General features: G+C 70.8%; 88 protein-coding genes, 7 tRNA genes, 2 pseudogenes and 1 riboswitch. Of the genes and pseudogenes, 56 read left to right on the top strand and 41 right to left on the bottom strand.

What is annotated here, in order from left to right; all coding sequences use genetic code 11:
• Nucleotides 1-25: 25 nt before the first annotated feature.
• Nucleotides 26-898, bottom strand: coding sequence for a hypothetical protein (locus ACH4XV_RS42775; protein ID WP_395799015.1), 873 nt, complete (start codon nt 896-898; stop codon nt 26-28).
• A gap of 216 nt (nt 899-1,114) precedes the next feature.
• On the opposite strand from ACH4XV_RS42775, the gene ACH4XV_RS42770 reads away from it, so the two are divergent.
• From ACH4XV_RS42770 to ACH4XV_RS42750, 5 genes are all read left to right on the top strand, one after another.
• Complete coding sequence (locus ACH4XV_RS42770) at nt 1,115-1,606, top strand: hypothetical protein (RefSeq protein ID WP_395799013.1); 492 nt, start codon at nt 1,115-1,117, stop codon at nt 1,604-1,606.
• Nucleotides 1,599-1,841, top strand: a complete 243-nt coding sequence (locus ACH4XV_RS42765) for a hypothetical protein (protein WP_395799011.1) — start codon at nt 1,599-1,601, stop codon at nt 1,839-1,841. Before ACH4XV_RS42770 ends, ACH4XV_RS42765 begins: the two co-directional genes overlap by 8 nt.
• Before the next feature lie 15 nt (nt 1,842-1,856).
• Entirely contained in the window at nt 1,857-2,162 is a 306-nt protein-coding gene (locus tag ACH4XV_RS42760; RefSeq protein ID WP_395799009.1) for a hypothetical protein, read from the top strand.
• A gap of 212 nt (nt 2,163-2,374) precedes the next feature.
• Entirely contained in the window at nt 2,375-2,590 is a 216-nt protein-coding gene (locus ACH4XV_RS42755) for a helix-turn-helix domain-containing protein (protein WP_395799007.1), read from the top strand.
• A gap of 167 nt (nt 2,591-2,757) precedes the next feature.
• Complete coding sequence (locus ACH4XV_RS42750) at nt 2,758-3,744, top strand: tyrosine-type recombinase/integrase (RefSeq protein ID WP_395799005.1); 987 nt, start codon at nt 2,758-2,760, stop codon at nt 3,742-3,744.
• Between the two features lie 65 nt (nt 3,745-3,809).
• Here the strand turns inward: ACH4XV_RS42750 and ACH4XV_RS42745 are convergent.
• Nucleotides 3,810-3,880: transfer RNA gene (locus ACH4XV_RS42745), tRNA-Gly, on the bottom strand.
• Nucleotides 3,881-4,007: 127 nt separating this feature from the next.
• Between ACH4XV_RS42745 and dcd the strand changes: the two genes are divergently transcribed.
• Entirely contained in the window at nt 4,008-4,589 is a 582-nt protein-coding gene (gene dcd / locus ACH4XV_RS42740; RefSeq protein WP_020557430.1) for a dCTP deaminase, read from the top strand.
• 136 nt (nt 4,590-4,725) lie between these two features.
• A complete protein-coding gene (locus ACH4XV_RS42735) occupies nt 4,726-5,223 on the top strand; it encodes a phosphoribosyltransferase (protein ID WP_078976193.1) in 498 nt (165 codons plus the stop codon).
• Nucleotides 5,224-5,256: 33 nt separating this feature from the next.
• Here the strand turns inward: ACH4XV_RS42735 and ACH4XV_RS42730 are convergent, their stop codons facing one another.
• The 4 genes from ACH4XV_RS42730 to clpB form a co-directional block, all read right to left on the bottom strand.
• Entirely contained in the window at nt 5,257-5,859 is a 603-nt protein-coding gene (locus ACH4XV_RS42730; RefSeq protein ID WP_395799003.1) for a bifunctional DNA primase/polymerase, read from the bottom strand.
• Nucleotides 5,860-6,110: 251 nt separating this feature from the next.
• Nucleotides 6,111-6,776, bottom strand: a complete 666-nt coding sequence (locus ACH4XV_RS42725) for a Yip1 family protein (RefSeq protein ID WP_395799001.1) — start codon at nt 6,774-6,776, stop codon at nt 6,111-6,113.
• Nucleotides 6,777-7,206: 430 nt separating this feature from the next.
• Complete coding sequence (locus ACH4XV_RS42720; RefSeq protein WP_395798999.1) at nt 7,207-9,435, bottom strand: (Fe-S)-binding protein; 2,229 nt, start codon at nt 9,433-9,435, stop codon at nt 7,207-7,209.
• 372 nt (nt 9,436-9,807) lie between these two features.
• On the bottom strand, nt 9,808-12,426 hold the full coding sequence (clpB, locus tag ACH4XV_RS42715; RefSeq protein ID WP_395798997.1) for an ATP-dependent chaperone ClpB: 2,619 nt from the start codon (nt 12,424-12,426) through the stop codon (nt 9,808-9,810).
• Between the two features lie 164 nt (nt 12,427-12,590).
• Between clpB and ACH4XV_RS42710 the strand changes: the two genes are divergently transcribed.
• A complete protein-coding gene (locus ACH4XV_RS42710; RefSeq protein WP_395798995.1) occupies nt 12,591-13,256 on the top strand; it encodes a nucleoside/nucleotide kinase family protein in 666 nt (221 codons plus the stop codon).
• A 126-nt stretch (nt 13,257-13,382) separates the two neighbouring features.
• Here the strand turns inward: ACH4XV_RS42710 and ACH4XV_RS42705 are convergent, their stop codons facing one another.
• The 5 genes from ACH4XV_RS42705 to dnaK form a co-directional block, all read right to left on the bottom strand.
• Entirely contained in the window at nt 13,383-15,206 is a 1,824-nt protein-coding gene (locus ACH4XV_RS42705) for a TIGR03767 family metallophosphoesterase (RefSeq protein WP_395798993.1), read from the bottom strand.
• Between the two features lie 139 nt (nt 15,207-15,345).
• Nucleotides 15,346-15,816 (bottom strand): heat shock protein transcriptional repressor HspR, encoded by a 471-nt coding sequence (locus ACH4XV_RS42700; RefSeq protein WP_395798991.1) that lies wholly within the window; start codon nt 15,814-15,816, stop codon nt 15,346-15,348.
• Between the two features lies 1 nt (nt 15,817).
• The gene (dnaJ, locus tag ACH4XV_RS42695; RefSeq protein ID WP_395798989.1) at nt 15,818-16,990 is read right to left on the bottom strand and encodes a molecular chaperone DnaJ; all 1,173 of its coding nucleotides are present in this window, start codon (nt 16,988-16,990) and stop codon (nt 15,818-15,820) included.
• Between the two features lie 121 nt (nt 16,991-17,111).
• The gene (grpE, locus tag ACH4XV_RS42690) at nt 17,112-17,705 is read right to left on the bottom strand and encodes a nucleotide exchange factor GrpE (RefSeq protein ID WP_380003416.1); all 594 of its coding nucleotides are present in this window, start codon (nt 17,703-17,705) and stop codon (nt 17,112-17,114) included.
• On the bottom strand, nt 17,702-19,549 hold the full coding sequence (gene dnaK, locus ACH4XV_RS42685; protein ID WP_126636603.1) for a molecular chaperone DnaK: 1,848 nt from the start codon (nt 19,547-19,549) through the stop codon (nt 17,702-17,704). The genes grpE and dnaK overlap by 4 nt, the downstream gene beginning before the upstream one ends.
• A gap of 349 nt (nt 19,550-19,898) precedes the next feature.
• Between dnaK and ACH4XV_RS42680 the strand changes: the two genes are divergently transcribed.
• From ACH4XV_RS42680 to ACH4XV_RS42665, 4 genes are all read left to right on the top strand, one after another.
• A complete protein-coding gene (locus tag ACH4XV_RS42680) occupies nt 19,899-20,945 on the top strand; it encodes a hypothetical protein (protein ID WP_395798987.1) in 1,047 nt (348 codons plus the stop codon).
• Nucleotides 20,942-21,892, top strand: coding sequence for a hypothetical protein (locus ACH4XV_RS42675; protein WP_395798985.1), 951 nt, complete (start codon nt 20,942-20,944; stop codon nt 21,890-21,892). Before ACH4XV_RS42680 ends, ACH4XV_RS42675 begins: the two co-directional genes overlap by 4 nt.
• A gap of 103 nt (nt 21,893-21,995) precedes the next feature.
• A complete protein-coding gene (locus tag ACH4XV_RS42670; protein ID WP_395798983.1) occupies nt 21,996-22,847 on the top strand; it encodes a hypothetical protein in 852 nt (283 codons plus the stop codon).
• 1 nt (nt 22,848) lies between these two features.
• The gene (locus tag ACH4XV_RS42665; RefSeq protein ID WP_395798981.1) at nt 22,849-23,826 is read left to right on the top strand and encodes a hypothetical protein; all 978 of its coding nucleotides are present in this window, start codon (nt 22,849-22,851) and stop codon (nt 23,824-23,826) included.
• Nucleotides 23,827-23,886: 60 nt separating this feature from the next.
• Here the strand turns inward: ACH4XV_RS42665 and ACH4XV_RS42660 are convergent, their stop codons facing one another.
• Nucleotides 23,887-24,249, bottom strand: coding sequence for a cupin domain-containing protein (locus tag ACH4XV_RS42660; protein WP_395798979.1), 363 nt, complete (start codon nt 24,247-24,249; stop codon nt 23,887-23,889).
• 154 nt (nt 24,250-24,403) lie between these two features.
• Between ACH4XV_RS42660 and ACH4XV_RS42655 the strand changes: the two genes are divergently transcribed.
• Nucleotides 24,404-24,784 carry a hypothetical protein gene (locus tag ACH4XV_RS42655; RefSeq protein ID WP_380003424.1) on the top strand — a complete coding sequence of 127 codons (381 nt, stop codon included), beginning with the start codon at nt 24,404-24,406 and terminating at the stop codon, nt 24,782-24,784.
• 25 nt (nt 24,785-24,809) lie between these two features.
• Nucleotides 24,810-24,959: a hypothetical protein gene (locus ACH4XV_RS42650; RefSeq protein WP_380030494.1), complete on the top strand. Its 150-nt coding sequence runs from the start codon at nt 24,810-24,812 to the stop codon at nt 24,957-24,959.
• Nucleotides 24,960-25,013: 54 nt separating this feature from the next.
• Here ACH4XV_RS42650 and ACH4XV_RS42645 read toward each other — a convergent pair whose 3' ends face one another.
• Together ACH4XV_RS42645 and ACH4XV_RS42640 are read right to left on the bottom strand one after the other, a co-directional pair.
• Complete coding sequence (locus ACH4XV_RS42645; protein WP_395798977.1) at nt 25,014-25,346, bottom strand: hypothetical protein; 333 nt, start codon at nt 25,344-25,346, stop codon at nt 25,014-25,016.
• Nucleotides 25,347-25,537: 191 nt separating this feature from the next.
• Nucleotides 25,538-25,840 carry a hypothetical protein gene (locus ACH4XV_RS42640; RefSeq protein ID WP_395798975.1) on the bottom strand — a complete coding sequence of 101 codons (303 nt, stop codon included), beginning with the start codon at nt 25,838-25,840 and terminating at the stop codon, nt 25,538-25,540.
• A gap of 262 nt (nt 25,841-26,102) precedes the next feature.
• Here ACH4XV_RS42640 and ACH4XV_RS42635 point away from each other — a divergent pair, with 262 nt between their 5' ends.
• From ACH4XV_RS42635 to ACH4XV_RS42620, 4 genes and pseudogenes are all read left to right on the top strand, one after another.
• The gene (locus ACH4XV_RS42635) at nt 26,103-27,026 is read left to right on the top strand and encodes a helix-turn-helix domain-containing protein (RefSeq protein WP_395798973.1); all 924 of its coding nucleotides are present in this window, start codon (nt 26,103-26,105) and stop codon (nt 27,024-27,026) included.
• Nucleotides 27,001-27,105 (top strand): annotated as a pseudogene (locus ACH4XV_RS42630) (DUF397 domain-containing protein); the annotation flags it as partial. The gene ACH4XV_RS42635 and the pseudogene ACH4XV_RS42630, both read left to right, overlap by 26 nt.
• 1,320 nt (nt 27,106-28,425) lie before the next feature.
• Entirely contained in the window at nt 28,426-29,514 is a 1,089-nt protein-coding gene (locus tag ACH4XV_RS42625; protein ID WP_395798971.1) for an RNA ligase (ATP), read from the top strand.
• 73 nt (nt 29,515-29,587) lie between these two features.
• A complete protein-coding gene (locus tag ACH4XV_RS42620) occupies nt 29,588-30,079 on the top strand; it encodes a YbjN domain-containing protein (RefSeq protein WP_395798969.1) in 492 nt (163 codons plus the stop codon).
• A gap of 90 nt (nt 30,080-30,169) precedes the next feature.
• Here the strand turns inward: ACH4XV_RS42620 and ACH4XV_RS42615 are convergent, their stop codons facing one another.
• Entirely contained in the window at nt 30,170-31,321 is a 1,152-nt protein-coding gene (locus ACH4XV_RS42615) for a pyridoxal phosphate-dependent aminotransferase (protein WP_395798967.1), read from the bottom strand.
• Between the two features lie 231 nt (nt 31,322-31,552).
• Here ACH4XV_RS42615 and ACH4XV_RS42610 point away from each other — a divergent pair, with 231 nt between their 5' ends.
• Both ACH4XV_RS42610 and ACH4XV_RS42605 read left to right on the top strand, forming a co-directional pair.
• Entirely contained in the window at nt 31,553-32,059 is a 507-nt protein-coding gene (locus ACH4XV_RS42610) for a DUF2617 family protein (protein WP_395798965.1), read from the top strand.
• Between the two features lie 132 nt (nt 32,060-32,191).
• Nucleotides 32,192-33,769 carry a polyamine aminopropyltransferase gene (locus tag ACH4XV_RS42605; protein WP_395798963.1) on the top strand — a complete coding sequence of 526 codons (1,578 nt, stop codon included), beginning with the start codon at nt 32,192-32,194 and terminating at the stop codon, nt 33,767-33,769.
• Nucleotides 33,770-33,794: 25 nt separating this feature from the next.
• Here ACH4XV_RS42605 and ACH4XV_RS42600 read toward each other — a convergent pair whose 3' ends face one another.
• Nucleotides 33,795-34,988, bottom strand: coding sequence for a lipid II:glycine glycyltransferase FemX (locus tag ACH4XV_RS42600; RefSeq protein ID WP_395798962.1), 1,194 nt, complete (start codon nt 34,986-34,988; stop codon nt 33,795-33,797).
• A 336-nt stretch (nt 34,989-35,324) separates the two neighbouring features.
• Between ACH4XV_RS42600 and murJ the strand changes: the two genes are divergently transcribed.
• From murJ to pyrE, 3 genes are all read left to right on the top strand, one after another.
• On the top strand, nt 35,325-36,986 hold the full coding sequence (murJ, locus tag ACH4XV_RS42595; protein ID WP_395798960.1) for a murein biosynthesis integral membrane protein MurJ: 1,662 nt from the start codon (nt 35,325-35,327) through the stop codon (nt 36,984-36,986).
• 88 nt (nt 36,987-37,074) lie between these two features.
• Nucleotides 37,075-37,821: a hypothetical protein gene (locus ACH4XV_RS42590; RefSeq protein WP_395798958.1), complete on the top strand. Its 747-nt coding sequence runs from the start codon at nt 37,075-37,077 to the stop codon at nt 37,819-37,821.
• Nucleotides 37,822-37,858: 37 nt separating this feature from the next.
• The gene (gene pyrE, locus ACH4XV_RS42585; protein WP_078976161.1) at nt 37,859-38,398 is read left to right on the top strand and encodes an orotate phosphoribosyltransferase; all 540 of its coding nucleotides are present in this window, start codon (nt 37,859-37,861) and stop codon (nt 38,396-38,398) included.
• A 528-nt stretch (nt 38,399-38,926) separates the two neighbouring features.
• Here the strand turns inward: pyrE and ACH4XV_RS42580 are convergent.
• Nucleotides 38,927-39,592 carry a DedA family protein gene (locus ACH4XV_RS42580; RefSeq protein ID WP_395798957.1) on the bottom strand — a complete coding sequence of 222 codons (666 nt, stop codon included), beginning with the start codon at nt 39,590-39,592 and terminating at the stop codon, nt 38,927-38,929.
• Between the two features lie 160 nt (nt 39,593-39,752).
• On the opposite strand from ACH4XV_RS42580, the gene ACH4XV_RS42575 reads away from it, so the two are divergent.
• A complete protein-coding gene (locus tag ACH4XV_RS42575; RefSeq protein WP_395798955.1) occupies nt 39,753-41,132 on the top strand; it encodes an FAD-dependent oxidoreductase in 1,380 nt (459 codons plus the stop codon).
• A 58-nt stretch (nt 41,133-41,190) separates the two neighbouring features.
• On the opposite strand, the gene ACH4XV_RS42570 is transcribed toward ACH4XV_RS42575, so the two are convergent.
• Nucleotides 41,191-42,156 carry a hypothetical protein gene (locus ACH4XV_RS42570; protein ID WP_395798953.1) on the bottom strand — a complete coding sequence of 322 codons (966 nt, stop codon included), beginning with the start codon at nt 42,154-42,156 and terminating at the stop codon, nt 41,191-41,193.
• Nucleotides 42,153-42,779: a SigE family RNA polymerase sigma factor gene (locus ACH4XV_RS42565; protein ID WP_395798951.1), complete on the bottom strand. Its 627-nt coding sequence runs from the start codon at nt 42,777-42,779 to the stop codon at nt 42,153-42,155. The genes ACH4XV_RS42570 and ACH4XV_RS42565 overlap by 4 nt, the downstream gene beginning before the upstream one ends.
• A 600-nt stretch (nt 42,780-43,379) precedes the next feature.
• On the opposite strand from ACH4XV_RS42565, the gene fbaA reads away from it, so the two are divergent.
• Complete coding sequence (gene fbaA / locus ACH4XV_RS42560) at nt 43,380-44,402, top strand: class II fructose-bisphosphate aldolase (protein WP_126636586.1); 1,023 nt, start codon at nt 43,380-43,382, stop codon at nt 44,400-44,402.
• 88 nt (nt 44,403-44,490) lie between these two features.
• Nucleotides 44,491-44,907, top strand: a complete 417-nt coding sequence (locus ACH4XV_RS42555; RefSeq protein WP_395798949.1) for a DUF3151 domain-containing protein — start codon at nt 44,491-44,493, stop codon at nt 44,905-44,907.
• 122 nt (nt 44,908-45,029) lie between these two features.
• Here the strand turns inward: ACH4XV_RS42555 and ACH4XV_RS42550 are convergent, their stop codons facing one another.
• Nucleotides 45,030-45,971: a diacylglycerol kinase family protein gene (locus tag ACH4XV_RS42550; protein ID WP_395798947.1), complete on the bottom strand. Its 942-nt coding sequence runs from the start codon at nt 45,969-45,971 to the stop codon at nt 45,030-45,032.
• 124 nt (nt 45,972-46,095) lie between these two features.
• Here ACH4XV_RS42550 and ACH4XV_RS42545 point away from each other — a divergent pair, with 124 nt between their 5' ends.
• The 7 genes from ACH4XV_RS42545 to ACH4XV_RS42515 all read left to right on the top strand — a co-directional run bounded on the left by ACH4XV_RS42545 (nt 46,096) and on the right by ACH4XV_RS42515 (nt 54,396).
• A complete protein-coding gene (locus tag ACH4XV_RS42545; protein WP_395798945.1) occupies nt 46,096-47,388 on the top strand; it encodes an adenylosuccinate synthase in 1,293 nt (430 codons plus the stop codon).
• Between the two features lie 111 nt (nt 47,389-47,499).
• Nucleotides 47,500-48,852, top strand: coding sequence for an aspartate aminotransferase family protein (locus tag ACH4XV_RS42540; RefSeq protein WP_395798944.1), 1,353 nt, complete (start codon nt 47,500-47,502; stop codon nt 48,850-48,852).
• Between the two features lie 261 nt (nt 48,853-49,113).
• Complete coding sequence (locus ACH4XV_RS42535; RefSeq protein WP_395798942.1) at nt 49,114-49,836, top strand: GntR family transcriptional regulator; 723 nt, start codon at nt 49,114-49,116, stop codon at nt 49,834-49,836.
• Between the two features lie 88 nt (nt 49,837-49,924).
• Complete coding sequence (locus ACH4XV_RS42530) at nt 49,925-50,527, top strand: hypothetical protein (protein ID WP_380003454.1); 603 nt, start codon at nt 49,925-49,927, stop codon at nt 50,525-50,527.
• Nucleotides 50,528-50,570: 43 nt separating this feature from the next.
• Entirely contained in the window at nt 50,571-51,851 is a 1,281-nt protein-coding gene (purD, locus tag ACH4XV_RS42525) for a phosphoribosylamine--glycine ligase (RefSeq protein WP_395798940.1), read from the top strand.
• Between the two features lie 192 nt (nt 51,852-52,043).
• Nucleotides 52,044-53,420: a hypothetical protein gene (locus tag ACH4XV_RS42520; RefSeq protein WP_395798938.1), complete on the top strand. Its 1,377-nt coding sequence runs from the start codon at nt 52,044-52,046 to the stop codon at nt 53,418-53,420.
• 73 nt (nt 53,421-53,493) lie between these two features.
• Nucleotides 53,494-54,396, top strand: coding sequence for a phosphoribosylaminoimidazolesuccinocarboxamide synthase (locus tag ACH4XV_RS42515; RefSeq protein ID WP_395798936.1), 903 nt, complete (start codon nt 53,494-53,496; stop codon nt 54,394-54,396).
• A gap of 142 nt (nt 54,397-54,538) precedes the next feature.
• Here ACH4XV_RS42515 and ACH4XV_RS42510 read toward each other — a convergent pair.
• From ACH4XV_RS42510 to ACH4XV_RS42500, 3 genes are all read right to left on the bottom strand, one after another.
• A tRNA-Gly gene (locus tag ACH4XV_RS42510) sits at nt 54,539-54,614 on the bottom strand.
• A gap of 91 nt (nt 54,615-54,705) precedes the next feature.
• A tRNA-Gly gene (locus tag ACH4XV_RS42505) sits at nt 54,706-54,777 on the bottom strand.
• Between the two features lie 214 nt (nt 54,778-54,991).
• Nucleotides 54,992-55,318 carry an Lsr2 family protein gene (locus ACH4XV_RS42500; RefSeq protein ID WP_126636576.1) on the bottom strand — a complete coding sequence of 109 codons (327 nt, stop codon included), beginning with the start codon at nt 55,316-55,318 and terminating at the stop codon, nt 54,992-54,994.
• Between the two features lie 495 nt (nt 55,319-55,813).
• Between ACH4XV_RS42500 and purS the strand changes: the two genes are divergently transcribed.
• The 3 genes from purS to purL are packed head-to-tail and all read left to right on the top strand — an operon-like array spanning nt 55,814 to nt 59,000.
• The gene (gene purS, locus ACH4XV_RS42495) at nt 55,814-56,077 is read left to right on the top strand and encodes a phosphoribosylformylglycinamidine synthase subunit PurS (RefSeq protein WP_078976147.1); all 264 of its coding nucleotides are present in this window, start codon (nt 55,814-55,816) and stop codon (nt 56,075-56,077) included.
• Nucleotides 56,074-56,751, top strand: a complete 678-nt coding sequence (gene purQ, locus ACH4XV_RS42490; RefSeq protein WP_395798934.1) for a phosphoribosylformylglycinamidine synthase subunit PurQ — start codon at nt 56,074-56,076, stop codon at nt 56,749-56,751. Before purS ends, purQ begins: the two co-directional genes overlap by 4 nt.
• Complete coding sequence (purL, locus tag ACH4XV_RS42485) at nt 56,751-59,000, top strand: phosphoribosylformylglycinamidine synthase subunit PurL (RefSeq protein ID WP_395798932.1); 2,250 nt, start codon at nt 56,751-56,753, stop codon at nt 58,998-59,000. The genes purQ and purL overlap by 1 nt, the downstream gene beginning before the upstream one ends.
• Nucleotides 59,001-59,079: 79 nt before the next feature.
• Here the strand turns inward: purL and ACH4XV_RS42480 are convergent, their stop codons facing one another.
• Nucleotides 59,080-59,949: a hypothetical protein gene (locus tag ACH4XV_RS42480; RefSeq protein ID WP_395798930.1), complete on the bottom strand. Its 870-nt coding sequence runs from the start codon at nt 59,947-59,949 to the stop codon at nt 59,080-59,082.
• On the bottom strand, nt 59,919-60,278 hold the full coding sequence (locus ACH4XV_RS42475) for a hypothetical protein (protein ID WP_395798928.1): 360 nt from the start codon (nt 60,276-60,278) through the stop codon (nt 59,919-59,921). Before ACH4XV_RS42475 ends, ACH4XV_RS42480 begins: the two co-directional genes overlap by 31 nt.
• A 146-nt stretch (nt 60,279-60,424) precedes the next feature.
• Between ACH4XV_RS42475 and ACH4XV_RS42470 the strand changes: the two genes are divergently transcribed.
• From ACH4XV_RS42470 to purM, 3 genes are all read left to right on the top strand, one after another.
• The gene (locus ACH4XV_RS42470) at nt 60,425-61,213 is read left to right on the top strand and encodes a sterol carrier family protein (protein ID WP_395798926.1); all 789 of its coding nucleotides are present in this window, start codon (nt 60,425-60,427) and stop codon (nt 61,211-61,213) included.
• Between the two features lie 37 nt (nt 61,214-61,250).
• A complete protein-coding gene (purF, locus tag ACH4XV_RS42465; protein WP_078976141.1) occupies nt 61,251-62,807 on the top strand; it encodes an amidophosphoribosyltransferase in 1,557 nt (518 codons plus the stop codon).
• 120 nt (nt 62,808-62,927) lie between these two features.
• Entirely contained in the window at nt 62,928-64,001 is a 1,074-nt protein-coding gene (purM, locus tag ACH4XV_RS42460) for a phosphoribosylformylglycinamidine cyclo-ligase (protein WP_380003466.1), read from the top strand.
• Nucleotides 64,002-64,196: 195 nt separating this feature from the next.
• On the opposite strand, the gene ACH4XV_RS42455 is transcribed toward purM, so the two are convergent.
• Both ACH4XV_RS42455 and ACH4XV_RS42450 read right to left on the bottom strand, forming a co-directional pair.
• Nucleotides 64,197-64,448 (bottom strand): DUF3073 domain-containing protein, encoded by a 252-nt coding sequence (locus ACH4XV_RS42455; protein WP_020555620.1) that lies wholly within the window; start codon nt 64,446-64,448, stop codon nt 64,197-64,199.
• 239 nt (nt 64,449-64,687) lie between these two features.
• Entirely contained in the window at nt 64,688-65,788 is a 1,101-nt protein-coding gene (locus tag ACH4XV_RS42450) for a Leu/Phe/Val dehydrogenase (RefSeq protein ID WP_395799019.1), read from the bottom strand.
• 155 nt (nt 65,789-65,943) lie between these two features.
• Between ACH4XV_RS42450 and ACH4XV_RS42445 the strand changes: the two genes are divergently transcribed.
• From ACH4XV_RS42445 to ACH4XV_RS42435, 3 genes are all read left to right on the top strand, one after another.
• Nucleotides 65,944-66,819 carry a hypothetical protein gene (locus ACH4XV_RS42445; protein WP_395798923.1) on the top strand — a complete coding sequence of 292 codons (876 nt, stop codon included), beginning with the start codon at nt 65,944-65,946 and terminating at the stop codon, nt 66,817-66,819.
• Between the two features lie 534 nt (nt 66,820-67,353).
• Entirely contained in the window at nt 67,354-67,560 is a 207-nt protein-coding gene (bldC, locus tag ACH4XV_RS42440) for a developmental transcriptional regulator BldC (protein ID WP_020555617.1), read from the top strand.
• Nucleotides 67,561-68,479: 919 nt separating this feature from the next.
• On the top strand, nt 68,480-69,253 hold the full coding sequence (locus ACH4XV_RS42435) for a hypothetical protein (RefSeq protein ID WP_395798921.1): 774 nt from the start codon (nt 68,480-68,482) through the stop codon (nt 69,251-69,253).
• A gap of 3 nt (nt 69,254-69,256) precedes the next feature.
• On the opposite strand, the gene ACH4XV_RS42430 is transcribed toward ACH4XV_RS42435, so the two are convergent.
• The 5 genes from ACH4XV_RS42430 to ACH4XV_RS42410 all read right to left on the bottom strand — a co-directional run bounded on the left by ACH4XV_RS42430 (nt 69,257) and on the right by ACH4XV_RS42410 (nt 70,955).
• Nucleotides 69,257-69,586, bottom strand: a complete 330-nt coding sequence (locus ACH4XV_RS42430) for a DUF6401 family natural product biosynthesis protein (RefSeq protein WP_395798919.1) — start codon at nt 69,584-69,586, stop codon at nt 69,257-69,259.
• Nucleotides 69,587-69,672: 86 nt separating this feature from the next.
• Nucleotides 69,673-70,404, bottom strand: a complete 732-nt coding sequence (locus ACH4XV_RS42425) for a VIT family protein (protein WP_395798917.1) — start codon at nt 70,402-70,404, stop codon at nt 69,673-69,675.
• Nucleotides 70,405-70,580: 176 nt separating this feature from the next.
• Nucleotides 70,581-70,657 (bottom strand) — tRNA-Phe (locus tag ACH4XV_RS42420).
• 44 nt (nt 70,658-70,701) lie between these two features.
• Nucleotides 70,702-70,776, bottom strand: a tRNA-Asp gene (locus tag ACH4XV_RS42415).
• 106 nt (nt 70,777-70,882) lie between these two features.
• Nucleotides 70,883-70,955: transfer RNA gene (locus ACH4XV_RS42410), tRNA-Glu, on the bottom strand.
• 127 nt (nt 70,956-71,082) lie between these two features.
• Between ACH4XV_RS42410 and ACH4XV_RS42405 the strand changes: the two genes are divergently transcribed.
• Nucleotides 71,083-71,442 (top strand): metallopeptidase family protein, encoded by a 360-nt coding sequence (locus tag ACH4XV_RS42405; protein ID WP_078976134.1) that lies wholly within the window; start codon nt 71,083-71,085, stop codon nt 71,440-71,442.
• Between the two features lie 6 nt (nt 71,443-71,448).
• Here the strand turns inward: ACH4XV_RS42405 and crcB (ACH4XV_RS42400) are convergent, their stop codons facing one another.
• On the bottom strand, nt 71,449-71,799 hold the full coding sequence (crcB, locus tag ACH4XV_RS42400; RefSeq protein WP_395798915.1) for a fluoride efflux transporter CrcB: 351 nt from the start codon (nt 71,797-71,799) through the stop codon (nt 71,449-71,451).
• Entirely contained in the window at nt 71,796-72,179 is a 384-nt protein-coding gene (crcB, locus tag ACH4XV_RS42395; RefSeq protein WP_395798913.1) for a fluoride efflux transporter CrcB, read from the bottom strand. Before crcB (ACH4XV_RS42395) ends, crcB (ACH4XV_RS42400) begins: the two co-directional genes overlap by 4 nt.
• A 153-nt stretch (nt 72,180-72,332) precedes the next feature.
• On the opposite strand from crcB (ACH4XV_RS42395), the gene ACH4XV_RS42390 reads away from it, so the two are divergent.
• The 3 genes from ACH4XV_RS42390 to ACH4XV_RS42380 all read left to right on the top strand — a co-directional run bounded on the left by ACH4XV_RS42390 (nt 72,333) and on the right by ACH4XV_RS42380 (nt 77,006).
• The gene (locus ACH4XV_RS42390; RefSeq protein ID WP_395798911.1) at nt 72,333-73,847 is read left to right on the top strand and encodes a hypothetical protein; all 1,515 of its coding nucleotides are present in this window, start codon (nt 72,333-72,335) and stop codon (nt 73,845-73,847) included.
• 208 nt (nt 73,848-74,055) lie between these two features.
• Nucleotides 74,056-76,371 carry a DEAD/DEAH box helicase gene (locus tag ACH4XV_RS42385; protein ID WP_395798909.1) on the top strand — a complete coding sequence of 772 codons (2,316 nt, stop codon included), beginning with the start codon at nt 74,056-74,058 and terminating at the stop codon, nt 76,369-76,371.
• A gap of 98 nt (nt 76,372-76,469) precedes the next feature.
• Nucleotides 76,470-77,006, top strand: coding sequence for a helix-turn-helix domain-containing protein (locus tag ACH4XV_RS42380; protein WP_126636560.1), 537 nt, complete (start codon nt 76,470-76,472; stop codon nt 77,004-77,006).
• Nucleotides 77,007-77,029: 23 nt separating this feature from the next.
• Here the strand turns inward: ACH4XV_RS42380 and ACH4XV_RS42375 are convergent, their stop codons facing one another.
• On the bottom strand, nt 77,030-78,268 hold the full coding sequence (locus ACH4XV_RS42375) for a DUF2786 domain-containing protein (protein ID WP_395798907.1): 1,239 nt from the start codon (nt 78,266-78,268) through the stop codon (nt 77,030-77,032).
• 88 nt (nt 78,269-78,356) lie between these two features.
• Complete coding sequence (locus ACH4XV_RS42370; RefSeq protein WP_395798905.1) at nt 78,357-79,151, bottom strand: DUF6597 domain-containing transcriptional factor; 795 nt, start codon at nt 79,149-79,151, stop codon at nt 78,357-78,359.
• A gap of 90 nt (nt 79,152-79,241) precedes the next feature.
• On the opposite strand from ACH4XV_RS42370, the gene ACH4XV_RS42365 reads away from it, so the two are divergent.
• Together ACH4XV_RS42365 and ACH4XV_RS42360 are read left to right on the top strand one after the other, a co-directional pair.
• Nucleotides 79,242-79,820 carry a TIGR03086 family metal-binding protein gene (locus tag ACH4XV_RS42365; RefSeq protein WP_395798903.1) on the top strand — a complete coding sequence of 193 codons (579 nt, stop codon included), beginning with the start codon at nt 79,242-79,244 and terminating at the stop codon, nt 79,818-79,820.
• A gap of 144 nt (nt 79,821-79,964) precedes the next feature.
• Nucleotides 79,965-80,735: a hypothetical protein gene (locus tag ACH4XV_RS42360; protein WP_395798901.1), complete on the top strand. Its 771-nt coding sequence runs from the start codon at nt 79,965-79,967 to the stop codon at nt 80,733-80,735.
• Between the two features lie 12 nt (nt 80,736-80,747).
• Here ACH4XV_RS42360 and ACH4XV_RS42355 read toward each other — a convergent pair whose 3' ends face one another.
• Complete coding sequence (locus ACH4XV_RS42355; protein ID WP_395798899.1) at nt 80,748-83,483, bottom strand: ATP-binding protein; 2,736 nt, start codon at nt 83,481-83,483, stop codon at nt 80,748-80,750.
• A gap of 210 nt (nt 83,484-83,693) precedes the next feature.
• Between ACH4XV_RS42355 and ACH4XV_RS42350 the strand changes: the two genes are divergently transcribed.
• Both ACH4XV_RS42350 and ACH4XV_RS42345 read left to right on the top strand, forming a co-directional pair.
• Nucleotides 83,694-84,071, top strand: coding sequence for a nuclear transport factor 2 family protein (locus ACH4XV_RS42350; protein WP_395798897.1), 378 nt, complete (start codon nt 83,694-83,696; stop codon nt 84,069-84,071).
• Nucleotides 84,072-84,168: 97 nt separating this feature from the next.
• Complete coding sequence (locus ACH4XV_RS42345; protein ID WP_395798895.1) at nt 84,169-85,665, top strand: MFS transporter; 1,497 nt, start codon at nt 84,169-84,171, stop codon at nt 85,663-85,665.
• 90 nt (nt 85,666-85,755) lie between these two features.
• Here the strand turns inward: ACH4XV_RS42345 and ACH4XV_RS42340 are convergent, their stop codons facing one another.
• The gene (locus tag ACH4XV_RS42340; RefSeq protein ID WP_395798893.1) at nt 85,756-86,304 is read right to left on the bottom strand and encodes a CGNR zinc finger domain-containing protein; all 549 of its coding nucleotides are present in this window, start codon (nt 86,302-86,304) and stop codon (nt 85,756-85,758) included.
• Between the two features lie 156 nt (nt 86,305-86,460).
• Here ACH4XV_RS42340 and ACH4XV_RS42335 point away from each other — a divergent pair, with 156 nt between their 5' ends.
• Entirely contained in the window at nt 86,461-87,849 is a 1,389-nt protein-coding gene (locus tag ACH4XV_RS42335) for an MFS transporter (protein ID WP_395798891.1), read from the top strand.
• 57 nt (nt 87,850-87,906) lie between these two features.
• On the opposite strand, the gene ACH4XV_RS42330 is transcribed toward ACH4XV_RS42335, so the two are convergent.
• On the bottom strand, nt 87,907-88,398 hold the full coding sequence (locus ACH4XV_RS42330) for a MarR family winged helix-turn-helix transcriptional regulator (protein ID WP_395798889.1): 492 nt from the start codon (nt 88,396-88,398) through the stop codon (nt 87,907-87,909).
• Between the two features lie 245 nt (nt 88,399-88,643).
• Here ACH4XV_RS42330 and ACH4XV_RS42325 point away from each other — a divergent pair, with 245 nt between their 5' ends.
• Complete coding sequence (locus ACH4XV_RS42325; RefSeq protein WP_395798887.1) at nt 88,644-90,326, top strand: MFS transporter; 1,683 nt, start codon at nt 88,644-88,646, stop codon at nt 90,324-90,326.
• 67 nt (nt 90,327-90,393) lie between these two features.
• On the opposite strand, the gene ACH4XV_RS42320 is transcribed toward ACH4XV_RS42325, so the two are convergent.
• The gene (locus tag ACH4XV_RS42320) at nt 90,394-91,752 is read right to left on the bottom strand and encodes an MFS transporter (protein ID WP_395799017.1); all 1,359 of its coding nucleotides are present in this window, start codon (nt 91,750-91,752) and stop codon (nt 90,394-90,396) included.
• A 204-nt stretch (nt 91,753-91,956) separates the two neighbouring features.
• Here ACH4XV_RS42320 and ACH4XV_RS42315 point away from each other — a divergent pair, with 204 nt between their 5' ends.
• The 4 genes from ACH4XV_RS42315 (at nt 91,957) to ACH4XV_RS42300 (ending at nt 95,566) form a co-directional block, all read left to right on the top strand.
• Nucleotides 91,957-92,421: a winged helix-turn-helix transcriptional regulator gene (locus ACH4XV_RS42315; protein WP_395798885.1), complete on the top strand. Its 465-nt coding sequence runs from the start codon at nt 91,957-91,959 to the stop codon at nt 92,419-92,421.
• A gap of 484 nt (nt 92,422-92,905) precedes the next feature.
• Nucleotides 92,906-93,043: riboswitch (cyclic di-AMP (ydaO/yuaA leader) on the top strand.
• An 8-nt stretch (nt 93,044-93,051) separates the two neighbouring features.
• Complete coding sequence (locus ACH4XV_RS42310) at nt 93,052-94,143, top strand: NlpC/P60 family protein (RefSeq protein ID WP_395798883.1); 1,092 nt, start codon at nt 93,052-93,054, stop codon at nt 94,141-94,143.
• A 189-nt stretch (nt 94,144-94,332) separates the two neighbouring features.
• On the top strand, nt 94,333-95,202 hold the full coding sequence (locus ACH4XV_RS42305; protein ID WP_395798881.1) for a DUF72 domain-containing protein: 870 nt from the start codon (nt 94,333-94,335) through the stop codon (nt 95,200-95,202).
• Nucleotides 95,203-95,493: 291 nt separating this feature from the next.
• Nucleotides 95,494-95,566 (top strand) — tRNA-Lys (locus ACH4XV_RS42300).
• Nucleotides 95,567-95,886: 320 nt separating this feature from the next.
• Here the strand turns inward: ACH4XV_RS42300 and ACH4XV_RS42295 are convergent.
• Nucleotides 95,887-96,381 (bottom strand): annotated as a pseudogene (locus ACH4XV_RS42295) (site-specific integrase); the annotation flags it as partial.
• Nucleotides 96,382-96,871 lie beyond the last annotated feature (490 nt).

Here is a 96,871-nt window from a genome sequence, read left to right as displayed (position 1 = left end):
ATCACCCCGGGTCATGCCGTCCGGTCTACCGCATTTCCCCGGACGCCGAGGCCGGAATGACCCGATCGTGATCCGAACTCAGAACAGGCCCTAGGTAGGTGGCCTGATGGCTCATCGCGGACAGGACGCTTCCCGCGAGACGGCGATCCTCAGCGGCCTGGGCCAAGCGGAGGGCCTGGATGAAGTAGCGCTGGGCCAAGCCGTGGTGCCCGCTGTCGTAGCTCATCCACCCGGCGAGGAGAGTGGCTTCGGCGACCGTGCCGAACAGGGCGCGGCCCACGGGCTCCGTGCTGCGCGCGGTCAGCAATTCGGCAACGTCGCCGTCCAGGTATTGGATCAAGGCTCGGCGGCCGTGCCCTCCCCCGAAGCGGTTGTCCAAGTCGGCGTAGATGTCGACCGTTGCACGGACGGCTTCGACGTCCGACATCCCTACCTGGGTGCGGGTTCGCGAATTCGGCACCTGCTCTTGCTGCCCGGAAACGAGCCAGGCGAGCGGTGCCGCATTCCAGGCGGCCGGGTCCGGGGGCAGCGCCTGAATGTCGCTACCGGGTGCGAGATCGGTGCGCCACAACGCCGTGAGTGCTTCAACGCTGTCTGTGGGGGTGGTCGGATAGACCGTTCCCGGGGTCTCTGGAGCGGCTGGGGTGTCGGCCAACCCGAGTCGGTGTGCCGGCTGGCCGTAGACCTTCACCAGCAGTTCGACGTAGTCGGCGGGGTAGGTCTGGCCGTTCTCCCATCGGGCAATGCTCCGCAACAGCGATGTGTCGGTCGGCAGGGAGCGCCCCTCCTGCGCGGCGGCCTGGCGGAGGGCGTAGACGAGGCATGGCTTTTTCCAGCCGAGGCGATTACGAGCCGCGCGCAGAAGGTCGGCTCGGTACGGCGTGGTGGTTGGCACCACGAATCGCCTCCCCTGAAGCGGAGCCAGATTCAGCCATCATGCTTGCGCACACGAAGCGTCGTCAAAGAGTCGCAGTGAGTTGATCTTGCCTGGCGTGCGCTGAGGTGACAGGGCGTGTCACCCCTTGTCATCCCTTGCCGTCTGCCTCGGACCGGTGCCGCCGGCGCACCTTGGTAGTGCCCGGTCGGAGCGACCGGCGGGCTTCGGGAGATGAACATGACGCTTCGTCAGGCGAGTGAATCCGCCGGCGCTTGGCTGCTCGCAGCCATGGGCAACTCGGACGGGACCGAATACCCTCGGGGGCCTCGTTTGTGGGCGGCCGGCCACGTCTTCGACGCGGTCGTTGTAGCGGATCGGTTGGGGATCGAAGCCGTCGACTGGTACCGGCGCCTCGGCTCCCAGGCTCCGCCGTCGGCCATCGACCACCGGGCGCGGAAGGTTGCCTTCCTCGTCGCGCCGGTCGGAGAGCCCTTCTTCGCGGGCGCGTTGACGGTCCTGCGTGGGGACGTGCCGTACCGGTACCTCTCGACCGGCGGATACCTCCTCGTCCCCGGACCGGGAGCCGAAACCGGAGACCGCTACCAGTGGCTCAGCAAGCCCACCGAGGAATCCATCCTCGACCGTGACGCGGTCGCGCTGCTGGCCGGTCATCTCCTGATTGCCTCGCGCAACCTGTCTGCCGCAGCCGAGGGAACGGACGATGAGTGAACCGGATGCGGCCTCTTGGTCGCCCATCGACACCACGGCCTGGTACGAAGCGCGGTCCGCCGTCGTCGCCCTGCGGGACGTCCTGATCGCCGTCGGCCTCGCCGAGCACTTCCCCTATCTCCGGGCCGACGTCAACGCCTTCGGCCACGGGTTCGTCGAACTCGGCCGCACCACACCGGAAGCCGCCACCCGGCTCGCCGAACTTCTCGCCGCAGCCGAGAAGAACCCCACCTGACAAGGAGGTATCGCCATGCGTCCTGCCGCCGACAACGCGCGAACCTGCGCGCCACATGCCGAGGTTCTGCACGCCGGCATCCCCTACGTTCGTGGCTGGAGCAAGGCGAACAACGCCACGACCGAACTCGCCGCACGCCTCACAACAGCTGGCCTGAACATCGGTTTCGGAGCACTCAAGGCGGAAGTGAACGTCCACGGTGACGGCCTGGTCAACCTCGGCCCCGTCCCTGCCGACGCAGTCCACCGCCTGGCCACGCTCCTCGCCAACGGCCTCTGTGCCGAACTGGATCACCTCGCCGCGCACGACGAAGCGGCCTGACCTCACATACCCCGGTCGGGTGCGTAGCGCGCTCCCCGCGCACCCGGCCGGACCACCGCACCACCCGACCGATATTCGGCAACGGCCGCCACAGGCCGGCTCGCACCGACCAAACGCCCAACGGTGTCGAGACAACCAGCCGAGGTCCCCACGCAGACGGGCCCAACAGGACGCGACCTGACCAGTCCAGACCTGCGAGGGGACTTGCTCCCGTGAGCGAGAAGAGCACTCCCGGACGGCTCCTGACCGTCCCCCAAGCCGCCGACCGGCTCAACGTCGGCGAGCGCTTCGTCCGTCGCCTCATCGCAGAGCGACGCATCACCTTCATTCGGATCGGCCGCCACGTTCGAATTCCACAGGACGCGGTCGACGCCTTCATTCGCGCTGGACTTGTCGAGCCCAGCCGGACATGCGGAAAGGCAGCCTGATGGCCAACAGCAAGGGACGGCGCCGTCGTTTCGGGGCGGTCCGCCAACTTCCGTCCAAGAAGTGGCAGGCGCGATACCCCGGGCCGGACGGCCAACTGCGGACGGCTGACAAGACCTTCGCCACCAAGACGGCCGCCGAAGAGTGGCTGACCGACACCGAGTCGGAGATGCGCCGCGGCGACTGGATCGACCCACGCGGTGACATGGTCTTCGGCACCTACGCCACGGCCTGGATCAAGGAGCGGCCGAACCTCCGCCCGCGCACGCGCGAGCTGTACAGCATTCTGCTTCGTCTCCACCTCAAGCCCACGTTCGGCGACGCAGCCATCCCGGCGATCAAGGAGGCCGACGTGCGCCGCTGGCGTGCCATGCGCCTGGAAGGCGGCCTTGGCCTGTCGACCACCGCCAAGGCGTACCGACTCATGCGCGCGATCATGAACACCGCCGTGGACGACGGCCTGATCCGCCGCAACCCCTGCCGCATCAAGGGCGGCGGCGACGAGAAGGCCCCGGAACGCCCGATCCTCACCCTCGAACAGGTCTTCACGCTCGCGGATGGTGTCGGCCCTCGCTACCGCGCCCTTGTCCTCCTCGCCGCCTTCGGCTCGCTGCGCTGGGGCGAACTCGCTGCCCTCCGGCGCGATCACGTAGACCTCGACGCCGGCACCATCCGCGTCGACGTCTCCGCCATCGAGATGAGCAACGGCAAGCGCGTCACCGGTCCGCCGAAGTCGGCCGCCGGCAAGCGAACCGTCACCATCCCCGCGCCGATCCTGCTCGACCTCCGTCGGCACGTGGAGTGGTTCGCCGAGAAGGAGGATGACGGCTTGCTCTTCGTCGGCCCGAAGGGTGCGGCCCTGCGTCGGTGCAACTTCACCCGGGTGTGGCGACGCGGGACCCGTCACCTCGGCGTGACCGATCTCCACTTCCACGATCTACGCCATACCGGGAACGTCCTCGCCGCCGAGACCGGCGCCACCCTCCGCGAGCTGATGGATCGCATGGGCCAGTCGACGTCGCGAGCCGCGCTCATCTACCAGCACGCCCGCGCCGGCCGGGACCAAGCCATCGCGGACTCGATCGCGAAGCGGATCACGAAGTCTCGACCCCAAGATCATCGCCAATCTGGCACGGATCTGGCACGCGAGGCGTAGGAGCCCCGGAAACGACGAAGGCCCAGGTCTCGGATCATGTCCGTGACCTGGGCCTTCATCAAACGAGCGGGCGACGAGAATCGAACTCGCGTTCTAAGCTTGGGAAGCTCATGTTCTACCATTAAACTACGCCCGCAACACAGGGCTCCTTGGAGCGCTGCACCGTCACTCTACCGGATGGCCGCGTGTGGTCGCAGCATCGTTCCGGCGGTGGGTGCGGGAGCGTTTGGGTGGATCCGGGGGGCTGCGATTACGCTTTGCCCGTGCTTCTATCGGACAAGGACATTCGCGCGGAGATCGACTGCGGTCGGGTTCGGATCGATCCCTACGAGCCGGCCATGGTTCAGCCGTCGAGTGTGGACGTTCGACTCGATCGGTTCTTTCGGGTTTTCGAGAACCACAAGTACCCGCACATCGACCCCGCCGTCGAGCAGCCCGACCTCACGCGGATGATCGAGCCGCCGGAGGGCGAACCGTTCATTCTGCACCCGGGCGAGTTCGCGCTCGGTTCGACCTACGAGGTCGTGTCCCTGCCGGACGACGTCGCGTCGCGGCTGGAGGGGAAGAGTTCGTTGGGGCGGCTCGGGCTGCTGACGCACTCGACCGCCGGGTTCATCGACCCGGGCTTCTCTGGGCATGTGACGCTGGAGTTGTCCAACGTCGCGACCCTGCCGATCAAGTTGTGGCCGGGTATGAAGATCGGCCAGCTGTGCATGTTCCGGCTGTCGTCGCCGGCCGAGTTCCCGTATGGGTCCTCGGTGTACGGGTCGCGCTATCAGGGACAGCGTGGGCCGACCCCCTCACGGTCGTTCAAGGACTTCCACCGCACGAACGTCCGCGATTAGGAGGGGGAGGGAGCGAGGGTGGCCCGGGACGACCGTCAAGGACGATCCGACCCCGTTCCCGACCTCGACTCCGATCCGACTCCGGCCCACACCCCCGCGACCGACGCCCCCGAACAGAAGATAGGCATCCCCGGACATGAGTGACGTGCGCGAAAACCTCACCTGGCCGCTCTTCGGCCAGGCCACGCGCGAGCTGGCCATGCAGGTCGCGGCGGACGGGTACGAGCCCGACATCATCCTGTCGATCGCCCGCGGCGGCGTGTTCGCGGCCGGCGCGCTCGCGTACGCGCTGGACGTCAAGAACCTGCACCTGGTCAACGTCGAGTTCTACACGGGGATCGGCACCACGCTGGACATGCCGGTCATGCTCGCGCCGGTGCCCGACGTGGTGGACTTCTCGAACAAGAAGGTGCTCATCGCGGACGACGTCGCCGACACCGGCAAGACGCTGCTCCTGGTCCGCGACTTCTGCGAGGGCAACGTGGCCGAGGTGCGCTGCGCTGTGGTGTACGAGAAGCCGCAGTCGCTGGTGAAGTGCGAATACGTGTGGAAGCACACCGACGACTGGATCAACTTCCCGTGGTCCGTCGAGCCGCCCGTGGTCACCCGCCAGGGCCAGATCCTCGACGCCTGAGCGACGCGCGGTGCGGGACGACTTCCGCCCGCGTCACCGCGCCTGGGTGCTGAACCGCATCAACGCGCCGAGCACGTCCACCGCCCCCGGCAGCCCCCGCTCGATCGGGTCCGGCGGCACCGCCCACCGGGTCCGCCCCCCGCACGCCGTGGACGAGGGCGGAGCCGGTACGAAGTGGCCCACCGCGTGGTGCCGGACGTCGAACCGGGCCGTGTCGTTGTGGTCCACCGTGTACCAGTACAGGTTGCGCGCACCCGGGTCGACCAGGAACAACAACCGCTCGCCCGGCAGCTGCAACACCGGCCCCAGCGGCAGGCCGACCACCTCGAGCTGGCGGATCGCCGCGTAGCCGACCTGCGCCGGCGCGTCCAGCACGTCGAACTCCAACCCGCTCGCCAGCAGGACGGTGTACGGCTTACCGCTCCACCACTCCCACACGTCGTCCGTCGACCGGGTGGCCCGGGTCAGCCCCGGTTCGGCGGCGGGATGCGCCCCCGGGTCGGGGCATTCGGCGTCGCCGCACGAACATCGGCCGTCCTCGACGTAGGCACCGGGCAGCACGGGCCAACCCCGATCCACGACGTAGAAGAGGGCGGCGGCCTGGAGCGCAGCCCGGGTGCGTTGCCGCACAAGCATGTCCGTTCCGTTCCTCGCGACCGCGACCACGGCGAAGTGTCGTGGTCCGGCAGGTGTACTCCCGGTACTCCTACGAGTACACCGCCCGAAACGGCGCACGAACAGATCCGCAACGCGGCTCGACCGTGCCGCTTGCGGTCCGCTTGGTCCACTGCCGGCACGCTTTGCCGCCGGCCTGACCAGGCGTCAGCCCCCGCACCCGCCCCGAACCCGGTTCACGAGTCCGAAAAGGCCACACCCCCCCGACGACCTCACGACGTCAACGGCAGCTTCAACACCAACAACAGAGCGATCAACTCGACCGCCACACACCCGAGCGCACGCGGCCACGCCAACTCGTGCACCCGCATCATCAACGTCGTCAACATCCACGCCGTCAGCACGAACGAGAGCAGCCCGACCCCGGTCACGATCGAGTTCTTGTCCGGCGCGAACATCGCCACCGCCAGGCGCGGCGCGTCCGCGATCCAGACCACGATCATCGACAGCGTGATGAACGGCGTCGGCGAGCCGTTGCCGCCGAACTGGGTGGCCAGGGCGTGTGAGACCAGGCCGAGCAGCGCGCAGAACGCGGGCACCATGACCACGACGATGCCGAGCGCCGGCACGCTCGTGCTCAACGTCGAGTGCACGATCTCCTTGCGCGACGCGTCGTTGGCCAGCACCGCGAGCACACCGCCGAGCGCGGACATGATCAGCGCCGGCCACCACACCGCCTGGTCGCGGGCCTCGTTCATGGTGCGCAGCGGCCGCAACACGAGGCCGCTCAGCACCTCTTTCCAGTGCAGGTACCTCGGCGGCCCGCCGTACGGCGGCGGCTGGTACTGCTGCGGCTGCGGAGGCGGCACCGACGGCGTCACCGTCGTGTACTCCTCCGGCGGCGCGCCGTAGATGTACAGACTCGTCTCGTCGGGCAACGACAGCGGCCCGTAACCCGAGTCCCCCGACCCGCCCTGCCCACCCTGAGGTGGCGGAGGCGGCGGAACCGGCTGCCCATACCCCTGCTGCCCCGGCTGCCCGTACCCGGGGTGCCCATACCCGTGCTGCCCGGGTTGCCCCGGCTGCCCATACCCGTGCTGCCCAGGCTGCCCCTGCTGCCCCCCGTGCCCGTCGCCGTAAGCCCCGCCGTACTGAGGTGGTGGGTAACCCTGGCCGGCAGGCGGGGGCTGTTGCCGGTACGGGTCGTAGGGTCCATTGCCAGTCACACCCCTGACGGTACCGGCACCACACCCCCCTCCGTCGTCGCGGGACGGTGGTAATTCGGGCACAAAACCGAACGCCGCCGGCCCCGAGGGAACCGACGGCGCTCGCCGCACACCGAGCGCGCCGAAGCGCGCCCCGAAAAAGCTACTTGGCCCCCGCGTCCTCCAGGACGCCCTCCTCGGCCGGCGGCTCCGGCAGCTTCACCGACTGGAGCAGCAGCTGCGCCACGTCGACCACCTGCAGCTCCTCCTTCGCCTCGCCCGCCTGCTTCTTGGCGTTGATCGAGTCGGTGAACATCACCAGGCAGAACGGGCACGCGGTGGAGACGATGTCCGGCTTGAGCGACAGCGCCTCGTCCATGCGCTCGTTGTTGATGCGCTTGCCGATGCGCTCCTCCATCCACATGCGCGCACCGCCGGCGCCGCAGCAGAAGCCGCGCTCCTTGTGCCGATGCATCTCCTCGTTCCGCAGGCCCGGCACCCTCGCGATGATCTCGCGCGGGGGCGTGTAGACCTTGTTGTGCCGACCGAGGTAGCACGGGTCGTGGTACGTCACCAGGCCGTCGACCGGCCCGACCGGCAGCAGTCGGCCCTCGTCGATCAGGTGCTGGAGCAGCTGGGTGTGGTGGATGACCTCGAAGTGCCCGTCCAGCTGCGGGTATTCGTTCGCCAGCGTGTTGAAGCAGTGCGGGCAGGTGGTGACGATGCGCTTCTTCGGCGCGTCCTCGAGCGCCGCGTTCAGCGTCTCGACGTTCTGCGCCGCGAGCATCTGGAAGACCACTTCGGAACCGAGCCTGCGCGCCGAGTCGCCCGTGCAGGACTCCTCCTTGCCGAGGATGCCGTACTTGACGCCCGCGATGTCGAGCAGCTCGGCGAACGCCTTGGTGGTCTTCTTCGGACCGTCCGCCAGCGCGCCCGCGCAGCCGACCCAGTACAGGTACTCCAGCTCGGCGGGCTCGATGTCCTGCCCGACGATCGGGACCTCGATGCCGGTGGACTTCTTCAGCTCCTTGACCCAGTCGAGCCGGGCCTTGGTGGCCACGCCCCACGGGTTGCCCTTGTTCTCCAGGCCCTTGAGCATCGTCGCCGCCTCGGACGGGAACGCGCTCTCGATCAGCACCTGGTAGCGGCGCATGTCGACGATGTGGTCCACGTGCTCGATGTCGACCGGGCACTGCTCGACGCACGCGCCGCACGTGGTGCACGACCACAACACGTCGGGGTCGATGACCCCGTTCTCCTCCGCGGTGCCGATCAGCGGCCGCTCGGCCTCGGCCAGCGCCGCCGCCGGGACCTTGGCCAGCTGCTCGGGCGTGGCCTTCTCGTTGCCCTCTTCGTCCTTGCCGCCGCCCGCGAGCAGGTACGGCGCCTTGGCGTAGGCGTGCTCGCGCAGCGACATGATCAGCAGCTTCGGGGACAGCGGCTTGCCGGTGTTCCACGCGGGGCACTGCGACTGGCACCGACCGCACTCGGTACAGGTGGAGAAGTCGAGCAGGCCCTTCCAGGAGAAGTGCTCGACCTGACTGACGCCGAACACCGCGTCGTCGGCGGGGTCCTCGAAGTCGATCGGCTCGCCGCCGGAGGTCATCGGCTGCAGCGCGCCGAGCGCGACCGTGCCGTCGGCGTTGCGCTTGAAGTAGATGTTGAAGAACGCCAGGAACCGGTGCCAGGCGACACCCATGGTGGGGGTGAGGCCGATGGTGATCGCCCACGTCATCGAGATGACGATCTTGATCGTGGCGACCAGGTAGACCAGGTTCTCCAGCGAGTTCTCGGAGAGGCCGCCGAACGCGGAGACCAGCGGGTAGCTGACCCAGTAGCCGGGCTCGTACGAGTCCACCCCCGCCAGCGCGCCCTCAAGGCCGCGCAGCAGCATGATGCACACGCCGACCGAACCGACCACGAACTCGACGAAGTACGCCTGGCCGAAGTTGGACCCGCCGAACCGGCTCTTGCGGCCCGCTCGTCGCGGGTGGCTGAGCTGGCGGATGACGATCAGCACCAGGATGCCGAGCACGGTCATCAGGCCCATGAACTCGGTGAAGACCTCGAACGGGTCCCAGTGGCCGAGCCCCCACAGCGCGAACTCGGGCGTAAAGAGCTGCCCGTACGCGTTGACCAGGGTCAGGATGAGCGCGCCGAAGCCGACCATGACGAACCAGTGCGCGGCGCCGACGATGCCCCAACGGAGCATCCGGGTGTGCCCGACGGTCTCGGTCAGCATCGTGCCCAGACGCTTGCCGGCCGCGTTGGTCCGGCCGCGGACGGGCTGTCCGAGTTTGACGAACGAGTAGATGTATGCGGCGGTGCGCCCGAGTAGGGCGAACCCGATCACGCTGATGAACAGCGAGATCACGATCGCTGCGAGCTGCATGGGCGTTCGGCTCCTCCGGTGGGACGTCCCTTCCGGGGCGTGTATCGGCCGACAGCGTACGGCCGTGCGGGCATCTTACCCACTGGTAACTTAACCACTGCGTCGATGATATCTGTCACGCCGGACGCTATCGGCTTCGCAGGTTTTGCCCGCTTTATCCCACGCCGGACGATCTTGTCGGACCCCACACTCCACTCCGGACCGGCTCCCGAGCCGATCCGAACGCGGCGCACTGATCCACCCGGCTCGCCAGTTGTGTGACGCACCGTCAGATCTGTACACATGCATGCTGCCATGCCACGGCGCCGGGACCCGCAAGAGGTCCCGGCGCCGTGTGTTTCGCCCGCGTCCACCGACCGCCGAGGCGGCCGATCACAGTGTCTTGACGGCCTGCTTTCGAGGTTGCACGACCAGCGTGTCGCCCGCTTCGTCGAGATCGACCAAAACCGTGTCGCCGTCGCTCACCTCGCCCGCCAACAGGGCACGCGCGAGCTTGTCGCCGATCGCGGTCTGGATCAGCCGGCGCAGCGGCCGGGCGCCGTACGCCGGGTCGTAGCCGGTCAGCGCGAGCCAATCGCGCGCCGCGTCGGTCACCGTCAAGGTGATCCGCCGGTCCTTGAGCCGGGCGCCGAGCCGATCCACCTGGAGGCCGACGATGTGCGCCAACTCGTTCGTGCCGAGCGCGTCGAAGAGCACGATGTCGTCGAGCCGGTTCAGGAACTCCGGCTTGAACGAGTTGCGGACCACGTCCATCACCATCTCGCGCTGCCGCTCCGGCGACAGCATGGGATCCACCAGATACTGCGATCCCAGGTTCGAGGTCAGGATCAGCACCACGTTGCGGAAGTCCACCGTGCGGCCCTGGCCATCGGTCAGCCGCCCGTCGTCGAGCACCTGGAGCAGTACGTCGAAGACCTCGGGGTGCGCCTTCTCCACCTCGTCGAGCAGCACCACCGAGTACGGCCGCCGGCGCACCGCCTCGGTCAGCTGGCCGCCCTCCTCGTAGCCCACGTAGCCGGGCGGCGCGCCGACCAGGCGCGCGACCGAGTGCTTCTCCGCGTACTCCGACATGTCGATGCGCACCATCGCGCGCTCGTCGTCGAAGAGGAAATCGGCCAGCGACTTGGCCAGCTCGGTCTTGCCCACGCCGGTCGGGCCCAGGAACAGGAACGAGCCGGTCGGGCGGTCCGGGTCGGCGATGCCGGAGCGGGCCCGGCGGACCGCGTCGGACACCGTCGTCACGGCCGTCTGCTGCCCGATCAGCCGCCGGCCCAGCTCGTCCTCCATCCGCAGCAGTTTGCCGCGCTCGCCCTCGAGCAGCCGCCCCGCCGGGATGCCGGTCCAGGACGAGACCACGTCGGCCACGTCGTCCGGGCCGACCTCCTCCTTGACCATCGCCGTGCCGTCGGTGCCCCGATCGCCCTCGGTCGCCGCGGCCTCGGCCAGCTCGCGCTCCAGGGTCGGGATCTGCCCGTACATCAACTTCGACGCCGTCTCGAAGTCCCCGTCGCGCTGAGCCCGCTCCGCCTCACCGCGCGCCGCGTCGAGGCGCTCCTTCAGCTCGCCGACCCGGTTCAGCCCGGCCTTCTCCTGCTGCCAGCGCGCGGTCAGCCCGCTGAGCTGCTCCTGCTTGTCGGCCAGGTCCTTGCGCAGCCGCTCCAGCCGGTCCCGGCTGGCCGCGTCGGTCTCCTTGGCGAGCGCCATCTCCTCCATCCGCAAGCGGTCCACCGAGCGCTGCAGCTCGTCGATCTCGACGGGGGAGGAGTCGATCTCCATCCGCAGCCGCGACGCCGCCTCGTCGACCAGGTCGATCGCCTTGTCGGGCAAAAAGCGCGCGGTGATGTAGCGGTCGGACAGCGTGGCCGCGGCCACCAGCGCGGAGTCGGCGATCTGCACCTTGTGGTGCGCCTCGTAGCGGCTCTTGAGCCCGCGCAGGATCGCGATCGTGTCCTCGACGCTGGGCTCGCCCACGAACACCTGCTGGAACCGGCGCTCAAGGGCCGGGTCCTTCTCGATGTGCTTGCGGTACTCGTCCAGCGTGGTCGCGCCGACCAGGCGCAACTCGCCGCGCGCGAGCATCGGCTTGAGCATGTTGCCCGCGTCCATCGAGCCGTCGCCGGTGGCGCCCGCGCCGACCACGGTGTGCAGTTCGTCGATGAAGGTGACGACCTGGCCGTCGCTGGACTTGATCTCGTTCAGGACGGCCTTCAGCCGCTCCTCGAACTCGCCGCGATACTTCGCGCCCGCGACCATCGCGCCCAGGTCGAGCGCGATCAGCCGCTTGTCGCGCAGCGACTCGGGTACGTCGCCGGCCACGATCCGCCGGGCCAGGCCCTCCACGACGGCGGTCTTGCCGACGCCGGGTTCACCGATCAGTACCGGGTTGTTCTTGGTCCGGCGGGACAACACCTGGACCACCCGGCGGATCTCCGAGTCGCGGCCGATGACCGGGTCGAGCTTGCCGTTCCGGGCCTCCTCGGTCAGGTCGCGGCCGTACTTCTCCAGTGCCTGGTAGGTGCTCTCCGGGTCCTGCGAGGTGACCCGCGTGCTGCCGCGCACGGCCTTGAAGGAGTCGAGCAGTGCCTGCGGGGTGGCCCCGGCCCCGCGCAGCGCCTCGGCGACCGCGCCGGAGCGGCCGGAGGCCAGGCCGACCAGGACATGCTCGGTGGAAACGAACGCGTCGCCGAGCTTGTCGGCCTGCTTCTCCGCCTCGTCCAGCGCGAGCATCGTCTCCCGGGCGAGCTGCGGGGCGGCCACCGTCGAGCCGGACGCACTCGGCATACGATCCGCGATCTGGGCGACCGCGACCTTCAGCAGCGGCACGTCCACACCGGCGGCGCCGAGCAGCGGGACGGCGATCCCCTCGGGCTGTTCGAGCAGGGCGAGCAGCAGATGCGCGGGCTCCACCTGGGGGTGTCCCGCTGCGGCAGCCTTGCGGATGGCGACCGAAAGGGCCTCTTGGGCCTTGGTGGTGAGCTTCTGTGCATCCATGTGAGGTGTGCGTCTCCTTCGCTTCGGGCACGCGCTGTCACGGCCATCATCCCGTTGGTGCCGCGCGTGTACCGCACCCGAACGGTCGTTGACTATCGCAACCACAACTAAGTTGAGTCTATTCCACTCAACCATGCGATGCCCGGGATGCTTACACTGCGGACATGCCAGATGTGTCCGGTGCTCTCGAAACACTCGACGCGCTCGCGGATGAGGCGGTACGGCTCATTCCGACGGCGCCCGAGGCCGAGCGGGTCGTGCTCGGTCTCGCCGGTCCGCCGGGAGCCGGGAAGTCCACGCTCGCCGGTCGGTTGGTGCGCGCGATCGAGCAGCGGGTCGGGTCCGGTACCGCCGCCTATGTGCCGCTCGACGGGTTCCACCTCTCGAACGTGCAGCTCAAGCGGATCGGGCGGCTGCATCGTAAGGGCGCGGTGGACACATTCGACGTGTGGGGCTACGCGACCACGCTGGCGCGGGTGGTGCGGGAGGTGGACCGGGACGTGTACGTGCCCGACTACGACCGGACGTTGCACGAGCCGGTGGCCGCGCGGCACGTGGTGCGGCCCGGGACGCGGATCGTGGTGACCGAGGGCAACTACCTGGCGCTGGACGCGCCCGGCTGGGCCGACGCCTACTGCCTGATGACCGAGGTCTGGTACGTACACGCCTCGGACCGGGTCCGCGACGAGCGGCTGACCAGGCGCCAGCGCCGGGGCGGGCGCAGCCCCGGCGAGGCGATGGCCTGGGTCGCGGGCAGCGACCGCCCCAACGGCGAACTGGTCAAACGCTCGAAGTCGCGCTGCGCCCGAGTGGTGACGGTGGTGTGGTGAGCCCGCGCCTGACCGGCGACGCGGGTCGGTCGGTCCTCGTGCGCCGAACGGGCTGGGATCGGCCCGGGCCCGGGCCGGAGATGGCCCCGGGGTGGGATCAGCCCGTTCGGCGGGTTGTGCTTCCGGTTACTTGAGCCATGCCGGGGCCGGGACCAGGAGTTCCACGTTGCGGTCCTCCAGGCGGCCTCGACGGCCGTCGACCTTCGGGTCGGGGCGGTCCCGCTCCTGCCAGTCGTTGCCGGCGAGTTCGCGGGCCAGGGCGGCCAGGGCCAGGGGGGAGTCGAGTTTGTTGCCGTGTGATTCCGGGCCGGCCGAGTCGACGATCGTGCCGAAGATGGACAGGGTCCCGTTCGTGTTGTCGGCGATCTCCACGATCCGCGCCTGCGAGGGCCAGTCGATGTGCGACGCGGTGTTGACCTCCCAGAACCCGCCGGGGACCGCGCTGCCCGCCGGTCGCGGGTAGGGCTTCACGTAGTTGTCGTGGGTGTGCCCGTTGACCCACAACACCACGTTCGGGAACCGCAGCAGCAGCGCCTGCACCTGCGGTCCCAGGATCCGCGCGGGCTCCCCGGCCGGCACGGTCTTGTTGGTCATCGTCTCTATGGTGTGGTGGCTGAACAGCACGAACAGCTTGTCCTGCCCCGTGCCCTGGACCACCTTGCCCTGCTCGTCGAGATGGCTCGAACTGCCCTTGGCCAGCTGGTCCTCCAGCCAGGCGAACTGGGTCGGGTCCAGGCATCCCGAGTCCGAGCCGTACGAGTTCACCGTGTCCAGGACCAGGCAGCGCACCGGACCCTGGTCGAAGGTGTAGTACGCGGTCTTGGTGTCCAGGTTCTGCTGGGTGAAGCCGTGGCCCTTGGGCAGGCCGGTGGTGTTGAAGTGCTCCTTGATCGTCTCCGCGCGGTCCACGAGGCGACGATCCGGGTCGGCGGTGACCTTGCGCTTGGGGCCGGCCAACAGCGCCGCCAGCGCGTCCGGCTTGCCGCTCTGCAGTCCGAGGGCCAGGGTGACCACGGTCTGCCCGGGGGATATGTCGAGCACCTTCTCGTCGCCGACCGCGACCCTGCTCAGCAGTTCGCTGACCGGCAGGTTGCCCTGCACCAGGCCGTCGTGGTTGCCGTAGGCGCTGTACCAGGGGGTCTTCAGACCGGTCGCCTCGAACGGCCGCCGGCACGCGTCCAGCAGGCCCGGCACGGTGGGATAGCCGTACTGGGCGCGCGGCACGTCGTCCTTCTGCCCGGGCGGCGTGCCGTCGGGGTGCCAGTAGCGCTCGTGGTACGCCACCGCGTCCATCGGGCCCTCGTACCTGTTGCGGTCGCCCGAGTCGGGCGTGACCTTCTTGCCGCCGTCGAGCACGTCGATGTACCAGCGCAGCTCGTTGAACTGGATGTTGTCGGTGTTGTCGCCGGTGCAGATCGTGAAGGCCAGCGGCGCGCCCAGGGCCGGGCCCTTGCCGATCCGGTTGAGCGACTGCACCATCGCCTCGGCGATCTGCGCGGTCAGCACCTCCTGCGGGCGGTACGCCGACTGGAAGGGCAGCAGCTTGGCGAACGGCTGGTCCTTGTCGCTGTGTCGGTCGAGGAAGTCCACGCGCGCGGTCGACTGCGAATCCTGGATGTGGATGTCGGTCAACTGGGTGAACGCGACCAGGGAACGCCGCTTCGCCTTGTCGCCCGAGCCGCCGCCGGGCACCAACTCGCTGCGCAGCAGGTGCGGTTCACCGGGTCCGGCGACGATCTTGCGGTAGCCGCCCGGTCCGGGCGGGCCGAGCAGCAGGGTGCGCTCCAGCGTGGTGCCGGCCGCGCCGGCCGGCTTGGGCGCGCCCGACTTGGGCGCGTCGCTCGACTTCCCGTCGGGCTTGTCCTTGTCGTCGTCGGAGCACGCGGCCACTCCGAGCAGTGCCGCGCTCGCGGCCGAGTACTTCAGGACGTCCCGACGATTCGGCTTCATGCGGCGACCCTACTGACGCGTAGCGAGCCGCATCAAGGAAGCGTCGAGGCTGCGTCGAAGAAGCATCGAGACCGCGTGAAAAACGTCGAGGAGGGGGCACGGCCGGAGCCGCACCGCCTCCTCGACGTCGTCGCGGCCGTCAGTCCGAGCGCCCGCGCCGCGGCTTCCACACCACGAGCGCGGTGCCCGCCTGCGGCCGGACCGGGACCAGATCGCGCCGGTAGGACGCGTGTACGGCCGCCTCGCGCCGGGCGCTCGCGTCCGTCGCCTCGTGCAGCGCGTGCTCCATCTCGGCCACGCGCATGCGCAGCGCGAGCACCTGGTTCTCCAGTTCCAGGATCCGCTTGATCCCGGCGAGGTTGATGCCGGCCTCCTGGGAGAGCCGCTGCACCTCGCGCAACTGCACGATGTCGCGGGCGGAATAGCGCCGCCCCCGGCCCGGCGTACGGTCCGGCGAGACCAGGCCGAGGCGGTCGTACTGTCGCAACGTCTGCGGGTGCAGGCCGGACAGCTGGGCGGCGACCGAGATCACGTAGACCGGAGAGGTCTCGTCGATCTCGAAGCCGTGCCCACCGCCGATACCGCCACCACCCAAGCCGCCCGGTCGCATGTCATGCCCCCTTCGCCGCGTCCAACAGATCGGCTCGGGGATCGTGCGCGACGGTCGCCTCGCGGAATGCCTCCAGCGCTTCGCGCGCCTTGTCGTTCAGCTGCTGAGGGACCGTCACCTCGATGGTGACCAGGAGGTCGCCCCGAGTGCCGTCCTTGCGTGCCGCCCCGCGTCCGCGCACCCGCAGCGTGCGGCCGTTGCCCGTGCCCGCAGGGAGCTTGAGCGTGACCGGGATGCCGCCGAGGGTGGGTACGGTGACGTCCGCCCCGAGCGCGGCCTCCGGGAAGGTGACCGGCACCGTGACCGTGAGGTTGTCGCCCTTGCGTCCGAAGACGGCGTGGGCCTTGACGTGCACCACGACGTACAGATCGCCGGCCGGGCCGCCGCGCTCGCCGGGCGCGCCCTTGCCCTTGAGCCGGATGCGCTGCCCGTCCTGGACCCCGGCCGGGATCCGGACCTGCATCGTGCGCGAACTCTTGGCCCGGCCACTGCCGTTGCACACGATGCACGGGTCGTCCACGAGCAGCCCGCGGCCCTTGCAGTCGCGGCACGGCTCGGAGAAGCCGAAACCGCCCTGCGGCCGGCTGACGTTGCCGGAGCCCGCGCAGGTCGGGCACATCCGCGGGGTGGTGCCCGCGGCCGCGCCCGTGCCGTTGCAGTGCCGACACGGCTCCGAACTGGTCAGCCGGATCGGCACGGTCGCGCCGTCGACCGCGTCGGCGAAGCCGAGGGTGACCTCGGACTCCACGTCGGTACCGCGCCGGGGCTGCTGGCGCCCGGTCTGGCGACCGCCGCCGAACAGACCGCCGAAGATGTCGCCCAGGCCGCCGGTGTTGCCCGCGCCGCCCTGCTGGCCGCCGAAGATGTCGCCGAGGTCGAACGGGAAGCCGCCGGTGCCGGACTGTCCGCCGCCGGCGCCGCGGAAGCCGCCGCCGCTGCCGAACAGGGTCCGGGCCTCGTCGTATTCCTTGCGCCGCTTGTCGTCGGCCAGTACGTCGTAGGCCTCCGAGATCTCCTTGAAGCGCTCCTCGGCCTTCGTGTCACCCTTGTTCTTGTCCGGGTGGAACTCGACGGCGAGCTTGCGATACGCCTTCTTGATCTCGGCGGTGCCGGCGTCCTTGGGGACGCCGAGCACCTTGTAGTAGTCCTTCTCCAGGTAGTCCTTCGTACTCATGCGCCCCTCGCCGATCGGGTCGGGGTGCCCTCGTGCTCCGAGCGCCCGTTTCCGGATTCACACCACCCGCGCATCGGCGTCCCTCCTCTCCGCTTCTCGTCGTCTCGTTCCCGGTGACGGTTCAGCTGCCGGCCGCTTCGCCCGACTCCTCCGGACCGCCCTCGGCCTCCGCCGTGGGTTCCGCGACCGCCACCCGTGCCGGACGGATGATCCGCTCGCCCACTTGATAACCGGGCTGCAGGATCTCCACACACGTGGGTTCGGTGACATCGGTCGCGTACGAATGCAGCAGCGCCTCGTGCACCGTCGGGTCGAACGGGTCGCCCTTCGAACCGAAGCTCTGCAGCCCCATCTTGGCCACGATCGACTCCAGCGACTCGGCGACCGACTTGAAGCCGCCCGCCAGTTCGCCGTGGTCCCGGGCCCGACCGATGTCGTCGAGCACCGGCAGCAGTTCGCTCAGCACCTTGATGGCGGCCGACTCGCCCGCCACGTTGCGGTCCCGCTCGACCCGCTTGCGGTAGTTCGCGTACTCCGCCTGAAGCCGCTGGAGATCGGCCGTGCGCTCGCCGAGTTGGTTGCGCAGCTCGGCGAGTTCGGCCGCCCCGGGGGCCGGGGCCGCCGCGGTGGCGGCGGTCCCGGTTTCCGGCTTCGACTCGGTTTCTTGGGCGTCGCCCGGGACGGCGCCGTGGTTCGAGCCGTTCCCTTCGGTCACGCAGCACCGCCCTTGCGGTCCTCGTCGACGATCTCGGCGTCCACGACGTCGTCGTCGGCGGTGTTGGCCGAGGCGTCACCCGCGCCGGCCGCGCCCTCGGTGCCCGGCTGGGCGTTCGCGTACATCGCGGTGCCCAGCTTCTGGCTCGTGGTGCTGACCTTCTCCGCGGCGTCGCGGATGGCGGCCAGGTCCTCGCCCTTGAGCGCGTCCTTCAGCTCGGTCAGCGACGTCTCGACCTCGGTCTTCACGTCGGCCGGGACCTTGTCGCTGTTGTCCTTGATGAACTTCTCGGTGGTGTAAACCAGTTGCTCGGCCTGGTTGCGGGTCTCCGCGGCCTCGCGACGCTGGTGGTCCTCCTCCGCGTGCGCCTCGGCCTCGCGCATCATGCGGTCGATGTCGTCCTTCGGCAGGCCCGAGCCGCCGGTGATGGTCATCGACTGCTCCTTGCCCGTGCCCAGGTCCTTGGCGGACACGTGCACGATGCCGTTGGCGTCGATGTCGAAGGTGACCTCGATCTGCGGCAGCCCGCGCGGGGCCGGCGGCAGGCCGGTCAGCTCGAACATGCCGAGCTTCTTGTTGTACGCGGCGATCTCGCGCTCACCCTGGAACACCTGGATCTGCACCGACGGCTGGTTGTCCTCGGCCGTGGTGAAGATCTCCGAACGCTTGGTCGGGATCGTGGTGTTGCGCTCGATCAGCTTGGTCATGATGCCGCCCTTGGTCTCGATACCGAGGGACAGCGGGGTGACGTCGAGCAGCAGGACGTCCTTGACCTCGCCCTTGAGCACACCGGCCTGGAGCGCGGCGCCGACGGCCACGACCTCATCCGGGTTGACGCCCTTGTTGGGCTCCTTGCCGCCGGTCAGCTCGCGCACGACGTCGGCGACGGCCGGCATCCGGGTCGAGCCGCCGACCAGGACGATGTGGTCGATCGCCGAGAGCGGGATGCCCGCGTCCTCGATGACCTTCTGGAACGGCACCTTGGTGCGGTCGAGCAGGTCCTGGGTCAGCTGCTGGAACTGGGCCCGGGTGAGCTTCTCGTCCAGGTGCAGCGGGCCCTCGGCCGAGGCGGTGATGTAGGGCAGGTTGATCGAGGTCTCCATCGAGGAGGACAGCTCGATCTTGGCCTTCTCCGCCGCCTCGCGCAGGCGCTGGAGGGCCATCTTGTCCTTGGACAGGTCCACGCCGTGGGCGTTCTGGAACTGCTTGACCAGGTGGTCCATGACCCGCTGGTCCCAGTCGTCGCCGCCGAGGTGGTTGTCGCCGTTGGTGGCCTTGACCTCGACCACGCCGTCGCCGATCTCCAGGAGCGACACGTCGAACGTGCCACCGCCGAGGTCGAAGACGAGGATGGTCTGCTCGTCGGCCTTGTCCAGGCCGTACGCCAGCGCGGCCGCGGTGGGCTCGTTGACGATGCGCAGCACGTTCAGACCGGCGATCTCGCCGGCCTCCTTCGTGGCCTGGCGCTCGGCGTCGTTGAAGTACGCCGGCACGGTGATGACCGCGTCGGTGACCTTCTCGCCCAGGTAGGCCTCGGCGTCGCGCTTGAGCTTCATCAGGATGCGGGAGCTGATCTCCTGCGCGGTGTACTTCTTGTCGTCGATCGCCACGGACCAGGTGGTCCCCATGTGGCGCTTGACGGACCGGATGGTCCGGTCGACGTTGGTGACGGCCTGGCGCTTGGCCACCTCGCCGACCAGGACTTCACCGTTCTTCGCGAAGGCAACCACGGACGGTGTGGTCCGCGACCCCTCCGCGTTGGTGATGACGGTCGACTCGCCGCCTTCCAGAACGCTGACGACGGAGTTCGTCGTACCGAGGTCGATACCGACCGCACGTGCCATGATTCGGTTCCTCCATGGGAAGAGTTGAGCGCTTGTCACTCAAGCATGAGCTGCCCGGTTCAACGGGTCAAATCGCTTGAGTATTCCTCGCTCAACTTTAGTGCCTCGGAGGCTGTGAGGGGGCGGGTTCCGCGCGTCGACCATGTCCATGCGATGTCACGCCGCCGAACGTCTCGGACGCTTGGCGTCATCGAAACGTTGTGCGCCTCGGGAGACTTATCTAGGTGAATGTCGCCACAAACGACACCCTTGACCTCTGCGGCCTCCGGGTGCACATGGCAGCATGTTCGCGCGCCTGCTGCCTGCCGCGCCGACGGCGGGCGAAATCCGAGATCCCAGGGGGACCCCCATGAGCGATGGTCAGGGCTATCCGCCCGTACCTCCGATGCCGCCCGGCCCGCCGGGCCAGTCCGGACCGCCGCAGGGGGGTTACCCACCGCCGCCGGACGGTTATCCGCAGCAGCCGGGAGGTTATCCGCAGCAGCAGGGGCAGCCCGGCGGCTTCCAGGAGACCGGCGGATACCCGTACCCGCAGTACAGCGAGTACGGCCACTACCAGCAGTACGCACAGAACCCGATCCAGCTCGACGCAAACGGCCGTCCGCCGCGGGGGGCGCGCAGCCGCAAGGTGATCGGCACCTGGATCGCCGGTATCACCGGCGCCATCGTCGCGTCCGTGATCGTCGCCATGGTCGGCTTCGACGACCCGACGGAGAAGAAGGACCCGGCGGCCGAGGCGAGCAAGCCGGCGCCGATCGTGGTCGGCAAGACGGCCGCGCCGAGCAACAGCGCTGCGGTCGCGCCGAAGAAGGCCGACATGTCCAACGAGCTGAAGATCCCGACGGCGCTGCCGCCGATCACCGGGCCGAAGATCACCGGCATCACGGTCGATCCGAAGACCTGGCCCAAGGCCTGCGACCTGCTGACGGACGCAGAGATCAAGACGGCGATCCCCGACGCCACGATCCGCGAGCGCAAGAGCCGCATGGGTCGCATCTCGAACATGTTCGGCAACAACGTCAACGACAACGAGTGCGAGATCACGTTCGACCTGCCGAACCTCCAGTCCTCGGACTACCCGGCCTCGATCAGCATCACCTCGTACGGATACAAGACGTTGGCCGACGAGAAGGTTTCCTTCGCGAAAGAGAAAACCAGCCAGGAGCGCACGTCCAAGCAGTTCCCCGATCAGTACGACGACATCCCGGCCGACAAGATCGGCGTGGACGGGGCGTTCCGGGACAACCGCACGGTGCAGATCTCCAAGAACGGCTTCCGGGTCTGGCTCACGCTGTCCGCACAGCTGGAGGACTCGCAGGGCAACCCGGTCAAGGGCAACACGTTGGCGCGCCAGTACGGCCCGACCGTGGCGGCGATCGTCGGGCAGAAGCTGTGAGCGGGGGTTGGCAGCAGCAGCCGCAACAACCCGGGCAGTATCCGCAACATCCGGGATACCCACCCGGGCAGCAGGGCTTCCCGCAGCAGCAGGGCTACGCACCCCAGCACCCGGGCTACCCGCCGCAGGGCGGCTACGGGCCGCCCGGACAGCCGTACGGACCGCAGGGGCCGCAACGCCGGGGCAGTCGGCCGGTGTTGTGGATCGCGGTCGTGCTGGTGCTGATCGCGGCCGGGGTCGGCGGCTTCCTGTTCCTGAAGAAGGACGACGACTCGAAGGACACCGCGAAGTCCGGCCCGTCGTCCGGCGGTCCCGTCGCGCCGGGAGCCTCCGGCGGCGGCAAGAGCGGCGGCCCCGGAGGCCAGAGCGCGGCGCCCCTGCAACGCCCGATGGTTTTCCCCGCAGCGCCGCCGGCCGACGCCGGGCCAGGATTCAATGCGACCAACGACGGCAAGAGCTGGCCGAAGGCGTGCGAGATGCTGTCCGACGCGCAGATCGGGAAGGTGATCAAGGGCGCCACGGTCAAGACCAGGAAGCCGGACACGACCGTGTCGGTCAAGTACGACTTCCCGGGCGCGGCCGACAACCAGTGCGACTTCGACCTGGCCGTACCGGACCCGAACAATCCGAAGTATCCGTCGTACGCCAAGATCGAGCTCACACTGCACGAGGTGAGCACCCCGGCGACCGCGAAGGGCCACTACGGCGACACCAAGAAGAACCGGGCACGCAAGCCGTTCGGCGAGTTCGAGGAGCTGGGCACCAAGCTGGGCACCGACGACGCGTTCCGTGACGACAGCTACATCTACTTCTACAAGGGGCCGTACTTCGTGGAGTTGTACGTCCACTCCGGGCTGACCGGTCCCGGCGGCGCGAAGCTCGCGGACGACGACGGGGTGAAGCAGTACGGGCCGACGCTCATCGGCTACCTCGTGGCCCGGATGTAGACACGGATGCAACGGATGTAACCGCGGTCCGCGCGGCACGGCAGCAGCGGCGACAGCGCATCGGAACAGCGCGTCGGATCAGGTAATCAGGAGGAGCACGGGGATGGTACGAATCGGGAACCCCGGGGGGAACCAGTACGGCGGCGGGCCGCATCAGCAGCAGCCGTACGGTCAGCCCGGCATGTACCAGCAGCAGTACCCCGGTGGCCCGATGCCGCCCCACCAGCCGCCGCGCCGCAGCAAGCTCAAGCCCGTGCTCGGTTGGATCGGCGTGGTCGTGGGTGGTGTGCTGGCGACGGTGGCGGGGTCGTACATCGTCGACGAGATCAACAAGAAGAACGACAAGGGCGACAAGCCGGTGGCGGAGAACGGGATCGCGTTCCCCGACGGCTACACCCCGCCGCCGGGCGTGGCCTTCAGCGACGGCGCCAAGTTCCGCGCCAGCGGGGACACCGGCACCTGGCCGGACGCGTGCGACATGCTCTCCGACAAGGAGATCCAGAACGCGATCCCCGATTCGAGCATCGTGGGCGGACGCCAGGGCCGCAAGACCGGCAAGATTCCCAGGAACTACGAGTGCACGGTCAACATCAAGCTGCCCAATCTCGCGGATCCCGCGACGCCGGCCAAGCTCACCATGACCATCAAGGCGATCGGCGACGCCGGACCGGTCAAGGACATGTACGAGAAGGCGAAGAGCGAGGCGGCCCCGTTCACCGGCTTCGAGGATTTGGCCAACAAGCTGTTCGTGCAGAGCGCCTTCCGCAACGACACCACGAAACTGAACCTGTTCAAGCAGGGCACGAAGCCGGACTCGCCGGCCTACTACGTGGTGATCGACGTCAAGGCGGACACCAAGGACTCGGCGGGCGGCCCCGAAACGAAGGACGCCTGGACCAAGAAGGTCGGACCTGCCCTCGTGCGCGTCCTCAACATCAAGATGACGGACGACTGAGATGACCGGCCAGTACAACAGCCCGAACTCCGGCCAGTATCCGGGCCAGGGGCCCGGCCCCGGTTCCGGCCAGGGCCCCGGCTACCCGCCGCAAGGCGGCTACGGCCAGCAGCCGCCGCCGGGCCAGTACGGCCCGCCGCCGGGCTACGGCCAACAACCGCCCGGATACGGCGGCCCCGGCTACCCGCCGCCGTATCCGCCCCACCCTCCGCGCCCCAACCGCCGCAAGCAGATTTTCAGCTGGGTGGCCGTCGTCGCCGGCGGCACCGCGGCAACGGTGGTCGCGGCCCTGCTGATCAACGGCACGGACGGCAAGAAGAACGAGGCGGTAAAGCTCCCGCCCACGGAGAGTGTGCGCAAGCTGGAGAGCTTCGACCCGAACGCGGTGAACAACACGCCGACGACGGCCCCGTCGAAGGAGGCCTCGCGTCCGTCGGCCCCACCGGCGCCGAAGTCCGGGGGGAAGTTTGCGCCGGTGCCGAACGACATGTCCACGTGGCCGGACGTGTGCGACCTGATCACCCCGGAGGAGCTGGCCAAGGTCATTCCCGAGGTCACCTCCCAGGAGCAACAGGGCACCGCCAAGGCGTCCGGTTCCTACGCCTCCCGCGGCCCGGCGCTGCGCAGCACGACGTGCCAGTACACGGTGAACACCAAGCGCGGCTGGGGATACAGCAACGTCATCAAGCTGACCATCCAGTTTCGCAACATCGATGCTCCCAAGGAACTCGACTACAACTGGAATCTGAGCAAGACCGGCGCCCAGCGGGTCCAGACCGACTTCAAGGCTCTGGGTACCACGGGTGGCGCCGAGGACGCCTACGTCGCGGTGAACAGCCTGTATCTGCGCAAGGGCCAGTACTACCTCCAGATCGACGCCTCGGGATCCCTCAGCAAGGAGGGCACCGACTCGCCCTGGCAGGGCTGGCAGGGCGAACTCCTCCCCAAGCTCCTCCCCACGATCACCGCCAAGATCTGACCCGGTGCGCCCGGTGTCCCCGGTGGGTCGCGGCTCTTGCGACCCGCCGGGGCCCGTGGCCTACTCGTCGCGGTGCACCGTGTCCGGGGCGAAGCCGGGGAGGCAGACGGCGATGTAGTCGGCGCCCTCTTCGCCTCGGGTGCTGTAGCGGACCCATTCGCCGGCGGCGGTGTGGATGCCCTGGCCGGCCGCGACCTCGTGGGTGCCGCCCTCGTGCTCCACGGTGAGCACGCCGCGCAGGACCACCGTGTACTCGTCGAACTCGGGGCGCTGCCCCGGCTCCTCCCAGCCGCCGGGGCTGGTCATGTGCGCGATGCTGAGCGCCTCGTCGCCGGTGTTGACCCGGCCCACGAACTCGCGAATGGTCTTGGGGATGTTCCCGGCCGCCTCGACGACGGTCGGCTTCTCGATGAATTTCGGCATGGCCCCATCCTGTCCCAGGAGGCCGCCGAATCGTCGACGGCCTCGCCTGGCGACGGGGGAATCGGCCTCGGCCGGGTCGATCCTGCGGCTTCCGCCGAATGCCCCGGGAAAGCACACTGTAAGTAGTCGGGTCGTGACACAGTGGAGGACGCCTATGGACGAGCACATCGACGAACACGAGCACCAGGACGGGCCGGAGCCGGACGGGCGTACCTGGCGCACATGGGCAACGGGCGAGTTGATCGAACTCCCGGCCACCATCGCCGGCATTCGGGCCGCCCTGCCCGCCGAGCAGCGCGAGGAGTTCACCAAGGCGATCGAGGACACACCGGCACGGGACCTGCCCCTGACCCTCAACCGATGGGCCCGCCGCACCCGCCCGGAAGTCGACGAGGCAATCGAGCGAACGCACGACTGGGTCGAAGGGATCCACGCCGAAGCCGATGCAATGACGATCATGGGGGAGGAACGGAGTGTCGTACTCGATCGCGTACAGTCCCGCCTGCGAGAGGGCCCGCCTGAGTCTGCCCGCTGACAAGCGCCGGGATCTGGACAACGGCATGGCATGCATCGCCCAGGATCCGTACGGATGCGGATCGTCGGCGACCTACCACAAGGACAGGCGCGAGGCGACGTGTGGCAGCGTGATCGTGGTCTACCAAATCACGAATAACTCGTTGCTGGTCACGGTCGTGGAACTCATGGGGTAACAAAAGCGAAAGGAAGCCCCGACTCTCGACGGGCCGGGGCTTCCGTCGTCCGGGTCAGTGGCCGGGGCGTGGCTTCGGGCGTAGGCCGCCGTAGCGGAGCGGGGTGATCGTGCCGGGCGGGATCGGGAAAGGCAACAGGTCGTCGGGCCGGGCGCCGTCGGTGGGGAACCAGACGCCGTCGTCGGGCACGACGTCCGCCGGGCCGGCGGTCCACTCGGCTCGCGCCGCATCGAACGGCTGGACCGTCACCCGGCCGGCGTCGTCCACCCGCACGACCACGCCGGGCGGCTGTTCGGGCCGGAGCGCGTCCACGGCGTGCTTCACCTTGTCCCCGATGCCGTAGTCGCTCGGGGTTGTTTCGTCCGGCGGTGGGATCGGTAGTTTCATGTGGACCTCGCTTCGGTGGGGGAGGCCGGGGGCCGGCGGATCACTGGCGAGCGAGCGCCGGCCCCTGGCGGTTGGCTGCTGACTGGATGCCACTTGAGGCCCTCTCCGCCGACCGGGCCATGGGAAGGCGGAGAGGGTTCGGAGCCACGCCGCCGGTAGCCACGACCAAATGGATTCGGCGGCACGGCAGTTCAGGGGGCGGCTTCCGGTTGGCCGGTCGGCCGCACGGTGTCGGAGGGCATGCGCCACTGGATATCCGGCCCGAACCGGGCCATGGGGAAACGCACTTCGTCCGGCAGCGGTTGCGCCGCCACGATCTCGCCGGGCCCGCGGACACGGCGCAAACCGCGCACACGTTGCGCGACCGCGATGGGTTGCCCGATGTCGGCTTCGTCGTCCACCACTTCGAGGCGCGCCATGGAAATGGTGTAGGCGCTGCTGTTGGCGGTGAGCGCCACGACATAGCCGGTGGCCACGCGGTAGAGCGTGCCCACGTATCCGCTCCGGGTGTCCCGAACGCGCACTTCGTCGGACGTCGCCAGGCGACGCCGCAAGTCGGCTTCTGTGGGCGGCTGTTGTCTCGTCACGGTCATGGGCATGCCTGTCCCTCTCGCGCTGCGGCGGGTGGAAATCCGGCCACATTCTGTGGACACGGAATGTCTATCCCAGGATCAACCCGCCGCCTTACGATGCGGCCAGGCGAGAACCTGATTTGCGCAGCAATCAGGAATAAATGATCTTGAGGGATTAAACGACTTGGCCGAAGCGATCGACCCAACGCAATCATCCGCAAATATGTTCGCCGCCCGCGTGACGAAGTTGCGTAAGTTGCGCGGGCTTACGCAAGCCCAACTGGCGGCCTTGATCCACGTGCACCCCACGCGCATCACCCAAATCGAACGGCGCACGGGCAGTCCGCCGACGTGGGAACAGGCGTGGCGCCTGGATGCCGCGCTGGGTGCCGATGACCTGCTCACGGACCTGTGGAAGGCGAGCCAGCGGGAACTGGTCCCCGACTATGTGCGTGAGTACATGGACCGAGAGCTGGTTGCCACCGAACTCCGTTTCTACACAGCACAGATCGTGCCTGGCGTGTTTCAGACGGAAGGGTACGCCAGAGCCACGCTGAGGCTGGGTCAAAAACTCACGGGCGAACAGCAGCTGCACGAAAGGATCGCACTCCGCTTGGATCGGCAGGGGCGCATCCTGGGTGGTGCCCATCCGCCGCACATCCGCCTCATCCTGGATGAGGCAGTTCTCGCCCGTAGTGCCGGCAGCCCGGCCGTGATGCGTGACCAAATCGCGAGGCTCTTGGAAGTAGCAACCGCAGGGAGCGTCGAGATCCAAATCCTTCCCTTCTGCATCGGCGAACACCCGGCCATGGGTGGGTCGCTGACTCTCATTCAGATGCCGGATGGAAGCAAGTCCGCGTACACGGAGGGTGCGTTCGACGGGCGGCTATGGGAAGGCTCGGAGGAGGTCGCAAGCTTTGGCCTAACCTTCGAACAGCTTCGGGCTTCGGCTCTGTCGTGTCGGGAGTCCGTCGTCATGCTCAAGTCCGTGATGAAAGGGACCCACCGTGAAACCCCTCACCGGTTGGCGAACATCCAGCTACAGCAACCAGCAAGGCGCACAGTGCGTAGAAGTCGCTACGTCCCCCGGCGCCGTCCCGGTGCGTGACTCGAAGGACCCTGCCCTGGGGTACCTCGTCGTCCCTGCGGCATCGTGGACGGCGCTCACAGAGGCACTGCGCGGTTAGTGCGACCCGACGCCCCGTCGGCCGGTGTCGGTCGGCGGGGCTTCCTGCTGCCTTGCCGGAGTTGCGTCTTTGGTTGCGTGGTAGCTGGTCCGGGGCTGGTCAGAGTCGTCGAGGTGGGCCGCCGCCGGCGTGCGGGGCTTTGAGGCTCGAAGCTCCTGACGAGATGGGTGCGTTGGTCGGGGGAAAAGCGGCCGGCGGCGGCGGGTGGGGTGGGGCTCGGGTTGAGTCTGCCGAGGAGGCTTCCCGGGTGGGTCGGGCGGCCGGGTGCTTTCGGGGTGTGGTGGGCATGTGGGTGACGGAGGTTCACGAAACCGGATCCCGTGGGGCGCCGCAGCCTCCGCACGAGAGAAAACCGCAGGTCAGCGCAAGAGGCCGCCTTTTCGAGCGCCTCGGGATCCGGTTTCGACGCCCACAGGGCAGTTTCGGCCTTCTCGACGGCCTCCGAGAGGCCGCAGTGCCCGAGATCGGCTCCGACTGAGCGGTTTCGGTCCCCATGCCGGAGTCGAGAGGGTCGAAGCACACGAAACCGGCACTCGGCACCCGACTTTCCACCCCGGCCCCACAAAACCGCAGGTCACCGAGCCTCGAAGCCCACAACCACCCGCCGAGATCCGGTTCCGAACCCCAACCTCTCTCCAGACGCTCCCGAAACACCCAAACCCACCGGGAAGGCCCCTCGGCGCGCTCAACCTGACCCGTCACCCTGCCCGCCGCTGCCTGCCGGTTTTCGCCGAGCAACACACCCCCCTCGCCAGGAGCCCCGGTCTCGGAGCCCCGCACGCCAGCGGCGGCCCACCCCTCGACTCAGACCGGCCCCGCGCAGCCGACCAAGACGCGACTCTCGCCGGAAGCACCCGACCCCCCGGGAAGCCTCTCCGGAGGACCTGACCCGAGCGCCCTCCCCGCCCGCCGCTGCCGGCCGCTTTTCCCGCCGAGCAACGCGCCCGTCTCGTCGGCAACCCCGAGCCTCGGAGCCCCGCACGCCGGCGGCGGCCCACCTCGACGACTCTGACCAGCCCCGCACCAGCCACCACGCAACCAAAAGCGCGGCCCTCACCGGGAGCACCCGACCCACTCGGGAAGGTCCCCAGCAGACCCGGCCCGAGAGCCCACCTCACCCCCCGCCGAACCCACCCCGCAACCAAAAGCAAAAGCGCCACCCCACCGCCTCCACGCCCCTCCCCACCCCACCCAACCCCACCCAATCCCACCCAACCCCACCCGTCCGTAAATCGTTGGCCACCTCCCCCAGCCCCTTGGGACCGTAGAGCCGACGGGGAAGCGGCCGCCGCCTCGGCGGTCACGGGGAAGGGGGCAGCCATGTCCGCGCTCAAGGTCACGGTCGAGCGGTTGGTGGTGCACCCGCACCCGAATGCCGATGCGTTGGAGCTGGCCCAGGTCGGGCTGTACCGGGCCGTCGTCGCCAAAGGGGCCTACGTCACCGGCGATGTCGCGCTCTACATCCCGGAGCAGGCCGTGTTGCCCGATGGCCTCGTCGAGGAACTCGGGCTCACCGGGAAGCTCGCCGGCTCGGCCAAGAACCGGGTGCGGGCCATCCGGCTGCGTGGCGAGTTGTCGCAGGGCATCGTCTGTCGGCCGGCCGCCCTGGCCGACCTCGACCTCGACGCCGCGCTCGCCGACGGCAAGGACTTCGCCGAGCTGCTCGGCATCGTCAAATGGGTGCCGCCCATCCCCGTGCACATGAGCGGCGACATCGTGGCCGCGCCCGATCTGCTGCCGTGGGTCGACATGGAGAACATCCGGCGCTACCCGGACCTGTTCACGGCCGGCGAGCCGGTGGTGGCCACCGAGAAGATCCACGGCACCGCCTGCCTCTACACCTACCTCACCCGCACCGGCGAGAGCTTCGTCTCCTCCAAGGGCTTCGGCGCCCGGTCGCAGGCGCTGGTCCGGGACGAGCACAACCTGTACTGGCGCAGCGTGCTCGCGCACCGGCTGCCCGAGGTGGCCGCGGAGGCGGCCGCGCGGTTCGGCGCGGCGCGGGTGGGCGTGTTCGGCGAGGTGTACGGGCAGGGTGTGCAGGACCTGGGCTACGGCGCGCAGGGGCGGTCCGAGCTGCCCGGCTCCGCGGTGTTCGACATCGCGCTCGCGGACGAGAGCGGCGCGGTACGGCATGTCGACGCCGAGGAGTTGGCCGACCTGCTCGCCGACCTCACGGCCGCGCCGCCGGTGGTACCGACCCTGTACGCCGGGCCCTACGACGAGGCCGAACTGCTGGCCCTGGCCGAGGGCCGGGAGACCGTCTCGGGCACCGCCGCGCACCTGCGGGAGGGCTTGGTGGTGCGCCCGGCACGCGAGCGGTACAGCGCCGTGGTCGGGGGGCGCGCGATCGGCAAGATCGTCTCCGCGTCATACCTGATGCGCAAGGGCGGTACGGAGTACGAATGAGCGCACCCTCGGGACCCACCGCCCTGGGCCGAATGAGAGAGGATGGCGTCGATACGTCTGGAGAGGATCCTTCATGAGCATCGACCCGTCCTCGCTTCCGAGGTCGACCTTCGTTCCGGCCGCGCCGGTCGTCAAGCCGTCGGCGGACCTGATCAACCAGGTCCTCGACGAACTCCAGGTGAACCATTTCACCGACGAGGAGGGCGACATCTGTGCGCCCTGGGATGGCTTCCGCGTCTACTTCATGCTGCGCGGAGACAAGCAGGAGATCTTCACGGTCCGGATGTTCCTGGACCGTGCATTCGACCCGGCCGACCGGCCGCGGATCCTGGAGCTGCTGGACGAGTGGCACCGCCAGTTCTTCTGGCCCAAGGTCTACACGCACGAGCACGAGGGACAGCTGCGGCTGATCGGCGAGGCCCAGCTCGACTGCGAGCCGGGGATCAACCGCGAGCTATTCGTGTTCACCACGCGGGCGTGGATCAGCACGTGCATCTCGTTCGCGAACTGGATCACCGAGCAGTACGGCCCCGAGGACAAGCCGGCGACCGACGGCGAGGCATAGGCGGAACCCGCGCGTGTGGGGGCCGCAGACCCGACCCCCACACGCAACCGCCACACGCAACCGCCACACCCACGATCCCCTGGGCAGGGCTCAGCCGGCGAGCCGCTTGGCGGCCTCCTCCAGGACCTCGACGCGCTTGCAGAAGGCGAAGCGGACCAGGGGGCGGCCCACCTCCGTGTTGTCGAAGAAGACCACCTCGGGGATCGCGACCACGCCGCGCAGTTCGGGCAGCCTGCGGCAGAAGTCGAGGCCGTCGGCGTAGCCGAGCGGGGTGATGTCGGTGGTGGTGAAGTAGGTGCCCTGCGGCTCGTAGACGGTCAGTCCGGCCGCCCGCAGCCCGCCGCCGAGCAGGTCGCGCTTGTGCCGCAGGTCCTCGCGCAGCCCGTCGAAGTACGTGTCGGGCAGGCGCAGCGCGTGTGCGATCGCGGGCTGGAACGGGGCGCCCGAGGTGTAGGTCAGGAACTGCTTGGTCGTGCGTACCGCCGCGATCAGCTCCCTCGGCGCGCACACCCAGCCGACCTTCCAGCCGGTGAACGAGAACGTCTTGCCCGCCGACGAGATGGTGACGGTGCGCTCGCGCATGCCCGGCAGGGTCGAGATCGGGATGTGCTCGCCGGTGTAGACCAGGTGTTCGTACACCTCGTCGGTGACCACGATCAGGTCGTGCTCGATCGCGACGGCGGCGATCGCCTCCAGCTCGGCCCGGGTGAGCACCGTGCCGGTCGGGTTGTGCGGAGTGTTGAGCATGATCACCCGGGTGCGGTCGGTGACCGCCGCGCGCAGCTCGTCGAGGTCCGGACGAAAGTGCGGGGGGCGCAGGGTGACGCCCACCCGGCGGGCGCCGGCCATGGCGATGCAGGCCGCGTACGAGTCGTAGAACGGTTCGAGCGCGATCACCTCGTCGCCCGGTTCGAGCAGCGCGAGCAGCGCGGCGGCGATCGCCTCGGTGGCGCCGGTGGTGATCAGCACCTCGCCGTCCGGGTCGAACGTCTGGTCGTAGAAGCGCTGCCGGTGCTCCGCCACGGCCAGCCGTAGATCCGGGATACCGTCACCCGGCGGGTACTGGTTCGCCCCGTCGCGCATCGCCGCGACGGCCGCCTCGATCACCTCCGCCGGGCCGTCGGTGTCGGGGAAACCCTGGCCGAGGTTGATCGCGCCGGTGGTGCGCGCGAGGGCGGACATCTCGGCGAAGATCGTCGTGCCGAGGCCGTCCAGGTGTCTGGCCAACAGGGGTCGGTTCATCCGTACGGCTCCTTCGCGGGGGTCGGCTCTTCGGGCCCATCCTCGCCTGCGACACCCCGATGCTCACAGGGCGCCCTTCACCCGTTCGTGTGATTGTCTTTCACCTTTGTGGGTGACGACGGTGTGCCTTCGGGCGCCTACGGTGAGTCATGTCCCCTGGTTTGCAGCCGATTGTCGCCCCGGGAGCCTCCCGAGGGTGTTCCCCGTTGCCCGGACAAATGAGCGCGAGACATGCACGCCACACTCACCACCACGTACACCGACACCCGCGCGGACGCCCTCGGCTGGTGCCTGGGCCTGCCGCCGCTTCCCGCGTTGGCCGCGCGCGACGTCGACCTCGGAGGACTGAAGTTGGACCTGCGCCTGCTGGGCGCCTCGCACCAGGTGCTGATCGGCCCCGAGCCGGGCGGGGACGAGCCGGTGTCCGAGACGGTCGCGTGCGTGCCGGGCGCGGCCACCCCGCTGCCCGCCCGGGCGGCGACCCGGCTCGGTCGGTGGGAGTACGAGTTCACCGCCCTGACCCAGCAACTCGGCGACAGCGCGTTCGCGGCCCGGGTGCGCGAGATCGTCGCGCTGGCCACCGGGCACCGGTACGGCCTGATCGGCGAGTATCCGGGGCTGCCGTACGCGGTCACCGCCATGGTCGTGGAGCGCTGCGGGGCGGGCGCGGTCTGGTCCACGTGGCACACGTACCCGCAGGAATGCCGGATCGTGAGCACCCGGAGCCGCGCCGTGTGAGGCCGCACGGGCGCGCGATCGGCGGCGCGGTCCCGGCGCGCCCACCCGCGCCGCGTAGACCACGTAGTCGGATCGGGTGAACCGTCGGCGCGTTCGGCGACCCCCGCGCGCTCCGCGCATAGCGTGCTCGGGGTGAACTCCCCCGCGCCGCGCACCGCCACGATCGTGCGCGCGTCGGCCGCCCGGTCCCCCTCCACCGCGATCGCCCCCGGGCCCGCGCGATTCGTGGTCCTGCTCGCCGTCCTCGTCTGCGCGGCCTGCGGCCTGGTCTACGAACTCGCGCTGGCCGCGCTCGGCGGCACGCTGGGCGGCGATCCGGTGGTGGAGACCTCGATCGTGTTGTCGGTGATGGTCTTCGCGATGGGCGTCGGCGCGCTCGTCGCCAAGCCGTTCGTGCGCCGCGCCGCACCGGCGTTCCTGGCCGCCGAGATCCTGCTCGCCGCGTGCGGCGGGATGTGCGCGACCGTGCTGTTCGCCGGGTTCGCCTGGTACGACGTCTACCGCTGGCCGATGATCGCCGTCGCGGCCGTGCTCGGGCTGCTGATCGGCGCCGAGATCCCGCTGCTGATGACGCTCGTCCAGCGGATCCGGCCGCAGGAGGCGGGCAGCGCGGTGGCCGACCTGTTCGCGGCCGACTACGTGGGCGCGCTGGTCGGCGGCCTGCTCTTCCCGTTCCTGCTGCTGCCGCACCTGGGCCAACTGCGCACCGTGGTGCTCGCGGGCATGGTCAACGCGGTCGCCGGCGCGCTCGTGGTGTTGTGGCTGTTCCGGGCCGACCTGCCGGCGCGCCTACGGATGGGCATGTACGCCGCGGTGGGCGCCGTGCTCGCACTGCTCGCCGGTACCTGGCTGTACACGCCCGCCTTCGAACGGGCCGCGCGCGACGCCCTCTACGACGGCGACGTGGTGTCCGCCCACGAGGACGTGGTGGTCACCCACACCGCCGCCGGGCCCGAGATGTACGTGGCCGGCGAGCGCCGGGTGGCGGCCACGGGGGCGAGCGAGACCGCCCAGGCGCTGGTGCACCCGGCGATGGCCGGCCGACACGAACGGGTGCTCGTGCTCGGCGGGGGCGACGGGCTGGCCCTGCGCGAGGTGCTGCGCTACGCGGCGGTGCGCGACGTGGTGGTCGTGGTCGCACACCTCGGCGAGACCGCGCCCGCCCGCACCGATCCCGCCCTGCGCGCCCTCGCCGGCGACGCGTTCGCCGACCCCCGGGTGCGGGTGGTCGGCGCGGACGCCTTCGCGTGGGTACGGGCGAGCGCCGAGCGCTTCGACGTGGTGGTCGCCGACCTGCCCGGACCCACCGTCGGCGCCGCCGCGCGCCTGTACACCCAGGAGTTCTACGGCCTGACCCGCACCGTGCTGCGCCCGGCGGGCCGGATCGTGGTGCGCGCGCCCGCGCCCGACGCGCACCGCCGGGCGTTCTGGTGCGCCGACGCGGGCCTGCGCGCCGCGGGGCTGCGCACGCTGCCCTACCGGATCACCGTGCCGGGCCCGGCCGATCGCGGCTTCCTGCTCGCCGCGCCCGCGCTCGTGCCCGGAGCCGCGTTGCGGCCGGCCGACGACGCGCCGGACCCGGCGGTCGTACCGTTCCTCGCCGCCGACCGCCCCGCCCTCGCGAGCCTGTTCCCGCCGCACGAGGCGCGGGTGGAGGTGCCGCCGTCCACCCTGAACGACCCGCGCATCGCCGACTACGCCCGCGAGTAGCCCGCCCCGCCCGTGGCCCACCCGCTCAACGGATCGACATGTAGGCGCGGAACGCCTTGTGCAGCGCGGGCTGCACCGGGTACTCCCACTCGCCCAGGTTCTCCACCACGCGCCCGTTCGTCCCCAGCTTCCAGCGCAGCACGCCGAACAGTCGATCGTCGGGGTCGATCACCGGACTGACCCCGCGCATGTCGTAGACCGGTATGCCGCGCTCGTGCACGTCCTGGATCATCCGCCACTGGAGCGCGTGGCTGGGCCGCACCCCTCGGCCGTGGTCGGTGGAGGCGCCGGTCTGGTACCAGACCCGCTCGCCCGCGGTGATCAGCGTGTGCGCGGCCAGGAGCCGGTCCTCGAACCGGGCCAGGTACAGCTTCATCCGACCCGCCGCCTCGGTGTTCAGCGCCCGGTACTGCCGCTGGTAGTACGGGAGTTCGCGGCCCAGCCGGAACCCGTTGCGGCGCTCGGTCACCTGGAGCAGGTCGAAGAACGCGGGCAGGTCCTCGTAGCCGCCCACGGCGATGTCCACGCCCGCCTTGCCCGCCTTGGTGATCGCGCGCTTCCACTCTTGGTTGAAGCCCGCCTTGACCTGGTCCAGGGCCCGTCCCTCGAACGGCAACTCGAAGGTGTACCGGGGCTGCGCGTCCGCGCCGTCGCCCGAGGACCGCCACCCCAGGTCGCCCAGCCGCAGTGCGACCGTCGCGCCCAGCGGGTCGATCTCGTCCGGGGTGACCCGATCCAGGTGCTTGAGCCCGTGCCGGACCGCGTCCTTGACGGTCTGCGCCTGCCAGCGCCGGTGGGCCAGCGGCGGCCCCATCCGCACGGTGAACACGTGCCTGGCGCGCATGTGTTCGATCAGCGGTGCCAGCCAGCGCTGCGGGTTCGGGTCGGCCCAGTCGATCACCGGGCCCTCGGGGAGGTACGCGAACCAGTACGGCACCTTGGGCATCTTGCGGTACAGCACCAGGGCCGTGCCGACCACTGCGCCGTTCGCGTCGAACCAGCCGATGCCCTCGCTGCGCCACGCCTCCTTGACCACGGCCCACGACGGGTACTGCAGGAACCCCGCGTCGCCGCGCCCGTCGAGATGCGCCAGGTGCGCGTCCTGCGTCAGCGGAGCGACCCGCAACGCCCGGTCGGCCGGCCCGGCGGGCGCGACGGAGCCGGCGGGCGCGGCGGGAACGGACGGTCGGGCGGGCGGCGCCGGAAGCAGCGTGACCACGGGACGTCTCCTAGGGGACGGAGTGATGCGGGTGGGGTAGCCCCGCAAACCCTTAGAGCCCGTGAGCGAACGGTTTCGTCACCGAGAAATTCGGATGCAACGGAAGTGGCCTCCCAGGCACTCAGACAACGGGGGAGCATGTCCGAAACCCCGAACGCGGCCGAATTGGAGACGTTTGTGAGCCATGTCGTCTCGGGTCGACCGGGGGGCCGGCACGCTCGTGCGGAGGATCGCCGACCCGCGTCCGAGACGCCGGCGCCCGGGCCCGCGCGCCCGGGCGAGCGGGCACCGGATCGGGGCGAAGGGGGCAAAACCGAAAGGGCCGGCGGCCGATCGATGCTGCGCGGCGGCGCGAACCTGGCACTCGGCTCCGCGGTCTCGCGGCTGACCGGCTTCGCCCGCAGCGCCACCGTGGTCGCGGCACTGGGCACCGGCCTGTTCGCCGACGGCTACAACGTGGCGAACACGGTGCCCAACATCCTCTACATCCTGCTCGTCGGCGGCGCGCTCAACTCGGTCCTGGTACCGCAACTGGTGCGCGCGGCCCGGCGCGACGCCGACGGCGGGGCCGGCTACACCGACCGGCTGCTGACCGCCGTGGGCTGCCTGCTGCTGGTGCTCACCCTCGCCGGCGTGCTCGCGGCGCCCGCGATCGTGTCCGCCTACGCGGACTACGACGGCGCCCAGCGCACGCTGACCGTCGCGCTGGCCCGGATGTGCCTGCCGCAGATCCTCTTCTACGGCATGTTCGCGCTGGTCGGCGAAGTGCTCAACGCGCGCGGGCGGTTCGGGCCGATGGCTTGGACGCCGATCCTGAACAACGTCGTGGTGATCGCGGTGTTCGGGTCCTTCCTGCTGGTCGCGCACGACGTGCGGGACGCCCAGGGCATCACCCCGGCGCAGGTCCGCCTCCTCGGCCTGGGCACCACGCTCGGCATCGTCGTCCAGGCGCTGACCCTGGTGCCGTACCTGCGCGCGGCGGGGGTGCGCTTTCGGCCCCGCTTCGACTGGCGCGGCCACGGCCTGGGCGCGCCGCTGCGGATGGCCGGTTGGGCGGTCGCCATGGTCGGCGTCTCGCAACTGGGCTACTGGCTGGTGACCCGGCTCGCGGTCGAGGTGTCCGACAAGGCGGTGAAGTCCGGGCTCGGCCACGGCGTGGGCTACACCGCCTACGCCAACGCGCAGTTGCTCTGGATCGTGCCGCACGGCGTGGTCACCGTGTCGATCGCGACCATGCTGATGCCCCGGATCAGCCGTGCGGCGGCCGACGGACACCCCGCCACGGTCCGCGCGTTGGTCTCCCGGGGCCTGCGGCTGAACGCCTTGGTGATCGTGCCGGTGTCGTTCCTGTTCCTCGCCCTCGGCCCGCAGGTGACCGCGCTGGTCTTCCAGCACGGCGTCACCACCGAGGCGGACACCCGCGCGATGGGCCTGATGTTGACCGCGTTCGCGCCCGGGCTGATCGCCTACTCGGGGCAATACCTGATCCAGCGCGGCCTGTACGCGGTGCAGGACGCCCGCACGCCGTTCTGGGCCAACGCGGCGATGACCGCGGCCGGTGCGCTGTTCTCGCTGATCGCCTACTGGACGCTGCCCGCCAAGTGGGCGGTCACCGGGATGGCAGCCGGATACAGCGTCGCGCAGGTGATCGGCCTGGTGTGGCTGGCCCGGGTGCTGCGCCGGCGGCTGCGCGGCCTGGACACGGTCCGGGTGGCGCGCACCCACCTGGGCTTGGCGCTGGTCTCCGCCGGCGCGGCGGGCGGCTCCTGGCTCCTGGCCCGCTGGTGTGCGCACACACTCGGCTCGGGGCCGCCGGCGGCCGCGGTCGCGCTGGCCGGCGCGGTCGTGGTGTTCGCGGTGATCGTGGCGCCCGTGGCCTACCCGAGGGCCCGCCGGTTGTGGTTGCCCGAGGAGCCGGCGCGGCCGGCCCCCGACCCGGACGCCATGCCGAGGGTGATCGACCCCGACGCGCCGACCGGGCGGCACCGGCGGGTGTGATGGGGTGGGCGGTACACACCGACCGTCCGGGTCGGTGCGCGGGCGCGTCGCCGGACGGCGGCCCGCCGCCACGAACGGGGGAGAACGGATGCAGTACGAGGTCGTCGTGCCGATCCCGGTCCGATCTGTCTGGGAGACCTTCCACGACGCCGAACGCCTGGGGCGGTGTATCCCGGGCCTGACGCCCGAGGAGCCGGTCCGCGGCGGTACCGAGGGCGTCGTGCTCACCGGCCGCTGGCGGGTGCGGGTCGACGCCGACACCGTCGCCTTCCGCGGCCTGCTGCGGCTCGCCGCCGCGGCCGAGCCGCTGGCGCTGGTCGCGACCGTGGTCGGGGTCGAGGAGCCGGGCGCGGCCGGGGGCGAGGGGCCGCCGGCCGCCCGCCTCGACGCCGAGTTCATGGTGCGGCTGTACGACCTCGCCGCGGCCGAGGACGACGACGCGGAGCACGCCGGCGAGACCCGGATCGTGTTCGCCGCCGAGCCGGGCGAGTTCGGCCCGGTCGAGGCCGCGCGGCAGGCCGCGTTCGCCCGCGTGGCCGACCTGTTCGCCGCCGCGCTGGCCGACGAACTCGCGCCCGAGACGGCGGCCGACACGCCGTTCGAGCCGGTCCGCCCGCTCGCCGAGCCGTTCTCGACGCCGCCGCCGCGCACCCGGCCCGTGCCGCCGCGTCCGGCCGAGGCCGGCTCCGAGGCGGACCTGTGGTCCGAGGTCGGACACGGCAGCGGCCGTGCCGCGCGCCGGGCGATCCGGGTGCTGGTCCCGGCGCTGGGCGCGGTCGTGCTCTGGCGCCTGGTCCGGGTGCGGGCCCGCCGCGAGCGCCTCGGCCGAGCCTGAACGGGCCGGGCCGGTCGCGGCGATAGGCTCCCGTGCCATGACCTCCGACCGTGATGCGCTGCTCGAACAGATCAAGACCAAGGCCGTCGTGCACGGCCGGGTCGTCCTGTCCTCCGGTCGGGAGGCGGACTACTACGTCGACCTGCGCCGGATCACCCTGGACGGCGAGGCCGCGCCGCTGGTCGGCAAGGTCATGCTCGACCTCACCGCCGACCTGGACTTCGACGCGGTCGGCGGGCTGACCCTGGGCGCCGACCCGGTCGCCGGGGCGATGCTGCACGCCGCCGCCGCGCGGGGCCGCAGGCTGGACGCGTTCGTGGTGCGCAAGGCCGGGAAGGCGCACGGTCTGCAGCGCCGGATCGAGGGCCCGGATGTGCGGGGCCGCCGGGTGCTCGCGGTCGAGGACACCTCCACCACGGGCGGCTCGGTGCTGACCGCCGTCGAGGCGCTGCGCGAGGCCGGCGCCGAGGTCGTCGCGGTGGCGGTGATCGTCGAGCGCGGTGCCGCGCCCACCGTGGAAAAGGCCGGCCTCGAGTATCGGGTCGCCTACCATCTGGAAGACCTCGAACTGAATTAGCGGCCCTCCGCCCGCGCATTCCGCCGTCGGCCGTCCTGTGCGATGCCTTGCGCATTCATGGGACGGCCATTGCTTTTTTCGCCGTCTCGGATATTGTCGGACCAGTTCCGACGTCGGCGCGTCCGCCGACCGGACTTCCCGGGGGGGGAAGTATGAATTCGTCGTGTATGCCGCCCTGCACGCGCTCGCCGCGCTCTCGCGGCCGAGTCGTCCTGCGCCGATCGGGGCGTTGAACACCTCTGCCCTTTCCCCTCGGGCCGCCGGGTCGGTTCCCCGTCCGACCCGGCGGCCACCTTCGCCTTCGGCACCCTCCGAGGCCACCCCGCTCCCGGTCCCCGTCCGGGGGCGGGGTGTTTTGCATTGCGCCTCGCACCGACCGTCCGCCGGCCCGACGCACGGCGAAGCGGAAAGGTTGTACGGCCGCGTATTTCATTCCGGTCAATTGCCGGTGTCGTACCCGGAACGTCCTTCGGGACGACAAAAAGCGGCGGTGCGCCAATGCGCACCGCCGCTTCGGAGCGTATGTGTTCAGTTACCCGAGGAAGCCGCTTCGCGCTTCGCCTCCCGCTTGCTGCGCACGACCTCGATGATGATCGGCAGCACCGAGATGAGCACGATGACGAAAACGCCCGGCAAAAGATATTTGTCGATGCTGCTGCCGATCGTGTCACCGAGCTTGTAGCCGAGCAGGATGATGCCGTCGGTCCACACCAGGCCGCCGATGACGTTCCAGATGAAGAACGTCCGGGCCGGCATCTCCAGCACCCCGGCGACCGGGTTCAGGAAGGTGCGGACGATCGGGATGAACCGGGCCAGCAGCACCGCCTTGGCCGGGCCGAACTTCTCGAAGTACTGCTCGGCCTTGGTCACGTACTCGGCCTTGAACAGCTTCGAGTCCGGTTTGCTGAACATCTTCGTGCCGTAGCGGGCGCCCAGGAAGTGGCCGAACTGGGCACCGGCGATCGCGCACACCGGCGCCCCGAGGAGCAGCCAGGGCAGCGAGATGGATGTGCCGACGATCTCGTCCGCCGACGAGGACGCGGCGACGCCGGCCAGGAACAGCATCGAGTCGCCGGGGAAGAAGAACCCGACCAGCAGACCCGTCTCGGCGAAGATGATCGCGAGGATGCCGATGAGTCCGAACGTCGAGATGAGGGACGTCGCGTCGAGGACGTTGACAGCTTGGAATTCCACCTTGTGAGGGTAGTGCGCGTGCGGCCCGGGTGGTCACCCGTCCCCACTCCGGGGCACGCATCATTACCGGGTCGGGACGTCCGGCGGCGATCGAGGGCCGTTTTCGGCGGCGTCCGCACCTGCGCGGACACACGTACGCACACAGAGTCAGGGGTAGCACGTGGGCAACGAGCGGCTGGTGGTGATCGGCGGTGACGCCGCCGGGATGAGTGCGGCCTCGCAGGCCCGGCGGCGGCGCGGCGAGGACGACCTGGAGATCGTGGTGATCGAGCGGGGCCGGTTCACCTCGTACTCCGCGTGCGGCATCCCCTATCTGGTCTCCGGGGACGTGGACGGCCCCGACGCGCTGATCGCACGTACGCCCGACGAGCACCGCAAGCGCGGGATCGACCTGCGCCTGGGCGTCGAGGCGGAGGGTCTGGACCTGGATCGCCGCACGGTGGAGATCCGCGACCTGACCACGGGCAGGGCCGACCGGATCGGCTTCGACCAGCTGGTCCTGGCCACCGGCGCGGTGCCGATCCGGCCGCCGCTGCCCGGGATCGACGCACCCGGCGTGCACGGGGTGCAGACCCTGGAGGACGCTCGCGAGCTGATCGAGTGGTTGGCCCCCCAACACCGCCGGGCGGTGGTGGTCGGCGGCGGCTACATCGGCATCGAGATGGCCGAGGCGATGGTCCGCAAGGGCTTGGCGGTCACCGTCGTGGACCGCTCCGCGCAGCCGATGTCCACCCTGGACCCCGACATGGGCGCCCTGGTGCACGAGGCCATGGAGGGCATGGGCATCGACGTGGTGACCGAGACCGAGGTGGTGGGGATCGAGGTGACCGACGGTCGGGCGAGCGCCGTACTGACCGCCGACGGCCGTTTCCCCGCCGACATCGTGGTCCTGGGCCTGGGCGTGCGCCCCGCCACCGAACTCGCCCGCGCGGCCGGCCTGCCGCTCGGTGCGAGCGGCGGGCTGACCACCGACCTGCGGATGCGGGTCGGCGTCGACGGCGGGGCCGAGGGCATCTGGGCCGGCGGCGACTGCGTCGAAGTGCTCGACCTCGTCTCCGGCCGCCGCCGGCACATCGCGCTCGGCACCCACGCGAACAAACACGGCCGGGTGATCGGCACCAACATCGGCGGCGACTACGCGACCTTCCCCGGCGTGGTCGGCACCGCCGTGAGCAAGGTGTGCGACCTGGAGATCGGCCGCACCGGCCTGCGCGAGAAGGACGCGGCGGCGGCCGGCTTCGAGTTCGTCACCGCGACCATCGAATCCACCGGCCGGGCCGGCTACTACCCGGGCGCGCGGTCGATGCGGGTCAAGATGATCGCCGAGCGCATCACCGGCCGGCTTCTGGGCGCACAGATCGTCGGCCGCGACGGCGCCGCCAAACGCATCGACACCGCGGCCGTCGCGCTCACCCACCGGATGACAGTCGAGGAGATCACCTCCCTCGACCTCGGCTACGCGCCCCCGTTCTCGCCGGTCTGGGACCCGATCCTGGTCGCCGCCCGCAAGGCGGCGCAGAAGGTCGCCGAGGATCGCTGACCGGCGATCGGCCCCGGCGACCGCCGGCGGGGGCTCGTCGCCGACCGCCGGCCGGGGGTCAGCTCGTCGGCGGCTTGTAGCCGGAGAGATCGAGGGACGCGACCACCCGGTCGGCGATGTCGGAGTCGGCAGGGAGCCCAGTGGTGTGGATGTAGACGCCCTGGTCGACCAGCCACCACAGCCGGATGTCGTAGGACCCCGAGTTGGCGCATGTCACGGTCCAGGAGCGGTACTTCGCGGGGTGGCCGGCGACCGTCACGGTCGACTTGCCGGTCAGCCGCATGGTCAACTCCCCGTACGCCGGAGGCGCGGCGGGGACGCCGTTGCGCATGCACAACGGCTGGGTCAGTCCGCCGTCGTCCTTGTCGACGGCCCCCTCGTAGGGCCAGCTCCCCGAGACGTCCGGGACGGGTTTGACGTTGACCCAGGCGCCGTGACCCAGGCAGTCACCGGTGTACGCGGGGTCGGCGAGCACACACTCGTGCCGGGCGTCCTCCCGCACGATCCGCCACGACGGCGGGGTCCGGAACTTCACCGCCGAGACGTCGTCGGACTTGGGCTTGGTGGACGAACCGGGGGCGGTGCTCGCCGGCTTCGAGGACGGCGGCCGGGTCGTCGGGCGGTCGTCCGGTCGGGTGTCCTCCGACTCCGCCGTGCTCGACTCCGGCGCCCCGTTCGCCTCGAGGACGTCGGTCGCGGCGACGTTCGTCGGCGGCGCCGACGTCATGCCGGGGGAGGGGGTCGTGAACTCGGTGGGCGGCGGCGTGGGCACCCGGGACTGCAGCGGCGTGCTCCGGTTCGTGGTGGGAGCCCCCACCAGGGACACCCCGCCGAAGGCCGCCGCGGCCAGGAGCACCGCGGACAGCGGAAGCCCGATGGTCTTCCACCGGGAGTGTGTGGCCCCGTCGGCGTGCGGCGGGGCCGGCGGTCGCAGCTGATGCGCGGTGACGGTGTCCGCCCGGGCCGCCATCGCCGCGCGCAGCAGGTCCTCCACCGATTCGTCGCGCGCATTGTGTTCGGTCACGACTGTTCGTCCTTCATGAGTTTTTCGAGGGCGTCGATGGCACGACTCGCCGTGGACTTCACCGCTCCACGGGAGAGTCCGAGCGTTTCGGCAATCTGCGCCTCCGTCATGTCCGACCAGTAGCGCAGCACGAGCACCTCGCGCTGTCGCGGGGCCAGGCGCTGCACCGCGCCGAGCACCCGCAGATGTTCCTCGGAGAGCACCACGGCGTCCTCGGGTGAGGCGGCGGCCGGCTCGTGCGGGGGAACGTAGGCACGGGCGGTGCGGCGCCGGCGCAGCACCGAGCGGGAGAGGTTGACCACCGACGTGCGCAGGTAGGCCATCGCGTTGTCGACGTCGTCCAAGTCCTCGCCGAAGCGGCGGTACAACGCGGTGAAGGCGTCCTGGACCACGTCCTCGGCGGTGCCGAGGTCGTCCACGAGCAGGATGGAGAGCCGGACCATGCCCAGTCGTTGGGCGTGGTAGAGCTCGGTCAGGGTCGGGCGGGCGGGTGGTTCCTCCCGACCGCCCCGCAGGATGCGAAGCCGCGGTCGACGCGGTGCGGCGTCGGCCGCCGCGTCGTCGGGCGCGGAGTCCGGCGATCGCTCGTCGCCCCCGAATGCCGGCATGCTCAGCAGCGCCACAGCCCCGCCGCCCCCTTCACTGTCATCGGACCGTCCCCACCCCTTGTGCACAGCCCGTGTCATGGAGACGTCTCGACTCGCCACGGGTTGCGCCTGCCTTCGAAGTCCTTGTGTCGCCAGGTCAGTTCGTGGTGCCTTGCCCGGCCGCGAGGCGCGGGTCGGCGGGCGCGAATCCGGCGAACGACTTCGCAAACGTGCTCATAGCGGACATGTGCATGACATGGGTGTCCCCTGGGGAAGGTGGTGGGAAGAAAACGAAGACGAACCGGAGTCCCGGGCGCCGTGAAAGCCGGCGCCGTCGGGTCCCGTGCGTTGTGATCCGCCGCTCTCCGCTTGCTGCTCTCAATACCCAAGACGCGTGTCCGATGGGATGGTTGCGCCCCGAGTGAAAGTTCGTGCGGAAGTTTTTCCGAGTCCGGTGCGGCCTCTGTGGCACCGCTTCGATGATCCGTCGGATCCTCGGTCCGCTGCGCCGAACGTGGCGGACTGGATGCGGTGTCGATCAAGTCGGTCTGCCAGGATGGGCGGCAAGCGGGGATACGGCCATCCGTGTCCGAAACCCTCATATCACCGCCGGCTCGAGCAACAAGGAGCACACGCATGCCCATCGCAACTCCCGAGGTCTACGCCGAGATGCTGGACCGGGCCAAGGCCGGTCGATTCGCCTACCCGGCGATCAACGTGACCTCGTCCCAGACCCTGAACGCGGCGCTGCGCGGGTTCGCCGAGGCGGAGAGCGACGGCATCGTCCAGGTGTCCACGGGCGGCGCGGAGTTCCTGTCGGGCACCACCGTCAAGGACATGGTGGTGGGCTCGGTCGCGTTCGCCGAGTACGCGAAGGTGATCGCCGAGAAGTACTCGGTGAACATCGCGCTGCACACCGACCACTGCCCCAAGGACAAGCTCGACGGGTTCATGCGCCCGCTGATCGACATCTCCGCGGAGCGTGTGGCCAAGGGGCAGGACCCGCTGTTCCAGTCGCACATGTGGGACGGCTCGGCCGTACCGCTGGCGGAGAACCTGGAGATCGCCCGTGAGCTGATCGCCAAGTGCGCCGCCGCGCGGATCGTCATGGAGCTGGAGATCGGCGTCGTCGGCGGCGAGGAGGACGGCGTCGCCAACGAGATCAACGACAAGCTCTACACCACCGCGGCCGACGCGCTGGAGACCGTCGAGGCGATCGGCCTGGGCGAGCAGGGCCGCTACATGCTGGCCGCGACCTTCGGCAACGTGCACGGCGTGTACAAGCCGGGCAACGTCAAGCTGCGGCCGAGCATCCTCAAGGACCTCCAGGACGCGGTCGGCGCGAAGTACGGCCGGGAGAAGCCGTTCGACCTGGTCTTCCACGGCGGCTCCGGCTCGCTGCTCGAGGAGATCCGCGAGGCGCTGGACTACGGCGTGGTCAAGATGAACGTCGACACCGACACCCAGTACGCCTTCACCCGCCCGATCGTCGACCACGTGCTGCGCAACTACGACGGCGTGCTCAAGGTGGACGGCGAGGTCGGCAACAAGAAGCTGTACGACCCGCGTTCGTACGGCAAGGCGGCCGAGACCGGGATGGCCGAGCGGGTCGTCGAGGCCTGCCGCGACCTGCGCTCGGCGGGCACCCGGATGAAGTAGTCCGCACCCGCGATCGGCATCGATCCGCGCCGAGGCCCGCGACCACGAGGTCGCGGGCCTCGGCGCGTGATGGGCGATCATGGGGTCCATGACCATCGACCAGAACCTTTTCGGCGGACCCGATCCCACCTACCTGCCCGAGGAGCCCGAGCCGCTGGCGCTGCTCGTGGACGGCGTGCCGGCGGCCGAGGTGGCCGCGAAGTTCCCGACCTTCTCGCTCGCGTGGGCCGACCTGGCCGACGAGGCCTTCGCCCGGGGCAGCGTGATCGAGTCCTACGCCTACGCGCGGGTGGGCTACCACCGCGGACTGGACGCGCTGCGGCGGGCAGGGTGGCGCGGGCACGGGCCGGTGCCGTGGGAGCACGAGCCGAACCGGGGGTTCCTGCGCTCCCTGCATGCGCTTGCGCGGGCTGCGGGTGCGATCGGTGAGGAGGAGGAGTACTCGCGCTGCACCATCTTCCTGCGGGACAGCAGTGCGGCGGGGGCCGACGCCCTGGAGGGCTGAGCACCCGGCCTGCGGCCGAGGCGGCCTCAAGCGCCGGCCGGGCTGATTGGCCTCAAGCGCCGGCCGGGCTGGTTGTTCTGCTCCGGCCGGCGCTTTGGCTTCGGATTTGTTTTGGCTGCCGGTTACGCCGGGACGAACAGGCGCCAGCCTGTGGGGCGGACCGTCCAGGTGCGCAGGTGGACCGGGCCGGTGGGCATTCCGTCGGCGGCGTAGGTGAAGTCGCGGCCGCGGACCGTGATTTCGTGTGCGCGCAGTTGTACCGGTGCGTCGAGGACCGGGTTGGGGCCGAAGCGGGATGTACCCGGGTGGCCGGTGATCATCACGGTCGCGGTGCCCGCGCCGTTCGAGCCGTTTGTCCCGTGTGATCCGTTTCGGCCGTTGTACCCGTTCACTGTGACTTCCGTCATCCTCGGGCCGGGCGTGCTCGACCCGTCGCAGCCCAGGTGCACGGACAACACGGGGCGATCCGTGTCGGCCACGACCCTGCCGTCCGCCTCGATCCGCAGCCGGTGTCCCGAGGGCCCGACGGCGGCGCCGACGGTGCTCGACACGGTCCGCGCGGCCTGGTCCCACAACCCGCGCCAGCCGCGTCCGGACATGCCCGCGACCGGCCCGCCGCGGCCGGCCCGCACGCCGTGTCCGATCCGGACCGAGCGCAGCGCGAGACCGCCCAGGTCGTCCGACAACAGGTCGAAGGAACGTTCGTTCTCGCCCAGTGCCACGCGTGCCGCCTTGGCGGGCTCGGCCGGCAGGCCCAGCGCCTCGGCGAGCCCGTGGCCGCCTCCGGTGTCGATCGGGACGATGCCCAGCGGGGTCTCGCCGAGCTCGCCCGCACGATCCAGTAACCGCGCGACGGCGTGTACTCCGGCATCCCCGCCGATCACCACGACACGCCGACGCCCCCGCCGCGCGAGGGCGCGCTGCAGGTCGGCGGGGTCGGTGGGAATGACGATCTTGCTGGGGGCGCAGGCCCGCAGAACATCGAGCGCGACCCGGACGGATTCGCCGTCCGCCGAGCGAGCCGCAGGGTCCGTGATCACGAGCAGCGAGCGCTCGGCCGACACCGGTCGTCCTTCCTCAGGTAACCTCTCCCCGCAAGAGCCCCTTGCCGCGCATCGCGTCAAGGGGCTTGGACCGTCCGGGGCTCCCGTTGTCAAACATGCCCCGCCTGGAAGGGGTGTACGCCTCATGCCCGCACTCGTACTCGTCGGCGCCCAATGGGGAGACGAGGGCAAGGGGAAGGCTACCGACCTGCTCGGCGGATCCGTCGACTACGTGGTTCGGTACCAGGGCGGCAACAATGCCGGCCATACCGTTGTCATCGGCGATCAGAAGTACGCCCTCCACCTGCTGCCCTCCGGCATCCTCACGCCCGAGTGCACGCCCGTCATCGGCAACGGTGTCGTGGTCGACCCGGGGGTGCTGCTGCACGAGATCAGCACCCTGGTCGAACGCGGCATCGACACCTCCAAGTTGCTCATCTCGGGCAATGCGCACCTGATCACGCCGTACCACCGCACTTTGGACAAGGTGACGGAACGGTTCCTCGGCAAGCGCAAGATCGGCACCACCGGACGCGGCATCGGCCCGTCCTACGCCGACAAGATCAACCGGGTCGGGATCCGCGTCCAGGACCTGTTCGACGCGGGCATCCTGACCCAAAAGGTCGAGAGCGCGCTGTCGGACAAGAACCAGATGCTGGTCAAGATGTACAACCGCCGCGAGCTGAAGGTCGAGGAGATCGTCGAGGAATACCTCGGCTACGCCGACCAGCTGCGGCCCTACGTCGCCGACACCACGCTGGTCCTGAACCAGGCCCTGGACCAGGGCAAGGTCGTCCTGTTGGAGGGCGGTCAGGGCACGCTGTTGGACGTGGACCACGGCACCTATCCGTTCGTCACTTCGTCCAACCCCACGGCGGGCGGCGCGTGCGCCGGATCCGGCATCGGCCCGACCAAGATCACCGGCGTGATCGGCATCCTCAAGGCGTACACCACGCGCGTGGGTGCCGGCCCCTTCCCGACCGAACTCTTCGACGAGGACGGCGAGGCGCTGCGCCGGATCGGCCACGAGCGCGGCGTGACCACCGGGCGCGACCGGCGCTGCGGCTGGTTCGACGCGGTGATCGCGCGGTATGCCACGCGGGTCAACGGCCTCACCGACTTCTTCCTGACCAAGCTGGACGTGCTCACGGGTTGGGAGCGGATCCCGGTCTGCGTCGCGTACGACATCGACGGCGTGCGGCACGACGAGCTGCCCATGTCGCAGACCGACTTCCACCACGCGAAGCCGATCTACGAGACGTTGCCGGGCTGGACCGAGGACATCACCGGCGCGCGCACCTTCGCGGATCTGCCGGGGAACGCGCAGGCGTACGTCCGGGCCCTGGAGGAGATGTCCGGCGCCCCGATCTCGGCGATCGGCGTCGGCCCCGGCCGCACGCAGACCATCGAGATCAACAGCCTGCTGCGCGGCAAGTAGCGCACGGGTTCGCGACCGCGCGGGGTCCTGCCGACACACTGTCGGCAGGACCCCGTGATCGTTGACAATCTGTCGCTTCGGACGGCGTTTGCCCGGCCTTAGGGTGGCCGCATGAGCACTCTGGACCCGGCGGCCGGGAAGGCCGTCTACGACGCCGACCGCGCCCACGTCTTCCACTCCTGGTCCGCACAGGGGCTCATCAGCCCGCTGGCGGTCGCGGGCGCCGAGGGTTCCTACTTCTGGGACTACGACGGCAACCGATACCTGGACTTCGCGTCCCAGCTGGTCAACACCAACATCGGACACCAGCACCCCAAGGTCGTCGCGGCGATCAAGGCGCAGGCCGACAAGCTGTGCATGGTCCAGCCGGCCTTCGCCAACGACGCCCGCAGCGAGGCCGCGCGGCTGATCACCGAGCTGGCGCCCGGCGACCTGAACCGGGTCTTCTTCACCAACGGCGGCGCCGAGGCGAACGAGAACGCGATCCGGATGGCGCGGCTGCACACCGGCCGGCACAAGGTGCTCTCCACCTACCGCTCGTACCACGGCGCCACCGCCAACGCGATCGCGCTGACCGGCGACCCGCGCCGCTGGCCGAACGAGACCGGCGTGTCCGGCATCGTGCACTTCTGGGGCCCGTACGCCTACCGCTCCGCGTTCCACGCCGACGGCGAGGCGCAGGAGTGCGAGCGCGCGCTGGCGCACCTGGAGAACACCATCGTGTTCGAGGGCGCCCAGACGATCGCCGCGATCGTGCTGGAGACCGTGGTCGGCACCGCCGGCATCCTGGTGCCGCCGGCCGGCTACCTCGCGGGTGTGCGGGCGCTGTGCGACAAGTACGGGATCGTCTTCATCGCCGACGAGGTGATGGCCGGGTTCGGCCGCACCGGCGCGTGGTTCGCGGTGGACAACTGGGACATCACCCCCGACCTGATCACCTTCGCCAAGGGCGTCAACTCCGGCTACGTCCCGCTCGGCGGCGTGATCATCTCGGACCGGATCTTCGAGACCTTCCGCGAGCGCCCCTACCCGGGCGGCCTGACCTACTCCGGTCACCCGCTGGCCTGCGCAGCCGCCGTCGCGACGATCACCGCGATGCGCGACGAGAAGATCGTCGAGAACGCCAAGTGGCTCGGGGAGAGCGTGATCGGCCCCGAACTGCGCGCGATGGCGACGCGGCACGCGAGCGTCGGCGAGGTGCGCGGCCTCGGCGTGTTCTGGGCGATCGAGCTGGTCAAGAACAAGGAGACCCGCGAGCCGCTGGTCGCCTACAACGCCGCCGGCCCCGCCGCGCAGCCGATGAACGAGTTCACCGCGGCGTGCAAGGCGCGTGGCCTGTGGCCGTTCGTCAACATGAACCGCACCCACGTGGTGCCGCCGTGCACGAGCACCGAGGCCGAGGTCAAGGAGGGCTTGGCCATCCTGGACGAGGCGCTGACCGTCGCCGACGCGTTCTGCGGGTAGCCCCTCGCACTGCGTGCAACCCTTCGCGAACCGGGCCGTACCCGCGCCGACTTCGGCGCGGGTACGGCTTTTTCGCGTTTCCACCCCCGGTGTTCGCCGCCCGATCACCCCTTCGGGCGCCGACTCCCGGCGTCCCGGGCGAAATCGGATGGGCACGTTGCTCCCCAAATCGGATATCGGTTCATATGATCGACGCGATCGACTTGATCGGACGGGTGCCCGTCGGCGCGACGGTGCCGACGGCCGGCGAGAAGAGACCGCGTGCAGTCGACACAGGGCAGTGTTTTAGACGGCGGCCTGCTTCTCGGCCCGGCCGATCCCGGCGGTGCTCAGGCCCCGTTGCGGCGGATCAGCCTGCGCCAGGAGATCGCCGAGGTGTTGAGCGACGACCTGGTGACGGGCCGGCTGCCGGCCGGTACCTCGCTGACCGTCAACGAGACCGCGCAACGTTTCGGGGTGTCGGCGACCCCCGTACGCGAGGCGCTGATCCAGCTCGCCGCGCAGGGCCTGCTGCTCGGCGGCCACCATCGCGGCTTCCAGGTCTGCCGGTTCACCTGGACCGACTTCGCCGAGATCGTCGAGTCGCGCCGACTGCTCGGCGTGCCGCTGATCGGCCGGATCGCCCGGACCGCGCCGGACGAGGCGATGCCGACGCTGCGGGCGCTCGGCGACCGACTCGACGGCGCGCACTGGAACGGCGACGTGTCCGAGGTCGCGCTGCTCGACCGGCGGTTCTTCGGCGAACTCGGCCGCTGGAGCGGCAACCGCCGACTCGCCGACGTGCTCGCGGTCTTTCGGGTCCAGGCCTGGATGTACATCGTCCCCTACCTGCGCGACGCCCCGCCGACCGCGTCGGGCTGGGGCCGCTATCGCGAACTCGCGGACAAGGTCGCCGCGCGCGACGCGGAGGGATCGATGGCGCTGATGCGCGACTACACCTCGGCCGGTCGCCGGCTCGCCCGCGAACTCGCGGACGCGCACTGACGCTTGCCCATGGATGCGGGCCGGCGCGGTGGCGGTACGGTGGCGCCGGTAACCGCCGCGTGGGATCGACAGGACCGGGAGCTGCACCGTGGATTGCGACGTCTGGCTCGTTCCGCTGGTGGACGCGCTGTGTCACAACCCGGAGAATCCGTTCCGCGACGAACTGGCCGCCTACGACGCCGCACTGGTGGGCCACGGCCTGCCCACCGTGCCGGTGCGCACCTGGCAGCCGGGCACCGCCGAGGTGCGGCTCGCGGGCGCGTTCGACCACGAGTCGCTGCACTACCTGCGCCGCGCCTACCTGCTGCACCGCACAGGGTTCCCGGTCACCCCCGTGGAGCGGCTGGGCGAGGACTACGACCGCCTCCTGGAGACCTTCGAGGCGGCCGCCCAGTTCTCCCACCTGGTGTGGCACTACGACCACGCCGGCGCCTACCTGCCGATCGACTTCCCGCAACCGCTGATGGACGACCCGCTGCCCGAGGAGGGCGGACCGCTCGGCTCCAGCCTGGGCATGCTGCGCGAGCTGGAGGACCTGGCCCCGTACATCGGCGTGGACCTGCTCGACCCGCCCAGGCCGACGCCGACCTACGACGGCGCCCCGTTCGCCCGCGAACGTTTCGTCTGGGCGACCCTGTACGCCGCCGCCCAGGAGAGCGTGACCCTGGGCGCGATGGTCGTCTTCGCCTGAGCGCGGGGGCATCCGCCGCCGGGCGTGCCACTAGGCTGCCCGTGTGAAGGTCCTCGTGATTGGCAGCGGTGCCCGTGAGCACGCCCTGTGCCGCTCGCTCTCCCTCGACTCCGCGGTGTCCGCCGTCTACTGCGCGCCCGGCAACGCCGGCATCGCGCAGGTGGCCGAACTGCGCCAGGTCGACGCCCTCAACGCCGGGGACGTCGCCGACCTCGCCCAGCGCCTCGGCGTCGACCTCGTCGTCGTCGGCCCCGAGGCCCCGCTGGTCGCCGGGGTCGCGGACGCCGTGCGCGCGCGGGGCATCGACTGCTTCGGCCCCTCCGGCACCGCCGCGCGCCTGGAAGGCTCCAAGGCGTTCGCCAAGGAGGTGATGGCCGCCGCCGGCGTGCCCACCGCCCGCAGCTACGTGTGCACCACCGCCGAGGAGGCCGACCGCGCCCTCGACGCGTTCGGGCCGCCCTACGTGGTCAAGGACGACGGCCTCGCCGCCGGCAAGGGCGTCGTGGTCACCGACGACCTCGACGTCGCCCGCGCACACGCCGCCTCCTGCGACCGGGTGGTGATCGAGGAGTTCCTCGACGGCCCCGAGGTCTCGCTGTTCGTGCTCTGCGACGGCGACGACGTGGTGGCCCTCCAGCCCGCCCAGGACTTCAAGCGGGTCGGCGACGACGACGCGGGCCCCAACACCGGAGGCATGGGCGCCTACACCCCGCTCCCGTGGGCCCCCGAGGGCCTGACCGAGGACCTGGTGCGCACCGTCGCCCAGCCCACCGTGGACGAGATGCGCCGCCGCGGCACCCCGTTCTCCGGCGTGTTGTTCATCGGTCTCGCGCTCACCTCACGCGGCCCGCGCGTGATCGAGTACAACTGCCGCTTCGGCGACCCCGAGACCCAGGTCGTGCTGGCGAGCCTGGCCACCCCGCTGGCCGGCGTGCTGCACGCCGCCGCGACCGGGCGACTGGGCGAACTGGAGCCGCTGCGCTGGCACGAGGGCGCGGCCGTGACCGTGGTGGTGGCCGCCGAGAACTACCCCGCGACCCCGCGTACGGGCGACCCGATCAAGGGCCTGGCCGAGGTGGCCAAGCTCCCGCACACCTACGTCCTGCACGGCGGCACCCGCCGCGGCGAGGCCGGCGAGGTGTTGTCCTCCGGCGGCCGGGTGCTCTCCGTCACCGGCGCCGGGGCAACCCTGGAGCAGGCCCGAGAGCGTGCGTACGAGGGGGTGGCCCTGATCGGCCTGCCCGGCTCGCACCACCGCACCGACATCGCCGCCAAGGCGAGCCGGGGCGAGATCTCGGTCGCCGGCTACCGGCCCCAGGGCTGAATTCGGCCGTTCGGCCCCTTTACCGGTCGGCTCAAACCCACACAGCCGTCCGGCCCCGGATCTCACTCGCAGGGATGGTGTTCGGCCCGAAGCGGCTGAACACCAGAACTCGTCGCATTATCGTGCGAGCACCGCGGGTCGTGACCGACGACCCGGACGAGTGATCCCCGGATCCAGGATCGGATGGGGGCGATGCGTGTGGGCGAGTCGGCCGAACCACTGGCGCTGGCCGAGGCACGCGCGCGGGCGCGCGCGGTGCTGTGGGTGCGCAACGGCGCCGTCCTGGCCGCGCTGACGGCCGCCGGCCTGCTGGTGTACTGGGCCTCGCGCACCTTCGGCGAGAGTGCCCCGGGCACGCTGCTCGCCGCCCTGGCGGTGGCCATCGTGGCCCTGCTCGGGTGGGTCGCGCTCGACTTGGCGCTGGTGCGCCGCACCGGTGTCCCGGCGGTCGTGCTGGCCCCGGACGACGCGCCGGAACTGCACACGATGGTGCGCGAGCTGGCCGAGCGCCTGGACGTGCCGGTGCCCGACGGCATCCGCTTGTGCCCCGAATGCGACAGCTGGCTGGAACCCGACCCCCGCCGACCCCGACGCACCGTCCTGGTGGTCGGCGCGCCGTTCCTGTGGTGGCTGCGGGTGGGCGAACTGCGCGCCCTGCTCGCCCCGGTCGTGGCGGGCACCGAGGCGTCCGCCGAACCGGTGGTCGCCGGCGCCCGCCGCTGGGTCCGCCGCCTCGACGCTGTCGCCGACGTACGCCGCCCACTCGGCCCGGCCCCGCTGCGCCCGGCCCGCCGGCTCTCCCGCTCCTTCGCCCGCCAACTGCTCGGCCTGTGCCAGGGCCACGCCGAACTGATGGAGCGCGAGATCGCGGTCGGCGCGGCGGCCCTGGCCATCCCGCTGGAGCCCGAACTGCGCGCCACCGCGCACGAACAGGTCGGCCTGGCCTACGCCGGCTGGGACCGCCTGCTGACCCGGCTCGCCGCCCCCGCCTGGGCCATCGGCCGCCGCCCGGACGCGCTGATGGCGGGCGTGGTCTCGGCGCTGACCGAGTTGTCCCGGCGGGACAAGCTCGCCGACGCGTTCGGAGCCCGTCTGGCCGAGCGGGCCGCCGGCGACCTGCTCGCCGACCCGGTCGCCATGGACGGCGAGATCTCCCGGCTCGCGGCGGGCATCTTCGCCGACGGACCCACCCCTGAACCGGTCTCCTGGGCCGACTACCCCGACGCGGTCATCGAGCCGGTGTGGCGGGCCCGCGCGGCGGCGTTCGCGGCCCCCGTCGACGACGCCCTGGCGGTGCTGCGCCGGGACCCGGACGAGGACCACCGCAAGGCCGCCGACCACCTGTTCGCGGTGGTGGCGTGCGCGGCCCTGGACACCGGCCGGATGCACCCCGCGGTGGACTGGCTGGACGGCCCGGTCCTGGTCGACGGCTCCGGCCGCGCGGTCGACCTGGCGACGCTGATCACCCGTGCCGTCGACGAACGCAACGACGCCCCGCTGCGCGCCTGGCTGGCCCGGATCGGCATCGCCACCCGCGAGCCGGTCCACCCCGACGGTTCGGCGGCCTGACGCCCTCGGGTCCGTGGTGGGGCCCGTGAAAGACTCACCCTGCCCCACCACACCCCAAGAAAGCGCTGGTTCCGTGAGCGGATTCGTCACCAAACCCGAGCCGGTCGAGGTCCCCGGTCTGACCCACATCCACACCGGCAAGGTGCGCGAGCTGTACACCGACGCCGACGACAACCTCGTGATGGTGGCGAGCGACCGGATCTCCGCCTACGACTGGGTCCTGGAGCCCGGGATCCCGGACAAGGGCCGGATCCTCACGAGCCTGTCGCTGTGGTGGTTCGACCTGCTGGCGGACCTGTACCCGAACCACGTGCTGTCCACCGACGTGCCCGCCGGCGCCCCCGCCGACTGGGCCGGCCGCACCCTGGTGTGCCGTCGGCTGGACATGGTGCCGGTCGAGTGTGTGGCGCGCGGCTACCTGGCCGGGTCCGGCACCGTGGAGTACCGCGCCTCGGGCTCGGTGTGCGGCGTCGCGCTGCCCGAGGGCCTGACCGAGGGCTCCGAGCTGCCCGAGCCGATCTTCACCCCGGCCACCAAGGCCGAGGTCGGCGAGCACGACGAGAACGTCTCCTTCGCGTACGTCGCCGAGCGGCACGGCGCGGAACTGGCCGACGCGCTGCGCCGGGCCACGCTCTCCGTCTATGGCCGGGCCCGGGACATCGCGCGCGAGCGCGGGCTCGTCCTGGCCGACACCAAGTTCGAGTTCGGCCTCGACCCGGCGGGTGGCCTGGTGCTCGCCGACGAGGTGCTGACCCCCGACTCGTCCCGCTACTGGCCCGCCGACCGCTGGGCGCCGGGGCACGCCCAGCCGTCCTTCGACAAGCAGTACGTGCGCGACTGGCTCACCTCGCCCGAGTCGGGCTGGGACCGCGTGGCCGACACCCCGCCGCCGGACATGCCCGAGGAGGTCGTCACGCGTACGCACGAGAAGTACGTCGAGGTGTACGAGCGACTGACCGGAAACCGCTGGGCCTGATCGGTCGAGCCCGCCCGACGCCGATTCCCGGCCGTCCCGACACCCGTCGGGGCGGCCGGGGCGGTATTCGGCCCACGCGCACCCGGCCGACCCCACGCACACGACAGAAAGGCCGGATCACATAAGTGATCCGGCCTTCTCGTGGAGCGGACGACGAGATTCGAACTCGCGACCCTCACCTTGGCAAGGTGATGCTCTACCAACTGAGCCACGTCCGCACGACTCGGGGCGTTGCCCCGCGTTGTGTCCCCAACCCTACCCGATCCGCGGAGGTGGTTGCCACCGACCTCGGTTCGAGGGGTCGAGCAGAGCAGGCGACAGGAATTGAACACTGCGTCTCCCCCTTGGAAAGGGGGCGCTCTACCACTGAGCTACGCCTGCGTGTGTTCCCCGGTTTCCCGGGTGCAAGAGAACTCTATAGGACCCCCGAGGGTGCCCAGTACGCTCCGGAGTCGGATCATCACGGATGTCCGGGTTTGCCAGGGAAAGTTCTTTCGGGACGACGCCGGCCCCCGCTCCGCCGCAGGCGGGGACGGGGGCCGAGAGGTGGCCGGATCGGACACGTCTGGTGTCGGTCGCCGGCGCGGAGGTGCGCTCAGTTCGCGGTGTTGGCGGCCTCGAATTCCGCGTATACCCGGGCCGGGATACGCCCGCGGGCGGGTACGTCCATACCGCGCGCACGAGCCCAGGCCCGTACCGCCGCGGGGTCGGAGGTGACGGTCGTCTGGCGGAAGGGCTTTCCGGTGCGCGCGGTACGTCGCGCGACCGCGAGATAAGGAGCCAGCGCATCCCGCATCTGCTGAACGTGCTCTTCCGAAAGGTCGATTTCATACGACTTGCCGTCGAGGCCGAAACGGATGGTTTCCGTGGCCTCGCTTCCGTCGATGTCGTCGTGCAGGCTGACGACTACACGCTGGGCCATGGCGGTGTCCTCTCGGGTGATAGCACCGAGGCGAAAAACAAAACTACATTGCCGAGTCTAAGCGCTAAACGCGAACCCTTGCGGTGTGGTCCGCTGTTCTCCGGTTCGGTAAGCGCTAATTTACCGGTCGGCGATTCGTTTTCACGATACGCGAGATATTCCTCTCGCCGCGCGAGGGCGGGCGTGTCCCGAGTGTCGGCCGGTTTGATCCACAGCCTGTGGACAACGCGACGTCGAATCGACCGCCGGATGAGCCCAGCCAGGCCGCAGTGCCCGTTTGGAGGCGATTTATTGACATCCGGACTCGGCCGACCTCCCTGTGGACAACCTCAAAGCTGTGGATAACTCGGCGCCGGGGCGGGTCGCCCGGAGGCGGCCGGTACCCTGATACCGCCGATCCATCGGGTGCCGGCGTCGACCGACCCGATCCAGCAGCAGGGTCCGACCCCCCGTATCCCGCGATACGGACGACCGGCCCGAACCATCACAGTGGGAGTGCCTGTGGCACGCGTCGTCGTCGACGTCATGCTCAAGCCGGAAATCCTCGATCCCCAAGGGCAGGCCGTGCAGCGCGCGCTGCCGCGGCTGGGATTCGACGGAATCACCGACGTCCGCCAGGGCAAGCGTTTCGAGCTGGAGCTGGAGGGGCCGGTCGACGAGGCCGCCCTCGCCCGCATCCGCGAAGCCGCCGAGTCCTTCCTCGCCAACACCGTGATCGAGGACTTCACCGTCCGCGTCGAGGCGGAGGGGGAGAAGTGACGATCCGCGTCGGCGTCGTCACCTTCCCCGGTTCGCTCGACGACCACGACGCCCGGCGCGCGGTGCGCATCGCCGGCGCCGAGCCGGTCGCCCTGTGGCACAAGGACAAGAACCTCCAGCAGGTCGACGCGGTCGTCCTGCCCGGCGGATTCTCGTACGGCGACTACCTGCGTTGCGGAGCCATCTCGCGCTTCTCGCCGGTCATGGAATCGGTGATCGAGCAGGCGCAGGCCGGCCTTCCGGTATTGGGCATCTGCAACGGTTTCCAAATTCTTTGCGAATCGCACCTGCTGCCGGGCGCGCTCACCCGCAACGACCACCTCCACTTCATCTGTCGGGACCAAAAGCTGCGGATCGAGAACACGTCGACCGCATGGACGTCGGACTTCGAGCCCGGACAGGAGATCACTGTTCCGCTCAAGAACGGTGAAGGCGGTTTCGTCGCCGACGAACGCACCCTGGACATGCTGGAGGCCGAGGGTCGGGTGGTTGCCCGCTACCTGGACCTCAACCCGAACGGATCGCGTCGCGACATCGCCGGCATCAGCAACGCGGCCGGGAACGTGGTCGGTCTGATGCCGCACCCCGAGCACGCGGTGGAGCCGCTGACCGGTCCCACGACCGAGGGCCTCCCCTTCTTCACCTCGATCCTGAAGCGCCTGGTGAACGCCTGATGAGCCTGGACACCGTCAAGAACGCGCTCGAACACCCCGACGTCGAGCAGCCCTTCGCCGAACTCGGCCTCAAGCCGGACGAGTACACCCGCATCCGAGAGATCCTGGGCCGCCGGCCGACCTCCTCCGAGCTGGCCATGTACTCGGTGATGTGGTCCGAGCACTGCTCGTACAAGTCGAGCAAGGTGCACCTGCGCCAGTTCGGCGACAAGATGCCCGAGAACGACGCGATGCTCGTGGGCATCGGGGAGAACGCCGGCGTCGTCGACGTCGGCCAGGGCTACGCGGTGACCTTCAAGGTCGAGTCGCACAACCACCCGTCCTACGTGGAGCCCTACCAGGGCGCCGCGACCGGGATCGGCGGCATCGTGCGCGACATCCTGGCGATGGGCGCCCGTCCGGTCGCGGTGATGGACCCGCTGCGCTTCGGTGCGGCCGAACACCCCGACACCCGGCGTGTGTTGCCCGGCGTGGTCGCGGGCATCGGCGGCTACGGCAACTGCCTGGGCCTGCCCAACATCGGCGGCGAGATCGTCTTCGACCCCTGCTACCAGGGAAACCCGCTGGTCAACGCGCTGTGCGTGGGCGTGATGAAGCACGAGGACATCCACCTCGCGCAGGCGTCCGGCGCGGGCAACCTGGTGATCCTCTACGGCGCCCGCACCGGCGGCGACGGGATCGGCGGGGTCTCGGTCCTGGCCTCGGAGACGTTCGACGCAGACGGCCCGGCCAAGCGGCCGGCCGTCCAGGTCGGCGACCCGTTCCAGGAGAAGCTGCTGATCGAGTGCACCCTGGAGCTGTTCCGCGAGCACCTGGTCGCGGGCATTCAGGACCTCGGCGGCGCGGGCCTGTCCTGCGCCACCTCGGAGCTGGCCTCGGCCGGGTCCGGCGGCATGCGGGTCGAGCTGGACACCGTCCCGCTGCGCGACCACACGCTCTCGCCCGAAGAGATCCTGATGAGCGAGTCGCAGGAGCGCATGTGCGCGGTCGTGGAGCCGGCCCACGTGGCCCGCTTCATGGAGATCTGCGACAAGTGGGACGTCATCGCCACCGTCGTCGGCGAGGTCACCGAGGGCGACCGGCTGGAGATCTTCTGGCACGGCGAGCAGATCGTCGACGTGCCGCCGCGCACCGTGGCGCACGAGGGGCCGGTCTACGAGCGGCCGTACGCGCGCCCGCAGTGGCAGGACACCCTCCAGGCCGACGCGGCCGAGCGGCTGCCCCGCCCGGGTACGGACGAGGAGCTGAAGGCGACGCTGCTCGACCTGGTCGCCTCGCCGAACCTGGCGGACAAGTCGTGGGTCACCGACCAGTACGACCGCTACGTGCTCGGCAACACCGTGCTGGCCCAGCCGGAGGACTCCGGCATGGTCCGCATCGACGAGGAGACCGGCCTGGGCGTGGCGCTCGCCACCGACGGCAACGGCCGCTTCTGCAAGCTCGACCCGTACATCGGCGCCCAGCTCGCGCTGGCCGAGGCGTATCGCAACGTGGCCACCACCGGCGCCAGGCCGCTGGCCGTCACCGACTGCCTGAACTTCGGCTCGCCCGAGGACCCGGCGGTGATGTGGCAGTTCGCCGAGACCACGCGCGGCCTGGCCGACGCGTGCCGGATCCTGGGCACGCCGGTGACCGGCGGCAACGTGTCGTTCTACAACCAGACCGGCGAGACGGCGATCCACCCGACCCCGGTGGTCGGCGTGCTCGGCGTGATCGACGACGTCGAGCGGCGCACGCCGGTCGGCTTCGCCGAGGAGGGGCAGATCATCCTGCTCCTGGGCGACACGCACGAGGAACTGTCCGGCTCGGCATGGGCACAGGTGGCCCACGACCACCTCGGCGGCCTGCCGCCGAAGGTGGACCTGGAGCGCGAGCGGCTGCTCGCCGAGGTCCTGATCGCGGGCTCGCGCGACGGCATGATCGACGCCGCGCACGACCTCGCCGACGGCGGTCTGGCCCAGGCCCTGGTCGAGGCGTGCCTGACCGGCGGCCACGGCGCGCGGGTGGTGCTGGCGGAGGACCTCGACCCGACCGTCGCGCTGTTCAGCGAGTCGGCGGGCCGGGCGATCGTCGCGGTGCCCAGGAGCGAGGAGATGCGCTTCACCGACATGTGCAAGGTGCGCGGCCTGCCGTGCGCCCGGATCGGTGTGGTCGACGGCGACACGCTCGACTTCCAGGGCCACTTCACGGTGGCGCTGGACGAACTGCGCACCGCCCACGAGCGGACCCTGAAGGCCCTGTTCGGCTGAGCAGGCGACCTTCCCGATGCCCGTGAGGGGTGCCCAGCGCACCCCTCACGGGCATCGCCGTCTTCCGGCGCCGCCGTCCCTACCTCCCCAGCCGATATGGCCGGAACGTGCCGTGCCCGGGCCAGTACGGGTAGGGGATCGTGTCGAAGTGTGCGCCCTTGCGCGCGCTCTCCTCGTACGCGTGGTACCTGGTGTGCGCCGCGTCCGCCCAGCCCGCGAAGATCAGCGTGTGGCCGGCCGCGCCCGGAGCGGTGTTGAGCAGGATGTCGCCCGGTCGCAGGTCGTCCCGGCCGATCGGGTGCGACACCTCCGGCAGGGTCACCGTGGTCAGCCCCGGCGGCGGCAGCCCCCAGGCCATCGAGACCAGCCCCGAGCAGTCCGTGCGGTAGCCGTCGTGCAAGCCGCTCATGCTGTAGCCCAAACCCAGGTCGGCCCACCGCCTCGCCCGGGCCACGATCTCCTCCCCGCCCGACCCCGGCGCCGCGACCCGCACGACGCCCGCCCCGCGACCGATCGGCCGGATCGCGAACGGCCCGTCGTACACCTCCGGCGGCGCGAACGACGGCTCGCCCGCGCGGACCCACCCGTCGGCCGGGCCGAGCCCCGCGCGCGGCCCGCCCGCCGGCGCCAGGTCGAGCAGTCGGGTGGCCGCGCCGTGGTCCGCCGCCGCATAGGACCGGGCGTTGTCGACCAGCCGATCGGCCAGATCCACCCCGCCCCGCTCGGCCCGATCCAGCGTCTCCACCGCCTCCCGAAGCCGGGTCCGCAGCACCTCGAAGGTCTCCGGCGCCAACGGGCGGCTCGCCGCGACATCGACCGCCGCCACCCGCTCGCGCAGCCCCCACACCTCCCGCGCCACCGCCCGCAACCGACCCGCGAGCGTGACCAGAGCGCCCGGCTCGGCGGCGAACCCGGCGATCACCGCGCCGCCCACCGCTGGTCCAACCACGCCGCACTGCCCGACGCCGGGAAACGCTCCGCCGCGTCCGACCCCGCCGCCGACCCCGCCCTTTCCCGCGCCGCCCGCTCGTTCGCCGCGATCCGGCCCAGCGCGGCCCGTATCGCCGCCGCGTGCGCCCGCAGCGCCTCGACCACGGCCAGCACCGCCGGCTCCGTCGCCGCACACTCCCGCCGCCAGACCTGCGCCCGAGCCGCGAACGCCTCCGCCGCCCCGCCGCGCCAGTCGACCGCCGTCGAGACGGGCCGCACCCGCTCCGCCGCCCCGGCCAACTCGGCCGCGATCGCCTCGACCCGGCCGGGATCCCCGTAATCGCTCATGCCCCCAGCGTCACGGCACGCCGGCCGCAGCGGGCGAGCCCGCGCCGCATCCGTGCAGAAACGAATCGCCTACTCCGGGCCGAAAACCGCCGACCCGAGCCGAAAACCCTCCACCCCACCCGCCGCCCGCCCTCTAACCTGCACCCATGACGAACCGCTCCGCCGCCCCCCGCCCCCGCAAGGTCGATCCGGCCAAGGTGCGCAGCGCGCTGATCGCCGAGTGGCGCGCGATGGCCGAGGTCACGGCACGGCTGACCCCGGAGCAACTCGCCGCCCCCTCCGGGCTGACCGGCTGGTCCACCGCCAACCTGGTCGGCCACCTGGCCGCGAGCGTCGAGGCGGTCCCGCGCTGGCTCGCCGAACCCGTTCCGACCGGCCCGCCGATCACCGTCGAGCAGTGGGCCAACGGCACCGCCGCGCACGCCTCGGTGATCTCCGCCATCGCCGACGACATGGCCGAGGCCGGCCGCACCCCCGCCGACTGCGTCGACGCCGCGATCGCCGCCCTGGACGACGTCCCGGACACCCGCACGACGATCACCCGGATCGGCCCGATGCGCCTGCCCGACATGCTCGTCACCCGCCTCGTCGAGGGCGTCGTGCACAGCGACGACCTGGAGCGGGCCACCGGCGAGCCCTTCCCGCACGACCGCCACGCGCTCGGCACGGTGGTCCGCGCGCTGGCCGACGCGCTCGCCGCCCGCGCTCCCGGACACGCGGTCGAGGTCCGCGTCCCGCCGTTCGCCGTAGTGCAGTGCGTCACAGGACCCCGGCACACTCGGGGCGTTCCGCCCAACGTGGTCGAGACCGACCCAAGGACCTGGATCCGCCTCGCCACCGGCCGTCTGACCTGGGCGGACGCCGTCGAAGACGGTCGAGTCCTGGCCAGTGGCGAACGCAGCGACTTGTCCGAATATCTGCCACTGATGGGGTGATCCGCGACCGATCCGGCCCTGTCGTAGACTCGATCACGTGCCACGTGGCGATGGACGACTCAACCACGATCTCTTCCCCGGCGAGAAGGGCCCGCAGGACGCCTGCGGCGTCTTCGGCGTCTGGGCCCCCGGCGAAGAGGTCGCAAAACTCACCTATTTCGGTCTCTACGCTTTGCAGCACCGCGGGACGGAATCCGCCGGCATAGCTGTGAGCAACGGATCCCAGATCCTGGTCTTCAAGGACATGGGCCTGGTCTCCCAGGTCTTCGACGAAACCACTCTGGGCTCGCTCCGCGGGCACATGGCCGTAGGCCATGCCCGCTACTCGACCACCGGATCGTCCGTCTGGGAGAACGCCCAGCCGACGTTCCGGGCCACCGCGACCGGCAGCATCGCGCTCGGCCACAACGGAAACCTCACCAACACGGGTGAGCTGTCCCGTCTGGTCGCCGAGCAGGGCCCCGATCGCGGCGAACTCAACTACCCCTACCAGGGCCGGATCGAGGCCAGCAGCGACACCGACCTGCTCACCTCGCTCCTGGCCGGCAGCCCCGACCTGTCCCTGGAACAGACCGCGATGCAGGTGCTGCCCGAGGTCAAGGGCGCCTTCTCGCTGGTCTTCATGGACGAGACCACGCTCTACGCCGCGCGCGACCCCCAGGGCATCCGGCCCCTCGTGCTCGGCCGCCTGGAGCGCGGTTGGGTGGTGGCGAGCGAGACCGCCGCCCTCGACATCGTCGGCGCCTCGTTCATCCGCGAGATCGAACCGGGCGAGCTGATCGCGGTCGACGAGCACGGCCTGCGCACCCGGCGCTTCGCCGAGGCCAAGCCCAAGGGCTGCGTCTTCGAATACGTCTACCTGGCCCGCCCTGACACCACCATCGCGGGCCGCGGCGTCTACGCGTCCCGGGTCGAGATGGGTCGCCGGCTGGCCCAGGAGTACCCGGTCGACGCCGACCTGGTCATGCCGACCCCGGAATCGGGCACCCCCGCCGCGATCGGCTACGCCGAACAGTCCGGCATCCCGTACGGAAACGGCCTGGTCAAGAACTCCTACGTGGGCCGGACCTTCATCCAGCCCAGCCAGACCATCCGCCAGCTGGGCATCCGGCTCAAGCTCAACCCGCTGCGCGAGGTCATCCAGGGCAAGCGCCTGGTCGTGGTCGACGACTCGATCGTGCGCGGCAACACCCAGCGCGCGCTGGTGCGCATGTTGCGCGAGGCCGGCGCGGCCGAGGTGCACGTGCGGATCTCCTCGCCGCCGGTGAAGTGGCCGTGCTTCTTCGGCATCGACTTCGCCACCCGGGCCGAACTGATCGCCAACGGTCTCTCGGTGGACGAGATCGCCAAGTCGCTCGGCGCCGACTCGCTCGCCTACATCTCGCTCGACGCGATGGTCGAGGCGACCACCATTCCCAAGGACCGGCTGTGCCGGGCCTGCTTCGACGGGGAATACCCGATCGAGCTGCCCGACCCCGAGCGGTTGGGCAAGCACCTGCTCGAAGGCATCGAGCAGTCCGTCCGCACCGACGTGGACGGCGTGCAGGCCCTCCTCGGCGGCGGCGGCGCGGAGGACGCGCTCCGTCGTCCCTGATCCGCCGAGTCCGCGCAGTCCAGCGAGTGTCCGTTTCCGGTGCGCCGCGTCGCGTCCCCCTTCCCGGGGGCGCGACGGGCGTTCCGCAAGGATCCACCCCGACCCGAAAGGGCCGCCGCCGTGAGCGACCAGTCCACCCCCACCCCCCGCACCGCGAGCTACGCCGCGGCCGGCGTCGACATCGAGGCCGGTGACCGCGCCGTCGAGCTGATGAAGCAATGGGTCGGCAAGGCCACCCGGCCCGAGGTCGTCGGCGGCCTGGGCGGCTTCGCCGGCCTGTTCGACGTCTCCGCGCTCAAGCGGTACGAGCGCCCCCTGCTGGCCACCGCGACCGACGGCGTGGGCACCAAGGTCGCCATCGCGCAGGCGATGGACAAGCACGACACGATCGGCCACGACCTGGTCGGCATGGTCGTCGACGACCTCGTCGTATGCGGCGCCGAACCGCTGTTCATGACCGACTACATCGCCACCGGCAAGGTCTTCCCCGAGCGGGTCGCGGCGATCGTCAAGGGCATCGCCGAGGGCTGCGTCCTGGCCGGCTGCGCGCTGGTCGGCGGCGAGACGGCCGAGCACCCCGGCCTGCTCGACCCGAACGAGTACGACGTCGCGGGCGCCGGCACCGGCGTGGTGGAGGCCGACGGCCTGCTCGGCGCGGAGCGCGTGCGCGAGGGCGACGTGGTGATCGCGATGGCCGCCTCCGGCCTGCACTCCAACGGCTACTCGCTGGCCCGCCACGTGTTCTTCGCCGTCGCCGGCTGGAAGCTCGACCGCGACGTCCCGGAACTGGGCCGCACGCTCGGCGAGGAACTGCTCGAACCGACCCGGATCTACTCGCTCGACTGCCTGGACCTGGCCCGGCGCACCGACGTGCACGCCTACTCGCACGTCACCGGCGGCGGCCTGGAGGCCAACCTGGCCCGGGTACTCCCGGCCCACCTGGACGCCCGCCTGGACCGCTCGACCTGGACCCCGGCCCCGATCTTCGGCCTGGTCGGCGCGCTCGGCGAGGTGCCCCGGTCGGAGCTGGAGAAGACGCTGAACATGGGAGTGGGCATGGTCGCGGTGGTCGCCGCCGACGCCGCCGACGCGGCCCTCGCGGTGCTCGCCGAGCGCGGCGTGCCGGCCTGGATCCTCGGCGACGTGGTCACCGGTTCCGGCCGGGCCGTACTGAGCGGCGATCACCGGGCATGACGAAGGCACCCGCGGCGCCCGCCGTCGTCCCGCGACGGGACGGCGGCTCGGCCGTGGGCGTGTTCGCGAACACGCCAAACGGCCCGGGGTCGAGTAGTCGTCCTACTCGGTCCCGGACCGGGCGGTGTCACTGTGCACGGGCACCCCGGCTGAAGAGGGTGTTTCCTCCCGTGCCCGACGACGAGGGGTGCGGGGTCAACGATGGCGCGATCGGCCGTCGTCTTCCTCGTCCTCGTCATCGTTGTAGCGAGCCGAATACCCCGCGTAGGGGTCGTCGAACTCGTCTTCACTCGTGTCGTCGTCAACCTCGGGCTTGCCGATCGGCAAGTCGGTTGGCGACGACGCGCCCAGCTCTTCAGCCAGACGGCTCAGATCCGTACCGCCGCTGTTGTACTTCAGCTGGCGGGCGACCTTTGTCTGCTTGGCCTTGGCCCGGCCGCGCCCCATGGCTCGACCCCCTCAACGACGGGGCTCACGGCCCCGGGTCTTGACACGCGTTCATAGTCAGAGACGGTTCGATGGCACTTGAGAACCGGCCCGTAGGGGATTAACGGTACCTGCTTCCGCTGCCGGACGGTACGTCGCATGGGTGACAGCGGGGCTCGGACCCCGACCGGGCTGTGCCGTTGCAGCTGGTCAGGGGCCTGATCTGGGGTCCTTTGCCGGGTCTGACGATACCCTGTCGGTCAGCTTTGGAGGTAGATGTCACGCAGCCGGCCCACATCCGCCATCCGCCGCTCGGCCAATCGGTCGGCCGCGACGGCCGGTGGCACGCCCTCCTCGTCGGCCGACGCGAAGATCCGCGCGGTGGTGGCGCGGATGCCGGAGGCCTTGCGCTTGGCCCGCTCGAAGTCGAATCCGTGCCGCTCGTCGGCCACCTGGATCACCCCGCCGGAGTTGACCAGGTAGTCCGGCGCGTAGAGCACGCCGCGCTCGGCCAGCGCCTTCTCGATCCCCGGATGGGCCAGCTGATTGTTGGCCGCGCCGCAGACCACGGCCGCGGTCAGCACCGGCACGGTTTCGTCGTTCAGCGCGCCGCCGAGCGCGCAGGGGGCGTAGACGTCCAGGTCCGGTATGCGGATCAGGGTGTCGGTGTCGGCCACGAAGTCCACCTCGGGGTGCTCGTGCCGCACCCGGGCCACCGCCCGCTCGTCGACGTCGGTGATCACCACCGAGGCGCCGTCGGCGACCAGGTGCCCGACCAGATGCCGGCCCACCTTCCCGACGCCCGCCACGCCCACTCGGCGTCCGCGCAGCGTCGGGGTGCCCCAGCGGTGTTCGGCCGAGGCGAGCATGCCCTGGAAGACCCCGTACGCGGTCAGCACGGACGAGTCGCCCGCGCCGCCGTTCTCGGGGGAGCGGCCGGTGACGAAGTCGCACTCCTTGGCGACCACGTCCATGTCGTCGACGTAGGTGCCCACGTCGCAGGCGGTGATGTAGCGACCGCCCAGGGACTGGACGAAGCGGCCGTAGGCGCGCAGCAGCACCTCGGTCTTGTCCCGGGTCGGGTCGCCGATGATCACGGCCTTGCCGCCGCCGTGGTCGAGGCCGGCGAGGGCGTTCTTGTAGGCCATGCCGCGGGAGAGGTTGAGGACGTCGGCGACGGCCTCCTCCTCGGTGTCGTAGGGGTGGAACCTGGTACCGCCGAGCGCGGGCCCCAGGGCACTGGAGTAGATCGCGATGATCGCGCGCAGTCCGCTCGCGCGGTCCTGGCAGAAGACGACCTGTTCGTGGCCGGTCGACCTGCCGAACACCAGGCCCGACGTCGTGTCGTGCGGGCCGTCCATGCTGTCGGTCACTGTGGTGACTCCATGGGTTTCGTGGTGACGTGATGACACTGCGCCGCGCGGATCTGCGCGGCGGTTCAAGCCTAGAACCCGAGCGGATCACCGGGTTGGACCTTCGCCGGCTCGGGACATCGGCGACGTGCCAAGATGCGTTCGTGCGGACTTCGGTGGTTGCCCCCTACGCGGCGTATCTGCGGGTGTACGAGCCGCTGGCGGCGTTTCCCGAGCCGGAACGCGGCCGGTGGGCCGCGTATGCCGCCACGCGGCCGTCAGGCACCTCCGCGGCGGCCGAGCCGCCCTCGCCCGCCGGACTCACCGCGCAGGAGCACCGGAGCGGCCTGGAGAACCTTCTGGCCACACCGCCGGTGATCGCCCCGCCGCACGAGAGCGAGGACGCCTACGTGCAGGTCCTGGACGGCGTCACGGTGGTCTGCCCCCGGCAGACCCGGCTGCGCTGCTGGACCGCGCTGGCCGAACTGCGCCGGGAGTATCCGGCGACCGTCCTGGACGTGTTCTGGCCCCGGCTGGTGATCGACCAGGCGCACCTGGAGCACGAGCGGTGGAAGTCGGCGCACCCCGACGTGCATCCGCACATCCACAGCAGCACGTGGCACGTCCCGGTGCGCTGGTTCGTGCTGTTCGCGCCGGAGGAGCGGGTCGTGGTGCCCGCGGCCGAGGGCGGCTCGGGGCCCGGGGAGTTGTATTACCGGACCCCCATGGTGCAGGCCAGGCGACGGATCGCCCGGGCGCTGAAGGTGCTGCGCGAGACGGTCGAGGACGGCGCGCTGATCACCGGTCTGGAGAACGTCGGCCGGTGGCTGGAGGAGTTCCATCCGCGCGCGATGGTCGAGCTCGACTACGGCGGCCTGGTGCGGCTGGTCGCCCCCGATCCGACCGCCGACACCTCCGTCGCGGACGTCGCGGAGGGCATCGCCGCACTGGGGTCCGGTGACGGAGCGCGAGCATCGGCGGCCTACCGCAGGATTACGGAGCGTTGGCAATCGGTACGCGCTCTGGAGCACGCGAGCTGAGCAAGCGTCCGCATTTCATGAAGTTTCGGCGTGACCGTCGTCACTCTTTCGTGTTCAGTCACCCTGTGATCTGAAAGCCTCTCAACCTGCTGGTTCGAGTTGTGGGACTCCCAGCTCTCCAGGTTGTCGGAGATCGACTCACAACAAGGTGCATACGCCAGCGAATGGTTCGTATATGATGAAAAGGACAAACCAGATGTAGTCGGTCTGGTCGGGTCGGGTCATCGGGGATACTTCGTTGCTGGTGGGGCGGGGTGGACGCGAGGGGACGGCCGGGCCCGTGTGACTCATCGTCACAGTCATGTGACTGTCCGCTATGCCTGGTCCTTCGGGATCGCGTGGCTTGAACCCTGGGATGCCAATTCCGGCGGTTTGACCAACCGGGTGCGACGGATGGTGTACTTGTACTGTGAAGGACAAGCCGTTCGTCCTATAACCGACTTGGCCCTCGTGAACTATTTAGGACATCGTGGGTCAAGGTGCAGAATTTGAAGAAAGAACCGTGTTGGTTCGGTTCTCCCGAGGAGGCCGCTCATGACCGCTCGTACGCCTGATGCCGAGCCGCTGCTGACGCCGGCCGAGGTTGCCAGCATGTTCCGCGTCGACCCCAAGACGGTGACGCGCTGGGCCAAGGCCGGCAAGCTCACGTCGATCCGCACGCTCGGCGGACACCGTCGCTACCGCGAGGTGGAGGTCCGCGCCCTGCTCGCGGGCATTCCGCAGCAGCGCAGCGAAGCCTGAGGGCTGCGTCGAAAAGCTTTTCCCCTGAGTGCTGCACCGGATCCCGCCGGGTCCGGTGCAGCACTCTTTTGTGTGCCCGTACCCGCGCCTGAAGGTCCGTCGGGAGCCTGCCCTCCGCCGTGTGCGCTCGGGCCGGTCGCGGTCGCGGTGCGACCGTGTCGCGAGGTCGGCCGGGCGCTTCCGCCGAGGTCGGGCCCGGGGCGGTCGGGGTGCCGACGGTGCCCCGAGGCGGCGCTTTCGCGGGGGAATCACGACGATGTCCAGTAAAATATCACATAGAATGCACGGATGATTTCCGGCCGTCGATGAAAACGATCGGCGGTCGAAACAGTGACCTTGGTCACACCGGCCCTCGCGGAGGCTGTCTCGGCGACTCGCGCCAATGGTTCGAACCTCTGCCGGCCGGGACCACTTCGGCACGGTGGTGAGGTGCCCGCCGGGCCGGCGCGAGCGGGCGTCTCGGCTCGGGGTCCAGGGGCGGGGGTCGAGGCCGTCCGGGCCGGGCTCGATGCCGTGGTGAGAGGTGTGGCGTCCGCTGGTCGGGCCGGTCTTCGCGGGGTCGGGGGAGCCGGTCCGGATCGGGCTTCGCGGGCGGGGCGCACGAGGCGATCGGGACGGATTCGACGGGCCGGGGCGGAAATCGGCAAGCGAACACGCTGAGTGATCATCTGCGGTTTCGGGCGAAGATCCGGATCGTGCCGCGACGCCGGCCTTCGTGACTGTGTGCGAGCACTCTCGGCCGGCCGGGTCCGACGCGCGCGCCGGGGGCGATGCGGCCGGGATCGGCCCGATCATCACTGTGGCGTAGGTGGGCGATGCTCCGCGTGCGGGCCTGTGTACCCGGTGTTACCACTTGAGGGAGGGCGCGTGACCACTGTGACGCGCGAAAACCTCAGTGACCTCAGTGAAGAGGGACGCCATGACACAGAATCAGAATCTTGCGCTGTCGGTCGACTTCAGCAAGGGGTTCACGGACGCGTGGTCCTCCTTCGCGACGTTCGTACCGAAGCTGATCGCGTTCCTCGTGATCCTGGTGATCGGCTGGATCGTCGCGAAGGTGATCGCGCGAGTCCTCGACCGGGTGCTGCGCAAGGTCGGCTTCGAGAAGGTGGCCGAACGCGGCGGGGTGGCCAAGACCCTGGAGGGGTCCAAATACGACGCCACCGGAATCATCGCCAAGGTCGTCTACTACGCGATCCTGCTGATGACGCTGCAATTGGGCTTCGGGGTGTTCGGACCGAACCCGATCAGCGACATGCTCCGGACCATCGTGTTGTGGATCCCGCGCGGCATCGTGGCGCTGGTGATCGTGGTCATCACGATGGCGATTGCCGGCGCGGTGCGCGACATCGTGCGCTCGGCCCTCGGCGGGGTCTCCTACGGCAGGACGATGGGCACCATCGCCTGGGCGTTCATCGTGACGCTCGGCGTGATCGCCGCGCTCGGCCAGGCCGGCATCGCCGGGGCGATCACCGGGCCGGTGCTCACCGCGGTGCTCGCCACCATCGCGGGCATCCTGATCGTGGGTGTCGGCGGCGGCCTGGTCCAGCCCATGCGGCAGCGGTGGGACCGCTGGCTGGATGTGGCCGAGCGCGAGACGGTCAACGCGCGGGCCAGCGTCAACGCGTACCAGCGGGGCCGGGGCGATGCGATCGCCGGGCAGCCCGCGCAGACGCGCGAGGAACGCCGGTGACGCTCAGCCCAGCAGGTCGTGTTCGCGGACCAGCCAGCACACGGCGGTCAGGCGCAACGCGGCGAAGTCGTAGCCGACCGGCTCGCGCCAGTCGGTTTCGGCCAGTACGTCGGTGAACCCCAGCACATAGTCGGCGAGGTCCTCGCGGCGCAGCTGACGCGGGATCAACCCCGCGCCGTCGGCGGCCAGCGAGGTGCGCACCGCCGCGGCGTGCTGGTCCACGGCGGCGACCAGCCCCGGCTCGAAGGCGAACTCCGCGAGCCGGGGCAGGTACGCGTCCACGACCCCCGCGAGGGGGCAACGGGGCGGCTCGGCGTCGAAGAGTTGGCTCATGGCTCCACTTTAAACATATTTTTCGGCATCAATCCGCAGCTTTTTGTGGCGAAGCAGACATCAGGGATCCGGCGTCGGGATCCCGGTCAGACTCCGCCGGCGCCGAGCAGGCTGCCCACGGCGTAGGTGACCGCCATCGCCAGGGCCCCGCCGGCGGTGGTGCGGACGATCCCGCGGGCCGGTGGGGCGCCGCCGAGGCGGGCGCCGCTCCAGCCGCACAGGACCAGCGCGGCGAGCACCGCGGCCACCGTGATCGGCAGCCGGAGCGAGGCGGGCGGCAACACCATCGCGAGCAGCGGCAACAACGCGCCGACGGTGAAGGCCAGGAAGCTGGCGCCGGCCGCGTGCCACGGGTTGGTCAGCTCGTCCGGATCGATCTTCAGCTCGACCTGGGCGTGCGCGGCGAGCGCGTCGTGCTCGGTGAGCTGTTCGGCCACCTCGCGCGCCAGCGCTCGGGTGAGCCCCTGCTGCTCGTAGAGCCCGGTCAACTCGTCGAGCTCGGCCTCGGGTTCGTCGCTCAGCTCGCGGCGCTCCTGGACCAGCGCGGCCCGCTCCGCGTCGCGCTGGGTGCTCACCGAGACGTATTCGCCCGCGGCCATCGACAACGACCCGGCGAGCAGCCCGGCCAGCCCCGCGGTGAGCAACTGCGCCCGTTCGTCGGTGGCTCCGGCCACCCCGACCACGAGACCGGCGGTGGAGACGATCCCGTCGTTGGCCCCGAGCACCGCCGCCCGCAACCAGTTCAGCCGGGTACCCATGCCCTCGTCGTGTGGAGCGTGCGTGGGCAACGCCCGCCCGAACCCGTCAGCGGCACTCATGTCCGAAGTATCACGATCCGCCCGCCCCCGAAGCGCCCGGACACGACCGGAATCCGCACCCCGAACCCGGGCGGCCCAACCACCGGCGCCGAACGCGACCCGGGAGCGCACCATCCGGCAACGCAAAAAACGCCCCTGGCGAACTGGTCGCTTGGGGCGTTGTGGCTGTATGAGCCTGGTGGCCAGGGGCGGGGTCGAACCGCCGACCTTCCGATTTTCAGTCGGACGCTCGTACCAACTGAGCTACCTGGCCTCGATGGATCAGGGCGCCTTTCGGCGCCCCGATCTTCCATCTTGCGGTCCTGACGGGATTTGAACCCGCGGCCTTCACCTTGACAGGGTGACGAGCACTCCAAACTGCTCCACAGGACCTCTGCGATCTCTTCCCGGTTTCCCGGGTTTCCCTCGCGGTGTTTCGTGTTGAACCTTACCGCACTGGCTGTCCGGCTTGTTGCGGCCCCCCGAGGGGGTTGGTGCGTGCCCCCAACGGGATTCGAACCCGTGCTACCGCCTTGAAAGGGCGACGTCCTAGGCCACTAGACGATGGGGGCTTGTTGGCCGTGTCCGGCGTCTTGTTGCCGTCGGGGACGTCCCGAACTATACGGGGTTTTCGCCGGCGCTTGCAAAGCGGATAACCGAGGCCCCGCGGGGCGGGGGTGGAGGCCGCAGAATGAGGGGGTGTTGGAGATGTCGCGCGAGGAGTTCGAGGAACTGGTGGCCGAGGCCCTGGACCGGATCCCGCCCGAGTTGACCAAGCTCATGGACAACGTGGCGATCTTCGTCGAGGACGAGCCCGACCCCGCCGGGGAGCACGGGACCAACCTGCTCGGTCTGTACGAGGGCATCCCGCTGACCGAGCGCGGGGACTGGTACGCCGGGGTGCTGCCGGACCGGATCACCGTCTACCGCAACCCGATCCTGCGGATCTGCGAGACGTACGAACACGTCGTCGAGGAAGTCGAGGTGACCGTCGTGCACGAGGTGGCGCATCACTTCGGGATCGGGGACGCGTGGTTGCACGAGCACGGGTACGGCTGAGGCGGGTCAGTGGGCCAGGGCGTAGCCGAGGGCTGCGGCGGTCAGGCCGAGGGTGACGCTCAGGAGTACGTACAGGGCGGCGAGCAGGCGTTGGCCCAGAGTGTGCAGTTCCACCGTCGCGTAGGCGAACGTGCTGAACGTGGTGAGCGTGCCGCAGAAGCCGGTGCCGACGAGGGTGACCACCCGCTCCCCGGGGGCGAGGCCGGTGACGATGCCCAGGATCAGCGAGCCGACCACGTTCACCGTGAGCACCCCCCACGGGAAGGCCGACTTCCACCGCGTGGAGACGTATCGGTCGGTCAGGTAGCGGGCGGGGGCGCCGATCAGGGCGCCGAGGACCACCATCAGCGGGATCATCCGGCCGCCCCCCGCGAGCGGTGCACGGCGGCCAGGCCGAGGTGGACCGCGATCGCGCCGAGCAGCACGCTGCCGGCCGCGTAGAGCCAGGCGTCGAGCCACGCGTGGCCCGCGAGCAGGGCGCGCGTCTCGACCGCGAACGTGGAGAACGTGGTGAAGCCGCCCAGTACGCCGGTGCCCAGGAACGGGCGCAGCAGCGGGTCGGGTGGGGTCACGCCCATCAGGACGCCCATCAGCAGGCAGCCGAGCACGTTGGTGATCAGCGTCGCCCAGGGGAACGCGGTCCCCGAGTGCGGCATCGCCTGCGCGATGCCCCAGCGGCCCAACGCGCCGATGGCGCCGCCGAGCGAGATCACGGCGAGGAGTCGGAACGAGGGCACCCGGCCACGCTAGCGCGCGCTGGATCCCCCGGCCGCGGTTGCCGTCGGCGGATCGCGCACGCTCCCGGTGTGCCATCACGCGCCGCCGCCGAATGGGTGACGGGCGGTGTCCCGGAATTGGAGCGGGAGTTGGTCCCTGGCCATGCTGACCCGGTGACCACGCAGGGGGACATCGGGCCGATGACGGACTTCGCCGACGACGAGCCCGAGTTTCCCGGAACCGGATCGTTGACCCGGGTGGGCGAGCCCGATCGACGGTCGGCCGATGCCGCGCGCGACTCCGGGACGCCCGGGGCCGAGCCGGAGCACGCGGGCCGGCCGGCCGTGCCGCGCGCTCGCGGCGCCCGGCGTCCGGTACCGAGCGCACACCCGTACGAACCGGTCGCCGGCGAGGCGTGGGGGAGTCCGGAGCCGCCGCGCGACCGGCCCGGCCCGGCCCCCGGCGACGCCGAGGAGTTCGGGTCGGACCCGACCGCGGAACCGGGGGCGCGGGACGCGGGGACCGTCGGGCATGCGGTCCCCCGGGTCCCGCACCCGGACCGAATCGGCGACCCGGCGGGGGACTTCGCCCTCTTCCGCACCGACGGCAACCTCACGGCCGAGGTGGCGGAGGTGGCGGAGGTCTCCCACGGCGAGCCGATGTCGATGCTCGCCGAGTGGTTCGGCGAACCCGATGTGATCCCGAGCGCGCCCCGCGTCGAGCACGAGGCCGTGGCGACGCGGCGGCGGACCGCGCGGCGGCACCGGTCCGCGCACCGGGGTCGACGGGTTGCCGAGACCGCCCGCACCGAGGTCGCGCGCGGGCTGCCCGAGGAACGATCGACCGGCGCCGGTTGGGAGTTCGCGACCTTCTTCGTGGTGCCCGCGCTGATCCTCGCGGGCCTGCTGTACTACTTCGGCTGGACCCGTGCCGTGGCCCGGTCCGACTACCTCGGGTTCGACGAGAGCGTGCTGGGCACGCCGGCCCGGGAGTATCCGGCGGACGGTCTGCGCGCCCTGTACCGGCCGCTGCTCGTGCTCACCGGCGGGATGCTCGCCGCGCGGATGGCGCACCCCCGGCTGCTGGTGTGGCTGCGCCGGCACCGGCGGATCGCCGGGTGGTGCATTCGTTTGCTGCGCTGCGCGTGGTTCGTGGTGCCGGGTGCGGTTCTGCTCGCCGCACACCGGTGGCCGGTGCGGGATCCGCGCTGGGCGCCGCTGCTGCTGCCCGGGGCGCTCGCGGTCGGGCTGTCGATCTGCGCGTACGGGGTGCTGCTCTCGCGTCGGATCGGCGCGCACCGGCGCGGTTCCGCCACGCGCGGGCGGCCGTGGTCGCTGCCGTCGCTGCTCACCGTCGCGGTCGTGGTGCTGTGTCTGTTCTGGGTGTCGGGGTCGTACGCGAAGGTGTCGGGGCGGGACGACGGTCGGGCCTTCGCGCACCAACTGCCGCGGCGGACCGGGGTGGTGCTCTACTCGGTGCAGGATCTGCGGATGCGGTCCGGGGACGGGATCGCGGTCGAGGAAGAAACCGGCGCTTCCTATCGTTACCGCTACACCGGACTGCGCTTGTTGCGGCATGCCCCGGGGACGCTGTTCCTGCTCCCCGAGCACTGGTCGTGGCAGCGCCCGAGGCTGCTCGTGGTGCACGAGGACGCACGTCTGAGGGTGGAGTACGAACGCACCCGATAGGCGTAAACGCGCAGTGATCGGGTACGCTGGTGAATCGCTTTGCCCATATCCAGGCGCCGCCATGAGTCGCGGCGCCTCGTAGGCTCGTTCTGGTGCTCCGCAGAAGTGTCGCTTTCTCGTGCGACCACATTTCGGCTGCGGACCTTCGAGACGGGCCGCATCCGGAAGGTTTTGCATGCCCCCCTATGCCAATGACACTGCCACGCCCATGCCCGGTACCGAAGGTGCCGAGGTGCAGGAGGGTGTGGCGGATGCGCAGGCAGCCGAGGTGACCGAGGTCGCTTCGGAGATCACCGAGATCGCCATCGAGATTGCCGACGAGGTCGTCGCGAACGACGACGACACCGTGTCCGCGGCGGACGCCGACGAGGACACCGACGCCGACGCCGAGGCGGGCGTCGAGGACGACGAAGAGGCCGACGAGCGGGCCGAGACCGAGGCCGACGTCGAGGTTCAGGCCGATGAGAAGCCCGAGCCGACCGGCCCCAGCTTCGCCGAGTTCGGTCTGCACAAGGACGTCGTGGAGGCGCTCGCGCGCCGCGGCGTGACCCACCCGTTCCCGATCCAGGCCGCGACGCTGCCGGACGCGATGGCCGGCAAGGACATCCTCGGCCGCGGTCGTACCGGCTCCGGCAAGACGCTGGGCTTCGGCCTGCCGATGCTCACCCGGCTCTCCGGTCGCAAGGCCCGCGCCCGGCGCCCCCTCGCGCTGATCCTCACCCCGACGCGTGAACTCGCGATGCAGGTGCACGACGCGCTGGAGCCGTACGGTCGCATCCTCGACCTGCGGATGAAGACCGTCACCGGCGGCATGTCGATGCCGAAGCAGATCTTCGCGCTCGAGCGCGGCGTCGAGATCCTGGTGGCCACCCCCGGTCGCCTCCAGGACCTGGTCGACCGCGGTTCGGCCGTGCTGGACAACGTCGAGATCACCATCCTCGACGAGGCCGACCAGATGGCGGACATGGGCTTCCTGCCCGAGGTCACCGCGCTGCTCGACCTGATCCCGGCCGGCGGTCAGCGGATGTTGTTCTCCGCCACGCTGGACAAGGGCGTGGACGCGATCGTCCGCAAGTACCTGGACAACCCGGTCACCCACTCGGTGGACCCGCACGCGTCCTCGGTCACCACCATGTCGCACCACGTGCTCGTGGTGCAGCCGAAGGACAAGACGTACGTCACGGCGGCCATCGCGGCCCGTCGCGGGCGCACGATGATCTTCGTGCGGACCAAGTTCGGCGCCGACCGCGTCGCACAGCAGCTGCGCGAGGCCGGTGTCCGCGCCGAGGCGCTGCACGGCGGTATGACCCAGGGAGCGCGTACCCGCACCCTGGCCGAGTACAAGGAGGGCCGCACGCCGGTCCTGGTCGCCACCGACGTCGCCGCCCGCGGCATCCACGTCGACGGCATCGACCTGGTCCTGCACGTGGACCCGGCCGCCGACTCGAAGGACTACCTGCACCGCGCGGGTCGTACCGCGCGCGCCGGCGAGGCCGGTGCGGTGGTCACCCTCGCCCTGCCGCACCAGCGCCGTACGGTGGACCGCCTGATGGAGGACGCCGGCGTCGAGCCGACCCGCCTTCGGGTGCAGGGCTCCAACGACCCGGAGATGCGCAAGCTGACCGGCGCGCGCACGCTGTCCGAGGTCAAGGCGCAGTCCGTGGCGGACGCCGCGGTCGAGGCCGAGGCCGAGGCGGAGCGGCTCGCGGTTCGCATCGTCGAGCTCAAGGCCGAGGCCGCCGAGCTGCGCCGCAAGGCGGCCGAGCTGGCCGAGGCGGCCAAGAACGGCGACGTCCCGATGCGCACCGAGCGCTACGAGCGCCCGGACCGCGACCGCGGTGACCGCGGGGATCGTGGTGACCGCGGGGACCGGCGCGAGGGTGGCTACCGCGGGGACCGCGGCGACCGTCCGTCGTACGGCGACCGCGGCGGCGACCGTCGTGGTGGTGCGCCGCGTGGCGACCGTCCGTCCTATGGCGACCGGGGTCCGCGTACCGGCGACCGTCCGTCCTACGGCGGCGACCGGCGCGAGGGCGGCTACCGCGGCGACCGTCCGCAGGGTGACCGTCCGCAGGGCGACCGCGGCCCCCGTGGCGACCGGCCCGCGTACAACGACCGTCCGTCGTACGGCGGCGACCGTTCCGCGCGTGGTGGCGAGCGTCCGTCCTACGGCGACCGCGCCCCGCGTGGCGACCGTCCTTCGTACGGGGACCGGGCTCCGCGTACCGGTGACCGTCCGTCCTACGGCGGCGGCGACCGGCGCGAGGGTGGCTACCGCGGCGACCGCCCGTCGTACGGCGACCGTGCGCCGCGCACCGACCGGCCCGCGTACGGCAGCGACCGCGCCCCGCGTGGCGACCGGCCGACCTACGGCAACGACCGGCCGTCCTACGGCGACCGTCCGTCGTACGGCTCGGGCTCGGGCGAGCGTTCGCACGACCGCGCGCCGCGTCGGGACGGGCACTACGACCGTCCGGCCGGCGGTACGGGCGACCGCAAGCCGCGTTGGAAGCGTGACGCGTAAGCGCTGTGTAATCGCACGGTAATCGTGCTGTAGTCAAACCACCGAGCGGGGCGGGATCGATCGCGTATCGATCCCGCCCCGCTCAGTAATGTGGCGGCATGAAGCGGACCTCGTTCGGAACCTGGCCGTGCTCCATCGCCCGCGTCCTCGAGTTGTTCGGCGACGGATGGACGCCGCTCGTGTTGCGCGAAGCCTCCTACGGGGTCCGGCGGTTCGAGGATCTTCAGGAGAATCTGGGCATCGGCCGCAACGTGCTCGCCCAGCGGCTGAATCTGCTCGTCGAGGAGGGTCTGCTCGATCGGGTGCCCTACGAGGAACGGCGACCCCGGCACGAGTACGTGCTGACCGCCAAGGGGCGCGACTTCTTTCCCGTGCTCGTGGCGATCGGCCGGTGGGGCGACACCTGGCTGGCCGACGAGGACGGGCCGCCCGTGGTCTATCGGCACGGCGGCTCGGAGGGGCACGAGGCGCAGGCCGAGGTGGTCTGTTCGGTATGCGGCGACCCGCTCCACCTGGAGGACGTCGAGCCGTTGACCGGACCGGGCATGACGCCGCGTCAGGCGCATCGGGCGGTGGCCGAGGGGCGATGCGGGGCCCGCGCGTCGACGGTGCCGGCGCAGCGCGGGCCCTGGTAGCGGGGCCGTCCGTTCCGCGCTGTCTAGCCTCGGCTCGGCTCGCCGGCGCGGTCGCCGCGTTCCAGGCGGTCGCGGGTGCCGAGGTCGGCCCGGTCGGCGGCGGCCTTGCCGTGCCGCCAGCCGTCGGCGTCCCGGCCGCGCAGCCGGTGTGTGGTGCGGGTGGGGAACATGCGCTCCGTGCTCTCCTTGACCGCGACCTCGCGGGCGGCCAGCGCCGGGAGCAGCCGGTTGTCGGAGGCCGCGTTCGCGTCCGCGACGGCCTCCTCCTCGGCGGCGGTGAGCCGTTCGCGGATCCGGTCGGCGTAGGCGATCAGGAACGACTGGCGGAAGGTCTTGGTGCGCCGGGCCCGGCCGGAGTCGTGCAGGTGCGAGCCGGCCCGGTTCATCGCGGCGGTGGCCTGGACCAGGAGCGAGGTGTACAACAACTCGACCGCGTCCAGGTCGGAGTCGAAGCCGACGACGGTGGAAAAGCCCAGCGCGCTGGACCAGATCGCCTGGCATCCGTTGGCGTCGGCGACCGCGTCGAGCAGCAGGGCCTTGGCGCCCTCGTACGGGTTGTCCACACCGATCCGGCAGGCGCCGGGGGTGTGTGCCGCGTCCGCGCCGACGCCGAGCAGTGCCTCGTCGATCCGGTGCCGGGTCATCAACTCCTGGGCCTTGGCCGTGAGGGCCTCGGCCTCCTCCGGGTATTCGGTCGACTCGGCCTTCGCCAACAGGGCGCGTACGCGGCCGAGTTGGCGCTCCTCGCCGGTCGCCGGGCGGATCCGTTCCGGTTCCCGGAAGGTCGCGGCGGTGAGCGGTTCGATGGCGGGCAGCCGGGCGATCGAGCGGAGCAGTTCGAGCACGCGCGCGGCGGTGCCGAAGCGGTCCAGGCCCTCGCGGGCGCCCAATTCGGTGAGGTAGGCGTCGTCGGCGCTCCACCACGGGGTGCTCGCGTTCAGCTCGCGCACCTGGGCGGTCCAGCGGCGGCCGGTGCCCGCGTAGCCCCGGGCCTGAGCGGCGACCAGGTCGGCGGCGATCGGGGCGTGTCGCTCGCCCAGGTCGCGGGTGACCGCGCGGACCACGTCGGCGGGTTCCCAGCCGCGGCGGCGGCAGCCATCGGCGGTGCGCTCGTACAGCGCGAGCACCGCGCGCGAGACGTCGGGCCAGTCGGCGGCGGAGGCCGCGAGCAGCGAGGCGCCGAGGTCGATCGCGTCCGCCAGGGCGTCGTCGGACGCGCTCAGGACGGCATGGAATTGGGTTTCGACGAGCGTGGAGGACACTCGTCAAGGATTGCATTTGCGGCGCGCGGACGAGCCGGGCCCGTGTGTGGCCCCGTTCACGGCTGCGTTCACGGCTGCGGGCGGGCGCTCAGGCGCGGGCGTAGCGGCTCGGCGCGGTGCCGACGGCGGCGGTGAAATCGCGGGTCAGGTGCGCCTGGTCGGCGTAGCCCAGGTCGGCCGCGAGCGCCGCCCAGTCGATGCCGGCGCCGTGTTCGGCCCGCTCGGCGACCTCTTGGAGCCGGGCCCGGCGGAGCACCCACTTGGGGCCGACCCCGACGTATTCGGCGAACAGCCGCTGGAGCCGGCGGACCGGGACGCCGACCTCCTCGGCCAGGTCGTCGACCCGGAACAGGTTCGGGGCGGTGGTGATCCGCGCGACGATCGCGGCGGTCTCGGCCACCGCGGGATCGGGCTCGGCCGCCGGCAGCGCGCCGCGCAGCCAGGTCTCGGCGAGGGCGACCCGCTCCGGTTCGGCGGCGGCACCCAGCACCCGCTCGCCGGCGGCCACGACCGTCGGGCCGAACAGGTCGACCGCGGGCACCACCCGATCGGTCAGCGTGGCCACGGGGGCGCCCAGGACCGGCCGGAAACCGCCCGCGCGGAACTTGATCCCGAACACGTGGCCGACCCCGCTCAGCTCCCGCTCGAAGATGTCGCGCACCACGCCGTAGACGGCCGGGAACGGCTGCTCGAAGACCACGTGCACGTTGGGGTGCGAGAGCACCTTCTGCCGGACGGGCGCCCGCCCGCGCAGGTCCCAGTGCACGATCCAGTGGTGCTCGACGAACGGCGCCAGGTCGGCGGCCGGCTCGTAGAGGCTCACCCGATGGCCGGCCGCGCCGTCGGCGCGCAGCACTCCGCGAGGGCGATAGGGAAGCCTCATCCGGCCACGGTAGCCGGCGCCGGTGACATCGGCGCGGGCTGTCGCGTATGTTCAAGACCGGTCACGGGAGCGGGCCATAGCGTCATTTCCATGAATATTCACCACCTGTTCGTCGAAGCAGCCGCCGAAGCCGACCGGATCGCGCACGGTGTCGGCCCGGCGCCCGCCGCCGGACCGACGCCGTGTACCGACTACGACCTGCGCGCGCTGATCAACCACTGGGTGGTGTACACCTCGCACGGCCTGGAGCATCGGGCGCTGCGTCGGGAGTTGCCCGAGGACCTGGTCGCGCGCGACTTCGTCGCCGAGCCGGACTGGGCCGACGCGTACGCCGCGCAGCTGGGGCGGGGCGTGGCGGCCTGGGCCGATCCGGCGGTGTGGGAGGGCGAGATCGACTTCGGCGGGGGCGGCACGATGCCCGCGCCGGAGATCGCCGCGATGTTGCTCGCGGAGCTGGTCCTGCACGGCTGGGACGTGGCCCGGGCGACCGGGCAGGACTACCGGGCGTCCACCGGGCTGGGCGAGGGGATCGAGGCCGTCGTGGCGAAGTACGCGCCGATGTACCGGGAGTATGCGGGCTTCGCCGAGGAGGTGGCGGGCTTCGCGGACGCGAGCGCGTTCGAGCGGGCGCTGGCCGCCTCGGGGCGGGATCCGCGCTGGACGCCCTGACCCTGGGCCGGGCGGGCGGAGGCGGGTCGGCTCGATTCCGCCGGTGACCGGGCGGAATCGTCGCGGCGTCGGGAATCCGCGCGGGGGCGGATCGGCTGTGCCTATGGTGGCCGCCGATCCCTTCCGGAGGTATGCGTGGCAACGATGGCGACACTCGACGGCTTCGCGAGTACGGTCCGGCACAGCCCGGGAGCGGAGCGGCGGGCCGCGTTCGTGGCCGGGCGTGTCGACCGGGCCGCGGCGTGGTTGGGCGAGCGACTCGGGTTCGCGGCGCGCGTGCGGTTGTCGGTGGCGGACGCGGACGACTGGGAAGCGGTGGCGACGGTGCCGCTGTACGGGACGCCGCAGGGGAGCGGGGACCACCTGCGGGTGGCCGCCGACGACGGCTGGTTCGGGGCGCACCTGTACGCGGGGCTGCGGCCGCACCTGGGCGCCGGCACGGTGCGGCGGCTGCGCGAGGTGTACGGGGAACCGCTCGGTTTGCGGCCGTACTTCGACCTGGTGGCGGTGCACGAGTTGACCCACCTGTTCCAGGACCAGGTCTGGCCGGCGTATCCCGGCATGTGGATTGCCGAGCTGCACGCGAATCTGGCCATGGTGGGCTACGCGCACGAGGTCGAGCCGGATCTGCTGCCGATCCTGCGGGCCTTCACCTCGACCGTGGACGACCTGCCGGTCGAGGTCGCCCCGCTGCGCGAACTCGCGGACATGGAGCGTTCGTTCGAGCACGGCGCGGTCAACTTCGCATGGTTCCACTTCCGGTTGACCCGGGCGGCCGAGGAGTTGTGGGCGGCCGGCGGCGCGGAGGTGTTGCGCGGGGTGTACGAGCACATCGGCGCCGGCGGTGGGGCCGAGCATCCGGCGCTGCGCGAGGTGGTGGCGGGATGGCCGCGCCGGATGCGGGTGGGTGGTTGAGGTTCGGCCGGCTCAGCCGGTCGAGGTGGTCAGCTCCGGGATCGTGGTCAGTTCGGTGCGGGAGACGATGCCGAGCTTGGGATAGGCCTTGTACAGGTGGTGTCCGACCGTGCGCGGGCTCAGGAACAGCTGGGCGGCGATGTCGCGGTTGGACAGGCCTTGGGCGGCGAGCCGGGTGATCTGTAGTTCCTGCGGGGTGAGCAGGGCGAGTACGCCGGCGGGTCGCGGGCCGCGTGGGGTGGCGCTGCCGCCGATCGCGCCCAGTTCGGTACGGGCCCGATCGGCCCAGGAGCGGGCGTCGAGCCGGTCGAACTCGGCCAGGGCGGTGCGCAGGCGGTCGCGCGCCTCGGTTTTGCGGCGCATGCGGCGCAGCCACTCCCCGTACAGCAGCGCGGTCCGGGCCCGCTCCAGCGGCCGGCGCTCGCCCTCGTGCCGGGCCAGCGCGGCGAGCCAGGACCGCTCCGCCGCGTCGTCGCCGGCGAGCAGCGCGTGGCAGCGCAGGACCAGGGCGTCGGCCCACGGACGGCCGGCCCGGTGTGCCCAGCGCTCGAAGCGGTCCAGCGGCTCGCGGGCCCGATCGGGGTCGCCGGCGCGCACCGCGGCCTCGACGAGGTCGGGGACGGAGCGGGTCGCGCAGATGTGGTGGCGCATCGGTTCGCGGGTGAGCTGCTCCAGCCGGTTGAGCGCCGCGTCGGGGCGGCCCAGGCCCAGGTCGAGCAGGCCCAGCGCCCAGGCCGACCAGGGTGCGCCGGCCGGCATCGCGCTGCCGACGCCGCCGGTCAGCGCCGCGTCGGCGTGCCGGTGTGCCGCCTCCTCGTCGCCGGCGACGCCCGCGAGATAGGCCAGCACGCTCTCGAACTGGCTGATCCACTGCCGCTGTCCGGTGTCCTGGGCGATCCGCAGCGCCTCGGTCGCGGTGGCCAGCGCGTCGGTGTGCCGGCTCTCGAAGATCTCCGTCTCGGCCCGGAAGAACAAAATCGTGGGCAGTCGACCGATGCCGCCGTGTCGTCGGCTGTCGGCGGCGAGCACCGTCGCGAGGTCGTGTGCGTCGACGTCCTGCCCCAGGGTGAGCCCGACGCCGCAGGCGAGCAGGAGGGCGCCCTGTTCGTCGCCGCCGAAGTCGTGGGCGACCCGGACCAGGTCGCCGAGCGCCGGGGGCTCGGTGGTGTGCTCGTCGGCCGGGAAGGCGGCGGTCACGAACGCGGCGACCGGCGCCACCGGGGCCGTCGGAGGCAGCGTCAGTGCGGCCAACTCGTCGATGCTCTCCCGCAGTTGCCCCTCGCCCAGGTACCACGCGGTGTGTACGGACTGGAGCAACATCCGGGCCGCGCGCTCGGGGTCGGATCCGGCGGCGAGCGCGGCGCCCCGGCGCAGCAGCTCGTGTGCGCTGGGGAACGCCCCCTGCCAGAAGTCGGCCAGCGCGTGGACGTGCAGCAGCCGGGCCCGGACGGCGTCGTCCGCGGCGCCGGTCAGCGCCCGTTCGGCGAACGTGCGGGCCCGGTCCGACTCGCCCGCCTCGGCGGCGGCCTCGGCGGCCAGGGTCAGCCGCCGGGTGCGCGCCGCGACGTCCTCGGTCAGTCGGGCGGCCCGCTCGTAGGCGAGCGCGGCGGCGAGGTGGCCGCTGCGCTCGCGGGCCCGCTCGCCGGTGCTCTCCAGGGCGGTCGCCGCCGCCTCGTCCACGCCGGTCGCGGCGGCGGCCAGGTGCCAGGCGCGGCGGTCCGCGTGGTCGGGCGCGGCGAACGCGGCGGCCAGCGCGCGGTGCGCGGCCAGGCGCCGGTCGATCGGCGCGCGCTGCTGTACCGCGGCGCGGATCAGCGGATGCCGAAAGCGCAGCCGGTCGTCGTCGACGACGATCAGCGACGCCTCCTCGGCGCCGGCCAGATCGGCCGCGCCCGCGCCGAACGCGGCGCCCGCGCGCAGCAGTACGCCCAGGTCACCGGAGTCGTCGCAGGCGGCGAGCAGCAGCAACATCCCGGTGCGCTCGTCGAGCCGGGTGACCCGGCCGTGGAAGGCGATCTGCAGCCGGCTGGTCAGCGGCAGCGCCCCCGGCCGCAGGGTGTCCCCCGCCCGTTCGCCGGCCAGTGACACGGGCAGTTCGAGGAGTGCGAGCGGGTTGCCCCGGGCCTCGGCGAGCACGCGGTGGCGGGCGGCGGGACTCAGATCCTCCGCGTGGGTGTCCAGGAGCGCGCCCGCCTGCTCGGGCGGCAGCGGAGACAGACGCAGTTCGGGCAGGCCGGGGACGGGGAAGGCGTCGCGGTCGTCGCGCGCGGCGAGGATCAGCGCGATCCCCTCCGCGTACAGCCGCCGTGCGGCGAACACCAGCGCGTCGGCGGAGGCGCGGTCCAGCCATTGCGCGTCGTCGACGACGCACAGGAGCGGTCCGTCGCCGGCGTACTCGGAGAGCAGGGACAACACCGCGAGGCCGACGAACATCGGCTCCGAGCGCTCGCCGACGGCCAGGCCGAAGGCGGCTTCGAGGGCCTGGCGCTGCGGGTCGGGGAGCCGGTCGAGGCCGCCGAGCGCGGGGCGGAGCAGCAGGCTGAGCCCGGCGTACGGAAGTTCGGCCTCGTATTCGACGCCGGTGCCGCGGATCACCCGCAGGTCGGTGTCGGCGACCACCCGATCCAGGAGGGCGGTCTTGCCGATCCCGGGCTCGCCGCGGAGCACGAGCACGCCGCTGCGGCCCTCCTCTGCCGCGGCGAGCAGCTCCTTGATCGTGCCCAGCTCGGCGTCTCGTCCGTACAACATGCCGATGCGTCCCCCATGTCCACCCGTTCCGTGGCCGGTCCGTCCGTCCGGGTGTGTGGTCGTCGATACCGGTACGGACCTACCGACTCCTGCGCGCCAAAGTACCTATGCGCGACCGATTCCCGTCGGTTCGGGGCTCCGTAGGTTCATGGGCAACGGAGCTCGCCGGAACCGCCGGAAGCCCGGAACACCCCACGAAGGACGGTCGCCATGACCACGAACATCGACTACACCGCCCTGGCCGAGCGTTACATCGCCGTGTGGAACGAGACCGACCCGGCCGCCCGGCGCAAGCTGGTCGAGGGGCTGTACACGGAGGACGCCGGGTACGTCGACCCGCTGGTGTCGGCCTTCGGGCACGACGCGATCGACGCGACGCTCGGCGCGGTGCAGAGCCAGTTCCCGAACCTGGTCTTCACCCTGGGCGGGGCCGTCGACGGGCACCACGACCTGGCGCGTTTCACGTGGAACCTCGGCCCGGCGGGCGCGGAGGCCATCGTGGTCGGCTTCGATGTGATCCACATCGCCGAGGACGGCCGGATCGGGCGGGTCAGCGGCTTCCTGGACAAGGTGCCGGCGGGGTTGTGAGTCGCCGCGTCGGATTCGGGGCCGGGCGACGGTAGCTCGGCCCCGCGGGTCTTCGTCTCTTCTTTCTTTACGTTCTCGTCTTCGGAAGGAATCACCCATGTCCGCCACCACGACGGCCATCGTTCCCGACGCCGCGACATCGACGCCCCGGCAGTCGTGGGGCGCGCTGCTGGTCCTGCTCGCCGGGATCTTCATCACCACGCTGGACTTCTTCATCGTCAACGTCGCGATCCCGGCCACGCAGGAGGACCTGCATGCCACGCCGGCCGCGATCCAATGGGTGGTCGCGGGCTTCGGCCTCGCGGTCGCCGCCGGGTTGATCACCGCCGGTCGACTGGGCGACATCTACGGCAGACGGCGGATGTTCGCGATCGGTCTGGCCCTGTTCACCGTCGCGTCGGCCGGCTGCGGGCTGGCCGGGAACGCGGAGACGCTGATCGCGGCCCGGGTGGTACAGGGTGCGGCGGCGGCGCTGCTGATGCCGCAGGTGCTGGGCATCGTCAATGTGCTCTACGTGGGCGAGCAGCGGGTCAAAGCGTTCACCGCGTACGGGCTGGCGATGGGCTTCGCGGGGGTGTTCGGTCAGCTGATCGGGGGCGCGCTGATCCAGGCCGATGTGCTCGGGCTCGACTGGCGCAGCATCTACTGGATCAACGTCCCGGTCGGACTGGTCGCGCTGGTGCTGGTGCCGAGGGTGATTCCGGAGACGCGCGGCGGGGGTGGCACCCGGCTCGACCCGGTGGGCACCGTACTGGTCACGCTCGGTCTGGTCGCCGTGGTGTTGCCGCTGGTCCAGGGCCGGGAGCAGGGCTGGCCGCTGTGGACCTGGTTGTCGCTCGGCGTCGCCCCGCTGCTGCTCGGCGCGTTCACGCTGTACCAGCGCCGGCTCGCCGGGAACGCCGGCGCGCCGCTGGTGGATCCGGTGTTGTTCCGGGAGCGGCCGTTCTCGGTGGGCATCACGACGGCGCTGGTGTACGGCCTGGTGAACGCGGCGTTCTTCCTGATCCTGGCGCTGTACCTCCAGCTGGGCCACGGGATGTCGGCGTTGGACTCGGGGCTGCTGTTCATCGCGCTCGGGGTCGGGTACTTCCTGTCCTCGGCGGTCTCGGGGCGGATCGCCGCGGGGCTGGGTCGGCAGGTGCTGGCGCTCGGCGCGCTGGTGCAGGGCGCGGGGCAGGTGGCGCTCGTGGAGACGGTGTCGAACACGCACGAGACGTTGTGGCTGATCCCGGGGCTGGCGCTGACCGGGTTCGGGATGGGGCTGGTGATGGGCCCGATGGCGGCGACGGTGCTGGCCGGGATCGGGGCGCGGCACGCCGGTTCGGCGGCGGGCCTGCTGTCCACGGCGCAGCAGGTGGGCGGGGCGCTGGGGGTGGCCCTGGTGGGCATCGTCTTCTACGACACGCTGGGTGACGCGCCGACGGCGGGCACCTTCGGGGACGCGTTCGTGAACGGGCTTTGGCTGCTGACGGCCTTCTGCGCGGTGGTTGCGGCGCTGGTGCAGCTGCTGCCGGGGCGGCGAGCGGGCTCGGGCGCGGTGGGTGAGGCTGCGAAGGCGGGGGAACCGGTGGCCAAGGTGGAGGCGCTGGTGTGAGGTCTCCGGTGTGAGGCTTCGGGTGAGTGTGGTGAGCGGCGGCGGGGCCCGATGGGTCCCGCCGCCGCTTTGTTCGTGTTGCGGGTGGTTCTACTCGGCGTGTCTGGCCGCGTAGCGGCGGGCTTTGGTGCGGTTTCCGCATACGCGCATCGAGCACCAGCGTCGGCTGCGGTTCTTGGAGACGTCCCAGAAGACCCAGTGGCAGCCGTGCTCCGGGCAGCGCTTGAGGCGGGTCGCCTCGCCGCTGCCGACCAGGGTGCTCCAGGCGATGGCCAGTTTGGCCAACGCCCGCTGTAGGGGCGGGAGTTCGGGGCTCGGCACGAGGATGGCGGGGTGCTCGTCGTGGCCCAGTTCGACGACCAGGGGCAATGTGCGGGTCACCTCGTCGGCGCGCCGGAGCAGATCCGGGTCGGGTGCATCCCCGACGGGTACGCCCAGCCGTTCGCGCAGGCCGGCCCGCAGTGCGAGCGCGGCGGTGAACTCGGTGGGGCCGATCGGGACGTCGGGATCGAGCAGCCCCTGCTCGGCCAGCCATGCGCCGAGTCGGGCGGGGGTGTCCACGTCGTCGGTGCCGAGTTCGACATCGACCGTGTTGACGAACGCCTGGACGAGCAGGGCCGCGGCGGGTGCCTCGGGCATCGGCGCCTCCGTCTTCGGGTCGATTCGGCCGCAGGTCCCACCCTACTGCGACTAACCGGCTATCGCTTTTACCGGTTGACGCTTCGCGCGGGTCGATGCCAGGATCCACGGGAGGCGGGTCAACCGGTAAACGGCTTTGGTGGTTAGGGGTGGGCGATGGCCTTGCGGGGCGTGCGAACCGAGCGGGCCGTCGCGTCCGCCGCACCACGCGAGGGCGGTGCTCGGGCGCGGAACACCGCCGTCCTGTTGGCCTTCACCGTGGTCACCAACCTGGCCGACGGCATCACCAAGATCGTGTTGCCGGTGCTGGCCGCCCGGGCCACCGATTCGCCGGCGCTGGTCACGCTGGTGTCGCTGGCCCTGTCGCTGCCGTGGTTGCTGGTCGCGTTGCACGTGGGCGTGCTGGTGGATCGGGTCGACCGGCGTCGATTGTTGTGGCTGGCCGGCGGGCTGCGGCTGGTGGCGATCGGGGGGCTGCTCGCGATCGTTTTGGCGGGTGAGGCCGGCATCGTCGTGCTGGGGCTCGGCGGTCTCGTGCTCGGGGTGGCCGAGGTGATCGCGCTCACCTCGACCGCGGCGCTGGTCCCGGTGATCGTGCCGAGGGCGGACCGGGAGCGGGCCAACGCGCTGATCACCGGGGCGGAGACGGCCGCGAACGAGTTCGCGGGGCCGTTCGTCGGCGGGTTGTTGCTGGCCGCGGGCACCGGTCTGGCGTTGGGGGCGACGTGGGTGGCGTACCTTGCCGCGAGTCTGTTGCTGCTTTTGCTGACCGGGCGGTTTCGGGTGGTCGGGCGGGCGGGGGTGGCGGGCGGGGACGAGGGTGGGTCGGATGGGCTCGATGTGCCCGAAGCGCCCGCCACGGTCAATGCGCAGATCGCCGAGGGGCTGCGTTACCTCTGGGGGCATCGCCTCCTGCGCACGATGACGTTGATCCTCACCGTGTTGTTCGCGAGTTGGGGCGCGTGGCTGGCGCTGATGCCGCTGGTCGCGCACGACACGATGCACATGTCCGCCCGGGAGTACGGGGTCGTGCTGAGCGCGCTCGGCGTCGGCGGACTGCTCGGGGCGGTGCTGGTGGGCCGGCTGAACCGGCTGCTGGGCCACCGGCGGGTGATGCTGGCCGATCTGATCGCCACGATCGTGATGATGGCGGTGCCGGCGGTGACCACCGCGATGTGGGCGATCGCCGGCGCGGCGTTCGTCGGCGGATTGGGCGGCACGCTGTGGTCGGTCAACGCCCGGTTGATCGCGCAGAACCTGGTCCCCGAGCACATGATGGGCCGCTACAGCGGCGCCGCCCGCCTGCTCGGATGGGGCGCGATCCCCGTCGGCGCGGGCCTGATCGGCGTGCTCGCCGAGTGGTTCGGTATCCGGGTGGCGTTCCTGGCCTTCGCCGTCGCCGCAGCCGCGACGATCCCGCCGTACCTGCGGGTGGTCACCGACGCCCGGTTGGCCCCCGCGTTCCGTGTGCACGGGGCGGAGGGGACGGGGGCGGAGAAGACCGGGTCGCAGGAAAGGCCGACGAAGGAGCCGAGGACACGTTAGGCGGCGCCCCCGGGTGACCCGCGGTGGACGCGGCGGCCCGGGTCGCCCGGCCGCTTCTCAGCGCGGCGGTTCCGGCCACATTCGGCCCGCCGGGAGGTCCGGGCCGTCGATGATCGCGCTGAGCATGCGCAGGTTCTCGGCGAACACCTCGGCCGCCTCGGGGCCGATCGTCCGGCTGATCATGCCGTCGACGTCCTTGACCACGCGCCGGCCCTCGGCGACGCCGGCGCTGCCGAGTTCGGTCAGCTCCAGAAGCACCACCCGCTTGTGTACCGGGTGGGGGCGGCGGACGATCCAGCCGACGCGTTCCAGCGCCAGCATCGCGGTGGTCACGCTCTGGGGGGTGATGTGGTGCGCGCGGGCGAGGTCGGCGGCGGACAACGCGCCGTTTTCGTCGAGCCGACCGGCCAGGCCCAGTTGGTTGATCGAGACGCCGATGCCTTCCAGACGCTCGTTGAGCAGTCGCTGTACCGACTGCTGGGCGCGCCAGAGCAGATGGGGCAGCTGCTCGCTCCACGCGGCGGCGGCGACTTCCCGGTGGGCGGGCATCACACGTTTCCCTTCTTCGTACGGCCGGGGGTACCGGGGGGCGCACCCCGTGGGTGCCTCACCGGTCACCGTAGGGCACGTCCGTCGCCGGGCCGGGCCACGTCGACGTCCATGTTCGCAGGTGAGGTGCATGTTCCCAGACGACGCGCATATTCGCAGGAGGCACTCATGTTTTAAGTATGCATACAAGTTCGCAGGCTTCTGATAACTTGACAGCCTTCGATTACTTGGAAGGCTGTCTCACCATGCCCACGACCCCGCAGTCCACCCCGCCCGCAACGAGTCCGCCGCCGACCGGGGCCGTGGCCCGGCCGGCGCTCACCGTGGTGCTCGCCTGTCTCGGGGTCTTCGCCTCGTACGTGCCCATCGGCGGGGTCGCGGTGTCCCTGCCGACCATCCAGCGCGGGCTCGGCGCGTCCACGAGCGATCTCCAGTGGATCAGCGACTTCTTCATCCTGCCGATGGCGGCGCTGATCCTGACCTTCGGCCTGATCGGCGACCTGTACGGGCGCAAGAAGGCATTCCTGGCCGGGCTCGGCCTGCTCGCCGTCGGCGCGGCCGTCAACCTGACCGCGCACAGCGTGGCCCAGGTCTGGGTGGGCCAGGCCCTCTCCGGCGCGGGCGGCGCGGCGCTGCTGACCTCCAGCCTGGCGCTGATCAGCCACGCCTACCCCGACTTCCGGGCCCGGGCCAAGGCGATATCCGCGTGGGCCGCGTCCCTGGGCCTGGGCATGTCCCTGGGCCCGCTGTTGAGCGGGACGATCCTGGAACACGCCTCCTGGCGCTGGATCTTCGCGCCGACCGTGCTGGTCTGCCTGATCGGCGCGGTGATCGCGGCGGTGCTCCTGGAGGACTCGCGCTCGGCGCACGGCCGCGCGATCGACGTCCCCGGTCAGCTCACCGCGATCGTGGCGATCTCCGGCCTGATCTACGGCGTGATCGAGGGCGGCACCAGCGGCTGGACGCACGGTCCGGTCCTGGCCGCGTTCGCGCTCGCGGTGCTGGGCCTGGTGGCGTTCGTGTGGGTCGAGCGCCGTTCGGCGACGCCGATGTTGTCGCTGGACCTGTTCTCCTCGCGGGCCTTCAGCGGCGCCGGCGTGGTGACCATGCTGACCATGTTCGGCCTGGTCGGGATCGTCTTCTCGCTCAGCCTGTTCTTCGGCAACGTCCAGCACCTGAGCGCCCTCGAGATCGCCTACCGCTTCCTGCTCGTCAACGGTCTCGGCGTGGTGTTCGGCCCGGTGGTCGGCCGGCTGGTCGGGCGGATCGCCCCGGGCCTGCTGCTGACCGGCGGCCTGACGCTCACCGGGATCGGCATGCTGGCTCTGAACACGCTGGACAAGGACACCGGATTCACCACGCTGATGGCCCCGTTGATGGTGATCGGTATCGGCTTCGCCTTCGTCATGACGCCGATCACCTCGATCGCGGTGAGCAGTGTCCCGCACCACCTGGCCGGCATGGCGAGCGCGGGCAACAACACGCTGCGCCAACTCGGCGGCGCGCTCGGCCCGGCGGTCCTGGGCGCGGTCCTGACCAGCCGGATCAGCGCGGGCCTGCCGGGCCACCTGGCCGACTCCGGGCTGGCCGACGCCGACCGCGAACACGTGCGCGCGGCCGTGTCGGACGAGGGGCTGTCGGCGGCCGGCCATCTGGGTCTGGCGCCCGAGCCCACGGGCAGGGCGCTCGGCGCGATCGGCGACAGCTTCGTGGACGCGATGCACGTCTGCATGACGATCGCGGGGGTGGCCATGTTCGCGGCCGCCGTGATCACGGTGCTGACGATCGGGGTGCGGCGGGCGAAGCCGCACGGGAGTACGGCCGTTCTGGCGTCGGGTCCGGGAACGTCGGGTCGGGTGCCGGCGCAGGGCTCCGCCGCGACGGTGGCGGCCGGTACCGGTTCGGGGGCGGGCTCGGGCGGGGCCTGAGTCCCGATGCGACGACGAAGCCGCTCGCCCGTCGGCGAGCGGCTTCGTCGTCTGTGGGGCGACTCGGCTAGGCCGCCGCCCGGCGCCCGCGCAGGCCGAACGCGGTCACCGCCGCGCCCAGCGCCACCCCGACCAGCGGCACGATCAGCGCCGTGCGGAAGCCGTCCAACTCGGAGCCGCCCACACCGGCCAGGACCGCGGTGACCGTCGACAGGCCCAGCGCCGCGCCGAACTGGAAGGCGGTGTACAGGAGTCCGCCGGCCAGGCCCTGTTCGTCCTCGTCGATGCCGTCGGTCGCGGCGATGGTGAGCGGGCCGTACGCCAGCGCGAAGGCCAGACCGAGCAGCAGCATCGTCGGGAACATCGCCATGTAGGAGGTGTCGCCGTCGATCGACAGGAACAGCGCGTACGCCGCGGCGGCCGCCACCATCCCGCCGAGGATCACCCGCAGGTTCCCGAAGCGCTCCACCAGTCGCGGTGTCAGCGTCGGCGCGAGTACTGCGTCGGCCCCGACCGCGAGCAGCGCGAAACTGGTCTCCAGGGTCGACCAGCCGCGGATCTCCTGGAGGTAGAAGACCGCGATGAACTGGAACCCGAAGAACGAGCCCGCGAACAACATCGCGCCCAGGTTCGCCCGGACCAGCGCGCCCGAGCGCAGGATGCCGAGGCGTACCAGCGGATTCGCCGCGCGTCGTTCGATGGCCACGAAGGCGAGCAGGAGGGCGACCCCGCCCGCGAAGACCACGATCGTCCGGCCCGGGCCGTCGGCGGGGTGTTCGAGCCGGACCACGCCGTAGACCAGCAGCAACATCGAGCCGGTCACGCTGATCGCGCCGACGAGGTCGAAGCCCCCGCCGGCCTCCGGCCGCTCGTCCCGGGGGATCAGCGCCGACGCCGCCGCCAGGATCACCGCGGCGAGCGCGACCGGTACGAAGAACACCAACCGCCAATCGATCGCGGTCAGCAGTCCGCCGATCACCAGGCCGAGCGAGAAGCCGCCCGCGGCGGTGCCCGCGTAGAAGAGCAGTGCCCGGTTGCGCTGCGGCCCCTCCGGGAAGCCGGTGGTGATGATGGACAGCCCGGCGGGGGTCATGAAGGCGGCCGAGGCGCCGGTCACGAAGCGGGCCACGATCAGCATCCAGCCCTCGGTGGCGAATCCGCCCAGGCCGGAGAAGACCAGGAAGACGGTCAGCCACAGGAGGAACATCCGCCGCCGGCCGAGCAGATCGGCGGTGCGGCCGCCGAGGAGCATGAAGCCGGCGTAGGCGAGCACGTACGCGCTCATCACCCAGCTCACGCCACCGGTGGACATGCCCAGGTCCTCGCGGATGGTGGGCAGCGCGACGTTGAGCATCGCGATGTCGATGCCCTCGAGGAAGATCGCGCCGCAGAGGACGAGCAGCATGCCCCAGGCGCGGGGGCTCATTCGGCCGGCGGGGGCGTCGCCGGGGGTGGATTCGGGGGCGGATTCGGCGGCGCTGCCGGGTGCGGACGTGGATGTGGACATGCGACAGCCCCTCGGGACGCGGGTGGGTGGGATCGCGGTGGGATCGGGGTGCCGGGGGCGGTTCTTCGGACGAACCCGGTTCCCTCTTGTAACCGACCCCATCCTTCGGCAGCATCGACTTCCATGGAAGAAGGCACTTCGAAGGAACCGACCCCCTGCCCGAGTAACCAGGAGGACTACGACGCCCTCCAGTGGGACGTGCGCGAGGGGTGCGAGGTCCGGCAGATCCTCGACCGGGTCGCCGACAAGTGGTCGCTTCTGGTGATCGCGATCCTGGAGAGCCGTACGTTGCGCTTCACCGAGTTGCGGCGGGAGATCGACGGGATCAGCCAGCGCATGCTCACCGTGACGCTGCGCCAGCTCGAACGCGACGGCCTGGTGCGCCGCACGGTGTATCCGGTCGTGCCGCCTCGGGTGGACTACGCGCTCACCCCGATGGGGACCACGCTGCACACCACGATCCGCTCGCTGGTCACCTGGACCGAGGAACATCAGGAACGCATCGCCGAGGCGCGGGCGGAGTACGACGCGCGTGTGGGAGCGGAAGGCGACCTGGCCGTGGCGGCGGGGCGGTCGGTGTCGGGATAGGTCGGGGTAGTGGGCGCGGTGCCGGCCCGGGGGCGATTTTCGAATCCGGGTTCGGGGTCTGCCCACACCTGTTCGGTGTCGCTCGATGTCGCGTATTCGCCTCGGCTCGGCCGGACCGGTGAATGTCCGGTTCGAAAAGGACGGGCAGGCCGGGCGAAACAGCGGAGCCTCGGGAGTGGTATCCCCGCGATCGGCCCATTTCGCGGATGCGGCGACGTTTGCGGAGGTCGGACGGCGGATCCTTGCCGCCAATCGTTGCCAAATCGGTCCAAGATCGACTTACGGGATTCCGAGTGCTTTTCCTGTGATACGACGACCGGTGAAACGGAACTCTTGGCAAAGATTTGGTAATGTAGAGACTCGGGGTGAGGGTCGTGACACGCCTGTGACTATCGTTCTGCGATAGGCGAGCGGCTCCACGTCGGCCACCCGGTCGACACGATCGCCTCCGCCGAATTCGGTGACGGGTTTCGGTGACGGTGGGCAACCGCGGTCGTCGCGACACGAAGCCGGAACCGGGGACCCTCGCAGTCCCTGGGGTGAATCGGTGCTCCGGCACCGTAGGGCGCCTTCTTCCGCCCGAACCCGTCAGCTAACCCGGTAGGCGGCCGAGGAAGGAGACCGCCGCCAGTGGCGTCCCAGCGTCGATCCGGGCAGCACCGCAAGCCCAAGCCCCGCACCGCCGTGCGTACAGCCGCGACCGTGGTCACGGCCGCCGCGACGATGACCGGTGTGATGACCTTCGCCGGCACCGCGAGCGCGGACCCCGCGCAGTCGTTCCAGCAGACCAAGGACCGCGTCAACCAGCTGCACAGCGAGGCGATCAAGGCCACCGAAGCCGCCAACGGCGTCGACGAGCAGATCACCAAGCAGCAGGGCACCGCGAACCAGACCCAGGCCCGGATTACCGAGGAACAGGCCGCGCTCAACACGCTGCGCGACCAGATCGGTGTCCTGGCGGCCAACCAGTACCGCAGCGGCGGCCTCCCGCCGTCGCTCTCGCTCGCGCTCAGCGGCGACCCCGAGGGCTACCTGCAGAAGTCGCAGATGTTGTCCCAGCTCGACGGCCAGCAGGCCGCGAAGCTGAAGCAGATCGCGGCGCAGGCCCGAGTTCTCCAGCAGGACCGCACCGAGGCCTCCTCGCAGCTCGCGGAACTGGAGAAGCTGCGCACCGAGCTGAACCGGCACAAGGGCGAGATCCAGAACAAGCTCACCGAGGCGCAGCGCCTGCTGAACACGCTCACCGCGCAGCAGCAGAAGGAAGTCCTCGACTCGAACGAGCACAAGAACGACGCCGGTTCGCGCACCGAGACCGACCGCAGCTCGCGCGACAAGACGGACCCGCCGACGACGGGCAAGGACGTTCCCGTGTCCGGCCGGGCGGCGGCCGCGATCGCGTTCGCGCGCGCCCAGATCGGCAAGCCGTACGCGCCGCGAGGCGTCGGCCCCGACTCGTACGACTGCTCGGGCCTGACCCAGGCCTCGTGGCGAGCGGCCAACGTCTCGCTCAGCCGCACGACGTGGACCCAGGTCAACGACGGCCCGCGGATCTCCAAGGACGCGCTCAAGCCGGGCGACCTGGTGTTCTACTTCTCGGACAACTCGCACGTGGGCATGTACATCGGCAACGGCAAGATCATCCACGCCCCCCGCCCCGGCAAGAACGTAACCGAGGCCCCCCTGGACTCCATGCCGTTCTACGCGGCCGTCCGCCCGGGCTAGACCGAACGACCGCGCGCGAGCACGCGCGCGTTCACGGCGATCGGTCCCGGGAAGCGCGGCACCCACCTCCCGGACCGATCGCCGTCGTCGTTGCCGCCGGTGCTTCGGGGCACGCGGTATCTCGGGTTGCCCTGCCTGCCCTGCCTTGCCTTGGCGAAGGTTCCGGGAACCGGGGTAGGCGTGTGGACCATGGGTCGTATATCGGTGGGCACTTGTTCGTGGACCGACTCCGCCTTGGTCTCCAGTGGTTGGTATCCGGCCGAATGCCGGGACGCGGAACACCGACTTCGGTACTACGCACGGCAGTTCCCGGTGGTCGAGGTGGACGCGACCTACTACGCGTTGCCCAGCATCCGCAACAGTCTGCTGTGGGTGGACCGTACGCCTGACGGATTCACCTTCGACGTCAAGGCGTTCTCGCTGCTCACCGGGCATCCCACCAGGCCGGGTTCGTTGCCGGCGGAGCTGCGGTCCCTGCTGCCGCCACGGGTGCGCCCGGGTGCTGTCGACGATCGTTTGTCGGACGAGGTCTGGCAACGGTTCAGCGGGGCGCTGCTGCCGTTGCGCGAGGCAGGACGTCTCGGCACGTTGCTCTTTCAGTTCCCGCCGTCCTTGGCGCCTGGTGCGGCCGCCACACGCTTCCTTCGCGACTGCGTCGAGCGGGCCCAAGGGTGGCCGCTCGCCGTCGAGTTCCGGCATCCGCTCTGGTGGCAGGACGAACATCGCGCCGCGACGACGGCTCTCCTCGAACGCCACGGCGTCGCCGCGGTGGCGGTCGACACGGCGCAGTCGCTGCCCACGTCCATCCCCCCGGTTGCCGTGGCCACCACGTCCGAACTGGCGGTGGTTCGTTTCCACGGCCGCAACCGGGCCTGGGGAAGCGGCTCGAAGGAAGAACGGTTCCGCCACACCTATACGAGCGCGCAACTGGCCGAGTGGGTGCCCCGAGTGCGCATGCTGGCCGAAACCGTCGACCGGATACACGTGTTGTTCAACAATTGTTGTGCCGACGCAGCCGCCCGGGCAGCCGAAACAATGCGCGGCCTACTCGACGGGTAGGGACCCGGAACGTGTCGTCGAACGGCGACGAGTCCGGCCGGCCCGGCCGATCGACCGACCGACCACGGACGGTAACGATATGGCCATCACCGAGGCCCGACGAGAGGGTGGCCGGCAGCCATGTGCGTCCATTGTGCACACTCCGACCGTTTCGCGGCGCCCCGTGCTCCCGCCCGTACGAGCCCACATCCCCGCAGGTCACGGCGTGTCCGGGGATACTCGCAGCATGTTCGATCCGATACCGGTACTCTGCCGGTGGGCAAAAAGCGGATCACCGCCGGACGCCCGACGGGGCCGTTAGCTCAATTGGCAGAGCAGCGGACTTTTAATCCGCGGGTTCAGGGTTCGATCCCCTGACGGCCCACCCGCGTCAGGGCCGGCTTTAGGCTGCTGACCAGCACGAACACCGCGCACTGCGGTCTTCTTCACGGCCCTGGACCTTTGGTCCGGGACCGCTTGCGTGAGCGGTGCGTGAGCGGACGTCCCGGCATCAGGTCCCACAGGAGCGGCCGGGGCATTACCGGCGGGCTCGGCGAACTGCTCGGCGGCGGGTTCGACCACGGCCTTCGGGGCGCGCGGGACGATCTGGCCAGCGGCCTCGGCCAGGGCCCGGTCGACCTGCGGCAGCACGCTCGTGTAGGTGTTGGCCGTCAGCACGTAGGACGCGTGGCCGAGCAACTCCTGGATGGACTTCATGTCCCCTCCCGCGGCATGGGCGATGGTCGCCGCGCCGTGCCGCAGGTCGTGTAGGCGGATCGGCGGCAGGTCGATCTCCTCGCTCAGCTTGACGAACCGCCGCGTGACGAAGTCCGGGTGCAGCCAGGAGCCGTCCTCCTTGGTGAAGACGCGGCCGGTCTTGACCCACGCGTCACCCCACTCGGCGCGCTCGGCGTCCTGGCGAGCACGGTGCAGGCCGAGCGCCTCGACCGTGGGACCGTCGATTGCGAACGTCCGCTTGCCCGCATCGGACTTGGGCGCGTCCTCGTAGACCTCCCAGCCGTGGACGACCAGTTCGGTGGCGACGGTCACGGTAGCCGCATCGAGTCGGACCTGCGTCCAAGGCAGGCCACACGCCTCGCCGCGCCGCAGGCCCCGGAAGGCGACCAAGTGCCAGAGCGCGTACAGCCGGTCCGACTCGGCGTGGTCGAGGAACCGCCCGGTCTGCTCCGGGGTCCACACCAGCGACGGTTTCGCCCTGGTACGCCGCCACTCGGCGACGTGGTCGTCCGTCCACACCACCGGCTTGGGCCGCGCTGCGGAATCGAGATCCGCGTGGCGCGCCGGGTTGAAGGTGATCAGCTGCTCTTTGATGGCGTCGTTCAGCGCCTTGCGCAGGGTCGCACGGATGTGCTGGCGGCTGGTCGGACCGACCACCTTGCGGCCCCGCGGCTTTTGCGGCGTCCGCTCACCGGCTTTCAGCCGCTCAACCTCCTCCGCAACGAGAGCCGCCCCACGCTCGTGCGCGTCCGTTACGACCGTATCGAGCAACCAGAGCGGCGACCGGGAGAGCAGGAGGTCGGCCTCGGCGATCTGTCTACGGTGTCGCCGACGAGACACGGTCTGCCTATCAACACCTAGATCGTTGATGTGATTTGGCTTAGTGGTCGTAGGCGGTCAGGGAGCGTTTGACTGGGGTGCCGGTTTGCCAGTTGTGCCAGATGGCGGCGTT

This window comes from Embleya sp. NPDC020630 (assembly GCF_044334985.1).
In the GTDB taxonomy this organism is placed as follows: Bacteria; Actinomycetota; Actinomycetes; order Streptomycetales; family Streptomycetaceae; genus Embleya.
This window is presented reverse-complemented; position numbering and strand designations above follow the sequence as displayed.

Bases quoted from the DNA above. Each gene is read 5' to 3' on its own strand.
- ACH4XV_RS42770 (WP_395799013.1), top strand. From the start codon at position 1,115: ATGACGCTTCGTCAGGCGAGTGAATCCGCCGGCGCTTGGCTGCTCGCA.
- ACH4XV_RS42765 (WP_395799011.1), top strand. From the start codon at position 1,599: ATGAGTGAACCGGATGCGGCCTCTTGGTCGCCCATCGACACCACGGCC.
- ACH4XV_RS42760 (WP_395799009.1), top strand. From the start codon at position 1,857: ATGCGTCCTGCCGCCGACAACGCGCGAACCTGCGCGCCACATGCCGAG.
- ACH4XV_RS42750 (WP_395799005.1), top strand. From the start codon at position 2,758: ATGCGCCGCGGCGACTGGATCGACCCACGCGGTGACATGGTCTTCGGC.
- ACH4XV_RS42735 (WP_078976193.1), top strand. From the start codon at position 4,726: ATGAGTGACGTGCGCGAAAACCTCACCTGGCCGCTCTTCGGCCAGGCC.
- ACH4XV_RS42730 (WP_395799003.1), bottom strand. From the start codon at position 5,859: ATGCTTGTGCGGCAACGCACCCGGGCTGCGCTCCAGGCCGCCGCCCTC.
- ACH4XV_RS42720 (WP_395798999.1), bottom strand. From the start codon at position 9,435: ATGCAGCTCGCAGCGATCGTGATCTCGCTGTTCATCAGCGTGATCGGG.
- clpB (WP_395798997.1), bottom strand. From the start codon at position 12,426: ATGGATGCACAGAAGCTCACCACCAAGGCCCAAGAGGCCCTTTCGGTC.
- ACH4XV_RS42710 (WP_395798995.1), top strand. From the start codon at position 12,591: ATGCCAGATGTGTCCGGTGCTCTCGAAACACTCGACGCGCTCGCGGAT.
- ACH4XV_RS42705 (WP_395798993.1), bottom strand. From the start codon at position 15,206: ATGAAGCCGAATCGTCGGGACGTCCTGAAGTACTCGGCCGCGAGCGCG.
- ACH4XV_RS42700 (WP_395798991.1), bottom strand. From the start codon at position 15,816: ATGCGACCGGGCGGCTTGGGTGGTGGCGGTATCGGCGGTGGGCACGGC.
- dnaJ (WP_395798989.1), bottom strand. From the start codon at position 16,990: ATGAGTACGAAGGACTACCTGGAGAAGGACTACTACAAGGTGCTCGGC.
- dnaK (WP_126636603.1), bottom strand. From the start codon at position 19,549: ATGGCACGTGCGGTCGGTATCGACCTCGGTACGACGAACTCCGTCGTC.
- ACH4XV_RS42680 (WP_395798987.1), top strand. From the start codon at position 19,899: ATGAGCGATGGTCAGGGCTATCCGCCCGTACCTCCGATGCCGCCCGGC.
- ACH4XV_RS42670 (WP_395798983.1), top strand. From the start codon at position 21,996: ATGGTACGAATCGGGAACCCCGGGGGGAACCAGTACGGCGGCGGGCCG.
- ACH4XV_RS42665 (WP_395798981.1), top strand. From the start codon at position 22,849: ATGACCGGCCAGTACAACAGCCCGAACTCCGGCCAGTATCCGGGCCAG.
- ACH4XV_RS42660 (WP_395798979.1), bottom strand. From the start codon at position 24,249: ATGCCGAAATTCATCGAGAAGCCGACCGTCGTCGAGGCGGCCGGGAAC.
- ACH4XV_RS42655 (WP_380003424.1), top strand. From the start codon at position 24,404: ATGGACGAGCACATCGACGAACACGAGCACCAGGACGGGCCGGAGCCG.
- ACH4XV_RS42650 (WP_380030494.1), top strand. From the start codon at position 24,810: ATGGCATGCATCGCCCAGGATCCGTACGGATGCGGATCGTCGGCGACC.
- ACH4XV_RS42645 (WP_395798977.1), bottom strand. From the start codon at position 25,346: ATGAAACTACCGATCCCACCGCCGGACGAAACAACCCCGAGCGACTAC.
- ACH4XV_RS42625 (WP_395798971.1), top strand. From the start codon at position 28,426: ATGTCCGCGCTCAAGGTCACGGTCGAGCGGTTGGTGGTGCACCCGCAC.
- ACH4XV_RS42620 (WP_395798969.1), top strand. From the start codon at position 29,588: ATGAGCATCGACCCGTCCTCGCTTCCGAGGTCGACCTTCGTTCCGGCC.
- ACH4XV_RS42615 (WP_395798967.1), bottom strand. From the start codon at position 31,321: ATGAACCGACCCCTGTTGGCCAGACACCTGGACGGCCTCGGCACGACG.
- ACH4XV_RS42610 (WP_395798965.1), top strand. From the start codon at position 31,553: ATGCACGCCACACTCACCACCACGTACACCGACACCCGCGCGGACGCC.
- murJ (WP_395798960.1), top strand. From the start codon at position 35,325: ATGCTGCGCGGCGGCGCGAACCTGGCACTCGGCTCCGCGGTCTCGCGG.
- ACH4XV_RS42590 (WP_395798958.1), top strand. From the start codon at position 37,075: ATGCAGTACGAGGTCGTCGTGCCGATCCCGGTCCGATCTGTCTGGGAG.
- pyrE (WP_078976161.1), top strand. From the start codon at position 37,859: ATGACCTCCGACCGTGATGCGCTGCTCGAACAGATCAAGACCAAGGCC.
- fbaA (WP_126636586.1), top strand. From the start codon at position 43,380: ATGCCCATCGCAACTCCCGAGGTCTACGCCGAGATGCTGGACCGGGCC.
- ACH4XV_RS42555 (WP_395798949.1), top strand. From the start codon at position 44,491: ATGACCATCGACCAGAACCTTTTCGGCGGACCCGATCCCACCTACCTG.
- ACH4XV_RS42545 (WP_395798945.1), top strand. From the start codon at position 46,096: ATGCCCGCACTCGTACTCGTCGGCGCCCAATGGGGAGACGAGGGCAAG.
- ACH4XV_RS42540 (WP_395798944.1), top strand. From the start codon at position 47,500: ATGAGCACTCTGGACCCGGCGGCCGGGAAGGCCGTCTACGACGCCGAC.
- ACH4XV_RS42520 (WP_395798938.1), top strand. From the start codon at position 52,044: ATGCGTGTGGGCGAGTCGGCCGAACCACTGGCGCTGGCCGAGGCACGC.
- ACH4XV_RS42500 (WP_126636576.1), bottom strand. From the start codon at position 55,318: ATGGCCCAGCGTGTAGTCGTCAGCCTGCACGACGACATCGACGGAAGC.
- purL (WP_395798932.1), top strand. From the start codon at position 56,751: ATGAGCCTGGACACCGTCAAGAACGCGCTCGAACACCCCGACGTCGAG.
- ACH4XV_RS42475 (WP_395798928.1), bottom strand. From the start codon at position 60,278: ATGAGCGATTACGGGGATCCCGGCCGGGTCGAGGCGATCGCGGCCGAG.
- ACH4XV_RS42470 (WP_395798926.1), top strand. From the start codon at position 60,425: ATGACGAACCGCTCCGCCGCCCCCCGCCCCCGCAAGGTCGATCCGGCC.
- ACH4XV_RS42455 (WP_020555620.1), bottom strand. From the start codon at position 64,448: ATGGGGCGCGGCCGGGCCAAGGCCAAGCAGACAAAGGTCGCCCGCCAG.
- ACH4XV_RS42450 (WP_395799019.1), bottom strand. From the start codon at position 65,788: ATGGACGGCCCGCACGACACGACGTCGGGCCTGGTGTTCGGCAGGTCG.
- bldC (WP_020555617.1), top strand. From the start codon at position 67,354: ATGACCGCTCGTACGCCTGATGCCGAGCCGCTGCTGACGCCGGCCGAG.
- ACH4XV_RS42435 (WP_395798921.1), top strand. From the start codon at position 68,480: ATGACACAGAATCAGAATCTTGCGCTGTCGGTCGACTTCAGCAAGGGG.
- ACH4XV_RS42430 (WP_395798919.1), bottom strand. From the start codon at position 69,586: ATGAGCCAACTCTTCGACGCCGAGCCGCCCCGTTGCCCCCTCGCGGGG.
- ACH4XV_RS42425 (WP_395798917.1), bottom strand. From the start codon at position 70,404: ATGAGTGCCGCTGACGGGTTCGGGCGGGCGTTGCCCACGCACGCTCCA.
- crcB (WP_395798915.1), bottom strand. From the start codon at position 71,799: ATGATCCCGCTGATGGTGGTCCTCGGCGCCCTGATCGGCGCCCCCGCC.
- ACH4XV_RS42385 (WP_395798909.1), top strand. From the start codon at position 74,056: ATGCCCGGTACCGAAGGTGCCGAGGTGCAGGAGGGTGTGGCGGATGCG.
- ACH4XV_RS42380 (WP_126636560.1), top strand. From the start codon at position 76,470: ATGAAGCGGACCTCGTTCGGAACCTGGCCGTGCTCCATCGCCCGCGTC.
- ACH4XV_RS42370 (WP_395798905.1), bottom strand. From the start codon at position 79,151: ATGAGGCTTCCCTATCGCCCTCGCGGAGTGCTGCGCGCCGACGGCGCG.
- ACH4XV_RS42365 (WP_395798903.1), top strand. From the start codon at position 79,242: ATGAATATTCACCACCTGTTCGTCGAAGCAGCCGCCGAAGCCGACCGG.
- ACH4XV_RS42360 (WP_395798901.1), top strand. From the start codon at position 79,965: ATGGCGACACTCGACGGCTTCGCGAGTACGGTCCGGCACAGCCCGGGA.
- ACH4XV_RS42355 (WP_395798899.1), bottom strand. From the start codon at position 83,483: ATGTTGTACGGACGAGACGCCGAGCTGGGCACGATCAAGGAGCTGCTC.
- ACH4XV_RS42350 (WP_395798897.1), top strand. From the start codon at position 83,694: ATGACCACGAACATCGACTACACCGCCCTGGCCGAGCGTTACATCGCC.
- ACH4XV_RS42345 (WP_395798895.1), top strand. From the start codon at position 84,169: ATGTCCGCCACCACGACGGCCATCGTTCCCGACGCCGCGACATCGACG.
- ACH4XV_RS42340 (WP_395798893.1), bottom strand. From the start codon at position 86,304: ATGCCCGAGGCACCCGCCGCGGCCCTGCTCGTCCAGGCGTTCGTCAAC.
- ACH4XV_RS42335 (WP_395798891.1), top strand. From the start codon at position 86,461: ATGGCCTTGCGGGGCGTGCGAACCGAGCGGGCCGTCGCGTCCGCCGCA.
- ACH4XV_RS42330 (WP_395798889.1), bottom strand. From the start codon at position 88,398: ATGCCCGCCCACCGGGAAGTCGCCGCCGCCGCGTGGAGCGAGCAGCTG.
- ACH4XV_RS42325 (WP_395798887.1), top strand. From the start codon at position 88,644: ATGCCCACGACCCCGCAGTCCACCCCGCCCGCAACGAGTCCGCCGCCG.
- ACH4XV_RS42320 (WP_395799017.1), bottom strand. From the start codon at position 91,752: ATGAGCCCCCGCGCCTGGGGCATGCTGCTCGTCCTCTGCGGCGCGATC.
- ACH4XV_RS42315 (WP_395798885.1), top strand. From the start codon at position 91,957: ATGGAAGAAGGCACTTCGAAGGAACCGACCCCCTGCCCGAGTAACCAG.
- ACH4XV_RS42305 (WP_395798881.1), top strand. From the start codon at position 94,333: ATGGGTCGTATATCGGTGGGCACTTGTTCGTGGACCGACTCCGCCTTG.